At 66.5% G+C, this 114,701-nt stretch carries 102 protein-coding genes and 4 pseudogenes (1 of these 106 running past the window's edge); 50 read left to right on the forward strand and 56 right to left on the reverse strand.

Annotation, left to right across the window (positions count from 1 at the left end; all coding sequences use genetic code 11):
* Positions 1-446 precede the first annotated feature (446 nt).
* The 3 genes from ACIA8C_RS37555 to ACIA8C_RS37565 are packed head-to-tail and all read left to right on the forward strand — an operon-like array spanning position 447 to position 4,038.
* Positions 447-1,580 carry a polyprenyl synthetase family protein gene (locus ACIA8C_RS37555; RefSeq protein ID WP_397143245.1) on the forward strand — a complete coding sequence of 378 codons (1,134 nt, stop codon included), beginning with the start codon at positions 447-449 and terminating at the stop codon, positions 1,578-1,580.
* Between the two features lie 21 nt (positions 1,581-1,601).
* A complete protein-coding gene (locus tag ACIA8C_RS37560; protein WP_397143247.1) occupies positions 1,602-2,666 on the forward strand; it encodes a terpene synthase family protein in 1,065 nt (354 codons plus the stop codon).
* A gap of 25 nt (positions 2,667-2,691) precedes the next feature.
* Positions 2,692-4,038, forward strand: a complete 1,347-nt coding sequence (locus ACIA8C_RS37565; protein ID WP_397143249.1) for a cytochrome P450 — start codon at positions 2,692-2,694, stop codon at positions 4,036-4,038.
* A gap of 7 nt (positions 4,039-4,045) precedes the next feature.
* Here ACIA8C_RS37565 and ACIA8C_RS37570 read toward each other — a convergent pair whose 3' ends face one another.
* Positions 4,046-5,029, reverse strand: a complete 984-nt coding sequence (locus tag ACIA8C_RS37570) for a DUF5937 family protein (RefSeq protein ID WP_397143251.1) — start codon at positions 5,027-5,029, stop codon at positions 4,046-4,048.
* A gap of 65 nt (positions 5,030-5,094) precedes the next feature.
* On the opposite strand from ACIA8C_RS37570, the gene ACIA8C_RS37575 reads away from it, so the two are divergent.
* Positions 5,095-6,387, forward strand: a complete 1,293-nt coding sequence (locus ACIA8C_RS37575; RefSeq protein ID WP_397143253.1) for an MFS transporter — start codon at positions 5,095-5,097, stop codon at positions 6,385-6,387.
* Here the strand turns inward: ACIA8C_RS37575 and ACIA8C_RS37580 are convergent.
* Together ACIA8C_RS37580 and ACIA8C_RS37585 are read right to left on the reverse strand one after the other, a co-directional pair.
* Positions 6,353-6,694 carry a putative quinol monooxygenase gene (locus tag ACIA8C_RS37580; protein WP_397143255.1) on the reverse strand — a complete coding sequence of 114 codons (342 nt, stop codon included), beginning with the start codon at positions 6,692-6,694 and terminating at the stop codon, positions 6,353-6,355. The genes ACIA8C_RS37575 and ACIA8C_RS37580 overlap by 35 nt on opposite strands.
* 33 nt (positions 6,695-6,727) lie before the next feature.
* Positions 6,728-8,593, reverse strand: a complete 1,866-nt coding sequence (locus ACIA8C_RS37585) for a CocE/NonD family hydrolase (protein ID WP_397143257.1) — start codon at positions 8,591-8,593, stop codon at positions 6,728-6,730.
* A gap of 86 nt (positions 8,594-8,679) precedes the next feature.
* On the opposite strand from ACIA8C_RS37585, the gene ACIA8C_RS37590 reads away from it, so the two are divergent.
* Positions 8,680-9,258, forward strand: a complete 579-nt coding sequence (locus tag ACIA8C_RS37590) for a TetR/AcrR family transcriptional regulator (protein ID WP_397143259.1) — start codon at positions 8,680-8,682, stop codon at positions 9,256-9,258.
* 222 nt (positions 9,259-9,480) lie between these two features.
* Here the strand turns inward: ACIA8C_RS37590 and ACIA8C_RS37595 are convergent, their stop codons facing one another.
* Both ACIA8C_RS37595 and ACIA8C_RS37600 read right to left on the reverse strand, forming a co-directional pair.
* Complete coding sequence (locus ACIA8C_RS37595) at positions 9,481-10,224, reverse strand: TetR/AcrR family transcriptional regulator (protein ID WP_397143261.1); 744 nt, start codon at positions 10,222-10,224, stop codon at positions 9,481-9,483.
* A gap of 97 nt (positions 10,225-10,321) precedes the next feature.
* Positions 10,322-11,167, reverse strand: coding sequence for an alpha/beta fold hydrolase (locus ACIA8C_RS37600; RefSeq protein ID WP_397143263.1), 846 nt, complete (start codon positions 11,165-11,167; stop codon positions 10,322-10,324).
* 184 nt (positions 11,168-11,351) lie between these two features.
* On the opposite strand from ACIA8C_RS37600, the gene ACIA8C_RS37605 reads away from it, so the two are divergent.
* Positions 11,352-12,020 (forward strand): lysophospholipid acyltransferase family protein, encoded by a 669-nt coding sequence (locus ACIA8C_RS37605; protein WP_397143265.1) that lies wholly within the window; start codon positions 11,352-11,354, stop codon positions 12,018-12,020.
* A 14-nt stretch (positions 12,021-12,034) separates the two neighbouring features.
* Here the strand turns inward: ACIA8C_RS37605 and ACIA8C_RS37610 are convergent, their stop codons facing one another.
* Entirely contained in the window at positions 12,035-18,865 is a 6,831-nt protein-coding gene (locus tag ACIA8C_RS37610) for an amino acid adenylation domain-containing protein (RefSeq protein WP_397143267.1), read from the reverse strand.
* 827 nt (positions 18,866-19,692) lie between these two features.
* On the opposite strand from ACIA8C_RS37610, the gene ACIA8C_RS37615 reads away from it, so the two are divergent.
* Positions 19,693-20,712: an alpha/beta hydrolase gene (locus ACIA8C_RS37615; RefSeq protein ID WP_397143269.1), complete on the forward strand. Its 1,020-nt coding sequence runs from the start codon at positions 19,693-19,695 to the stop codon at positions 20,710-20,712.
* A gap of 72 nt (positions 20,713-20,784) precedes the next feature.
* Here the strand turns inward: ACIA8C_RS37615 and ACIA8C_RS37620 are convergent, their stop codons facing one another.
* Positions 20,785-21,867, reverse strand: a complete 1,083-nt coding sequence (locus tag ACIA8C_RS37620) for an FAD-dependent monooxygenase (RefSeq protein ID WP_397143271.1) — start codon at positions 21,865-21,867, stop codon at positions 20,785-20,787.
* An 84-nt stretch (positions 21,868-21,951) separates the two neighbouring features.
* Here ACIA8C_RS37620 and ACIA8C_RS37625 point away from each other — a divergent pair, with 84 nt between their 5' ends.
* Entirely contained in the window at positions 21,952-22,431 is a 480-nt protein-coding gene (locus tag ACIA8C_RS37625; RefSeq protein WP_397143273.1) for a TetR/AcrR family transcriptional regulator, read from the forward strand.
* 147 nt (positions 22,432-22,578) lie between these two features.
* Positions 22,579-23,295 (forward strand): spermidine synthase, encoded by a 717-nt coding sequence (locus tag ACIA8C_RS37630; RefSeq protein ID WP_397143275.1) that lies wholly within the window; start codon positions 22,579-22,581, stop codon positions 23,293-23,295.
* 6 nt (positions 23,296-23,301) lie between these two features.
* Here the strand turns inward: ACIA8C_RS37630 and ACIA8C_RS37635 are convergent, their stop codons facing one another.
* Positions 23,302-26,142: an RND family transporter gene (locus tag ACIA8C_RS37635; RefSeq protein ID WP_397143513.1), complete on the reverse strand. Its 2,841-nt coding sequence runs from the start codon at positions 26,140-26,142 to the stop codon at positions 23,302-23,304.
* Positions 26,143-26,192: 50 nt separating this feature from the next.
* Positions 26,193-26,606, reverse strand: coding sequence for an MmpS family transport accessory protein (locus tag ACIA8C_RS37640; protein WP_397143277.1), 414 nt, complete (start codon positions 26,604-26,606; stop codon positions 26,193-26,195).
* Positions 26,607-26,898: 292 nt separating this feature from the next.
* Here ACIA8C_RS37640 and ACIA8C_RS37645 point away from each other — a divergent pair, with 292 nt between their 5' ends.
* The 5 genes from ACIA8C_RS37645 (at position 26,899) to ACIA8C_RS37665 (ending at position 31,437) form a co-directional block, all read left to right on the forward strand.
* Positions 26,899-27,276 carry a type II toxin-antitoxin system RelE/ParE family toxin gene (locus ACIA8C_RS37645; protein ID WP_397143279.1) on the forward strand — a complete coding sequence of 126 codons (378 nt, stop codon included), beginning with the start codon at positions 26,899-26,901 and terminating at the stop codon, positions 27,274-27,276.
* Positions 27,276-27,602 carry a helix-turn-helix domain-containing protein gene (locus tag ACIA8C_RS37650; protein WP_397143281.1) on the forward strand — a complete coding sequence of 109 codons (327 nt, stop codon included), beginning with the start codon at positions 27,276-27,278 and terminating at the stop codon, positions 27,600-27,602. Before ACIA8C_RS37645 ends, ACIA8C_RS37650 begins: the two co-directional genes overlap by 1 nt.
* A 167-nt stretch (positions 27,603-27,769) precedes the next feature.
* The gene (locus ACIA8C_RS37655) at positions 27,770-29,806 is read left to right on the forward strand and encodes a M3 family metallopeptidase (protein WP_397143283.1); all 2,037 of its coding nucleotides are present in this window, start codon (positions 27,770-27,772) and stop codon (positions 29,804-29,806) included.
* Entirely contained in the window at positions 29,806-30,672 is an 867-nt protein-coding gene (locus ACIA8C_RS37660; RefSeq protein WP_397143285.1) for an alpha/beta fold hydrolase, read from the forward strand. Before ACIA8C_RS37655 ends, ACIA8C_RS37660 begins: the two co-directional genes overlap by 1 nt.
* 99 nt (positions 30,673-30,771) lie before the next feature.
* Positions 30,772-31,437 (forward strand): serine protease, encoded by a 666-nt coding sequence (locus tag ACIA8C_RS37665; RefSeq protein ID WP_397143287.1) that lies wholly within the window; start codon positions 30,772-30,774, stop codon positions 31,435-31,437.
* Between the two features lie 3 nt (positions 31,438-31,440).
* Here ACIA8C_RS37665 and ACIA8C_RS37670 read toward each other — a convergent pair whose 3' ends face one another.
* Complete coding sequence (locus ACIA8C_RS37670; RefSeq protein ID WP_397143289.1) at positions 31,441-32,382, reverse strand: TerD family protein; 942 nt, start codon at positions 32,380-32,382, stop codon at positions 31,441-31,443.
* Between the two features lie 651 nt (positions 32,383-33,033).
* On the opposite strand from ACIA8C_RS37670, the gene ACIA8C_RS37675 reads away from it, so the two are divergent.
* The 4 genes and pseudogenes from ACIA8C_RS37675 (at position 33,034) to ACIA8C_RS37690 (ending at position 35,468) form a co-directional block, all read left to right on the forward strand.
* Positions 33,034-34,281 carry a serine hydrolase domain-containing protein gene (locus ACIA8C_RS37675; RefSeq protein WP_397143291.1) on the forward strand — a complete coding sequence of 416 codons (1,248 nt, stop codon included), beginning with the start codon at positions 33,034-33,036 and terminating at the stop codon, positions 34,279-34,281.
* A gap of 82 nt (positions 34,282-34,363) precedes the next feature.
* A complete protein-coding gene (locus tag ACIA8C_RS37680; RefSeq protein ID WP_397143293.1) occupies positions 34,364-34,561 on the forward strand; it encodes a DUF1918 domain-containing protein in 198 nt (65 codons plus the stop codon).
* Between the two features lie 55 nt (positions 34,562-34,616).
* A pseudogene (locus tag ACIA8C_RS37685) lies at positions 34,617-34,919 on the forward strand (isochorismatase family protein); the annotation flags it as partial.
* Between the two features lie 75 nt (positions 34,920-34,994).
* Complete coding sequence (locus tag ACIA8C_RS37690; RefSeq protein WP_397143295.1) at positions 34,995-35,468, forward strand: NUDIX hydrolase; 474 nt, start codon at positions 34,995-34,997, stop codon at positions 35,466-35,468.
* Positions 35,469-35,527: 59 nt separating this feature from the next.
* Here ACIA8C_RS37690 and ACIA8C_RS37695 read toward each other — a convergent pair whose 3' ends face one another.
* Together ACIA8C_RS37695 and ACIA8C_RS37700 are read right to left on the reverse strand one after the other, a co-directional pair.
* Positions 35,528-36,817 carry a calcium-binding protein gene (locus ACIA8C_RS37695; RefSeq protein WP_397143296.1) on the reverse strand — a complete coding sequence of 430 codons (1,290 nt, stop codon included), beginning with the start codon at positions 36,815-36,817 and terminating at the stop codon, positions 35,528-35,530.
* Between the two features lie 204 nt (positions 36,818-37,021).
* Positions 37,022-37,201: an RNA polymerase sigma factor region1.1 domain-containing protein gene (locus tag ACIA8C_RS37700; RefSeq protein ID WP_150403419.1), complete on the reverse strand. Its 180-nt coding sequence runs from the start codon at positions 37,199-37,201 to the stop codon at positions 37,022-37,024.
* A 326-nt stretch (positions 37,202-37,527) separates the two neighbouring features.
* On the opposite strand from ACIA8C_RS37700, the gene ACIA8C_RS37705 reads away from it, so the two are divergent.
* Positions 37,528-38,754: an exo-alpha-sialidase gene (locus ACIA8C_RS37705; RefSeq protein ID WP_397143298.1), complete on the forward strand. Its 1,227-nt coding sequence runs from the start codon at positions 37,528-37,530 to the stop codon at positions 38,752-38,754.
* Between the two features lie 4 nt (positions 38,755-38,758).
* On the opposite strand, the gene ACIA8C_RS37710 is transcribed toward ACIA8C_RS37705, so the two are convergent.
* Together ACIA8C_RS37710 and ACIA8C_RS37715 are read right to left on the reverse strand one after the other, a co-directional pair.
* Positions 38,759-39,661: a G1 family glutamic endopeptidase gene (locus ACIA8C_RS37710; protein WP_397143300.1), complete on the reverse strand. Its 903-nt coding sequence runs from the start codon at positions 39,659-39,661 to the stop codon at positions 38,759-38,761.
* A gap of 315 nt (positions 39,662-39,976) precedes the next feature.
* Positions 39,977-40,249 carry a hypothetical protein gene (locus ACIA8C_RS37715; protein WP_397143302.1) on the reverse strand — a complete coding sequence of 91 codons (273 nt, stop codon included), beginning with the start codon at positions 40,247-40,249 and terminating at the stop codon, positions 39,977-39,979.
* Here ACIA8C_RS37715 and ACIA8C_RS37720 point away from each other — a divergent pair.
* A complete protein-coding gene (locus tag ACIA8C_RS37720) occupies positions 40,242-40,505 on the forward strand; it encodes a transglycosylase SLT domain-containing protein (protein WP_397143304.1) in 264 nt (87 codons plus the stop codon). The two genes, ACIA8C_RS37715 and ACIA8C_RS37720, sit on opposite strands and share 8 nt — an antisense overlap.
* Before the next feature lie 103 nt (positions 40,506-40,608).
* The gene (locus ACIA8C_RS37725) at positions 40,609-41,079 is read left to right on the forward strand and encodes a hypothetical protein (protein WP_397143306.1); all 471 of its coding nucleotides are present in this window, start codon (positions 40,609-40,611) and stop codon (positions 41,077-41,079) included.
* A gap of 15 nt (positions 41,080-41,094) precedes the next feature.
* Here the strand turns inward: ACIA8C_RS37725 and ACIA8C_RS37730 are convergent, their stop codons facing one another.
* From ACIA8C_RS37730 to ACIA8C_RS37740, 3 genes are read right to left on the reverse strand one after another with little or no spacing between them, the layout of a single operon-like run.
* Positions 41,095-42,699 carry a carboxylesterase/lipase family protein gene (locus ACIA8C_RS37730; RefSeq protein WP_397143308.1) on the reverse strand — a complete coding sequence of 535 codons (1,605 nt, stop codon included), beginning with the start codon at positions 42,697-42,699 and terminating at the stop codon, positions 41,095-41,097.
* 34 nt (positions 42,700-42,733) lie between these two features.
* Complete coding sequence (locus ACIA8C_RS37735) at positions 42,734-43,498, reverse strand: GntR family transcriptional regulator (RefSeq protein WP_397143310.1); 765 nt, start codon at positions 43,496-43,498, stop codon at positions 42,734-42,736.
* Positions 43,499-43,551: 53 nt separating this feature from the next.
* Entirely contained in the window at positions 43,552-45,141 is a 1,590-nt protein-coding gene (locus ACIA8C_RS37740) for a flavin-containing monooxygenase (RefSeq protein WP_397143312.1), read from the reverse strand.
* A gap of 518 nt (positions 45,142-45,659) precedes the next feature.
* Here ACIA8C_RS37740 and ACIA8C_RS37745 point away from each other — a divergent pair.
* The 4 genes from ACIA8C_RS37745 to ACIA8C_RS37760 all read left to right on the forward strand — a co-directional run bounded on the left by ACIA8C_RS37745 (position 45,660) and on the right by ACIA8C_RS37760 (position 48,317).
* Entirely contained in the window at positions 45,660-46,304 is a 645-nt protein-coding gene (locus ACIA8C_RS37745) for a TetR/AcrR family transcriptional regulator (RefSeq protein WP_397143314.1), read from the forward strand.
* 160 nt (positions 46,305-46,464) lie between these two features.
* Positions 46,465-46,944, forward strand: coding sequence for a VOC family protein (locus tag ACIA8C_RS37750; protein WP_397143316.1), 480 nt, complete (start codon positions 46,465-46,467; stop codon positions 46,942-46,944).
* A gap of 189 nt (positions 46,945-47,133) precedes the next feature.
* A complete protein-coding gene (locus ACIA8C_RS37755) occupies positions 47,134-47,388 on the forward strand; it encodes an STAS domain-containing protein (RefSeq protein WP_397143318.1) in 255 nt (84 codons plus the stop codon).
* Positions 47,385-48,317, forward strand: coding sequence for an anti-sigma factor RsbA family regulatory protein (locus ACIA8C_RS37760; RefSeq protein WP_397143320.1), 933 nt, complete (start codon positions 47,385-47,387; stop codon positions 48,315-48,317). The genes ACIA8C_RS37755 and ACIA8C_RS37760 overlap by 4 nt, the downstream gene beginning before the upstream one ends.
* A 15-nt stretch (positions 48,318-48,332) precedes the next feature.
* Here the strand turns inward: ACIA8C_RS37760 and ACIA8C_RS37765 are convergent, their stop codons facing one another.
* From ACIA8C_RS37765 to ACIA8C_RS37775, 3 genes are all read right to left on the reverse strand, one after another.
* Positions 48,333-49,115, reverse strand: coding sequence for a crotonase/enoyl-CoA hydratase family protein (locus tag ACIA8C_RS37765; RefSeq protein ID WP_397143322.1), 783 nt, complete (start codon positions 49,113-49,115; stop codon positions 48,333-48,335).
* Between the two features lie 66 nt (positions 49,116-49,181).
* Positions 49,182-49,805, reverse strand: coding sequence for a TetR/AcrR family transcriptional regulator (locus ACIA8C_RS37770; protein ID WP_397143325.1), 624 nt, complete (start codon positions 49,803-49,805; stop codon positions 49,182-49,184).
* On the reverse strand, positions 49,802-51,547 hold the full coding sequence (locus ACIA8C_RS37775) for an amidohydrolase family protein (RefSeq protein WP_397143327.1): 1,746 nt from the start codon (positions 51,545-51,547) through the stop codon (positions 49,802-49,804). The genes ACIA8C_RS37770 and ACIA8C_RS37775 overlap by 4 nt, the downstream gene beginning before the upstream one ends.
* A 239-nt stretch (positions 51,548-51,786) precedes the next feature.
* On the opposite strand from ACIA8C_RS37775, the gene ACIA8C_RS37780 reads away from it, so the two are divergent.
* The 5 genes from ACIA8C_RS37780 (at position 51,787) to ACIA8C_RS37800 (ending at position 57,817) form a co-directional block, all read left to right on the forward strand.
* Entirely contained in the window at positions 51,787-53,733 is a 1,947-nt protein-coding gene (locus ACIA8C_RS37780; protein ID WP_397143329.1) for a primary-amine oxidase, read from the forward strand.
* On the forward strand, positions 53,726-55,129 hold the full coding sequence (locus ACIA8C_RS37785; RefSeq protein ID WP_397143332.1) for an APC family permease: 1,404 nt from the start codon (positions 53,726-53,728) through the stop codon (positions 55,127-55,129). The genes ACIA8C_RS37780 and ACIA8C_RS37785 overlap by 8 nt, the downstream gene beginning before the upstream one ends.
* Before the next feature lie 115 nt (positions 55,130-55,244).
* Entirely contained in the window at positions 55,245-56,633 is a 1,389-nt protein-coding gene (locus tag ACIA8C_RS37790) for an AIM24 family protein (protein WP_397143334.1), read from the forward strand.
* A 246-nt stretch (positions 56,634-56,879) separates the two neighbouring features.
* A complete protein-coding gene (locus tag ACIA8C_RS37795) occupies positions 56,880-57,326 on the forward strand; it encodes a L,D-transpeptidase (RefSeq protein ID WP_397143337.1) in 447 nt (148 codons plus the stop codon).
* Positions 57,327-57,448: 122 nt separating this feature from the next.
* Positions 57,449-57,817 carry a DUF1304 domain-containing protein gene (locus tag ACIA8C_RS37800; RefSeq protein ID WP_397143339.1) on the forward strand — a complete coding sequence of 123 codons (369 nt, stop codon included), beginning with the start codon at positions 57,449-57,451 and terminating at the stop codon, positions 57,815-57,817.
* Between the two features lie 7 nt (positions 57,818-57,824).
* Here the strand turns inward: ACIA8C_RS37800 and ACIA8C_RS37805 are convergent, their stop codons facing one another.
* The 4 genes from ACIA8C_RS37805 to ACIA8C_RS37820 all read right to left on the reverse strand — a co-directional run bounded on the left by ACIA8C_RS37805 (position 57,825) and on the right by ACIA8C_RS37820 (position 60,626).
* Positions 57,825-58,286: a VOC family protein gene (locus ACIA8C_RS37805; protein WP_397143342.1), complete on the reverse strand. Its 462-nt coding sequence runs from the start codon at positions 58,284-58,286 to the stop codon at positions 57,825-57,827.
* A 138-nt stretch (positions 58,287-58,424) separates the two neighbouring features.
* Entirely contained in the window at positions 58,425-59,858 is a 1,434-nt protein-coding gene (locus tag ACIA8C_RS37810; protein ID WP_397143344.1) for a family 1 glycosylhydrolase, read from the reverse strand.
* Positions 59,859-59,949: 91 nt separating this feature from the next.
* On the reverse strand, positions 59,950-60,399 hold the full coding sequence (locus ACIA8C_RS37815; RefSeq protein WP_397143347.1) for a hypothetical protein: 450 nt from the start codon (positions 60,397-60,399) through the stop codon (positions 59,950-59,952).
* A gap of 44 nt (positions 60,400-60,443) precedes the next feature.
* Positions 60,444-60,626: a hypothetical protein gene (locus ACIA8C_RS37820; RefSeq protein ID WP_397143349.1), complete on the reverse strand. Its 183-nt coding sequence runs from the start codon at positions 60,624-60,626 to the stop codon at positions 60,444-60,446.
* Positions 60,627-61,420: 794 nt separating this feature from the next.
* On the opposite strand from ACIA8C_RS37820, the gene ACIA8C_RS37825 reads away from it, so the two are divergent.
* Positions 61,421-63,187, forward strand: a complete 1,767-nt coding sequence (locus tag ACIA8C_RS37825; RefSeq protein ID WP_397143351.1) for a cutinase family protein — start codon at positions 61,421-61,423, stop codon at positions 63,185-63,187.
* A gap of 80 nt (positions 63,188-63,267) precedes the next feature.
* Here the strand turns inward: ACIA8C_RS37825 and ACIA8C_RS37830 are convergent, their stop codons facing one another.
* Positions 63,268-63,711: a hypothetical protein gene (locus ACIA8C_RS37830; RefSeq protein ID WP_397143353.1), complete on the reverse strand. Its 444-nt coding sequence runs from the start codon at positions 63,709-63,711 to the stop codon at positions 63,268-63,270.
* A gap of 519 nt (positions 63,712-64,230) precedes the next feature.
* On the opposite strand from ACIA8C_RS37830, the gene ACIA8C_RS37835 reads away from it, so the two are divergent.
* Positions 64,231-65,241, forward strand: a complete 1,011-nt coding sequence (locus tag ACIA8C_RS37835; RefSeq protein WP_397143354.1) for an alpha/beta hydrolase — start codon at positions 64,231-64,233, stop codon at positions 65,239-65,241.
* 21 nt (positions 65,242-65,262) lie between these two features.
* Here ACIA8C_RS37835 and ACIA8C_RS37840 read toward each other — a convergent pair whose 3' ends face one another.
* Entirely contained in the window at positions 65,263-65,724 is a 462-nt protein-coding gene (locus ACIA8C_RS37840) for a hypothetical protein (protein WP_397143355.1), read from the reverse strand.
* A 366-nt stretch (positions 65,725-66,090) separates the two neighbouring features.
* Here ACIA8C_RS37840 and ACIA8C_RS37845 point away from each other — a divergent pair, with 366 nt between their 5' ends.
* A complete protein-coding gene (locus ACIA8C_RS37845) occupies positions 66,091-67,026 on the forward strand; it encodes a glycoside hydrolase (RefSeq protein WP_397143357.1) in 936 nt (311 codons plus the stop codon).
* A 52-nt stretch (positions 67,027-67,078) separates the two neighbouring features.
* Here ACIA8C_RS37845 and ACIA8C_RS37850 read toward each other — a convergent pair whose 3' ends face one another.
* Both ACIA8C_RS37850 and ACIA8C_RS37855 read right to left on the reverse strand, forming a co-directional pair.
* Complete coding sequence (locus ACIA8C_RS37850; protein WP_397143359.1) at positions 67,079-67,663, reverse strand: isochorismatase family protein; 585 nt, start codon at positions 67,661-67,663, stop codon at positions 67,079-67,081.
* A gap of 177 nt (positions 67,664-67,840) precedes the next feature.
* Entirely contained in the window at positions 67,841-68,278 is a 438-nt protein-coding gene (locus tag ACIA8C_RS37855; RefSeq protein WP_397143361.1) for a MarR family winged helix-turn-helix transcriptional regulator, read from the reverse strand.
* Positions 68,279-68,727: 449 nt separating this feature from the next.
* On the opposite strand from ACIA8C_RS37855, the gene ACIA8C_RS37860 reads away from it, so the two are divergent.
* Positions 68,728-69,186: a DUF4254 domain-containing protein gene (locus ACIA8C_RS37860; protein WP_397143363.1), complete on the forward strand. Its 459-nt coding sequence runs from the start codon at positions 68,728-68,730 to the stop codon at positions 69,184-69,186.
* A 12-nt stretch (positions 69,187-69,198) separates the two neighbouring features.
* Here the strand turns inward: ACIA8C_RS37860 and ACIA8C_RS37865 are convergent, their stop codons facing one another.
* The gene (locus ACIA8C_RS37865; RefSeq protein ID WP_397143365.1) at positions 69,199-69,354 is read right to left on the reverse strand and encodes a hypothetical protein; all 156 of its coding nucleotides are present in this window, start codon (positions 69,352-69,354) and stop codon (positions 69,199-69,201) included.
* Between the two features lie 342 nt (positions 69,355-69,696).
* On the opposite strand from ACIA8C_RS37865, the gene ACIA8C_RS37870 reads away from it, so the two are divergent.
* Positions 69,697-70,959, forward strand: a complete 1,263-nt coding sequence (locus ACIA8C_RS37870) for a PucR family transcriptional regulator (protein WP_397143367.1) — start codon at positions 69,697-69,699, stop codon at positions 70,957-70,959.
* A gap of 27 nt (positions 70,960-70,986) precedes the next feature.
* Here the strand turns inward: ACIA8C_RS37870 and ACIA8C_RS37875 are convergent, their stop codons facing one another.
* Positions 70,987-71,823, reverse strand: a complete 837-nt coding sequence (locus tag ACIA8C_RS37875; protein ID WP_397143369.1) for an alpha/beta fold hydrolase — start codon at positions 71,821-71,823, stop codon at positions 70,987-70,989.
* A gap of 565 nt (positions 71,824-72,388) precedes the next feature.
* Between ACIA8C_RS37875 and ACIA8C_RS37880 the strand changes: the two genes are divergently transcribed.
* Positions 72,389-73,819, forward strand: coding sequence for a lipase family protein (locus ACIA8C_RS37880; RefSeq protein ID WP_397143371.1), 1,431 nt, complete (start codon positions 72,389-72,391; stop codon positions 73,817-73,819).
* Between the two features lie 51 nt (positions 73,820-73,870).
* Positions 73,871-74,803, forward strand: coding sequence for a DMT family transporter (locus ACIA8C_RS37885; RefSeq protein WP_397143373.1), 933 nt, complete (start codon positions 73,871-73,873; stop codon positions 74,801-74,803).
* Here ACIA8C_RS37885 and ACIA8C_RS37890 read toward each other — a convergent pair.
* Positions 74,778-75,617, reverse strand: coding sequence for a DUF72 domain-containing protein (locus ACIA8C_RS37890; protein ID WP_397143375.1), 840 nt, complete (start codon positions 75,615-75,617; stop codon positions 74,778-74,780). The two genes, ACIA8C_RS37885 and ACIA8C_RS37890, sit on opposite strands and share 26 nt — an antisense overlap.
* A gap of 84 nt (positions 75,618-75,701) precedes the next feature.
* Here ACIA8C_RS37890 and ACIA8C_RS37895 point away from each other — a divergent pair, with 84 nt between their 5' ends.
* The gene (locus ACIA8C_RS37895; RefSeq protein ID WP_397143515.1) at positions 75,702-76,124 is read left to right on the forward strand and encodes a PPOX class F420-dependent oxidoreductase; all 423 of its coding nucleotides are present in this window, start codon (positions 75,702-75,704) and stop codon (positions 76,122-76,124) included.
* Positions 76,125-76,470: 346 nt separating this feature from the next.
* Here ACIA8C_RS37895 and ACIA8C_RS37900 read toward each other — a convergent pair whose 3' ends face one another.
* The 6 genes and pseudogenes from ACIA8C_RS37900 to ACIA8C_RS37925 all read right to left on the reverse strand — a co-directional run bounded on the left by ACIA8C_RS37900 (position 76,471) and on the right by ACIA8C_RS37925 (position 81,759).
* Positions 76,471-77,676 carry a TetR/AcrR family transcriptional regulator gene (locus ACIA8C_RS37900; RefSeq protein WP_397143377.1) on the reverse strand — a complete coding sequence of 402 codons (1,206 nt, stop codon included), beginning with the start codon at positions 77,674-77,676 and terminating at the stop codon, positions 76,471-76,473.
* 14 nt (positions 77,677-77,690) lie between these two features.
* Positions 77,691-79,233 (reverse strand): annotated as a pseudogene (locus ACIA8C_RS37905) (long-chain-fatty-acid--CoA ligase).
* Positions 79,234-79,246: 13 nt separating this feature from the next.
* Positions 79,247-80,077 (reverse strand): SDR family NAD(P)-dependent oxidoreductase, encoded by an 831-nt coding sequence (locus ACIA8C_RS37910; RefSeq protein WP_397143379.1) that lies wholly within the window; start codon positions 80,075-80,077, stop codon positions 79,247-79,249.
* A gap of 15 nt (positions 80,078-80,092) precedes the next feature.
* Positions 80,093-80,389: pseudogene (locus tag ACIA8C_RS37915) on the reverse strand (MaoC/PaaZ C-terminal domain-containing protein); the annotation flags it as partial.
* A 59-nt stretch (positions 80,390-80,448) separates the two neighbouring features.
* Positions 80,449-81,389: pseudogene (locus ACIA8C_RS37920) on the reverse strand (thiolase C-terminal domain-containing protein).
* 202 nt (positions 81,390-81,591) lie between these two features.
* The gene (locus tag ACIA8C_RS37925; protein ID WP_396998102.1) at positions 81,592-81,759 is read right to left on the reverse strand and encodes a hypothetical protein; all 168 of its coding nucleotides are present in this window, start codon (positions 81,757-81,759) and stop codon (positions 81,592-81,594) included.
* 254 nt (positions 81,760-82,013) lie between these two features.
* Between ACIA8C_RS37925 and ACIA8C_RS37930 the strand changes: the two genes are divergently transcribed.
* Positions 82,014-83,324 carry a fatty acid desaturase family protein gene (locus ACIA8C_RS37930; protein ID WP_397143381.1) on the forward strand — a complete coding sequence of 437 codons (1,311 nt, stop codon included), beginning with the start codon at positions 82,014-82,016 and terminating at the stop codon, positions 83,322-83,324.
* A gap of 3 nt (positions 83,325-83,327) precedes the next feature.
* Here ACIA8C_RS37930 and glpK (ACIA8C_RS37935) read toward each other — a convergent pair whose 3' ends face one another.
* Both glpK (ACIA8C_RS37935) and ACIA8C_RS37940 read right to left on the reverse strand, forming a co-directional pair.
* Complete coding sequence (glpK, locus tag ACIA8C_RS37935) at positions 83,328-84,860, reverse strand: glycerol kinase GlpK (RefSeq protein ID WP_397143383.1); 1,533 nt, start codon at positions 84,858-84,860, stop codon at positions 83,328-83,330.
* A 30-nt stretch (positions 84,861-84,890) separates the two neighbouring features.
* Positions 84,891-85,655, reverse strand: a complete 765-nt coding sequence (locus tag ACIA8C_RS37940) for an IclR family transcriptional regulator (RefSeq protein ID WP_397143385.1) — start codon at positions 85,653-85,655, stop codon at positions 84,891-84,893.
* 250 nt (positions 85,656-85,905) lie between these two features.
* Between ACIA8C_RS37940 and ACIA8C_RS37945 the strand changes: the two genes are divergently transcribed.
* The 3 genes from ACIA8C_RS37945 (at position 85,906) to glpD (ending at position 90,081) form a co-directional block, all read left to right on the forward strand.
* The gene (locus ACIA8C_RS37945) at positions 85,906-86,724 is read left to right on the forward strand and encodes an MIP/aquaporin family protein (protein WP_397143387.1); all 819 of its coding nucleotides are present in this window, start codon (positions 85,906-85,908) and stop codon (positions 86,722-86,724) included.
* A 118-nt stretch (positions 86,725-86,842) separates the two neighbouring features.
* A complete protein-coding gene (glpK, locus tag ACIA8C_RS37950; RefSeq protein ID WP_397143390.1) occupies positions 86,843-88,363 on the forward strand; it encodes a glycerol kinase GlpK in 1,521 nt (506 codons plus the stop codon).
* A gap of 38 nt (positions 88,364-88,401) precedes the next feature.
* Positions 88,402-90,081, forward strand: coding sequence for a glycerol-3-phosphate dehydrogenase (gene glpD, locus ACIA8C_RS37955; RefSeq protein ID WP_397143392.1), 1,680 nt, complete (start codon positions 88,402-88,404; stop codon positions 90,079-90,081).
* 30 nt (positions 90,082-90,111) lie between these two features.
* Here glpD and ACIA8C_RS37960 read toward each other — a convergent pair whose 3' ends face one another.
* Entirely contained in the window at positions 90,112-91,038 is a 927-nt protein-coding gene (locus tag ACIA8C_RS37960) for a methyltransferase domain-containing protein (protein WP_397143394.1), read from the reverse strand.
* A gap of 95 nt (positions 91,039-91,133) precedes the next feature.
* On the opposite strand from ACIA8C_RS37960, the gene ACIA8C_RS37965 reads away from it, so the two are divergent.
* Entirely contained in the window at positions 91,134-91,784 is a 651-nt protein-coding gene (locus ACIA8C_RS37965; protein ID WP_397143396.1) for a class I SAM-dependent methyltransferase, read from the forward strand.
* On the opposite strand, the gene ACIA8C_RS37970 is transcribed toward ACIA8C_RS37965, so the two are convergent.
* Positions 91,781-92,533: a GNAT family N-acetyltransferase gene (locus tag ACIA8C_RS37970; protein WP_397143398.1), complete on the reverse strand. Its 753-nt coding sequence runs from the start codon at positions 92,531-92,533 to the stop codon at positions 91,781-91,783. The two genes, ACIA8C_RS37965 and ACIA8C_RS37970, sit on opposite strands and share 4 nt — an antisense overlap.
* Positions 92,534-92,672: 139 nt before the next feature.
* Here ACIA8C_RS37970 and ACIA8C_RS37975 point away from each other — a divergent pair, with 139 nt between their 5' ends.
* Positions 92,673-93,374, forward strand: a complete 702-nt coding sequence (locus ACIA8C_RS37975; RefSeq protein WP_397143517.1) for a M24 family metallopeptidase — start codon at positions 92,673-92,675, stop codon at positions 93,372-93,374.
* 4 nt (positions 93,375-93,378) lie between these two features.
* Here ACIA8C_RS37975 and ACIA8C_RS37980 read toward each other — a convergent pair whose 3' ends face one another.
* Entirely contained in the window at positions 93,379-93,819 is a 441-nt protein-coding gene (locus ACIA8C_RS37980) for an SRPBCC family protein (protein WP_397143401.1), read from the reverse strand.
* Between the two features lie 190 nt (positions 93,820-94,009).
* Positions 94,010-94,561 carry a nuclear transport factor 2 family protein gene (locus ACIA8C_RS37985; RefSeq protein WP_397143403.1) on the reverse strand — a complete coding sequence of 184 codons (552 nt, stop codon included), beginning with the start codon at positions 94,559-94,561 and terminating at the stop codon, positions 94,010-94,012.
* 484 nt (positions 94,562-95,045) lie between these two features.
* On the opposite strand from ACIA8C_RS37985, the gene ACIA8C_RS37990 reads away from it, so the two are divergent.
* On the forward strand, positions 95,046-96,260 hold the full coding sequence (locus ACIA8C_RS37990; protein WP_397143405.1) for an Ig-like domain-containing protein: 1,215 nt from the start codon (positions 95,046-95,048) through the stop codon (positions 96,258-96,260).
* A 61-nt stretch (positions 96,261-96,321) separates the two neighbouring features.
* The gene (locus ACIA8C_RS37995) at positions 96,322-97,713 is read left to right on the forward strand and encodes a pyridoxal phosphate-dependent decarboxylase family protein (RefSeq protein ID WP_397143407.1); all 1,392 of its coding nucleotides are present in this window, start codon (positions 96,322-96,324) and stop codon (positions 97,711-97,713) included.
* A 3-nt stretch (positions 97,714-97,716) separates the two neighbouring features.
* Here the strand turns inward: ACIA8C_RS37995 and ACIA8C_RS38000 are convergent, their stop codons facing one another.
* Positions 97,717-98,187: a winged helix-turn-helix transcriptional regulator gene (locus ACIA8C_RS38000; protein ID WP_397143409.1), complete on the reverse strand. Its 471-nt coding sequence runs from the start codon at positions 98,185-98,187 to the stop codon at positions 97,717-97,719.
* 122 nt (positions 98,188-98,309) lie between these two features.
* Here ACIA8C_RS38000 and ACIA8C_RS38005 point away from each other — a divergent pair, with 122 nt between their 5' ends.
* On the forward strand, positions 98,310-99,560 hold the full coding sequence (locus ACIA8C_RS38005) for a cytochrome P450 (RefSeq protein ID WP_397143411.1): 1,251 nt from the start codon (positions 98,310-98,312) through the stop codon (positions 99,558-99,560).
* Here ACIA8C_RS38005 and ACIA8C_RS38010 read toward each other — a convergent pair.
* Complete coding sequence (locus ACIA8C_RS38010) at positions 99,557-100,210, reverse strand: SDR family NAD(P)-dependent oxidoreductase (protein WP_397143413.1); 654 nt, start codon at positions 100,208-100,210, stop codon at positions 99,557-99,559. The genes ACIA8C_RS38005 and ACIA8C_RS38010 overlap by 4 nt on opposite strands.
* Positions 100,211-100,428: 218 nt before the next feature.
* On the opposite strand from ACIA8C_RS38010, the gene ACIA8C_RS38015 reads away from it, so the two are divergent.
* Entirely contained in the window at positions 100,429-102,006 is a 1,578-nt protein-coding gene (locus ACIA8C_RS38015; RefSeq protein WP_397143519.1) for an LCP family protein, read from the forward strand.
* A 3-nt stretch (positions 102,007-102,009) separates the two neighbouring features.
* Here the strand turns inward: ACIA8C_RS38015 and ACIA8C_RS38020 are convergent, their stop codons facing one another.
* Together ACIA8C_RS38020 and ACIA8C_RS38025 are read right to left on the reverse strand one after the other, a co-directional pair.
* Complete coding sequence (locus ACIA8C_RS38020; RefSeq protein WP_397143415.1) at positions 102,010-102,462, reverse strand: SRPBCC family protein; 453 nt, start codon at positions 102,460-102,462, stop codon at positions 102,010-102,012.
* Between the two features lie 18 nt (positions 102,463-102,480).
* Entirely contained in the window at positions 102,481-104,133 is a 1,653-nt protein-coding gene (locus ACIA8C_RS38025) for an FUSC family protein (RefSeq protein WP_397143417.1), read from the reverse strand.
* Between the two features lie 106 nt (positions 104,134-104,239).
* Here ACIA8C_RS38025 and ACIA8C_RS38030 point away from each other — a divergent pair, with 106 nt between their 5' ends.
* On the forward strand, positions 104,240-105,649 hold the full coding sequence (locus tag ACIA8C_RS38030; RefSeq protein WP_397143419.1) for an amidase: 1,410 nt from the start codon (positions 104,240-104,242) through the stop codon (positions 105,647-105,649).
* A 485-nt stretch (positions 105,650-106,134) separates the two neighbouring features.
* Here ACIA8C_RS38030 and ACIA8C_RS38035 read toward each other — a convergent pair whose 3' ends face one another.
* From ACIA8C_RS38035 to ACIA8C_RS38055, 5 genes are all read right to left on the reverse strand, one after another.
* Complete coding sequence (locus ACIA8C_RS38035) at positions 106,135-107,139, reverse strand: cation diffusion facilitator family transporter (RefSeq protein WP_397143421.1); 1,005 nt, start codon at positions 107,137-107,139, stop codon at positions 106,135-106,137.
* Between the two features lie 132 nt (positions 107,140-107,271).
* On the reverse strand, positions 107,272-108,312 hold the full coding sequence (locus ACIA8C_RS38040) for an alpha/beta hydrolase (RefSeq protein ID WP_397143521.1): 1,041 nt from the start codon (positions 108,310-108,312) through the stop codon (positions 107,272-107,274).
* A gap of 246 nt (positions 108,313-108,558) precedes the next feature.
* A complete protein-coding gene (locus ACIA8C_RS38045; RefSeq protein ID WP_397143423.1) occupies positions 108,559-109,773 on the reverse strand; it encodes a sugar ABC transporter permease in 1,215 nt (404 codons plus the stop codon).
* A 73-nt stretch (positions 109,774-109,846) separates the two neighbouring features.
* Complete coding sequence (locus tag ACIA8C_RS38050; RefSeq protein WP_397143425.1) at positions 109,847-110,584, reverse strand: ATP-binding cassette domain-containing protein; 738 nt, start codon at positions 110,582-110,584, stop codon at positions 109,847-109,849.
* Positions 110,581-111,663 (reverse strand): sugar ABC transporter substrate-binding protein, encoded by a 1,083-nt coding sequence (locus ACIA8C_RS38055; RefSeq protein WP_397143427.1) that lies wholly within the window; start codon positions 111,661-111,663, stop codon positions 110,581-110,583. The genes ACIA8C_RS38050 and ACIA8C_RS38055 overlap by 4 nt, the downstream gene beginning before the upstream one ends.
* Before the next feature lie 103 nt (positions 111,664-111,766).
* Here ACIA8C_RS38055 and ACIA8C_RS38060 point away from each other — a divergent pair, with 103 nt between their 5' ends.
* On the forward strand, positions 111,767-112,942 hold the full coding sequence (locus ACIA8C_RS38060) for an ROK family protein (protein ID WP_397143429.1): 1,176 nt from the start codon (positions 111,767-111,769) through the stop codon (positions 112,940-112,942).
* A gap of 6 nt (positions 112,943-112,948) precedes the next feature.
* Here the strand turns inward: ACIA8C_RS38060 and ACIA8C_RS38065 are convergent, their stop codons facing one another.
* The 4 genes in view from ACIA8C_RS38065 to ACIA8C_RS38080 are tightly spaced (at most 50 nt apart) and all read right to left on the reverse strand, a layout consistent with a single transcriptional unit that may run on beyond the window.
* Positions 112,949-113,545, reverse strand: coding sequence for a hypothetical protein (locus tag ACIA8C_RS38065; protein WP_397143431.1), 597 nt, complete (start codon positions 113,543-113,545; stop codon positions 112,949-112,951).
* Positions 113,535-113,819 carry a hypothetical protein gene (locus tag ACIA8C_RS38070; protein ID WP_397143433.1) on the reverse strand — a complete coding sequence of 95 codons (285 nt, stop codon included), beginning with the start codon at positions 113,817-113,819 and terminating at the stop codon, positions 113,535-113,537. Before ACIA8C_RS38070 ends, ACIA8C_RS38065 begins: the two co-directional genes overlap by 11 nt.
* A gap of 30 nt (positions 113,820-113,849) precedes the next feature.
* Positions 113,850-114,377 carry a hypothetical protein gene (locus ACIA8C_RS38075; RefSeq protein WP_397143435.1) on the reverse strand — a complete coding sequence of 176 codons (528 nt, stop codon included), beginning with the start codon at positions 114,375-114,377 and terminating at the stop codon, positions 113,850-113,852.
* Positions 114,378-114,427: 50 nt separating this feature from the next.
* On the reverse strand, positions 114,428-114,701 hold the end of the coding sequence (locus ACIA8C_RS38080) for a hypothetical protein (protein ID WP_397143437.1). The gene runs 4,511 nt beyond the window's last position; the window shows 274 of its 4,785 coding nt (coding positions 4,512-4,785); the start codon falls outside the window, past its right edge; its stop codon occupies positions 114,428-114,430.

The raw sequence follows: 114,701 nt of genomic DNA on the forward strand, positions 1-114,701 counted from the left end.
CCGGCATCGAGCAGTCGGCCCGCGATGGCACCGCCCATCTTCCCGAGCCCGATGAAGCCCACCTGGCGAGTTGTCATGATTGTTCCTCCGTTCTCTGCAGGGATTGCGGTCATGAGTTTGCCATCGAGTGCGCGGGACATTTCCGCACCGATCTTGCGCAGCAATTCCCGGTCCGGTGAGGCCGAAGATCGCACCGGACCGTGCAATCCGCTACGGCGGGGTCGGATAAGGGTTGATCCTGGTCGGCGTCGGGTAGGCCACGCCAGGCCACAGCGCCTGCGACGCTCGGGGCCAGCGGTGCTGGTACGCGAGCGATTGACGACAGCGAGCGCCTGTGTTTGACTCTTGATCAAATAGATTTACTGACAGTAAAGCCAACTGTGGGCTCCGGCATGGCAATGCAGCCGCACGCGCGTGCTGTCGCCCGATCCGTGAGGGAGGCAACCGTGACGATCGGCCGGACCATGCTCGGTCCCGACACTCGAGACCCGTTGCCGGGTGCCAGCGCGGGACTCGTCGGCGAGGCTGCGCAGGACGGCAAGTTGGTGGTCTCGGACCGGGTCGCGGTCGATGCGCTGTTGGCGGAGTTCTTGCAGGCCAAGGAATCCGGTGCGGCCAGTGCTGAGGTGGTGCTGTTCGTCGGGCTGTTGCGCGAGTTCCTCACTGGTGGAAAGCGGTTGCGCCCGTTGCTGTGTTATTGCGGCTGGCGGGCGGTCGGCGGTCACGGCGATATTGCCCCGGTCACCCATGTGGCCGCGGCGCTCGAGTTGTTCCACGCTTTCGCGCTTATCCACGACGATGTGATGGACGACAGTCGCACGCGCCGTGGGCGTCCGACGGTGCACCGTCAGATCGCGGCCTGGCATCCGGAGCACCCCGACGCCGACCGATTGGGCATCAACTCGGCGATCCTGTTGGGTGACCTGACGCTGGGCTGGTCCTACGACCTGCTGCAGCTGGCCCGGCTGAGCGGTGATCGGATGGCGGCGGTTTGGTCGCTGCTCGACACGATGCGCACCGAAACCATGGCCGGGCAGTACCTGGACCTGCTCGCCACCGGCGGCCCCGGCGCGGATCCCGAACTGTCCCTGGCGATCTGCCGAGGGAAGACGGCCAGGTACACCATCGAGCGTCCCCTGCAGGCCGGTGCGCTGCTGGCCGGTGGTGGTCACGATGTGCTGGAAGCCTGTACGGCTTACGGCATTCCGCTGGGTGAAGCGTTCCAGCTGCGTGACGACCTGCTCGGCGTTTTCGGGAGCCCGGAGGACACCGGCAAATCGGTGCTCGAGGATCTTCGGCAGGCCAAACCCACTGTCCTGCTGGCCATTGCCAGACAGCGTGCCGGCACCCGGCAACGCGAGCGACTGGGCGTTCTGGTCGGTGATCCGACGCTCGATGAGTGCGGGGCCGACGAGTGCCGGGCCATCCTCACCGAGACCGGCGCTCGCGCCACGGTCGAGGAGATGATCGACGGCCGACGACAAAAAGCATTGTCCGTCTTGGCATCCGGGCTCTTCAACGAGGCCGGGATCCCGTTGTTGCGCAGCCTTGCCGTCACCGCTACCGCCCGGGTGAACTGATCAAGATGAGGAGAACGTGCTGTGCGGCACAAGCACTCTGACGACGTCGATATCCCGCCGATCTGGTGTCCGTTCGAGGCACGGGTGAACGAGCAGACCACGGCGCTGGTCGACAGCGTGGCGAAGTGGCTGCGAGCCGGCGGGATCTGCGACAGCGACGAGTTCGCCTACGCGGCCGCGGCGACCGGGGCCTACGGCACGGCCTACACCATGCCCGCGGCGACCGGGACCTTCGCGGAGGCGATGAGCCGTTACATGGCCTGGGGATTCGTGCTCGATGACCACGTGGAAGACGCCGGAACCAGCATCGAGCAGATGGAGCGTTTCATCGCGCTCTCGGTACGGCTGATGCGGGTCATGGAGGTCCCCGGCTGCGTGCTGCCCGACGATGATCCGCACACCCGGGCCTGCGCGGATATCGCGGCGGTTTTTCATGCGCTTGCCCCGCGCTCGCGGCTGCGGCGGATCTTCGACGGCTGGCGCGCCTACCTTTTCGGCCTCGTCCAGGAGGGCGCCCTGCAACGCACGGCGTCGGTGCCCACGCTCGACGCCTACTTGCCGCTGCGGTTCACCAGCGGCGCCGGCGGCGTGGTGTGCGCCATGATCGAGATGTCCCTCGGCACGGCGATCGACCAGAACGAAATCGAATCCCCGTTGGGGCGCGCCCTGACCGAGACCGCGTTCACCGTCACCCTGCTCGACAACGAGACCCTGTCCCGGCGCAGGGAACGGGCGCAAGAAAAGTACGACCTGAACCTGGTCCGCGTCCTGCACGCGAACGGGCACTGCTCCCCGCGGCAAGCACCCCGCCTGGCCGCGGAAATACGGGACCGCATCCTCGGACGCTTTCTCGAGTTGCGCGAGCGAGTGCATGCCGAGCACAGCCCCGCGATGGGCGCCTACGCCGACGGCCTGGCCGAGTTCATCGCCGGAGTGGTGGCATTCATGCCCACCGACCAGCGATATGCCGCAGCCGAGCCCCCCTCGGCAGGTGAATCCACTTCCACCCGGGCACCTGGGCATCTGGCCGACGGCCCGCTCGCGACCTCATCCGTCGCCTGGTGGTGGGGACCCCTCGACAGCTGAAATCTGCAGCGATTCGGAGAATTTCGTGAACAATCCAGCCACGATCCCCAGCGCACGAGCAGCGTTGCCGTTGCTCGGTCACATCCCACTGTTGCTCCGAGACCCATTGGGGTTCTTCGGCTCGCTACCCGAGCAGGGCGACCTGGTACGGATCCGCCTCGGCCCGATCACGGCGGTCGTGGTCTGCGACCCTGACCTGACCCGCCGAATGCTGCGTGAAGACCGTGTCTTCGACAAGGGCGGCCCCTTCTACGACCGGGGCCGGGAGGTGATCGGAAACAACCTCGTCACCTGCCCGAGCGTCGAACACCGGCGACAGCGCCGCCTGGCACAGCCGGCGTTCCATCACACTCGCTTTCCGGATTACGCCGAGGTGATGGCGGACCAGGCCGCCGCGGTCACCGACGGCTGGCACGACGGTCAGGTCCTGGAGGTCTTCGACGAGATGGTGACCATCACGTCGAAGACGCTGACCGCCACCATGTTCTCCGACGCGCTTTCGCCGCAAGTGCTCGGTGCGGCCCTGAACGATGTCCGCTGCCTCGTAGACGAATTCACCAGGCGCGCCATCACACCGAAGCCGCTGCGGCGGTTGCCAACACCGGGCAACCGCCGATTCGACCATGCCCAGGCCCGGCTGCGCCGGACCCTCGACGCTGTCACCGCGGAGCGCCGTGCCACCGGAATCGACCACGCCGACCTGTTGTCGGCACTGATCGCCGCGGTTGACACCGACCTCCCCGACGGTGGCGGATTCCTTTCCGACACAGAGCTTTCCAACCAGACCATGATGTTCTTCCTGGCCGGATCGGAAACTACCGCCAGCGCCCTGTCCTGGGCGCTGCACCTGGTCGTTGCCCACCCTGCCATCGAGGAACGGCTTTACGAGGAAGTCGACCGAGTCCTGGCCGGACACAGACCCGCCCATGCCCACTTGCCCGAGCTGACATTGACCACAAGGGTGATCACCGAGGCGTTGCGGCTGTGGCCACCGGCCTGGCTATTCACCCGGACCACCACTGCCGACACCGAATTGGGCACATACCCCATCCCCGCAGGCACCACCCTCGTCTACAGTCCCTTTCTGATCCACCGCAACGCCGAGCTGTACGACAAGCCCGAGACCTTCGACCCCGACCGCTGGGACCCGGCCCGTCCCCAACCACCCCGCCACGCCTTCATCCCATTCGGCGATGGCCCCCGCAAATGCATCGGCGACCAATTCAGCCTCGCCGAGGCCGTCATCACATTGGCTACCATCTTCAGCCGGTGGCGGCTGGAGCACCTTCCCGGACCGCCCATCGGTCCCGCCGTCACGGTGACCCTGCGCCCCCGCGGGCTGCGGATGCGCGCCGTCGCACGCACGAGCTGAAACTCGGTCACTTCGAGAGCAGGCGAATGCCGAGGGCAGTGGTGACATACAGGACGTTGCGCCCCGATCGTTCCCGAGCAATAAGCCCGCTGTCGCGCAATACGCCGAGATGTTGCGACACCGCACTGGGTGTCACACCGAACGTATGAGCCAAGTCCGCGGTCGTCGCCGGGGATCGCAAGGCCTCGAGCAGGTCGCTCCGCGCTCGGCCGAGTAACCGGACCGTACTGCCCGGTGGCGTTTGCTTGCCGGCGGTCCACAGCGTCCCGATGCCTCTTGCCGGATACCGCACCGTGGTCTGGGTTGACGTGCGGTTCTTGATCAGCACGTCGGGAGGGCCGAGGACGACCGGGATGAGAACGAGCCCACCCGGACCGAGGGTCACCCGACGTTCGGCCTGACATCGCGTCCTCTGCAGAATCAGCTGCCCGTCGCGCCAATACAGATCCGAGTGCAGATCGGCGAACAACCTCTCGACACCACCGCTGACCAGATGTTTGGCGCGATAGCTGACGTCTGCGTCGAGCACGGCCCGGATCCGTGACCAGTGCGGCGCGATGAGCCGATCGTGGGCCACCCGCAATTCCGCGGCGATCGCACGCAATTCCGCGATCGGCCGCACAGCGAGCGGGGCGACGCTGTCCGGGAGTGTTTGCCCGAAGACGCGGCGAAGGCTGGCCCGCACCTGAGCGGCGCTGGTGCGTTGCAACGCTGCCAGATCATCAGCGATCGATGATCCGGTGCCTACCGGCGCGGGGATCAAGAACTCGGGCCAGGTCGGCCGCCCGCTCGCGATCAGCGGCCAGGTAAGTGGAAGATCGAGCGGGTCCGCGGCAAGTTCGTCGGCCGCCCAGCGCAGCCAGGGCAGGTTACTTGCCTGCCGCTGGCGGCCCGCGAGCTGCTGCAGACCGGAAATCGTCTCCGACAGAGGCGAAATCGCGAAGCGGGTCGCCGCCAACTCGGCAACGCTCAGCTCAATCCGCACCGTCATTACTCGAGTGTGTAGCACTGAGCTAAACAGTGTCCCGATGACGCCTGAACCCGGACGATCTCGACATGACCCGGACAACCGCGGAACCACGCCTCTCTCGCGCGTACTGGCGATCCTGGTGGGCGACAGGTATCAGCAACATCGGTGATGGTGCCTTCACCGCCGCGGTTCCGCTACTCGCGGTGACGATCACGCACGACCCTCGACTCGTGTCGGTCGTGGCTGCCGCGACGTATCTGCCCTGGTTGTTGTTGTCTCTGCAAGCGGGCGCGCTGATAGACCGGCGCGATCCGGTCGGCCTCGTGTGGCGCTCGCAGGCGATCCAGGCTGTCATCGTCGGCGTTGTCGCGGTCCTCGTCGTATTCGGTCACGTCGACATCGTTGTGCTGGCCTGTGCGGGTTTCGGGTTGGGGGCATGCGATGTCGTCTTCAGCATCGCGTCGCAGGCGATCCTGCCCGGCATTGTCGCGAAGTCGTTGCTACACAAGGCGAATGGAAATCAGCAGACAGCGGTAGCGGTGGGCAAGCAGTTCTTGGGACCGCCGCTGGGTAGCCTCTTGTTCACCGTTGCCGCGGCGCTGCCGTTCGGGATGAACGCTGCCAGCTTCGTTGTGTCCGCCGTGCTGCTATCGACACTGCCCAGGCGGGGCAGACCAGTGGCCGAGCATCGACCGATCGCGGATGGCCTGCGCTGGCTGGCTCATCACCGGCTGTTGCGCACCCTCGCATTCTTGCTCGGTGCCAACACGTTCTGCGGCCAGGTCGGCAACGTCGCGCTCGTCCTGCTCGCGACTCAGACGTTGCGGGTGGACACCGCAGACTACGGTCTGCTGCTCGCCAGCGCCGCGATCGGCAGCGTGCTCGGCGGACTGATCAACGCGCGCATCGTCGAGAAGATCGGCGCACTCCCTGCGCTGCTCTGCGCACTCGCCACGAATGTCGTTGTCTTCGTTGGCATCGGGCTGAGCCCGAACGGGTTCGTGCTGGGTACCATGTTGGCTGTCAACGGCTTCGTCGTCACGCTCTGGAACATCGTGGCTGTCAGCCTCCGGCAAGAGATCGTGCCGACCGAACTGTTCGGCCGAGTGAGCAGCGTCTACAAGATGGTCGGCTGGGGATTGATTCCGCTCGGCGCGCTGACCGGCGGACTAGTGGCACACCTGCTCGGACTGCGCGCACCTTATCTCGTCGCCGGCGGGCTCCGCGGGGTCGCCTTACTGCTTGCGGCACCCGCGCTACTCCACGCGATGCGTGGCCAGCCCCTACGTCGAGTGCTACGCGCACCGCTGATCGGCTCGCTACGATCAGCGGTGTCGGCGGTAGTCAGATGGTCAGGCGGGCGGCGTCGGTTTCGCTGACGCTGAGAGTCAGTGGCGCCGGGCGCAATTCGACGGTGTGGGGGGCCGGGTCGACCAGGTCGAGGAGCCGGGGCAGGTAGTCGGTCAGCACGCCGCCGTTGTGTGCCGCCAAATCGGTTTCGGCGGCGTACTTTTCGATCACGGTGAGGCGCAGCGGGTCGGAGTCGGGCTCGACGTAGACGGCGTAGCGCTGTAGGCCCGGTTCGCTGCTCAGCACCCGGGGAATTAGCTCCGAAAGCAGCGCGAGAAGTTCCGTGCCGAGCCCCGGCTTGGCCTGCAGGCTGGCGATGACGACGATTTCGGGCAAGGTGATCTCCTATGTTGTTGTGGCGGTGGATGTTCAGCTGCCGAGCACGGGCAGGCGCAGCGCGGACGGTGTCGCGAGACCGTGGTGCAGGGTGTGCTGTGCGGGGACGGCCTCGTCAAGGGTGCCGAACTCGGGAACGGTGCGGGTGTGCAGGTTGCGGCTGAAGCGCGGGAAGCTGAATCCTGCTACCTGCACGCGGATTTGGTGGCCGATACCGAATCGGTGCGCGACGTCGTTGAGGGTGACGGTCACCCGGGCGGGTTGTTCGGTGTCGAGCCAGTCCGTGTCACCGCCGTCGCGGTAGCGGGCCCGCTGGGCTCCCTCGGCGACGTTTCGGGCGAAGCCGTCTGGCTCGACGTCGACCAGGGTGGCGCACACATCCGCGTCCGGGGCGCTGCTGGTGAGGAAGACGACCAGTTCGGGTTGCCCGGCGATGGTCAGCTCGTCGGTCAGGGGATCGCTGGTGTAGACGAGCACATCGTCGCGCCCGTCGACCGCGCGTTGGTCCTGGATGCCCTGCGGCACCGCCGCGAGATCGCCATCGAACATGATCGCTCCGCCATGCGTTGGGAACGGGTCGTGCGGGTCGGCGGTGAAGACGTCAGAGTTCGCGGCGGCTGTTTCATGTTGTGCGCCTGGATATTTCAACCGCCCGTCGCCGGTGGCGGTACGCGCGTCGCCGCCGGAGGCGAGGGCCCATTCTTCGACTGCCGCCGCCGGGGGCCAGGCGGGCGCGTGCTCCCAGGTGTTCGAGCCACCGACGAAGTAGGCGACCCGGCCGGGCCCGGACAGGTACCGGGCGGCGCCGGGGTAGGCCGAGCCGTCGCCGCCGCGCAGGTGGCGATCGAAGAACGCGGCGAGCACTGGATTCCAGGTGGGCACGCCGCCCGCGGCGTTGGGCAGTACGCGGGCACCGACCTCGCCGGCGGGCCCATAGGTGCCGAAGTGGGTCCACGGCCCGGCGATGAGGGCGGCGTTCTCGTTGTCGGCGAGCTCGGTGGCCAGCCGGAACTGGGTGGGGCTTGTGAAGTCCTGGTAGCCGGTGATCTGCAGGAACGGGATGGTGACGCGCTCGGGTTCGGTGAGCAGCGTTGGCCGATCCCAGAACGGATCGTGCGGTGAGCGCAGCCAGTCACGCCAGAACGGCGCGATCCGGCCGTCGTCGAGCGGGCTGATATCGGTCAGCGGCAATCGGCCCACGGTGGCGCGGCGGTCGGCGAACGCCTCGGTGAGCCGCTGGACGACTTGTTCCCGCTCGGCCACGTCCAGTGCGGTGTGGTCGAGGCCATCGAGACACAGGCCGAGGCCGTAGGTGGTGAGGAAGCCCAGTTCGAAAACGCCGCCCGGCCGGGCGGTGTGGCGCATGTCGGCGGTGGCGACCAGGGCGACTGCGGCTTTGAGGTGCGGGTTGCGGGCGGCGACGGCCTGCAGGACGGCCATGCCGAGATAGGACGAGCCGTAGATCCCGACGTTGCCATCGCTCCAGGATTGCGTTGCGGCCCAGTCGATCGCGTCGGAGGAGTCGTCGTATTCCTGTGTGATGAAGTCGAATTCGCCGCCGGACGCGAACCGGCCGCGAGTGTCTTGAACGAACACCGCGAAACCCTGACGGGCCAGCCACAGTGGGTCGGCCACGATCCCGGAAACCCGGTACGGATCTCTGCGGTCGTAGGGGGTGCGGTGCAGCAAGACCGGCCAACGACCGTCCTCGGCCGGGCGGTAGAGGTCGCCGGTGAGGGTGACGCCATCGCGGGTCGTCATCTCGATGTCGGCGTCGATGCGGGGTGGGTACATGGTGATCTCCTCGAGCTCTCGACCCGGCTCAGACGAGCAGGACCGGCGTCCGCGGGTGTGTCCGGCCTGGCTGTCCGCGTGCGCCGCGAAACGCAGTGCTTTCACACTCCGGACTTAACCGTATCCGTTAGCGTTTTGCAACAGATAGTGTTAAGTTTCTGATGCCACTTTGTATCTGATAGCATTAGCGGATGACTGTGCCGACGGGGCGTCGTGAGCGTAAGAAAGCCGCGACCCGCCAGAAGATCGCCGATACCGCACTGGCGTTGTTCCTGGAACGCGGATACGACGAAGTGGGCATCCGCGACGTTGCCGCCGAGGCCGACGTGGCCGTCACCACCCTCTTCTCGCATTTCGCGTCGAAAGAGGCCCTCGTCTTCGAGCAGGACGAGGACTTCGAACAAGCTCTCGTCCGGGCGGTCACCGACCGGTCGCCGGATCAGCCACTACTGTCCGCGCTGCGCCGCGAGATCCACGCCATCGTGCGGCACTGCGCGTCGCCCGATGCCGCACCGATCTGGCAGATGATCGACCGAACACCCGCCCTGCGGGAATACGAGACCGCTATGCGACTGCGCTACGCGGAGTCACTGGCCGCGGCGATCGCCGCGGGTCTGGATCAGGCACCCACCATGACGGCATGCCGGGCGATCGCGAGATTCGTGATCGACGCACATCCGCTGGCCCGTGAAGCGCCAGACCCGGAGGCCGCGGTGGACGAGATCTTCTCGATGATCGAAGCGGCCTGGGCCGTCGCCCGCTCCGCGTGACCGCTCCCCCAGGTGGCCGCGGCCCGAAAACGCCTATGATCCAGGCGTTTACGATGTCGAGCGACACTCAGGGCGTTCGACGAGCCCGCAGGACAGTGGACGGACCGGGCTCGGAATGAACGACTGCTTTCACGCATCCACCGGACCGTTAGCAAATCGCAACGGAAAGCTATTTGTACTCGGTATCGCCTACGCGCGCGCAACCGCCGGGCTGAGGCTTCGTCAGTCCGCGATGGGATTGAGCGCGGCCTGTCGTGCGAGATTGTCGATGAGCAGCCCGAGGCCGAAATCGAACCGTTGGTGTCCGGTGCCCGAGGTCAATTCGGTCGCGTACCTCCTGGTGTTCGGGAACGTGGCCTCGGGCAAGGCGCTGAAGCGGGCCACCAGTTCCTCGGTACTCAGCACCCAGGTCGCGTCCTGAGACTTCTGCCGCTGCACGACCAGGGAGTTTTCCAGCGCATAGCCCGCGACGTAGAGGGACAACACGTCCATCCCCCAGGCCGCGACCTGTGGTTCGATGCCCGCGGCGAGCAAAATCGAGAAAATCCCCTCGGCCACCCGCAGGGCTTCCAGGTTCGTGGGCACCATCGCGAGCGCGGCCCGGGAGATACCCGGGTATTTCAGGTACTGGTCGCGCAGCTGGGCGTACACGTCACGGAGCTGCTCGCGCCACCGGCCCGAATCCGGCTTCGGCAGCACAATCTCCGAACACAGCCTGCCGACCAGCAGGTCGTCGATGTCGGCTTTGTTCACGATGTGGGCGTAAAGCGAGGACGGCCCCGTTTCGAGCACGTTCGTGACGCTGCGGATCGTCAACGCGTCATACCCCTGCTCAGCCACCACCTGCAACGCGGCATCGGTGATCCGCTCGACCGTGATGGGCGGTTTCCGTGCCGACTGCCGCACGGCTCCGGCGTCAGGTTGCGCATGCCGGGCCGCCCGCCGCTGCTTGGGATCGCTTGCCATACTCCGGACTATAGCTCGACACGATCTATGTTCGTTATCAAGAACTTAGATCGCTGGAACAGCTGATCAAAGAATCCGCATCGACCGGCCGCGGGAATCAGCGGAAGAAGTCCCGCAACTCCGCGGCGAAGAGTTCGGGCTGCTCGTCGGTGAAGGCAGCGGTATGCCCGACACCGGCCAGCGTTACGTACCGGGCATCCGGTAGTACGGTGTGCAGTCGGTCCAGCGCGTCTCGCAGATAACCAACGCTCTTGCTGCCGCCGAGTATCAATGTGTCGCAACGTAGTTCGGCAATCCGGTTCCACTGATCGCCGACACTGCGGACGAGCTCGATGTCGTAGCGCCCGGTCGGCACCAGATCACGCAGCGCGACCTGCCCATCGCCGCCACCGTCCATCCGCAACGCCAACGCCAGCACCGGCTTCAGCAGAAACCGAGGCAGCGAGGCGATACTTCGCGCGTCGCCGGTGCCCTTCAGGATGCTGACGAACGCGGCGGTGATCCGCCCCTCGTCGAGCTCGCGGAGATAACGCGGCGCCCACGACAGCGGCGGGCCACCACCCGCGGCCAGCGGCGGCTCATACAGCGCCAGCTTCGTGATCTGCGGCAACGCCAACGCCGCCCGCAGCGCGATCACCGCACCCGAACTCAACCCGAACACGTTCCGCGCGCCGCTCTCCCGCAGCAGCGCGGCAAGATCCTCGATCTCGACCCCGATGCCATAGTCCGGGCCGATAGTGCCGCTCATGCCACGCCCACGCCGATCGGGCACGTAGACCGTGAACTCGTCGGCCAGCGCACCGGCGAGCCCGTCGAACAGCTGTCCGGTCATCATCGCGCCGTGCACCAGGATCAGGCCCGGCCCACGGCCGATCCGCCGGTATCCGATCGGCGTGCCGTCGCTCGACCACACCGACCCCGTCTCGAATTCTGTCGATCGCACTGTATTACTCCGCATACGACCAGCCTGAACTTCACCGATTGCATCGCCCTTGCACCGTGATGACGTCCCGACTGCCGCAACATCCTCGACGTGCGTCAAGTAACGCCACACGGACAGAGCCGCACCACCGGCGCCGGTAATCTGGTTCGAGGGCTGCGTTACCGAAACCGTGTGGGGGTAGTTGATGAACGAGGAAACGGTCCGGCGGCCGAAGGGGCTCGGTAAGCGCGCGTGGGTGACCACGAAACTGGTTCGCCGCGTCCTGCGGGCGCTGGCCTGGTCGAATGTCGTGCGCGTCACCGTGATCGGCCGCGAAGCCGTGCCGAAGACCGGCCCGGTGATCGTGGCCAGCAATCACATCTCGATGCTGGACGCGGTGTTCCTCTGGGGTGCGCTGCGGCGCCGAGCCATCGCCATCGCGATGGCGGAGCTGTGGTCGTGGCCGGTGGTGGGCTGGCTGGTGCGACGGCTCGGCCAGATTCCGGTGTTGCGCCGCGACAGCGAGTCCGGTCAGTCCGCGCTGTCCCAGGCCGAGCAGATCCTCCGGCACGGCGGTGTGCTGCTCATCTATCCCGAAGGCCGACTCGTCGCACCCGGCGAGCAGGAGCCGTACAAGCCCGGTGTCGCGAAGCTGGCTCTGGCGACCGGAGTTCCGATCATTCCGGTAGGGACCACCGGAACCAATCGGGTACTGCCCATGCGACGTACCCGTGGCAGGGGCCCCGCGTTCGACCGCAGCCAACGGGTGACCATCCACTTCGGCGCACCCATCGACCCCGCCGACTTCGATGATCCCGAAAAGCTGCTCGACCAGCTACGGCAGCAGATCGAAAACCTGCGCGCCGCTCAGTGATGTACGGCACAACGCTATTCGCTGGCACTGCCGATCGGTGTCGGCAGGAATCCGGACTTCACGAAGGCGCCGATGTAGGTGTCGAGCACGCTCTCATCGATCGGCAGGCAGCTGATCGCGCTCCCGGCGAGCGCTCGTCGCGTGTTGGCGCAGTCCACCACGAGGTCGGCCGCGCCTGCCGCATAGTTGTTGCCGAGTAGGGCGGCGCGGACCAGGGAGTCGTCACCCGCCAGGTAGCGGGTGTTGGCTTCGTCGGCGAGGCGAATACGGACGGTCTCGAGTGATTCGGTCTCGATGGGCAGACCGTGCGCGCGCAGGCGCTCGAAGATGTCGCGGATCGCCAGCGGAGTCTCGTTTACCAGGTGATACGCGGTATCGCGGGTGGCGGCGAGGGATATCTCCACGATGGCGCGGGCCACGTAGGTGACCGGCGCCAGCGAGATCGTCGCGGCACCGACGTCGGGAGCCATGCCGAGGATCGCGGCCGCGCGGATCATGTTCCAGAACGAGTCGTCGGCGCTGTTGACACCGATTTGCAGGTCACCGGAAACCAGTCCGGGCCGGTAGATCATTGCGGGCACACCACGTTCGCCCGCCTGCAGGACCAGTTGCTCGGCGGCCCATTTGCTCGCCACGTAGCCCTGCGCGGGCAGCTCGCCGGCGCTGATCCGGGTGCTCTCGTCGACCGATGCACCGGGATGGACGGTGGAGATCACGGTGTTGATCGTGGAGACGAAATGGACCGGCTTGATCCGTTGAGTTGTCGCCAGCCGCAACACCTCTCGGGTTCCCTCGACGTTGGCGGGGCGCAGGCGGGCGTACGGCTCGAGGTGGTTGACGTGCGCCCCGTTGTGGTAGATGACGTCGATCCGTTCGGCCAGCCACGCGTGGTAGGTCTCGGAGAGCCCGAGCGACGGTTCGGCGAGATCGCCGAGCACCGGCATGATCCGGGCCTCCGGCACGTCACCCCACAGCCGGTACCGCTGCAACGCGTGAGAAATCCGTTCGCGCGCAGCAGGAATGGTGTCGGCACGGACCAGGCACCAGACGACGGCTTCGGTGCGATCGAGCAGTTCGCGCAGCAGGTACGCCCCCACGAAACCGGTCGCGCCGGTCAACAGCACGTCGCGCGCGGCTCCCTGGCGGATCGGTTCGACCCCTACGCTCGAAACCTCCGGTCCGAGTAGCGCATCCGCGGTGATCATGGCCGGGCTGTGCACCGGCGCATCCGCACCGTCGATGCGCGCGGCAAGGCTGCGCACGGTGGCGGCGCTGAACAGCGTTGCGACCGGCAGCTCGATGCCGAGCCGAGCCGACAGCGCGTGCTGCAGTGTGAGGGTGAGCAACGAGGTGCCACCGCGCGCGAAGAAATCGTCGTCGGCACCGATCTGTTCCACCCCGAGCACCTCCGCGAACACCTCTGCGACGATCCCCTCGGTCCGCGTGGCAGGCGCGCGGCAGGTCGCGGTCTCGAAGGTCGGCTCCGGCAATGCCTTTCGATCCAGCTTGCCGACCGGAGTCAGCGGAATCACGTCGAGCGGCACGATCGCGGCGGGCACCATATGCCGTGGCAAACTACGCTCGGCGTACTCGGTGAGCCGATCCGCGTCGAACGAGCGGCCGGGCACCGCACGCACATACGACACCAGAACCGTTTCCCCGGTGGCGGTTTCGTGTCCGATCGTGACCGCGAAGTCCGCGTCGTCGTGACCGCTCAGCACCGCGTCGATTTCACCGAGTTCGATACGGAAGCCACGGATCTTCACCTGGAAGTCCGAACGCCCGACATACCGCAGATCCCAGGGAATTCGCGCGAACCCGGCAGCGTCCGCCCGCTGTTCCGGCGGCGCGTTCCAGCGCACCAGGTCGCCGGTGCGCAACATTCGCGTACCAGGCTGGCCCCACGGATTCGCCACGAACTTACCCGCCGTGAGCCCGGCACGCGCGTGGTAGCCGCGGGCCAAGTTCCCTCCGGCCAAATACAATTCGCCGGTGACACCGGGCGGCACCGGATGCAGCCGCGCGTCCAGTACCAATGCCGATACGCCGTGCACCGGCCCGCCGATGGTGATCTCCCGGCCTGCCGTCTGCGCACCGAGGGTCACGGCGATGGTGGCCTCGGTCGGACCGTAGGCGTTGAGGTATCGGCGGCCCGGCTGCCACTTCGCCACCAACTCCGGCGTCGTGACATCGCCGCCGATCAGCAACGTCTCGGTCGGCACACCGGTGGGATCGACGGTGCTCAGCACCGCGGGGGTGGTGCTGCAGTGCGTCACTCGCTCGTCACGCAGCACCGCCGCGAACTCCGGGCCGCCGATCACGCTGGGCGGCAGGATGACCAAGGTCGCGCCGACCGACAACGTACACAGCCACTCCAAGGCCGCCGGGTCGAAACTCGGCGAAATCGAGTGCAGCAGACGATGAGCAGGCTCGAGGCCAAGCGCACCCACGGTGTGCTCGATCAACCCGGCCAATCCCGCGTGGGTGACCAGCACGCCCTTCGGCACACCCGTCGAACCGGAGGTGTAGATCAGATACGCCGGATTGTCCGGGCGCAGTGCGGAAATCCGGTCGGCGTCGGTGACCGGCGCGGCCGATCTGCGCGCGCATACCACCTCGATGGCGGGGTGATCGAGCACCAGCCAGGTGACCTCGTCGGGCAGCCGATCGATGTACTCGGCGGTGGTCAAGCCGATCAGCACCGCCGAATCGGTCACCATATGCCGCACCCGTTCCACCGGATAGGCCGGATCGACGGGCACATACGCGCCACCGGCCCTGGTGACCGCGAGCGCCGCGGCCAGCATCTGATATGAGCGCGGAAAGGCCAGCGCGACAAGCCGTTCCGGACCTATCCCAAGGCTGATGAGGAATCGTGCCAGCTTCGACGAATATTCGTCGAGTTCACCGTAGGTAATCGAGCGCCCCTGGTCACGCACCGCGATCCGGTCGCGGCCGTGCCGCACGCCGCGCAGCAGCAGATCCGGCATCGGTGTCGTCGCCGCGGCCGGGTGGACCCGGGTGAGCGCCGCGTACTCGTCCTCGGCCAGCAGCGGGAGATCACCAACCGGCCGATGCGGCCGCGCGACGATCGCCGCGAGCAATCGCACGAACCGGCCTGCCATCACCCGGATGGTGGCTTCGTCGAACAGATCTCGCGCGAAGGAGAACTGTGCGGCCATGCCCTCGGCCGTCTCCCGTACCGCCAGCGACAGGTCGAACTTTTCGATGCCTGTCTCGAAATCGACTGCGGCGACACGCAATCCAGGCAAGTCGAAGGTGACATCCGGCAGATTTTGGAAGACGAAGCCGACCTGGAACAACGGATTACGAGCCGTCGACCGATCCGGGTTCAGCGATTCCACCAGTCGCTCGAACGGGATATCGGCGTGCTCGAACGCCCGCAGATCTACCTCGCGCACCTGCTCCAGCAGCGCACCGAAGTTCTGCTGTCCGCAGACCTTGGTGCGCAGCACCAACGTGTTGACGAACATGCCGATCAGCGCGTCGAGTTCGCTCTCGCCGCGCCCGGCGACGACCGTGCCGACCGCTATGTCGTCGGTACCCGACCAGCGGGCCAGGAAGATCGCCAGCGCGGTGTGCAGCACCATGAAGACCGTCGCATTGTGCGCACGGGCGAGCTCGGCCAGTCCGTGCTGTATCTCGCCGTCGATCGAGAACAGCACGTGTCCACCGGCGAACGACCGCAGGGGCGGGCGGGGCCGGTCGAAGGGCAGCTCGAGCTCATCGGGCAACCCGGACAGTGTGGTACGCCAGTAACCGACCTGCCGCGAGATCAGGCTGTCCGGGTCGGTCTCGGCGCCGAGCGAATCTCGCTGCCAGGTGCTGAAATCGGCGTACTGGACCGGCAGCGGAGTCCAATCCGGTATCACACCAGCCGATCTGGCCGTGTAGGCGAGCATCACGTCGCGGGTCAACGGCACCATCGACCAACCGTCGCTGCAGATGTGGTGCGCGACGAACACCAGCACGTGCTCGGTTTCGGCGTCTGTGTCGACCCGAAATAGGCGTGCCCGCAAAGGAATCTCGACCGCGACGTCGAAGCCGGCGGACGCCACTTCGACAATCCGCGGCAGCACGTCGGCCACCTCGACAACTTCCGGCGTGAGGTCGACAGCGGCTTGTTCGATGGGCTGGATCGACTGGTAGGCAACACCATTGTGCTGCGGATACACCGTGCGCAGTATCTCGTGCCGGACAATCACGTCCCCGATGGCCCTGCGTAGCGCCGCTACCTCCAGATCGCCGGTCAACCGCACCGCGACGGGGATGTTGTAGACCGCCGAATCCTTGTCGAACTGGTTGAGAAACCACATTCGCTGCTGCGCCATCGACAGTGGAATCCGTTCCGGCCGTGGCCCTGTCACCAACGCCCGGCGACCCCCCGTTCCCAGCTGCCGCCCTACTTCGGCGGCCAGGGCGGCCACCGTCGGCGCCGTGAACAGCAGCCGCGCAGGTATCCGTGCGTCCAGTGCCGCGCCGAGCCGGGCCGCGACCTGCGTGGCCAGCAGCGAGTTGCCGCCGAGCGCGAAGAAGTTGTCGTCCAAGCCGATTCGGCCGACACCGAGCACCGCCGCGAACACGTCGGCCACCGCTTGTTCGACGGGATTCGCCGGCGCGCGGAACACCGCCGTCTCGGCTACCGGCGCGGGTAGCGCCTTACGATCCAACTTGCCGTGCACGGTCAGCGGTAGCGCGTCGACGACGACGAAGGCCGACGGCACCATGTATTCGGGCAACACCCGAGCCACCTCGGCGCGCAACGCCGCCACCTCCGGCTGCCCAACCAGATACGCCACGATCCGCCGGTCACCCGGGACATCCTCGCGAACGACAACGGCGACTTGGCGAACCGCTGCCGAGGCCGATACCGCGGCCTCGATCTCGCCGAGCTCGATGCGGAATCCGCGCACCTTCACTTGATCGTCGGCACGTCCCAGGTATACGAGATCGCCGTCGGCGTTCCACGAGGCCAGATCGCCGGAGCGATACAGCCGGGAACCGTCGGAGACAAAGGGATTGGCCACGAACCGCCCGGCGGTCAAGGCCGGATTGCCGAGATACCCCCGCGCCAGTTGCGTACCGGAAAGGTATATCTCGCCCGCCACACCCGTCGGCACCGGGCTCAACCGGTCGTCCAACACCCAGATCTGCAAACCCGGTATGGCAGAGCCGATTACGCTGCGGCCGCTGGTCGAAACACGATGCATCGTCGCGTGGACGGTCGTTTCGGTGATGCCGTACATATTCACCAGCTGCGTTCCGCCGTGCCGGGCACGCCAATCGTCGAGCCGGTGGAACTCCAGTGCCTCGCCGCCGAACACGATGTACCGCAACGACAACGGGGCGATATCGGCGTCGGCCGACGCCGCGCGGTCCACCTCGGCCAATTGATAGAACGCCGAGGGGGTTTGGTTGAGCACGGTTACCCGCTCGTCGCGCAGCAGCTCCAAGAACTGATCGGCCGCTCGCGAGACGTCGTAGTCAACGACGACCAAGGTGCCGCCGTGCAGCAGCGGTCCCCAGAGCTCCCACACGGAGAAGTCGAACGCGTAGGAATGGAACATCGTCCAGACATCACGGTGGTCGAAGGTGAACTGCGACCGAGTGTTCGAGAAGAGCGTCACGACATTGCGGTGCGGAATCTGCACCCCCTTGGGACGCCCGGTCGAACCGGAGGTGTAGATCACATACGCCAGGTTGCCGGAGTGCAGCGGGCCTGTCCGGTCCGCGTCAGTAACCGGCGAGCCGTCCGAGTCGGCAGAGTCGCTCACGGTGATCGAGGGGGCCGTAGTAGGCAGCATGATCCCCGGCTGCGTCACCACACACGCAGGCTCGGCGTCGGCGAGCAGGTACGTGATCCGGTCCGCCGGATACGCCGGATCGACCGGCAGATAGCCGCCGCCCGCCCGCACCGTCGCGAGCAACGCGACCACCAGGTCCAGTGATCGGGGCAAGGCCACCGCCACCAGCTTCTCCGGGCCGATGCCAAGCGCGATCAGCCTGCGCGCCAACCTGTTTGCCCGAGTATCCAATTCGCGGTAGGTCAGGGTCGCCGCGCCGAATTTGACCGCGATCGCGTTCGGGTGCGCCGTCACAACCTTGTCGAACAGCTCGGTGAGCGTCACATCCCGCTCGACCGACGCCGAGCGCGGGAACAGGGTGGCAAAGAACTCGCGGAGTGGTCTCGACAGGTGCCCGTGCGGGCGCGCGACGATCGCCGCCACCGCTGCCTGCGTCACCGGCACAGCGTCGAACACGCCGGTCGAGCCCGCGGTCACGTACGCGATGTCGTCGTCTTGGATAGGACGCAACCGATCCTGGTACGTCACCGGGTCGCCCGACAGCTGGGCGAGTTCGCCCCGCACGGCGGCATCATCGACGATCAGCCACTCGATCGAGCCGATATTCCGGACCGTAGACCACGGCGTACCCGCCATCAGACCGAGTGCGGGTTGTGTGTCGGACAGCAGATACTCGGCCTGTTCCACCGGTGTGTCCGGGTCGAGCACGACGAAGCCCGCGCCGGTCTTCGCCACCGCCCACATTGCCGACACCGCCTCGATCGGCGTCGCGATGGCCACCGCGACGAGATCCCCCGGACCGACGTCGCGACCGATCAACAGCCGCGCCAACCGCGACGACACCGCGTCGAGCTCGCGATAGCGCAGCACCGCCCCCGGCAGCACCACGGCCGCACCATCCGGATCGGCCTCCGCCGCCACCGCCAACAGCCGAGGCAGGATCGCCGCCTTGGTCCGTCGCGGCTGGACTGGCCGTGTGCGCACTGGTTCTCGCACCGGCCCGGACGCGTTATCGGTCACACCTATCTCCCCTACACATTCGCTTACCCCAGCAGATTGCTCATAGTTGGTCGCCGGTTATTGGTCACTTGACCAGTTCGTGACACGGAGACATATTCCGGGCCGGTGGCGTCGCCGTCGCCCCAGCCGACGGATTCTTATCATGAACCCGCCGATCTACCGCATACCGAGCTTTCCAATTGAAAATAGCCAATCAATAGCTCTTTCCTGGAATAGTAATCAGAATAGTTCACATTCCGCATCGAAAGGGCGCCTAAGCGCCACCCGGCTTCGGCGCGTCATGACTTGGTGTATTCACCGTTGCCAGCTGACCCGAGCTTCGGCACCGCCGGGTCCTAACGTATTGGCCCAGACCGAGTTCCCGTTGGCACCGGACGGACTGACATGCGCGATCGGTCCCAGATCGGGTTAACGACTGGAGTCTTATTCGCAAACAGCTACCGGCAAGTCACATTGCTTACAATTTGCCACACCTCAGTTTACCGACATACCCCGTGACTCAACGCACATATACCCTTTGGATATAATTAGGAATCTATGATGATTTGATTATGCGGATCGATCCGATGGATACTGCACTCCCCTAAACACCGTCAGAACCCTTCACACCGCTCTGCGTACGCTCGTCGAGACCATCCGCTCACCACGAGCCATCTCGATCGGGCCACCACCGAGACCCTCGACGCCCGGCCGGTCCGACGTGGGTACAGTCACTGAACGGCGCTGTTGTGTAACAGATTCGCCTCGCCGGAAGACGGAGTGCGTGGGGATTGGGGCGGCCCGCGCCGGTCGAAGCCGATAGGGAGTACTAGATAGATGCATGTTCGATGAAGATTTCCGCACTACGCAGCACCGCAGCCTTGCGAACCACCGTTCTCGCGCTCGCCGCCACGCTCTCGGTCAGCCTGCTCGGCGGAACCGCCTCGGCTGAGCCGCAGAAGCCGTCGGCCGTCTCCTCCATCACCAAGGATGGGCGCACCTGGCACCTCAAGGTCTATTCCGCCGCGATGGGCACCGACGTCGCGGTCGACGTGCAGCGTCCGGCCGACGAGTCCAAGCCCGCGCCGAACCTCTACATGCTCAACGGTCTCGACGGCGGTGAAGGCACCGCCAGCTGGCAGGCACAGACCAAGGCGCTGGAGTGGTTGTCCGACAAGTCGGTCAACGTCATCCAGCCGATCGGCGGCCGCGGCAGCTACTACACCGACTGGCTCGAGCCCGACCCGGCACTCGGCGTCAACAAGTGGAAGACCTTCTTCACCGAGGAACTGCCGCCGCTGCTGGACAAGACGCTGCGGTCCACCGGCCTCAACGCGTTGACCGGTCTGTCGACGTCAGGCACCTCGGTGTTGCAACTGGCCGAGGCCAAGCCCGGCTTGTTCAAGACCGTCGCCGCCTACAGCGGCTGCGCGCAGATCGCCGACCCGGCGGGTAAGCAGTTCGTCAAACTCGCCACCGAGACCTGGGCGGGTGGCAACACCGAGAACATGTACGGTCCGGACAACAGCCCGCTGTGGGCCGAGAACGACCCGGTGATCAACGCGGAGAAGCTGCGCGGCACGCTGCTCTACGTCTCCAGCGGCAGCGGCATCCCGATGCTGGACGACGTCAAGTACTACCTCGGCAGCTCGCCCGGCCCCTCCGGCGCGGTCAACCTCAGCCTCGGCGTGATCATCGAGGCCGCCGTCAACGGCTGCACGAACAACCTCAAGAACCGGCTGGACTCGCTGAAGATCCCGGCGACCTACCAGTTCAACCCCGTCGGCACCCACTACTGGCCGTATTGGGAAGAGGCACTGCACAATTCCTGGCCGCTGCTCGCTCAGGGCATGGAACTGCCGCACTGATGACCGCACGGGAGGAGTCCATCGGCCTCCTCCCGTAGTGCTACCGCGATGATCCGGACGACCGGCTGAAACTTATTGCTTGTCAACGCCTTCGGCCGATACCTGGCCGCCGAACAGCGCGGCGGCCGCACGGCCGTTGCGCTGATTCTCGGCGACATATGGACGCAGTTCCGTCTCGTACGCGGTGAACGCGCTCAGATAGTCGCCGTCCGCGTCAGCCAGTGCCCTGGCCAGCGTCTTGGCCCCGATCAATGCCTGCGAGGTGCCCGCACCACTGGTCGGCGCCGCGCAGTATCCGGCGTCGCCGAGCAGTGCGAACCGGCCGCGTGACCAACGGTCGAGGCTGACCTGGCAGGACGAGCTGAAGTAGAAATCGTCGGCAGCGGTCATCGCCTCGAGTAGATGCGTTGTCTGCCAACCATTTCCGGCGAATGCCGCACGCACCGCGCGCTCCTGCTCCGCCCGATCGCGCCGATCCAAGGCGGGCGAGTCGGTGGCGAAGGAGAGGCTGACGGTCAGCTGGTCGCGGTCGGCGGCACTGAAGAGGTAGATCGCCGTGCTCCCCGCGGACTGCAACAGTCCGGAATGGTCGAGGCCGAGGTGGTTGCCGGTGGTGAATCCGGCACCGGAAAGCCCTAGGTGACTGACCATCTCGTCATGCGGGCCGAAAACCAGCTGCCGGACCTTCGAGTACACGCCGTCCGCGCCGAACACCAGGTCGAACTCGCGAGCAGGCCCGTGCTCGAACTCCACCGCGACGCCGGACTCGTGCTCGGTCAGCGCGGAGATCGAGTCGCCGAATACGTATTCGACACTGGCCGCGGTGATTTCGTGCAGGATCCGGGTCAGCGCTCGCTTCGGCACTTCGAGTTCACCGGCGAACGCTTCGGCGGGGAGTTGACCGATCTCGGTACCTGCCTCGTCCAGCAGCGCGGTGCCGCGCATCTCCGTCTCGTGCTCGCGGATCGCGGCGAGAATGCCCATCTCCGCCAGGACGTCCAACGCGGCGCCGCGGAAGTCGACGGCATATCCGCTGTCCCGAGGAACCGGCGCGCGCTCGACCACGGTCACCTCGTATCCATCGCGGTGCAGGAAGTAGGCAAGGGCGGGTCCGGCCACGCTCGCCCCGGAGATCAGGACCTTCGACTTCGTCATGAGTCGACGGTAGCGAGCTTTTGCCCATTTGGTCAATCCATATGGATAAACCATTTGGTCAAGTCATTCGGTATGCTGTGGCCCATGGGCAACCGAGAGGACCTGCTGGCCGGGGCGAAAGCGTGCTTGATCGAACGCGGCTGGGCGCGCACCACCGTCCGCGACATCGCCGCCGCGGCCGGCGTAAGCCATGCCGCGATCGGCTACCACTTCGGCTCCAGAGACGCACTACTCACTCAGGCCCTGGTACAAGCGGTGGACGAGCTCAGTGACGAACTCGCCCAGGTTCCCGCCGACGAGCCGGAGCAACGCTGGCAAGCACTGATCGACAGCTTCACCACCCATCGCGCACTGTGGGTAGCCCAGCTCGAGGCGATGGTGCAGGCCGAACGATCCCCCGAGGTGCGCGACCACCTCGCCAAGGGACAGCGCGAGGGACGCGAGGGAATGGGCGGCTCGGTCCCACTGGCCCTACTCACCGGCCTGATGATGCAATGGCTACTAGACCCCGAACACGCCCCGTCCGGCGCCGACGTAACCACCGAACTAAGCGCATTGAGCTGAACGCATCCGAAATGCGTTGCTGGACACGTGATCACGAGGAACTGGTGTCACCGACCACTCAGCCGATGCCAACACCAGTTCCCCGCGATCAGTCGACCAACTGGCGCACCGGCATAGCGGCACCGTATGGCGCCTATTGTCACTGCGATGAGCGCACACTTCGAGGAACTGGGCTGGCAGCAGACGGCGATGGGGGAGATCAGTTTGCGGCGGCGGTTCGAGCCGACGGCGCGCGTCGACGTTTATGAGGTGAAGCTCGGTGATGAGTACCTCATGTCGAGTCTGTTCACCGTTGCGGAGCGTGAGCTCGCGCGGTTGGGGTTGGCGCGGACCGGGGGCGCGGATTTGGACGTGATCGTCGGGGGTTTGGGATTGGGCTACACCGCGCACGAAGCGTTGCAGGACAAGCGGGTTCGCAATCTCACTGTTGTCGAATACTCGGACGCGGTCATCGATTGGCACAACCGCGACTTGCTGCCCGACACCGCAGGATTGGCCGCGGACAGCCGAATCACCCTGATACGCACCGACTTCTTCGCCGCGGCGGCGAGCACGGCCGGGTTCGACCCGGAAAGTCCGGGCCGAACCTACGACGCGATCCTGCTCGATATCGATCACTCACCGCGCCACGTACTGCACCAACCGCACACCGCGTTCTACACCGAAGACGGCCTGCGGGCGTTGTCCGCTCATCTCGCCCCACACGGCACCTTCGCCCTGTGGTCCGACGACGCCCCGGACGATCAGTTCCTGTCGACCCTCGAATCTGTCTTCACCGACGTCGAAGCCGAGCAGGTGCCGTTCGACAACCCGCTGACCCGAGGCCTGTCGACCAACACGATCTACCTCGCCACTAGGCGCTGACCGTAATCAACCGCGGCTGCGCAGAATATTGATCGGCCACCAGAACCAGCGACCGGACAGCGCCGCGATGGCAGGCACCACGAACGATCGAACTATGAGCGTGTCGAGAAACAGTCCGATGCCGACGGTGGTGCCGATTTGGGCGATGTTGTGCGCATAACTCACCAGCATCGCGAACATCGTCACGCCGAACACGAGCCCCGCGGTGGTAACTACCCCACCGGTATTGACCATCGAACGGATGATTCCAGTATTGATCCCGGCCACCAACTCCTCTTTGAACCGGCTCACCAACAGCATGTTGTAGTCCGCGCCAACCGCGACCAGGAAGATGAACGACACCGGCGCCACCGACCAGTGCAGCGGGTTGCCGATAATGTGTTGCCAGATAAGGACAGTCAGCCCAAGGGCGGACAGATACGACAGCGCGACGGTGCTGATCACCGCGACGGCCGCGACGAGGCTGCGCAGCAGAATCAGCACCACACAGAACACGAACGCGAACGCGGCCACCACACTGGTGATGAAGTCCTCCCGCGCGAACGCCTCGATATTGAGCAGCGTGCCGCCGGGACCACCGACGCTGACCGTGCTTCCGGCCAGCGACGTGCCTTTCATCGCCTGCAACGACGCCGGAATGATCTTGGCGCTGAGATCCATTGCGTCCCTGCTGAAGCCCTCCATCTGCGGCGTCACTATCATCCGCGTCACCTTGCCGTCCGGCGAAAAGAAGAACGGCAGCGCGCTTTTGAACAGCGGACTGTCGAAGGCTTGGCTCGGCAAGAAGAAGAATCCGTTGGGATCGCCCGCGGTGAAGCCCTTACCGACTTCGTCGAGGAACTGGGTTATCTCCGAGATCTGCGGGAGCAAGATATTCAACGTACCCCGCAGCGGCGCGATGACGCTGTTCACCTGCGTGATGAAACTCCGCAGGCTCGCGATTTGGGCACCGAGCTGCGGAAGTGCTTGCGAGGCAGCACGAACGCCGCTGACGAGGCCGTCGACGGTGTTGTCGAGCTGCCCGACATCGTCGAACAACGAGAATCCGGTGAGCGCGGCCTGGCAGGCACGGACGTCTTGGCAGTTCGGGATCGAACTCACGAATTGTTTTGCGGGCCCGGCGGTATCGCGCAGCGAGTTCAGTTTCTCCACTACACCACCAACAGCCGACTGCAACGCGACGGCACTACCGTTCACCTGAGCGAACCCCTGCTCCCCCGTATCCAGCGCGGCCTGCACGCCGTTGACCGTGAGATTCAACTGATCGATCTGCCCGGCGAGGCCGGTCAGGTCGTCCAGGCGCGGGGTGAGCATGCTCTTCAACTGGGTGAAGCGATTGCCGATGTAGCCCGCCTGATTGGTCAGCGTGCCCTCTTCGAGCGGCGTGCTCAGCGGACGCGTAATACCCTGCACCGCACTGACTCCGGGGACTTGCAACACCGCGTTGGTCAGTTTCGCGAGCGCGATCAGGTCCGCTGGATTGCGCAGATCGTGATCGGATTCGACGAGAAACATGCTCGGCGACATGATGTTCGGCGGCAAATGGCGGTCGGCCGCTGCGATACCCAGGTTGGCGGGTGAGTCGCTCGGCTGAGCAATGCGCTCGTTGAAACTCGGCCGGAAGGTCGGCAACACGAGTATCGCCAGCACGAGCACCACCAGACTGGCGACAAGTACCGGCCCGGGCCAGCGGACCACGGCGGTCGCGATCCGCCGCCACCGACGCTGCGACGACTGCGCACGCGGCTCCAGAAAACCGAGGCGGCTGCCGAGCGCCAGCAACGCCGGACCCAACGTCAATGCCGCTGCGAGAGTGACGCTTACGGCGATCGTGCACGGCAAGCCGGAGGTGCTGAAAATCGCGAGCCTGGTGATGGACATGCAGGCGGTCGCGCCTGCGACGGTCAAGCCCGAAGCCACGATGATGTGCAGAACACCGTGCAGCGCTGTGTAATACGCCGTTTCCGGATCCTCGCCAGCGCGCCGCGCCTCTTGATAGCGACCGAGCAGGAAGATGCCGTAATTCGTCCCCGCACCGAGCACGATCACCGCCAGCAACGCGGAGGCGAAGATCGAGACGCCGATCACCTGATGCTCGCCCAGGTAGGCCACCACTGGGCGAGCCACCGCCAGTCCCATCCCGACGGTCAGCAGCGGCATCGCCACCGTGATCGGCGAGCGATAGACGCAGAGCAGAACCACGCCGACCAGCCCGGCACACACCAGAATGAGCAGCAGCATCGAATCATTGATCGCGACGAGTTCATCGTTGACAACCGCGGACGGGCCCGTCAGGTGCACCGTGATTCCGGGCGGCGGTGGGGTGTCGGCGATGATATCCCTGGCCGCCTGGGTGGATTCCATGGCCAGCGCCGTGCCCATATTCCCGGCCAGGTTGAGCAGCACATACGACACTTTGCCGTCGGAACTCTCGCTCGCCGGGGCGAAGGTCGGATTGGACCATAGATCCATCGCGGAATTGACGTGCGTTTTGTCCTTGCTCAGCCGATCGAGCAGCGTCGTGTAATAGCGATGCGCGTCGTTGCCGAGCGGCGCGTCCCCTTCGAGCAGTACGTAGACGAAATTGTTCGTCCCCGCCCCGCCGAACGAGTTGCCCATCTTGACGATCGCCTGCACCGAGGAGGCCTCGTCCGGCAGAAAAGACTTGGCATGCCCGTTGACCACTGTCTCTAGTTGGGGGACAAAAAGATTGAGCCCACCGGCGACTAATAACCACACCGCGATGATCGGCAGCGAGAACAGGTAGAGCAGCCGAGCCAGCAACGGTCGACCGGGTCGGCGGCGGGCAAGCGTCCGGTCGAACGGCACCGCGAGTTCGGCGCGCATCCGGACGAGCACCTCGCGCGCGCGGATCAAAACGCGCCTCATTCGCTCGTTCATGACACCGGCACCGTGCAGTTGACCGCGGCGAACCGTCCGTTCGATACCTGCGCAGCACGGGGCTGCCCATCGATGACTATCCGGCACGAGACCTGGTCGGCCTCCGATTGCGCGACCACCCCCGTCGACAGCGTCAGCCGGTGGGTGCGCAGCGAGGTCCGCCACGGCAGGTCGGTCGAGACGTCCTTGACATTGCCTTGATCATCCAGATACGACAGCCGCACCGGCATGCCGCTCGGACCGTCGATCTCGTAATCGACGACCTTCTCACTCGGCCGCCCCAGCACCGGTGGCGCACTCGAATGCCCGATCGCCAAGTCCGGAATCTCGCTCAGTCGCAACCGGGCAATAAATATCGCGGTCACGGCTAGAACCAGGAATACAACGCCGTACACCCAGGCACTTTTCATGACGTTCTCCGCTATCTGTTCGAGCCTCATGTCCTTTTCGCCAGCACATCGGCAGCCAACTCGACAAGTCACGGATCTCTGCCGTCAGCAGTATTGCCGTGACGCACGGTAACAGACACAATTACATATAAGCAATATGGCATAAGCCATACCCCCAATAGCGCTTCAACCAGGCCGTTCGATCTGAATCCACGCATCCCCCGCACCCGCGCCTGCTCGGCGAGCAGGCTGTCCCGGTTCACCGCGCGGCACGTCGAGCCGGCATGTCGCCGACGACATATAGACTGCTGGGGTGAATCCGCTGTACTCGATCGAGATCGAGCCAGAAGTGCGGGACTGGTTGGAGTTGCTGCCTGCTAAGCACTTCCTCAAAGTTGACGAATATGTCGGCCTGCTCGCTGAGCGCGCGACGACGCTGGGCGAACCATTCTCACGCCACCTAGGCGAAGGTGTGCGTGAGCTACGACCGACACTCGATGGCGCCGCGACCCGGATCACCTACTGGTTCCGGTCCGATCGGACCATCGTGTTACTCACGACATTCCGCAAGACCAAAGACCGGGAGGACGCTGAAGTGAAGCGCGCCATCCAAGCACGAATGGTGTGCGAGGCTGAGCATGGTCTCGCCCACGACGAGTTCGTACGCGTGATCGAAAAGGGAGAGCTGTGATGACGCACAGTCGATGGACGAGGCGAAATGATCGCGAGGCTGGCGAATCCGAGGCGGTCACCGAGGCTCGGCAGGGGATTCGGCTGGCCATGGCGTTGGCCGAAGCCGTTTATCTTCGCCGCACCGAGCTCGGGTTGACCCAGGCCGAACTTGCCGCGCGTGCGGGGCTCACGCAGGCGAAAATCTCTCGGATCGAGGGGTCTGACGCGGTCCCCACCCTTCCGTTGCTCGCGAAACTCGCACGAGCTCTGGATGCTTCGCTGAACATCGCGATCGATGAGGATGATGCGCAGGTCAGTTTCACGCCGCACACCAACGCGGCGTAGCCGGCGCTTCGCCGGTTGAGCTGAGGTGAGACTGCCGCGGAGTGCGGCACTGCCGGATGACGTTGTAGACGCGAAACGTGTTGGAACCGTGAGCGTCCCAGCGACTACGGCCGGGCAATGCGCATATCCACCGGCGATCGAACGGTGATCCGGCATAGGGTTCAGGCATGACGAGCAACCCGTTCTTCGAGCGCAGCGCGCTGCCCTACCAGTTGCCCCCGTTCGCTGAGATCCGCGAGGAGCACTACGTGCCCGCGTTCGAGCGCGGCATGGCGGAGCAGCTTGCCGAGGTCGCCGCGATCACGGCCGGGGACGACGAGCCGACGGTCGCCAACACCGTCGAGGCACTCGAACGTTCGGGCGCCTTGCTGACCAGGGTGTCCAATGTCTTCTTCAACATCTCGTCGTCGGATTCCAGCACGGGCACCGACGCGATCGAGGCGGAGATGTCCCCGAGGTTGGCCGCGCACCGGGACGCCATCCACCTCGATCCCGCGCTCTTCGCCAGGATCGAATCGCTCCATCAACGCCGTACCGAGCTGGGCCTGAACGCCGAGGACCGGCGGCTGGTCGAGCAGTATCACCTCCGATTCGTCCGCGCCGGTGCCGGACTGGATGCCAAGGGCCAAGCCCGGTTACGCGAGCTCAACACCGAGATTGCCGCCGCAACAACCGAGTTCGGGCAAAACAACGTGGCCGCCAGAAACGCCGCGACGGTGATCCTTGACAACGCGGACGAACTGGCCGGACTCAGCCCCGCGGCGGTGACCGCCGCGGCCGAGAACGCCCGATCGGCCGGCCGCGAGCATGCCTGGGCGCTGAGTCTGCAGAACGTCTCCAACCAGCCCGTTCTCGCCTCGCTGGCCGACCGCGACGTGCGCCACCGAGTGATGACGGCCTCGCTGAACCGCGGCCTGACCGAAGACCATGACAACGGCACCCTCGCCGTCCGCATCGCCACCCTGCGCGCCGAGCGTGCCGCACTGCTCGGCTACCCCGACCACGCGGCGTACGCGGTGGCCGATCAGACCGCGCGGACCCCCGAGGCGGTCGAAGAGATGCTCGGGCGTCTCGTCCCGCCCGCGGTCGCCAACGCGGAACGTGAAGCGGCCGAATTGGCTTCGACGATGCAGGGCGACGACGAACTCCGCTCCTGGGACTGGCAATTCTGGTCCCAGCGGGTGCGCGCCGAGCGGTTCTCGGTGGACGCCGACGCACTGCGCCCGTATTTCGAACTCGAGCGGGTGCTGCGCGACGGCGTCTTCTTCGCCGCTGAACTGGTCTACGGCATCACGTTTCGCGAGCGCGACGACCTGGTCGGCTACCACTCGGAGGTCCGGGTCTTCGAGGTATTCGACGCCGACGGAAGCGCACTCGGCCTGTTCCTCGGCGACTTCTTCGCCCGGCCGTCGAAGCACGGCGGCGCCTGGATGAACGAGCTGGTCAGCCAGTCCCGACTGCTGGACGCCCGGCCGGTGGTGGTGAACAACCTCAATATCGTGAAGCCGCCGACCGGCGAACCGGCTCTGCTCACCTGGGATAACGTCAGGACCCTCTTCCACGAGTTCGGGCACGCGCTGCACGGGCTGTTCTCCGATGTGCGGTACCCGTTCTTCTCGGGAACCGAGGTGCCCCGCGACTTCGTCGAGTTCCCCTCGCAGGTGAACGAGATGTGGATGTCGCACCCGGAGGTGCTGGCGAACTACGCGAGGCATATCGACACCGGCGAGCAGATGCCCGCCGACCTGGTCGAACGCATGGCGGCGGCCGAACGGTTCGGCGAGGGCTTCCGGACCGTCGAGTACCTCGGCGCCGCGCTGTTGGATTGGGCGTGGCATCGCGTACCCGGAACCGAGGCGCTGGCCGGGGCGGACGCCGAGACGTTCGAGGAGGAGGCGCTGCGCAAGGCAGGCCTCGCGATCGAGGCGATCCCGCCGCGGTACCGGACCGGCTACTTCGCGCATATCTTCGCGGGCGACTACGCCGCGGGGTACTACTCCTACATCTGGAGCGAGGTGCTGGACGCGGACACGGTGGATTGGTTCGACGACGGTGCCGCGTCGATCCGGGATAAGGGCACGGCGTTTCGGCGCGAACTGCTCTCGCGCGGTGGGTCGGTGGACCCGCTGGCCGCCTTCGCGGCTTTCCGCGGCCGGGAGCCCGAGATCGAGCCGCTGCTGACCAGGCGCGGACTGATCAGCTGATGCCGGTGCGGGAGTGGCGCGACGGTGGGCGTCAACTGCGCGCGCGGGCGGGCTCGGTGTTCGCCCGCTCCGCGCCCGGTGACGGACCGACCGTCGTGCTGCTGCACGGCTATCCGTCCAGCTCGTACGACTTCCGCGAGGTCGTCGGACGGCTCGGCGGCCGGGCTTGGCTCGCCATCGACTTCCTCGGGTTCGGGCTGTCGGAGAAGCCGCGACCGCACCACTACAGCCTGTTCGAGCAGGCCGACATCGTCGAGGAGGTGGTCGCTGCCACCGTGGCAGGCCCGGTCGTGCTGCTGGCGCACGACATGGGCACCTCCGTCGCCACCGAGCTGCTCGCCAGGGACATCGACGGTGCACTGACCTGCGCCCTCGACCGCGCGGTGCTGAGCAATGGCAGTGTGATCCTGGAGAAGGCGTCGCTGCGGCCGATCCAGAAGATTCTGCGCGGCCCGCTCGGACCGGTGGCGGCGCGGCTGGCGAACCGGCCGGTCTTCACTCGCGAGTTCGCGCAACTGTTTTCGGCAGCACACCCGCTGACCAAGAGCGAGGCCGAGGCCCAGTGGGAGCTGCTGTCGCGCGCAGGCGGCCACCGGATCGCGCACCTGCTCACCGCCTACCTCACGGAGCGGGTGATGCACGCCGATCGCTGGCACGGCGCGGTCCGCGACTGGCACAAGCCGCTCGGCTTGCTGTGGGGCACTGCGGATCCGGTGGCCACCGTGGCCGTCCTGGACGGACTGCGCGCGTTGCGTCCCGCGGCTACAGTGGTCGAACTCGCTGGCCTCGGGCACTATCCGCAGCTGGAGGACCCCGAAGCCTTCGCGGCCGGCGCGCGGTTGCTGCTCGGTATCGATAATTCGTAGGCGAATTCTATTGCGGCGTAGCCTGTTTGGAAACGCTCAACTCGGGAATCTCGCGAAAGACCCGGCCAGCCGGTGCCGGGAGATCGATCCAGAGGAGTCATGCTCGTGTCACGAACCGCACTCGTCTTCGCCGCCGCTTCCGCCGCCGCCCTACTCGGGACCGCCACCGCCGCAGCCCAAACGGAGCGCACCCCACCCTCGGTCGGCGGCGGTTCCGGCATCTTGGTCAACTCGCACGTCGGGTGCACCCTGACCACCATCGGCCGGGATAGCGCGCAGCGGCTGGTCGGTTTGACCGCGGGGCACTGCGGCGAGCCGGGCGCGACCGTCGTGGTGGAGGGCGACCCCGACGGTGCGACGGTGGGACGGTTCGCCTATTCCGATCACACCCTGGACTACGCGGTCATCGAATTCGATTCGGCGCGGGTGACTCCGGTGAACCAGGTCGGCGGCACCACCATCACCGGCCTCGGCGGGCCAGCCCTGTTCCCGAATGTGGTGTGCAAACGCGGCAGCACCAGCGGGACGAGCTGCGGCGTGGTGTGGGGCGATGTGCGCGCCACCGCCACCGAGACCTGGACCCAAATGTGTGTGATGAAGGGTGATTCCGGCGCGCCGGTAGTGGTCGGCAGCACGCTGGTCGGCATGGTGAACGCCTATCTCGGCGTCGGCTGCTTCGGGCCGGAGGTCGGCACCAACATCACCTCCATCATGAACGACCTGAACGCCCGCGGCGAGATCGGCGCTGGGTACCAACCGCTTTGAGGCCTACGGCAGGAATCGCGCCAGCTGCGGAACCGCCTCGGCGACGTGATGCGCGTAGATTCCTTCCCCGATCCCGACGAAGTACCAACACTGCGGTGTGCGAACGAGTTTGCCCATCGCCAGGCCGGTGTGCGGTCCGCCGCTCAGCACGTAGCGGGTGATCTCGGCACCGGACGTGGTGTCGACGAGACGGAAGTACGCGTTCTCGATCTGCGCGAAACTCTGTTCCGAGTATGAGGTTACGAGGAAGATCACCGACGTCACCTCCGGCGCCATATGCGCAAGGTCGACGGTGATCACCTCGTTGTCGCCTGCGCCGTCGCCCGTGGGGCTGTCGCCGCTGTGCGCGATCGATCCGTCGCGCGAGACCAGCTGCTCGTGGTAAACCGCGTCGAACAGCACCTCGCCCGCGAAAAGTAAAGCCGCCGAGTTCAAGTCGATCCTGCTGCCCGGGGTGACCGTGCCGTCGACATCCACGAACAGGCTTTGATCGGACGGATCCCAGCCCAAGGAGACCGCGACGTGCTCGGGCAGTGTGCCATCGGGATTTTGCAACGGAAAGGACAACCGTGTCCCCTTTCGCAGGGGCGAGCACGGTATCCAGCTACCGCAACGCCGACTATCTCGAAACTTGCCCGGGCTCAGCCGCGGTCGGCTAACGATAGCTCCCGCCGCGCCTGCTCGCCCTTGAGTGGCTCGTCGCCGTTGACGATGCCGGGGACATCCTTCCGACCGCCGCTGCTTCGGACTCGGCCGACATACCTGCCGGCCAGTCCAAAACAGCCCGGTATCGGTCGCATACCCCGCATATATCGGCTTCAATCGCCGACTGTCGACAGGATTTACCACCGCCGCGCTTCCCACGACCGGCATGGACGTGATCGGCGCGAGTCCGACTCCGGCGCTTTGCGTTCCGGCGCTGTCCGACGGACGTCTCCCATGCATTTCGCGGCACACCTGCACGACTGGGTCATCCACTGGCCTGCGCGCACCCGCCCGTCAGGCCGATACCCGGCAGGTGCCACGCGGGGAGAGCCGAACTGCGGAACGGGAACTGCGCCCAAACAGTCTCTATGTCGGTTTTCGCCAGATCCGTGGCGCATGCGCAGCCGTGGTGGGAGAGTGGTATTGGTAGCCAAGGCAATTCGCTACAGATTCATCATCGAACTCCAGCTTCCGACAACCGCGTTTGTGGTTGTCGAGTGTCGGTCACGACTCAGCGGGAGGTGATCGATTGTGACCGCACAACCAACAACTCCGCTCGGCGTCAACGAGTTCCAGGTGGCGTTCGCTACCTGACGAATTCGGCTCCGGGAAGCGTGTAGGACACTTATTCTCACGAGCCGTGAGACTGCGCGGTCTGTGGTAGCCGATACTGGACCGAGTTCTCGCTATCGCAACGAATTGGTATGCACGGCTGGCGATCCCGTTCACTGCCAATAGTCTGCGGTTCTTGGTCGCAGGAAACCCAGCCACATCTGGTCGAGTCCGCCACCGCACCGGTCATCGGCTCAGAATCCTCCACATTCGAAGGGAGATCCAATGTATGGCTCGACGCCCGTTCCCCCTGTTCCCACCCCTGCCCCCTGCATGAAGGTGACCAATGAGAACTGGCAGAAATCGGTAGGAAGCTGGTCATTCCAAAACGTGGATCAAGTCCTCAGAACGGTGCCGATTCGGCGGATCCACGGCGATAATGAAGTGGCGCCGCTGAATCCGAGTTCGGTCGACCCTGCCGAGATCCTCGAGCTCGAGGTGCAGCTGTACGACAACAACAACCTCTACACGGTTCAGGACATCATCGATGCCACGGATACCGACGGCTGGATCGTGCTGCACAACAACGAGGTGGTCGTCGAGAAGTACCCCGGGATGTCGAAGACTACGAAACACCTGCTGATGTCGGTGACCAAGACGCTGACCGCGACCATCGCCGGGGCCTTGGTGGACGAGACGATCAACGGAAAAAAGACGCTCGATCCCAGTTGGGAGGTGACCAGGTACGTGAAGGATCTGGTGGGTTCCGGCTACGACGGCGCCACCGTCCGGCACGTGCTCGATATGGTGAGCGATATCAAATTTTCCGAGGATTACCTCGACCCCAAGTCCGAAGTACGCAGGATGGAGGCCGCAGCCGAATGGGGGCCGCCCAGTAGCCCACCGGAAACGCTCGAGCAGTTTCTCTACAGCCTGACAGCGCAGGGCGGCAAGCATGGCGACCGCTTCGAATACCGCAGCTGCGAAACCGCCGTGCTCGGCTTGGTTTGCGAAGCTGCTTACCAACAGCGCCACAATGTACGCAAGTCGTTCGCGGAGCTGACTTCAGACCTGCTCTGGTCAAAGCTGGGGGCCGAGCACGATGCCTACATCACCGTCGACAGGGAAGGCACCGCGGCGTACGACGGCGGCATCTGCGCCACTCTTCGTGACCTGGCCCGGTTCGGGGCAATGATCTGCCGGGGTGGTAAGCCGATCCATAACGATAACCTGCAAGTGGTATCGCAGGGCTGGGTGAGAGACATCTTCGAAGAGGGCTCCGTGGATGCATTCGAGGACGGCCCCAACTACGCCGAGCTGGACATGTGTGGTGGCAAGTTCCGCAGCATGTTCTGGTCCCCTACGGGCAATCGTGACGTGGTGATCTGCATCGGCGTCCACGGCCAGCTCGTTTACATCAATCGGGCCACCAATACGGTCGGCGCGAAGTTCTCCAGCTGGGCGCGGCCGGTGGAAGACTGGCACGGCAGATGGAAAGGCTTCTCCGCGGTGTCGATGTTCGAAGCGATCAACGCCTATCTGGTTCCGGCAACTCCGCGGACTCCCGCCGGGATGGCTAGCCGTTGAGCGGTCACAACCAGCGCGGGTCACTTTCCAATAATCCGGCTACCAGTCCGAGCAGTGTTTCATCGACAGACAGGAGCGGCTGATGTACGCAACGATAGGCGACCAGATATTCCTCCGTGACTCATCTTCTGCTAGCCCGCGTGACCGGTCAGGCGAGATCATCGAAGTTCGTGGCCCTGACGGGCAACCGCCGTATCTGGTGCGATTCGCTGACGGTCGCGAATCCCTCGTCGACCCTGGCCCGGACACGATCGTCGAACCGCCCGGATCAGCGGAGTAGTTGACCACGAGACGATCGGCACGGCCGGAAATTGGAGCGGGGTCAATCTTTCGCGCCGATCGACGAGGTGTTCTTCAAGGGCGCCTACTCCGCCGCCTACTCGGGGTTCGAGGGCGCCGCCACCGACGGCACGACCCTCGCGGACTGGCTGCGTGCCAAAGGAATCGACACTGTCGACGTCTGTGGCATCGCCACCGACCACTGCGTTCGCGCAACCGCAATGGACGCCCGTACCGCCGGGTTCGGCACCCGGGTGCTACTGGATCTTTCCGCCGGTGTCTCTCCCGTCAGCATCGATCGGGCGCTGGGTGAACTCCGCGATGCGGGCGTGGAGATCGCCGAAACACAGGAGAGCTGACCAACCGCGCACCAAGCCATCTGACCGCGGGCTACACCGCACGCACCAACTGACGCACGGAATACTGTCGTACCCATGGCAACTCCCGACTTCATCCGAACCATCCGGGCCGACGCGGGCAGACAGCTGCTGTGGCTGCCTGGCGTCAGCGCGGTGGTCTTCGATGACGACGGCCGACTGCTGCTCGGCCGTCGCGCCGACAGCGGTAACTGGGCGATCCTCGCCGGGATGCCGGACCCCGGCGAGCAACCCGCGGCCTGCGCGGTGCGCGAGGTGTACGAGGAGACCGCCGTTCGCTGTGTCGCCGAACGCATCGTGCTCGTCCGGTCCATGCTGCCGCACACCTACCCGAACGGCGACATTTGCCAGTTCATGGACATCACCTTCCGGTGCCGGGCCGTCGGCGGCACGGCGCGGGTCAACGACGACGAATCGCTGGAGGTCGCCTGGTTCGACATCGCCGCGCTGCCGGAGTTGCCCGAGCATGCGCTACTGCGTATCAAGCACGCGCTGTCCGATGAGCCGGCCTGGTTCGAACCCGCACCGTGACGGACTGGACCTTGCCCAGTTCCGCACTGGCACAGGCCCGTTCGACTGTGCAGCCCATGTTAAGGCTGTTCGCACGCCGTGACGGAACCTCTCGACCCCTGACCTTTGATGGTGCAGGTGTTCTTGCCCGCGCTGCCGTCGACGAGGTTGTTGTTCACGTCGATGGTGATGGTGTCGTCGTCGTTGCCGCCGAAGATGCTGCCGTTGTTGGCGATTGCGGTGATGGTGTCCTTGCCGGTGCCGATGTTCGGGTCGGCGCCGCTGGCGAAATCGCTGCCGTCGCCGAGGACGACGGAGTCGGTGGTGCCGACGGTGCCGACGTCGATCTTGTCGTCGCCGTTGCCGCCGATCAGGGTGGCGGCGCGGGAGTTTCCGTCCTTGTTGAGTGAGGTCGCCGAGAGCACGTCGTTGCCGTCACCGCCGAACACGCTGGCGCCGAGGTACATGTCACCGGCCTTGATGGTGTCGTTGCCGTCGTCGCCCCACAGCGCGGCGCCCGAGCCGCCGAGGGTGCCGCCGGTGATCGTGTCGTCGCCGGGTCCGCCGTGTATCCAGCCACCGGTCATCTCGTCCACGGTGATGGTGTCGCTGCCCGCGTCGGGGATGGGCGCGAAGGCATCGCCGTAGATGTCGGCCGCGCCGACGGTTCGATGGATCGCGATGGTGTCCTTGCCCGCGCCGCCGAACACGGCATCGGGTGCGTCCGGCGCGGTGGCGCTTGGCGGCCGCTCGCCGAGACTGACGGTGTCGATGGTGATGGAGTCGTCGCCCTCGTCGCCGGATACCCGGCCACCATGGGCACCGGCGGTGGTCTCCGGCTTGGCGGGGTCCGGCTGGTAGAAGTAGCCGACGCTGCCGACCTTGATCACGTCGTTGCCCGCACCACCCACGACCGCGCCATGGCGCCCGACATTGCCGCCAGGGCCCTTCGGGATGGCCGCGTCGCAGGCGGCGGGACGGTCTTGCCCGCCGACCGTGATCTCGTCGTCTCCAGGACCGCCGTCGAGGACGCCACCGTTCACATCGTTGGCGCCGATCCCCTCCGCCGGGCACATGAACCGGCCGACATTGCGCGCCGAGATCTTGTCCTTGCCCGCGCCACCCAGCACGACCGCCCCCTCGAGCACATCGCCCTCGATCACGATCGTGTCGTCGCCATCCCCCGCGTCGAGGACCACCCCGGCAGGGAGATTGTCGGTACAGGTAATGGTGTCGTTGCCCGGCGTCACCGCCCCGGTACACCCTGCGGGCAAACCCTCAGCCCGCACCGGGCCCGCCGCCAACAACAGCCCCGCCAGCAATGCGGAAACCCCCGCAATCGAACGTGCACCGCGCGCCCGAATGACCACAATCCATCCCTCCGTCTCACCGAAAACCTGCCCGGCCTACACCACCGCCATTCCGTATTCGTATCTGCGAGGCATCCGGATCGGCGGCACACGTCACGGAAGGATCGAGGGAAGCAGCTCGTCGGGTGCTCGGGGGTGAAATCGAACTTCGGATGGTTCGCGAAGAGGGGCGGGGCGAAACGGTACGACGCTCGGGCCGAGCTGTTAGTCCACCGGATCCGTCTCGTAGACGGGGATCCCCCTGGCGTCCAGCATCTGGATGATGCCGACGAACTGATCGCGATCTCCGACGGCCTCCGGAACGTATTCGTTGATCTCGGCGTGGGTGATGTACTTCTGCTCGTGACCGAGGGTGATCAGTTCCTTGATTCCAGCATGGGGCATACGGTGATCTCCAGGTCTCGGGTAGCCGTACTGCTGTCGGCTCAGGGACGCCAACGCTATCAGCGGCGCGCAGGTCATCGCTGAAATATCGACGGACTCTCGAGGTTTCGACGACGGCGTCCCGGCACCGCTACACCGCCGCAACCCGGAGCAATGATTCGGAATCCTCGATAAACACGGCACGCGATTACCCGTTCAGGTCGGCGGGCGCGGGCACGCGCTTCGGTACGATTTCTTCTGATCTCCGCTCGCCCGGTACCGAGAACGCCGAGTTTCCAGCGTGCATTTCTGAGAACCATCGTTGTTCGACTCGAGGGGAGTATCAGTTGCGACGGATCGGTGTGCTGCTCACCGTAATCGGAGTCGGCCTCGGCTGGCCATCGGCCGGCGCCGAGCCGCCGATACCGGCGACAGCGCGCCAGCCGCTGTACCCCGAAAGCAGTTTCTATCCGCGGATGGTTCGCCTCGAGCACAGCGGTACGGCCAACGGCACCATCGTGGCGAGCGTCAATACGTTGCGGCAAACCGGCGCGATCATAGCAAGTACCGACGGCGGCACCACCTTTCGGCAGCGTGGCGGCATTACCGATACCGTGTCCAGGAAGGGCGGCCAGCTGTGCTGTTCGGCGCTGTTCGAACTGCCGACGGCGGTCGGCGATATGCCAGCGGGCACCCTGCTGTGGGCCGACACGATGTTCTCCGACGTGCTCGACGTGGTGCTGCGGCATGTCGAACAACGGCTCTGGGCCAGCCGCGATCAGGGCGCGCACTGGGAATTCGTGTCCAGCATCGCGACATCGAACAGCCTGTTCAGTTTCACCGATTGGGGACCGCTGCTACCGAGTGCGTGGGAGCCGAGCCTATCGATGTCGGCGGACGGGCAACTCGTCGCCTTCTACTCCGACGAGACCGACAGCCACGAGCACAGTCAGAAATTAGTGCAGGTCCGCTCCCCCGACGGCGTGCACTGGGTGAACCAGACCGACACGGTGGTCAGCGACGTCCAATACGTGCGGCCCGGCATGGCCAACGCCATCAGATTGCCGGACGGCAGCTACTTCATGAGCTACGAAATCTGCAATACCGACAAGGTGCATCAGTGTCTGACCTATTTCCGGAGGTCAACGGACGGTTGGAATTACGGCGATCCGCGGTTCCTCGGGACCGTGGTGCGCACCGCCGCCGATGGCGGCTATACCCAGCACGCGCCTTATCCGGCCTGGAGCCCAGGGCCCGGCCCGAACGGCACCATCCTGCTGTCCGGCCAGATGGTGTCGAGCGTGGACGGCACGATGACACCGAGTACCGGCCGGACCCTGTTGGCCAATGACACGATGGGCGAAGGCAATTGGTATGAGATGGCCGCACCGATCGTCATCGACGGCATCACCGACGCACCGTGCAAGAACTACAGTTCGGCGCTCCTGCCCGCGGCCGACGGCAAATCGGTCATCGAAGCCGCGACCGATCTGGACAGCAACGGAGTTTGCCGCGCGTATTACGCGTCGGGCCCACTGACGGGCCCGACCCCGCCGCCCCTCGCGGGCAAGTAGCGGCCTATTTGGCGATGGTGAAGCTGGTGCCGTCCGCGGCGATCGGTCCCGGGTGCAACTCGCCGTTCGTGGCGCCGATCGAGTAACTCACCGGTTTGAAGGACGACAACGGCTTTCCGTCGACCTTCACATTGGTGAACACGACCGGGCTGAACCCGGGCAGCGCACTGTTGAGCTGACCTTCGACAATGACCTCCGCCGTCTGCGCGGGAGCGTCGGAATGCGCGACCGTGGTTCGCGTCCAATTCTGCGTCACGTTCGCGACCGTCATGGTGTAGGCCCGACCGTCGAAGTCGACCGAGGCCTGCATTTTGTCGCCGGGGGCCGACGTCACGTCCGGGTAGATCACCGGGTTCGCCGGATACGCTTCCCACAGCGCCATTCGATACGTCTGCTGCGCACACATCGCGGCACCGGGTGCCGAGCCGGTGCCTGCGGCCGCGCACGTGCCGGCCGCTGCCTGACCCATTTGCGTGTTCACGCCCTCGGCGGCCTTGATCGCGTTGCGGAACCACGCGGGATTATTGGCCACCGTCGCGCTCGCCAAGTTCACGATCGCCAGCCCGGGCAGCGACGCCAATGCGCCCGCGGCGCTCACGCAAATGGCCTCGGAACCGGTTTGCATCAACGGCAATGCCTGCTTTCCGTTGACCAGTGTCCCGTTCAAACCGACCCACGGCACCACGCGCTGAATGACGCCGGTGTCGGAGCATTGCACTTCTGGTTCGATCCACTCCGCGGAAATACTCTTGAAGTTCCCGGTGGCCACATACCCGGCCCAGTTCGTGCCGCGAATGCGCGGCGGACTCGCGTCCGTCTTCGTGCTCGGCGGCGCCGCATTCGGTGCCGTAGTCGGCGTCGGTGTGCCATCCGCGGTTGCCAACGACGGCGAGACCAACACTGCCACGATCGCCCCCACCACCGACGCGGCGAGACGGTTTCGAATTCGCGTCCGACCCGGGGTAGTCATCATGAACAGGGACAATAGCTGAAAAACATTACTGCCGTGCGATGCCGCGCGGCAGCATTTTCGCAGGTAGCGCATCGTTTCGGCGGACGCGGGAAAGAGCTGACCTGCACCGGTTGAAGATCGGCGAACCCGGCGTGTCGCCACGCCTTATCCACATTGTCGTACCCGAGCCGAACCAATGACTATACCCCTATGCGGCAATTCTATTCATTTCGCGGACACTCCGGAGTGGCTACGCGGCTACGCCCGCTACTAGTGATTTGCTGAATTGGCACGACCGGCTTTGAGTTTCAACCTTGGATACGAAAGGACCGAATCAACGATGCGGTACTTCATTCCTACCCTCGCAGCAGCCGTCTGTGCCCTTTTCTTCTGCGCCGCTCCGGTACACGCCGTCGCCACCGACTGCGCGGCACCGGACGCACCGCCGATTTGCGCGACGCCGTCCAGCGCCTGGAAAACCCAGCCGGCCGGTTCGGTTCTTTCGATGCCGCGGGCCGCCGTCAAGGCGCTGGCGATGACCATGGTTCCGCCGCACCATTTCTGGGCATTCGACAACATCATCACGCGCGAGAGTGGCTGGAATGTCTTCGCCGTCAATCCGGAAAGCGGCGCCTACGGACTCGGTCAGGCATTGCCGCCGGAAAAGATGGGCACCCACGGAGCCGACTGGCCGTTCAATCCGGTGACGCAGATCCGCTGGACCTACGACTACATGAACAAGCGCTACGGCAGCCCCATCGGCGCCTGGGAGTTCTGGCAAGTGCATCACTGGTACTGACCCGCAGGAGATCGCGCGCATCGCGGCCGAGGTGGCGGCACTCGAATGACGAAGTCCCCGGATATGCCGTACGCCAGGGACATTCCACTCCTACTCTTGATCCGTGCGCCGGCTTCTCCCCCTCTTGCTGCTATCCCTCACCGCCTGCGGTGCCGAACCGGCCGCGACACCACCGCCGACGACGACAACGGCGGCCCCGTACGTCCGTACTCCGCTGGACTGCAGCAAGCTGACGGTCACTCCGCTGACCGTCGAACCGGGCATCGGCTACATCATCGGCACCCACGCCGAGTGGCTACCCAAGGGCCAGTACATCCGCATCCGGGTGGCGATCACCAACACCGACAGCACTTTTCACACCACTCGCCCCACCGACTACCAGCTCGACGACGCCGCCGACCACCCACACCAAACCAGCGTCGACGCGATGGAAATCAAGCGCCAGCCGAACGAGCTCAACATCGGCGCGGGCAACCGGCTGGAAATGGACCTTTGGTACGACATTCCGGTCGATACGCAGCCAAAGCTGCTCCGCGACAACACCTGCACCACCACCATCCCGCTTCCCGGCTAGTTTTTCGATCGTCGGTTACGGCGCGGGGATGCCGGACCAGAGGTCGCAGTGGTGGTTTCGGGCGGTGTCGGTGGTGGTGATCTTGTCCGGCTCGAGGACGAGCGCCTGGTCGCCGGTGTGGCGGGGCCAGTCGGGCAGGCCGCGGGAGTTCGGGTCACCGGCGCGGACGAAGCTGGACCAGTAGTGGATCATCTTGTCGGACAGGATTTTCTGGGCCTGCGTCGCCGGCGACGAGGAATGCGCGAGGTCGAACAGATAGGGCAGTTCGAAGGCGTGCGACGCACCGTACGGGAACGGTGGTGGCGAGGGTAAGCCGGGCAGGGGTGCCGCGTTCTGGTCGGCGAATTCGTAGGCGTAGACGGGGCCGGTGCGGATGAGGGATTTGGTCGCGTCGGCGATGGGGCAGGCGAAGACGTGGTCGGTCATCACCGCCGACCAGGCCAGCACCGGTTGGGCGTAGGCGCTCAACGGATATTGCCGGGCCACGGCGTCGGCATGGGGCCCGAACATCGTCAGCAGCTTGGGGTATTGCTCGGCGGTGATCGTCTGCGCGGCAGCGAAACTGGTGTACTCGTCGTGGTTCGCGCCGATCAGCACCGGCACCTTGGCGGCCTTGCCCGCCCGGAACGCGGCCAGTGGGGCTTCCGGCAGCAGGGGTTGGCCGAAGACCGGTCCGGGCAGACCGGTGCCGTCCGCGCCGGTGTACTGCAACGGCGTCGCGGCGAGCTTGTCCGCGGGAATGGCGCGCAGGCACTGGGCGGTGGCGGCATCGGTGCCTGGGCAGCCGAGCGTGGTCGCGTACTGCTCGCTCTTGTCGATCGCGGTCGGCAGGTCGACCTGCATTTCGCAGGGCCCGCTTTCCAGAATCGCGCCCTGGAACAGCCGTTCGGACTGGGGCGACACCAGGTGATCGCAGACCGACATCGCGCCCGCCGACTCACCGGCGATGGTGACCTTGGCCGGATCACCGCCGAACGCGGCGATATTGTCATGCACCCATCGCAACGCCGCCTGCTGATCCATCAGCCCGAAATTGCCGACCTGCCCGTCCTCGTGCGCGACCGCCGTATGTCCGAGAAAACCCAGCGCACCCAACCGATAGTTGATCGTGACGACCACCATGTCACCGGTCCGCACCAGTCGCGACGGGTCGTACGCATCGCCGCTACCGAAAACAAAGGCACCACCGTGGATCCACACCAATACCGGCCGCGGCTGTGCGGCAGTACCACTCGGCGTCGACACATTCAGGAACAAGCAGTCCTCGCTGCCCCCGAACCCGCCGGTCGGCAAGGGCTGCGTACATTGCGCACCCGGTTTGGTCGCGTCGCGCTCTTGGGACCAAACGGCCGGGGGCGCAGGCGGTTTCCACCGCGACTCGCCCGTCGGCGGTGCCGCGTAAGGGATCCCGGAGAACGATCGCGTGTCCGCCGAGAGCTTCCCGCGCACCGGACCGGACTGCGTCCCCACCACCACCGAATCGGTCGACGGTCGCTCCTTCTCCGTACCGCACGCGGTAATGCCACCGAACAGCACCGCCGTGGCGGCGACCACCACCGCGATCCGCGATCCGCGCCCTCTCGCACACCACCGGAACTTGTCGGAGCGGAAGGGGTTCATCGCGGAGCCTCTCTGTCGGGGGCACGGTCAGCGCTCACTCGGCGGGATCGGTCGCCGGTTTCGCACCGATGAGCTCACTGAAAGTCTGCACGACCTGATCGTGGTATTCGCGAACCAGTGTCTCGATCATGCCGATTTCGGGGAGGTCGATGTCGGCACTCGACTGCCAGATGTCCAGGAGCTTGCGGCAGAGCACGACGTGGCCTGCGGGCGCCAATGGATCGTAAAAGGCCTGTCCCGCTTCGGGAATGGAAATCAGCATCGCGCCGACGGTGTTGAACAGGCTCAGGAATCCCGGCTTGTCGAGGGCGGCGAACACGCACCGCAGCATGTGCAGCTCGGCGGCCATGATGTCGGTCAGCTCGGAAGTGTCGTCGCCGATCAGCAATTCGAAGCGGTCGAGCGCGTGCACGGCCCGCGACAGGTCGTAGCGGCGCGGCTCGGCGGCCACCGTGCTGATGGCCTGCATGACCAGCATGTGGTCGACGTCGATGATGTCGGCGAAGATCTTGGCGGCGCGGTCGGGTACCCGATGGGCGAACCGGAACATGAACCGCCACGTGTCGATGCCGCCGTAGAGCCGGATGTCGCGAACGAGGTAGCCGAGGCCGCGGCGAGCCTCGACGAAGCCGAGCGCGGCGAGCCTGCCGAGGGCGCTGTTGGCGGTCGGCGTGCTGACGCCGAACTCGGCGGCGACCCGGCGCACCGACGGCAGCAGTTCACCGGGCTGGTAGCTGCCTGCCGCGATGCGATAGGCGAGCTGCTCGGTGATGTCATCGACGACCGTTGGTGTTGCCACGCCGGGATTCTCCCAGGCCGCCGGTCGAGGCCGCGCCGTCCGGGCGCGAACTCCTATGCTCCCGACGCGAGCTCGCTACCGACCCGGTCGGCGACCGCGTGCGCCTGCTCGTAGCGGTAGTCGTCGAGCGGGAACTTGCGATTGCCGCGGCTGGCCTCGAAGAAACCCGAGGGACGCAGATAGGTGCTGTCGCCCTGGGAGTTTCGGTAGTAGGTGGGCACGTGCCCGTTGAGTTCGTTGAAGTAGAACCGCACCGCCGCCGCCCGCTCCAGCGTCTTGCGGTGGTAGGCGTCGTGCGCGTCCTTGCGCACCTCCACGGTGGTCGCGCCCCGGCGAATACCCTCTTTGATGGCGCGCACGGCGTGGTCGGCGGTCATCTCGACGAAGGCGTGCCAGCCGCTGCCGGTCCACGAGTACGGCCCGACCAGGGTCCACCGGTTCGGCAGGCTCGGCACCGAAACGCTCTGATAGGCCTGCATGCCGTTCTCGGTGTAGAACTTGCCGAGATCGAAACCGTTGCGGCCCACGATGGTTCCCGGACGGTATGTCTCCGGATCGGAGAACACCTCGTAACCCGTTGCGAGCACGATCATGTCGAAGATGTGCTCGACGCCGTCGCGAGTCTTGATGCCGCGCGGGGTGATCTGCTCGATCGGGTCGGTGGTCAGCGTGACGTTGTCGCGGTTGAACGCCGCGAGGTATCCGTTGGACATGGTCGGGCGTTTGGCGACGACACCGAAGTTCGGCGCCAGCTGTGCCTGGGTGGCCGGGTCGTCGACGATCATCTTCAGGTATCGGCGATAGGCGGCGATGGTCCACCGGTCGAAGGCGGTGAGGGTCGGGCGCACCACCCGCATGGGTGCCGCGACGGCGGCCCGCAGCACCAGGTCGGCAAGCACGAGGACACCGCCGTGCACCGCGGCCTGGAACCCGGGCACCCCCAGCATGCGCTTGCCCAGCTCGGGCATGGCGAAGTCCGGCTTGGGCAGCGACCACACCGGAGTGCGTTGGAAGACACCGAGTTCGGCGACCTCGGGAGCGATCGACGGAATGATCTGCACGGCACTGGCGCCCGTGCCGATGATGCCGACCTTCTTGCCGGTGTGGTCGTAGTCGTGGTCCCAATCGGACGGGCGCTGGATCTTGCCCTTGAACGACTGCCAGCCCGCGATGCCCGGATCCTGCTTGGGCCGGACGAAAGCGCCGACCGCGCTGATCAGGAACCGCGCGGTCATGGTCGTTCCGTCGGCGATGTGCAGCTTCCAGTAGTTGTGCGTGTCGTCCCACTCTTCACGAACCACGTTGGTGTTGAAACGCACGTGCGGGTAAAGCCCGAACTTCCTGGCCACGTTCATGTGGTACCGCTTGACCTCCGCGCCGTACGGAAACACCCGGCTCCACCCGGCATTGCGGGCGAACGAATACTGATACGCGATGGCCGGAATATCCACACCGAGACCGGGATAGGTGTTTTCCTGCCAGCTGCCGCCCACCTCGTCGGCCCGCTCGATGATGACGAAGTCGCCGACGCCGGCCTGCTTCAGTTTCACGCCTGCCGCGAGTCCGCCCGGCCCGGCGCCGATTACCGCGACCTGATGATCGGGCGTACTTACCTCAGCTGACAGAGGAGTCGAAAAGCTCACGGTCGTTGTCTTTCTCGTGACGGGTTGTGGGAAGAGGCGCTCGAGCCGGTCGAGCAAGCGTCTCCTTCTTCCCGGCTGCATGGCCGTTGTCCCCACTGTGTAACACAGTATAGATTGTCTGGGACACTAACACGAGGGCGTACCGCGCCAGCAAGGCCGCGGCGCAAATTCTCACGAATGCCTGCGCCGCTCGTCGGCCTCGGCGAGGAGCAGGCATCTGCGACAAGATTCGCGACGGACCCTTCCCCACGGAAGCTTTTACTGCCGCCGCAAGACGTCTAATGCGTTGGATCGCAGCGGTTTTCATCCCGCAGCTCCGACCCACCGAAGTAATCAGAAACGAATCCGTTTCCGGCTCAGGGGAATCCCCCATTCGGCCGTCCATCGTGGGACGTACCCTTCCGGTGGATCGCGGTCAGGCCACCCCCAACCCCGTCCATGATTCGACTCGCACGCCGCTCGCCCCCACCTCGGCTATTACGTCCGATCGGTCGGACTTATTGCGATAGGATATCGACATGACGAACAGGCACCCCGCCGACGGGCGCCGAGCACGCGGTGACCGATCCAGAACGGCCGTGCTGGACGCGGTGGTTTCGATGGCCTCGGTCGCCGGACTCGGCGCGCTGAGCATGGGCCAGGTCGCGGCCGAGGCGGGCGTGAGCAAGTCGGGCCTGTTCTCGCTCTGGCGCGACAAGGAAGAACTGCAGCTGGCGGCCATCGGACGCGCGCGGACGCAGTGGGCGGACCTGGTTGTCGCGCCCGCGCTCAAAGCCCCGGCGGGCGTCCGTCAGCTGTGGGCGCTGCACGAATCACGCCTGGCGTTCTACACCGACCTGGTACTGCCCGGCGGCTGCTTCTTCGTGGCCATTCAGCACGAATTCGATGACCAGCCCGGGCCGGTGCACGACCGCCTCGTCGCCCTGGCCCACGAGTGGGATGCGTTCGTGCACTCCATCATTCGCACCGCGCTCGACGCCGGGGAGCTGCGGCCGGATACCGACCCCGGCGTCCTCGCCTTCGAACTCGAGGCACTGGGCTACGCCGCGGTCACCCGCGCCCGACTGCTGGATCGCGATGCCGCGTTCGCCCAGTCACGGGCCGCCATGCTTGGACGCCTGCGGGCGCACTGCACCGATCCGTCCATTCTTCCCAAGTCTTGAACTAAAACTTTACGACCGATCGTTCTTATTGTAGGGTGGGACGTGCACAGCGGATAGCGGTCGGCGGCAGCGCCGGCGGGGGCAACTGAATGGATACCCACCGTTATCGCGTCGCCGGAGAGCGATTTCGCGCGCGGTGACGCTCCGAAAGGAACCGCACATGCCAACCATGCAGCCCGCGTATCACATCGGAATCGTCGTGGCCGACCTCGAAAAGGCCATGGCCGAGCTGGGCAAGATCGGTCTGGAATGGCACGCACCGATCAGGAACAACAGCGACGTGCTCAGCAATGGTGAGACCACAAACATCCGGCCGTGGATGACCTACTCCAAGCAGGGACCGCCCTACCTGGAACTGCTCGAACAGATGCCGGGCACCATCTGGGCCGAGACCGGCCTGCATCACCTCGGCATCTGGGCCGACGACGTCCCCGAGGAGTCGAAGCGCCTCGCCGCCGAGGGCGTCGCGCAGCTGATCTCCTCCCACGACAACACCTCCGACTCCGCCTCCAGCTATCACCAGACGACCGACGGCGTCCGCCTGGAATTGATGGACATCGGTCGCGTCGGCCCAGGACTGGCGCTGTATCTGAGCGGCACCGCCGACGACTACCTGAACAACCTGCGGACACCCGGGTAGCCGCCTGATCGATCCGACTCGGCGAGGGCGTATGTTCTGGAGGTAATTTCCCTGCCGTTGACAGGCAGAAGGGGTGGTGCGAGAGTGCAGGCCGAGCCAGCGAGACCCGCCGAGAAGGGTCCCGTGATATCGCCGGATTCGACCAGTCTGCGGACGTTTTCGACGAGCAAGCCCCCTGGCCTACGCTGCGTGGGTCAGGTCGATTTCGCGACGCACGACGCATGGGAAACCGCGCTGGCCGACCTACCTGCCACCCCCGACATCCACTTGGAATTGTCCGAGCTGACCTTCATCGACACACACGGCACGCTGATACTGGTGGAAGCCACGAATCAGGCGGCGAAGGGACGCAGGGTCGTGCTGCACAACCCGCCCATGACGCTGGTCCGCATCCTGGAGCTGTTCTGGCCGTCGCTCCCGACAATCGAGGTAGATCGCGCATGACCAGCACCACCGCTGACCCCTTCGTGCATCCGGCGCTGTTCTACAGCGACACCGAGGAGTACCTGGCAGGCACCGTCGGGTTCATTCGAGAAGGATTGGCCAACAACGAACCCGTCGCGGTGTCGGTCCCCGGACCCAACCTGGAACTGATTCGCGCCGAACTCGGCGCCGACGCCGAGTCGGTGCGGCTGATGGACATGACCGTCGAAGGCCGTAACCCTGGGCGGATCATTCCCGGCGTGCTCCGCGCCTTTGCCGACACCTACCCGACCGGACGGGTGCGGATCATCGGCGAACCCATCTGGGCAGGCCGCTCCGCGACGGAGTATCCGGCGTGCGTGCAGCACGAGGCGCTGATCAACGCCGCGTTCACCGGCCGCGAGGTCACCATCCTGTGCCCATACGACACCGAACGCCTAGACCCGACCGTGCTGGTCGACGCGCACGCGACCCATCCGACGCTGATCGACAGCAGCGGCGAACGGGCAAGTAGCGCCTACGATCCCGACCGCATCGTCGCCTCGTACAACAAGCCGCTACCGCCCGCGCCGCCGATCGCCCGCGTCATCGCCTTCGACGTCACCTCGCTCACCGAGGCCAGGCACCGGGCAGGCGAGTTCGCCAACCAGGCGGGCATGGCCCCGGACCGCGTCATCGATCTGGAATTGGTCATCGCCGAGACCATCACCAACTCGGTGGTGCACGGCGGCGGCAGCGGCACGCTGGCGCTCTGGATCGACGGCAGGCAACTGCGCGCCCAGGTCCGCGACGCGGGCCACATCACCAACCCGCTGGCCGGCCGGGTGCCACCGCAGCCCTTCCAATTCGGCGGCCGCGGACTGCTTTTGGTCAATCACCTCACCGACCTGGTCCGCATCCACACCGGCGTGCACGGCACCACCATCCAGATGCACCTGCGCCTGGCCTGAACCCGCGCGTGGCCTTCATCGACCAGTGAACTTCGCCTTCCGTCGCTCGACGAACGACTGGATGCCCTCAGCACCGTCGGCCGTCGCGAACAGCTTGGTGACGTCGCCGACCAGATGTTCGGCAGCGGCGGCGTTGCCTTCGTCGCGGGCCCGGTGCGCGGAGGCGAGGATGGCGCGAACGCCCAATGGTGCTGAATCCTCGGCAATTTCGGTGGCCAATGTGCGTGCCGCGGTGAGCGCCGATGCCGCGTCGGGAGTCACCTGCTGGAGCAGGCCGATGCGAAGCGCCTCGGCGGCATCGAATTCGGCGCCGGTGAGGATCCAGCGCATGGCGTTGCCCCAACCCGCCTCACGCCAAAACCGCAGTGTCGCACCGCCGAACGGGTAGATGCCGCGCCGGACCTCCAGCTGACTGAACCGGGTGCTCTCGGCGGCGATCCGGATGTCGGCGGCCAGCAGCAGCTCGATGCCCAGCGTCATGCACCACCCCTGTGCCACGGCGATCACCGGCTTGGTCCAGTTGTAGTTCAGCCGCCACGGGTCGAGGCCGTCCTCGGGGTAAGTGATCGCGCCGGTCGCCAGCGCGGGCGCGACGTCGACCAGGTCGAGGCCTGCGGTGAAATGCTCGCCGTGCCCGAACAGCACGCCGGCGCGCAGCTCGTCGTCGTTTTCGAGCAGGGCATACGCGCGAGACAGCTCGCCGAGCATCTCGAGGGTGAAGGCGTTGCGCTTCTCCGGGCGGTTAAGTCCGATGAGCAGGACATGTCCGTCGCGTTCGACGGTAACGGTGTCGGCCATGGGCTTCAGTCAACAACAGCGATATTGATTATGCAATAGTCCATAATCGATGCCACGGTCGGCTACTCAGGAGCCCGATTCGACGCGAATCTCGCCCGCCAGACGCTGGAAGGTACTTGCGACATATTCGATGCGGGCGTCCTCGAGCTCGGGCCGCGGGTAGGTCGAGCGGAAGATCGCCTCACCGTCGAACATGTGCACAATCGAGGTGGCCAGCAGGCGGGCGACCTCCGGGGCAACGGCGGGCGACAGGGCCGCGACCGCGACCCGCTCGACGTCGTCGAGCAGCGCCCTGGCGACGGGAGCGAGCCTGGCCCGCAACTCCGGCTCGGTGCGCGCGGCGACGAGCAGCTCGAACCAGACGGTGTTGGTTTCCTGGCGGATCTGATTGCGGGCGCGGTGCAGGATGTGCGTCAAATCCAGTGGCTGGTAGATGTTTTCGCGCGCGCGGATATTGTCGAACGCGCGCATATGCCTGCGGCCGACCTCTTCGGCGGCGGCGACGACCAGGTCGGTCCGCGAGTCGAAGTGCCGGAAGATGCCGCCCTTGGACACCCCGGCTCGGCGGCTGATCTCACCGAGCGAGGCATTGTGGTAACCGACCTCGGCGATGGCCTCGATGGTGGCCTCGACGAGCTTGCCGATGGTGGCGGCGCGGCGCTGGGCTTGAGTTCGGCGCGGCTCGGTCACCGCTCCTGGGACCTGAGGAATCGTCCGGTGCGGCCGGTGCCGAGGATCGGCGCGGCCGTGCCGTCGCCGAAGACGTACTTGCCGCCGATGAAGACGGCCGAGACCGCCCCGTCATTGCGATTCACCATGCGAGACAGGTTGTCATACTGGGCGACCGTGCTTTCGGCGTAGGCGTCCAGCGAGGCATCAAGATGCGCCGGGTCGATGATCACCAGATCCGCACGATCGCCCTCGCGCAGATGGCCCGCGTCGATGCCGTACCAGTCGGCGAGCTCACCGGTGAGCCGGTGTACCGCGCGCTCCAGCGAGATGAACGGCGCGCCGGCCTGCTCGGCATCGCGCACGCGCCGCAGAAAGCGGAGCCCGAAGTTGTAGAACGCCATATTGCGCAGGTGCGCGCCCGCGTCGGAAAAGCCGAGCTGCACACCGGGATCCGCGCCAAGCCTGGTCAGGAACTTCGGCCTATGGTTGGAAATCGTGGTGCGCCAGCGCAGTTTGGTGCCGTGCTCGACCACCAGGTCGAGGAACGCGTCCACCGGGTGCACGCCGCCACGGTCAAGACCCACCTGCCCGAATGTCTGGCCGACCACGGAATCATCCGGGCAGGAGACGATTTCGGCGTCGAAGAAGTCGCGGTGCCAGACCCGCATCCCGAACTTCGAGTCATAGTCCTTGCGGAACCGTCGCCGGTACGCCTCGTCCTGCATCAAGGCGTTGCGCTCGACCTGGTCGGCGAGGTGCAGTGCGGCGGCACCCGAACCGAACTCCTCGAAGATCACCAGGTCGATGCCGTCGGCATACACCTCGAACGGCACCGGCAGGTGCTGCCAGCGGAAGTCACCGCCCAGCGCGTTCAGTGCGCGCGCGATCGGTCCCATGATGTAGACGATGGCCGGGTTCGCCTTGATGTCCGCGGCCGACAGCAGCGTGGTCTTCAAGCGCTTGCGGAAGATGCCCAAGCTGCTCAGCGTCATCGCGGCGATGCTGCGCACCGAGGCGATATCGGGGCCCGCCTGCAGCACCCGCCGCCGCCGTCGCAGAATCGCGTTGAGACGGCGGCGTTCTCGCGCCTTGGCGTAGGTGGACGGCAGCGTGCGCGAACGGCAGGTATCGCCGTCGAGCTTGTCGAAAAGCAGCTGCTGCGCCGACATTCCGACGAAGCCGGCGTCGAGCGCCTCGGTCAACGCCGCTTCCATCGCCCCCTGTTCGGCCGCCGTGGGGCGGACCTCTTTACGGGTGGCGCGGTCGAGCCCCATCTGCGCCGTGCGGATATCCGAATGACCAAGCATCGCAGCGATATTCGGGCCTAGCGGCAGCTCCTCCAGTGCGGCGATGTACTCGCGCGCCGAGCGCCAGGTCTTGGTCTGTTCGATCGCCTCGATCACGTGCCGCCGCGGGATCGCCTCCACCCTGCCGAACAGATCGCCCGCCTCGGTCGCCCCGACGTGCACGGTCGACAGCGAGCACGACCCGAGCAGCACCGTCGTCATGCCGTGCCGCACCGACTCGGCGAGTTCGGGCGTCTTCAGCACCTCGATGTCGTAGTGCGTGTGGATGTCGATCATGCCGGGGACCACCCACTTGCCCTCGGCGTCGATGACGTTCGGGCAGCCCGTCTCGTCGAGCGGCTCCGCCGACACCGCGACCACACGGTCGTCGCGAAGCCCGAGGTGCCGCGTGCCGGAGGGCGAACCGGCGCCGTCGAACCAGCGCCCGGCCTTGATGATCGTGTCGTAGGTCACTTCTACATTGCAACCGATCGGTTGCTAACCGTCAAGGCTCAAATGATTTGCTGTTCCGTAACCCTCGGCTCGCCATGTCGTCACCATTACCCGGCATCCTCATTCGATTGAATGCGGGAACAGGTAAGCGGCGTTTAATACCCAATTGTCCGAATAGTTGCTGAATAGGATGATCGGACGCAGCTTTTCGGCGGATATCCCCCTGCTTTCCACATTCGTGACATTGACATGGAGGGCTCATGCCCACGCTCACTCCGGAACGTGCCGATCATCCGCTCGCCCTGCCCACCGAGGCCGAGATCGCCGAGGTGCGTGCCGTCGTCGCGGCCGCCGGGCTGATCGCGCCGACCACACGTTTCGTCTACGTCGGACTGGACGAGCCGGACAAATACGAGGTCTACCAGTGGTCCGGCGCGTTGGATCGCCGCTTCCGGGTGCTGCTACACGACATCGACCGGCCGAACGCCGTCGATCTGGTCGTGTCGCTCAGCCGCCGGGCGGTGCTGTCCCAGCGCACTCTGGACGCCATCATCGACGGCCAGCTTCCCGTGCTCGACGAGGAGTTCGAGCTGGTCGAGGCGGTCCTGTCGACCGACCCGGGTTGGCTGGCCGCACTGGCCGCCCGCGGCCTCGACGTCGCCGAGGTACGGGTCGCTCCGCTGTCGGCGGGCGTGTTCGACTACGCGGGCGAGGCAGGCCGCCGGATCCTGCGCGGCTTGGCCTTCCATCAACAGCACGACAAGGACCATCCCTGGGCGCATCCGATCGATGGGCTCGTGGCGTTCGTCGACGTGATGACCCGCGAGGTGTTGCGGGTGATCGACACCGGGCCGGTCGACGTGCCGCGGGAACCGGGGAACTTCGACGACCCTGTCGTCACCGGCCCACCGCGCACCACACAGAAACCGATCGAGATCACTCAGCCACACGGACCGAGTTTCACCGTGCGCGGCAATCTCGTCGAATGGGAAAAATGGTCGATGCGAGTGGGTTTCGATGCTCGAGAGGGACTCATCCTGCACCAGATCGGTTTTCACGACAATGGCCGGATCCGGCCGATCATCCATCGCGCGTCCATCGCGGAAATGGTGGTGCCGTACGCCGATCCGTCACCGATCCGCTCCTGGCAGAACTACTTCGACACCGGCGAGTACCTCGTCGGCCGCTATGCCAACGCACTCGAGCTCGGCTGCGATTGCGTCGGCGACATCACCTATTTCGACGCCGTGATCGCCGACGAGAGCGGCAACCCACGCGTGCTGCAGAATGCGATCTGCATGCACGAGGAGGACTTCGGCGTGCTGTGGAAGCACACCGACCTGTGGACCGGGTCACGCCAGGTCCGCAGGCAACGCAGGCTGGTGATCTCGTTCTTCACCACGGTGGGCAACTACGACTACGGCTTCTTCTGGTACCTCTACCTCGACGGCACCATCGGCTTCGAGGTCAAGGCGACCGGAATCGTCTTCACCGCAGCCTATCCCGGCCTCGACCACCCGTTCTCCACCCAGGTGGCGCCCGGTCTCGGCGCGCCGCATCACCAGCATCTGTTCAGCGCACGCCTCGACATGATGGTCGACGGGCATCGCAACCGGGTCGAGGAGGTGCAGAGCGTGCGCGTGCCGATCGGCCCGGACAACCCGCACGGCAACGCTTTCACGCTGGCGCGAACGACACTCGCCCGCGAATCGGCGGCGCAGCGGCTCGCGGACAACCGCGTCGGACGCGTCTGGCGCATCAGCAATCCGGAGGTGCGTAACCGCCTCGGCCTGCCCGTCTCTTACGTGCTGTACCCCGAGGGCAAGGAAACGCTGCTCGCCGACGACGAATCGCCGATCGCCCAGCGAGCCGCCTTCGCGACGAAGAGCCTATGGGTCACCCGATACGACCCCGCACAGCGTTATGCCGCAGGCGATTTCGTGAATCAGCACCCCGGCGGTGCGGGACTTCCGGAGTACGTGCGCGCCGATCGACCGCTCGACAACGAAGACCTGGTCGTGTGGCACACCTTCGGCCTGACCCACTTCCCGCGACCGGAGGACTGGCCGATCATGCCGGTCGACTACACCGGATTCGTGCTCAAGCCGGTCGGCTTCTTCGACCGTAATCCCACCCTCGATGTCCCTCGCACCAGCTCCGGCCATTGCGACGAGTCGACCAGTTGCCTTGGAGCCCCCGATGACTGAAACATCCACTGCCGGTGCCCGATTACGCGGTTCGATCGGGGTGACGGGGATCGTCTTCCTCGTCATCGCGGCGGCGGCACCACTGACCTCCGTCTGCGGCGCCTTGCCGCTGATGATCGGACTCGGCAACGGAGCGGGCGCACCGGCGGCCTACCTCGTCGGCGCAGCCGTTCTGCTCGTCTTCAGCGTCGGATACGCCGCCATGAGTGGCCATCTCGACGAGGCGGGCGCCTTCTACGCCTACGTCCGCAGCGGCCTCGGCGGCAGCGCCGGAATCGGCGCGGCCGGGCTGGCATTGCTCACCTACACCGCCATTCAAGCCGGGATATACGGGCTCGCGGCATCGACCGTCGAAGGACTCGTCGTGCATTACGGCGGACCCGACTTACCTTGGTACAGCTACGCTTTCGCGCTGATGACCGCCGTCGCGGTGCTCGGCTACCGGAATATCGAGCTCGGCGCCAAAGTCCTCGGCGTGCTGCTCGTTGTCGAGATCGGCATCATCGTCGCGTTGTCCGCCGCCGTGCTGAGCCAAGGTGGCGCGCACGGCATCGACACCGTCTCCTTCACCCCGTCGGCCTTCTTCGACGGCTCCCCCGGCGTGGCGTTGATGTTCGCCATCGCGTCGTTCATCGGCTTCGAGGCCACCGCGATCTACGGCGAGGAGACCCGCGACCCGCGGCGCACCATCCCGCGGGCCACCTACATCGCGGTGCTCACCATCGGCGCGCTGTACGCGGTGGCCAGCTGGGCGGTCGTGCTCGCGTTCGGCAGCGACGATGTCGCCGCGGCCGCGGGCGACGACCCCGAAGCGCTGACCTTCACCGCCGCGCGGCTGTTCCTCGGCGACGCGGCCGCCGACCTCATGTCGATCCTGTTGGTGACCAGCCTGTTCGCCGCCTTGCTCGCGTTCCACAACGCGATCTCCCGGTACGGCTACGCGCTCGCCCGCGACGGCGTCGGACACCCGGCCCTCGGCCAAATCCATCCGCGCCACGGCTCCCCGCACAAGGCTTCGCTCGCCCAATCCCTAGCGGCGGCACTGGTCGTCGGCACCTTCGCGCTCGCGGGCGCGGACCCGGTCCTGCAGTTGTTCACCTGGATGTCCGGCCTGGCCACCGTGGCTATTCTGCTGCTGATGACGCTCACCAGCGTCGCCATCATCGCCTTCTTCCGCCGCACCGGCGTTGATCGCCGCCGCTGGCACACGGTCGTCGCGCCCGTCCTCGGCACCGCCGGGCTACTGATCATCACCGCCTTGGTCATCGACAACTTCACCACCCTGGTGGGTGGCTCGACCATCGTCGCAAGCACCCTGCTCGGCATTGTCGCGGCGACCTTCATCCTCGGCGTCGCGATCGCCGAGCGACGCCGGGCAGCAGCCTGCGTCAGCTAACGATTCGGCGTGGCGTGCGGCCGACTCGGTAGCGCGCGGACCCGACTCGGGACACACTTGACGGCGTGAATCGCATGCCATTCGGGCCGATCGCCGACGACCGGGCCGGTCCACGGTGACCGCCCTCGCCCGCGGCGAGAACCGGCCAGCACCCGCCGACCGGATGACGGTGACCGTCACCTGCGCGGCCGGGGTCGACGTCTCCGCCCTGCTGCTCGGCGCGGACGGCCACGTCCGGACCGACGCCGACTTCGTGTTCTTCAATCAGCCGGTCGGTCCCGGCGTCACCTACCGGCACGGCAGCGGTCGTGGCGACATGGTCGACGTGCAGACCGGCGCGCTGCCGCCGGACGTCGACAAGGTGGTGGTCACCGCCAGCCTCGACGGCAGCGGCCCGCCCACCTTCGCAGGCGCGGGCACACTGCTCGCGACGATCGGATCCGATTCGGGGACACTGACTTTCCCGATGGACGGGCTCACCACCGAAACGGCGGTGGTGTGCGTGGAGATCTATCGCCGCGGCGGCGCCTGGAAGGTGCGCGCGGTCGGCCAGGGTTACGACAACGGGCTGGCCGGTATCGCGACGGCGTTCGGCGTCGACATCGACGACGAACCCGAGGTACCCGCGGCCCCGAATCCACCCGCCGCCGTGCCGGTTTCGCCGCCCGCACCCGTACCGAACTACGCACAGCAGGCCGCGGCCCCCTATCCGCAGGCCCCCGCTTACTCACCGCCCGCGCCATCACCTCAGCAAGGAGCACTGCCGATGCAGAGCGATCTGTTCAACCCCAGCCACGCCGAAGTCTCCGGCGTCGGCATCCAGAAGCAGGGCGGCAAGATGATCAAGGTCGCCGTCAACGGGGAGGTCATGGCCCGGGCCGGTTCCATGGTCGCCTACCAGGGCGACATGCAGTTCAAGGCGCTCGGCTCCGGCGGCATCGGCCGGGCCATCACCCAGCGGCTCACCGGCGAGGGGGTCCCGCTGATGAACGTCTCCGGCCGCGGCGATCTGTTCCTCGCCGACAGCGCCGCCGACGTGCACATCATCGACCTCGACGGCAGCGACGGCCTCACCATCAACGGCTCCAACGTGCTCGCCTTCGACACCAGCCTGTCCTATCGGGTCCAGCGGGTGCAGGGCGCCGCCGGAGTCGCCAGCAACGCCGGGCTTTTCAACTGCGTGTTCACCGGGCGCGGCCGGATCGCCATCACCACCCACGGCTCGCCGGTGGTGCTCCAGGTCGACCAGCCGACCTACGCCGACCCGCAGGCGGCGGTGGCCTGGTCGTCGAGTCTGCAGACCGGGATCAAGCGCAACGACTCGTTCGGCCTCGGCAGGTTGATCGGCCGCAGCACCGGCGAGGGGCTCACGCTGGCCTTCTCCGGGCGCGGCTTCGTCATCGTGCAGCCATCGGAGTTGCCGCCCGGCGGGCTCATCGGCGGCACCGGCGGCGGCCAGCAGGCCGGGCAGAGCGGCGGTGCGCTCGGCGGGCTGTTCGGCTGAGGCAACTGTTCGGATTGTGAAACATCTGCGCGCCGCGATTGACCCGGCGCGCAAGGTCCGCGATGATCGCTACCACCTCGGATCCTCCAGTTTCTTGCGACGAGGTACTCCTATCACTCTGGCATTTCGGCACGCAGCGTGGCGGCAAGGCGAAGAGAGGCCTGAAATTTGATGAGCAGCAAGCGTTTTAGAAATTGGTCGGCGAGATTCGTAGTTATGGCCGGGGTCGCGGCCGCCGGATTCGCAATGACGGCAACGGCACAGGCCGAACCGCTATGGCCGGGCGGACCGGACATTCCCGGCGTCCCTGCCATCATTCAGCCGCCGCCGCCCGCGCCGGTCTACGCGCCGTGCACCGCGGCGAAGGTCCGCGCATGCATGCGGCTGTCGACCAAGGAAATGTGGCTGATGGAGGATGGGAAAACCGTCTACGGCCCGAAGCCGATCGAAATCGGCAGGCCGGGATACGAATCCCATGTCGGCGTCTTCGACGTCGATTTCAAGCGTGAACATTTCTGGAGCACGATGCACAACGCGCCGATGGAGTGGGCCGTATTCTTCGACGGCGATATCGCCACCCACATCGGTCCGCTCGATTCGAACTCGCACGGCTGCATTCGGATGAACCCCGATGCCGCCGAGGCGACGTATCGCCACCTCGAGCCCGGCGACATCGTCGAGGTCGTGGAGTGAACTCGTAACACCATTCATCGCGGAAACGGGATGCCCCGACGGGCATCCCGTTTCCGTTTTCGGTCATCCTTGATCAGAAATCCGGGCGGATCCCGGCCGGTACCCGAGGAAGCGAGTCGATCGTGCGAGTAGTAGCCGAGGTTCTGGTCGGATTGGTGGCGGCGCTGCACGTCTACATCATGGTGATGGAGATGTTCCTGTGGACGACGCCTCGGGTGCGGGCGGCGTTCGGCAGTACGGCCGAATTCGCCGAGCAGACAAAGGTTCTCGCCGCGAATCAGGGACTCTACAACGGCTTCCTCGCGGCCGGGTTGATCTGGGGCATCATCGCCGCGGACCCGGTCGGGTACGCCGCGATGATCTTCTTCACCGCCTGCGTCGTGGTCGCCGGAATCTACGGTGCCGCCACCGCCAGCCGCCGCATCCTGGTGGTACAGGCGCTGCCCGGCGCGATCGCGCTGATCGCGGTGCTGGTGGCGGGCAGCCGGTAACGCGACGTCAGGGCGCGGTTGTCGCGCCGCCGAGATAGTAGGTGAGTGCGGGCGCCCCTCGGCCCTGCTCGATCATCTCCAGCAGCATGCCATCGGAGGTGCGGTGGTAGCAGACGCCGGGCTCGGTGTCACCGCTCAGCACGACCGCGGCGGCTTCTAGCGGGTGGCCAGCCTCGGCCAGCCTGCGGGATTCCGCATGGACGTCCGCGGCGTAGAAACCGACGTGATGCAGTCCGGTTTCGGCCCATATCGTGTTCGGAACCTGTTCGAGCAGCTCGAAATACGGCGGGCCCTGTTTGGAAAAGGTCATCATGGGGCCCAGCGGCGTGGCATTGTCATCGGACACCTGGTGCCCGCTGCGCGCGGGCTCCAGCCATTCCAGCCCGAGCAGCTCAGTCAGTTCGTTCATGGCCTTGTGCAGATCGGCGACGACTACGCCGAAGTGATATCCGGGTACGAGAACGGGCATCGCTGACTCCTATCCACCGGGTGGTGGCGGTTGAGGTCGATATTCATTCTGTGCGAACGATCGTACTTCTAGATTGCTCTCAAGTTGCCATCTGAGAGGCACGCCACAGGATGACCATCCGCCACCGGCGGGCCGACGTCAGGGAACGGCGAGGTCGATGCAGCCGGGGGTGGGGTCGACGAGGACGCAACCGGACGGCGGGCGGGTGGGGCGATAGTCGGCTGGGACGCCGCCCGCCGCGATGGTCTCGGTGTAGGTGGCGACGGCCTTGGTCGGGCGGCGCTCCAGCTTGGGATCGTTGCGCACATCGACCGTGTAGAGGCCGAAACGCGGGTTGTAGCTGCCCCATTCGTAGTTGTCGGTGATGCTCCAGTAGTTGTAGCCGATGAGGTTCACGCCGTCGGCTTTGGCGCGCTGCAACCAGTAGACGGTGTCGCGCAAATGGTCGCTGCGGTTATAATTTCCGGTGCCAGGGACGTTGTCGTCGTCGGAATTGGCGTTCTCCGTTGGCATCCCGTTCTCGACCACGTAGATCGGCATATCGGGCTTGCCGACCTTGCGCGCCTCGTCCGCATAGCGTTTGACCGCGTAGTAGATTCCTTCGGTCCGGATCGGCAGATTCCACATCCCGGGCGACCCGACGGCCGCGATGGACCGGACGGTGGCGGGCGGGCTCGAGGCGGGCGGCTCGTAGGCGAAGTAGTAGTCGACGCCGATATAGTCGAGCCGGTCCCGGATCTTCTCGAACAATCCGCCGTTGACCCGATCGTCGATACCGGCGACGTAGCCGATATTGCTGGTCACCTGCGCGTCGGGCCGCACGTCGTGAATGTATTCGTAGATCTTGTTGTGCGCCTCGGCGACCAGGTCTTCCATCCGGCCCTGATCGGTCGCGTTGTTGCGGACCTCGTGCATGATGTAGGCAACGGGCTCATTGATGGTGACCCACAACGGATTCCGCGGCGCGTAGCGGTCGACCACCTTGCGCATATTGGTCAGCCAGGCAGCAAGCATCTCCGGGTTGTCCCAGCCGGTGTCCGGGGTATCCGAATGCGGACCATGGAACGCCCCGTCGTAGGCCCAGCCCGGGTACACCCAGTGATCGAGGGTGAGCATCGGGCGCATGCCAGCACTGATGATCTTGGCGATCACCTTGTCGTAGAACCGGAATCCGTCGGCGTCCCACTCCAGCCGGCTCTTCGGTTGCAGCCGCGCCCACTCGATCCCGATTCGGAATACCTTGACTCCGAGCGACTTCGCCAGATCGATATCGGTGGCGTATCGATCGTAGAAGTCGATCGAGCTCTGATACTTGTCGAACTCGGGGTGGTTCCCGATGTAGCGCACCCAATTGCTATCGGGCGCATCGTTGTTCGGCGACGGGCGGGTGGTCGGTGGCGCATGGCCTTCGGACTGGAAGCCGGACGCCGCGACGCCCCAGAGAAAGTCGGGCCCGAGCGCGGCGGTCCCCGCCGCTGGCCCCGTCGGGTCGGCAACACCCACGCCGGGCACCAGCAGCGCGGCCATCGCGGCCGCGAGCGCTACCGCGGCACGCCGAGTCGATGTGCGCATAAACCGAGAACTTAACCGACTAATTGCTGAACCCCCGGTAGGCCCGGTCCCTGCGGCGAGTATCGGCCGGGGAGCGCGCCCCATTCAGTGGCTAATTCATCGACAGATGGTGACCGACCCGCGCGATCGTCACGATTCGCGGTGCGCCGTACGCCCCGTTGCTGGCGGCCGTGGCAGCCTCCTCCGCCGCGGCCGCGGCATCGGCGACGGTGACGTCGTCGGGGGCGAACGCGGCGGCCTTCGCGGCGTCGAGCGCGGCGGTGCCCGCGTCCTGGACGGTGACCGCCGCGTCGGCGGTGACGACCGCGTAGAAGGTTGCCTTGATCGCGTGGTTGGCGGCGACATAGGCGTGCCAGGCCGCGTCGCGGGTGGTGTTCGAGGCGGCTACCGCGCGTGCGGCGCCGTGCGCGCGGGCGACATGGTCGACGGCCCTGTCCCGGTTCACCGCTCGCTTGGCCGCGGCGCTCGCGCGGCCCGCGGCACTGCTTGCCCTGGCGTGCGCCTGAGCAAGCAGCTCGCGGGTGGCGTCGAGCTCCAGCACGGCGGTCGCCCGGGCACTACCCGGTAGCAATGGAATGATTTTGCCTACCAACGGAACCCGCCGATGTGCTCGAGCTGCTCGGTGTCGTCGTCCGCGTCGAACCAGTCCGAACCGGCGGTCTCGGGCCCCGCGCCGGATTTCCAGAAAGCCAGGGAATCCGTTCCGGCGCAGTAGATGACCACGGCCAACACCGCCAACACCGCCAGCTCCTTCGACAGACGCGCCACAGCGAACCTCCTCGATCGACGATTGTGTGCCGGCCAGCCCCGGCGGATGCAGTAGCACAGGATGCGGGGTGCGCGCGCATCTCTGGTTTGTCCGAATTACCGCCGGACGCAACGAAAATGCGCGCGTGCCGCCTAGCCCAATATGCCGAAGGTAAGAATCCCTACGAGGTTCTCCGTTACCGCGAGCACGCTGTTCACTAGACCGAAGAGACCACTCAACATGACTTGCTCCTGTGCTGCGCCATTGACGGGATCGGTGTCATTTGTCGAACGAGAGCACGAGCTGGATCGCCGGGAAAGGCTAGCGCACCAGTCCCCAAAAGGACAAAACACCTGCGCCAACGCGTTCATCGCCGAGACGTTCCGCCGGTCACAAGCGTTGCCCCAGCTCACAGCCTTATCGAAACCGGTTCGAAATTTCTTCCATCCGAACGTACTTGGGTAACGAAGACACTATCGACGCCTGCCACTGACGGTTCCCGACATTGTCAGCGTTGGACGCCCACCCGGGTTGTTCGCGCCGCCTGGAGTTTTCGCCGCGGAGCACCACCGACATTTCAGACCCAGCGTCGGATTGACCGCACAAAGACTGACCGGACGGCTTGTAACCACAGGAAAAAGAAAGGGATACCATGCTTGCACCGTTCCTCACCGCCGTCGTCACCCTCCTCACCACGGGACTCACCAGCGTCGTAACCGCGCTTCTCGGCGGCTGATTCGACACGGTCCGGGGTGGCGGCGAAGCCCACCCCGGACCGGCGGACGCCGGAGACTCTCCTGACCAGCCTCAGGCCATGCGGATCAATGTGAAGGTGAGGACGTTGCGTCGAATGCTGTTCTCCAGAACAGGTATTCGGAGACTAGGAACACTCGTCGCAGGTACGGCCTTCGTCCTGAACGCGGGAGTCGGCCTGGTCGCGGCACAGCCGACGGCTGGCCAATCATTGCGCTGCCCAGCCCTTTACGCAATCGGGGTACCCGGCACGGGCGAATCCTCCCCCGACGCGGACCCCGCCGATGATCACGGCATGCTGTCGTCGATCTTCCTGCCGATGCTGGCGGCCGAGCCCGACCAGACCGATCGGGCCTACGTGCCGTACGAAGCCGGTTTCGGCGGTGCCGTGCCCGGCGGCCCGGTGCCCTACGCCCAGTCGGTGACCGGCGGCCTACAGCGGCTGCGGTCGATGGCGCAATCGGTCGCCGATCGATGCCAGAGCACTCGCCTCGCTGTCGTCGGCTACTCCCAGGGTGCACACATCGCCTCCCTGTTCGCCCAGGAGATCGGCCGCGGTCAGTCCACCATCCCGGCCGACCGGATCGCCGGCGTCGCCCTGCTCGCCGACCCCACCCGATACCCCGGTGCGTCGCTGTTCCCCGGTGCCGCAGGCAAACTCGCCCCCGATCCGGCACCGGGCACGGTGGCCGCGGATCTGTCCGCGCTGCAGGCGCAGCCCGCCCCCGCGGCGGGCGGCGGGATCGGACCGCTGCGCGACCTCGCCCCCGACTTCGGCGCGCTCACCGGTCGCGTCGCCTCGTTCTGCATCGACGGCGACCTCGCCTGCGACTCCCCCGCGAACACGCCGATCCTGCACCTGATCACCAATATCGCGGGCCAAGCCCTGCTGCCACTGGACGACCCGCTGACCGCGCTGTCCTCGATCACCGACGCGCTGGCGGCTACCGTCAGCAAGACCGCCACCGACGTGGTCGACAAGGACCTGCACGGGCTGACCCCGGGCAGTCTCGTGCTGTCGCCCGACAAGTCGCTGAGCGAGCGGCTCGCCGAAGCCTCCGACCCGCGCTCGACGATCGACGACCCGACCGCGCAGTCGGCCGCGGTGCGACTGGCCACCATCACCCTGAACACTCTGACCAGCATCGTCGGTGTCGTCCTCAGTCCCGAAGACGTCTGCCAGATCGGCACCATCGGCGCGAACGATCCGCTGGCGGGGCTGGCCGCGTTGGCCGCCAAGATGTTCGCCGCGATGCCGAAACGCTCGGCCGCGCCGCGGTTCACCCAGGTCGTCACCCAGGCGTTCAATGCCATCGGACGGCTGGTCAGCGACAATCTCGAGCTCGTCGACACCCAGGTCTGGTCCAAGTATCAGGACGCGGTGGCCAGGCACGGTGCCTACGCGTTCACCGCGGTCGCCGCGGACCGGCCCTCGGTGCGATTCGTCTCCGACTGGTTCATCGCGCTCTCCCGCGCGCTACCGGCGCCGGCCCAACCCAAACCGGTTGTCGCTCAACCGGACAGCGTGCTCGCCTCGATGCCGGGCCAAGACGTGCAAGAGCCGGCCGCCGAAAGTGACGCCAAACGCGCACCCACACATCGCAACCCGCAGCAGCCGACGGACGCCACCACCGAGGTGGGCACGGCTGCGCGAGCGGACAAGACCCGCGGTCACCTCCGATCGGAATCCGCGAAGGCGCAGGCCAAATGGCTCGAGGCAAGCCGGAACGTTGTCTGGGCTCTGCTGCTCGCGGAGACCGCTTGCCTGCTCTACCCGGCGCGGCGGCGCATCGTCCGAACGGGTTGGGACACCAACTTTCTCGGCTGAATCGACGGCAGGCGGGCCCGGTCGCTCATCGGAGCGAAGCGGACCCGCCTGCCGTCGGATGAATCAGTAACGCGTGCGGATCAACTTGTCGGCCTGATCGGTTTGGCCTTCGGTATGCCGCCGTCGGGGCTCGGCTTGGGTCCGAGGAAGAAATCAAGCCACTCGTCCGATGTTTTGCCGAGTGGCCCCATCTCGGCACCGCCGTGCGGGGGCCGAAGGAAGTCCCGCAGTGCGGAATCGAGCGCGGCGGCGACTTCCGGGTCGGCAGCGGGCGTCTCCTGCTCCGCCTTGCCGCCCTTACCCTTGCCCTGCTTGCTCTCGGCGCCCTTGTCGCCGGACTTCTTGCCGCCTTGCGGCGCGAAGAGGCCGAACAGGTCGTTCTGCTCGGCCGGTGCGGTCTCGCTGGGCTTTGACCCCGGTGCCTGCGGCGTCGGGGCGGCATTCGCCGCGCCGGTGGCCACGGCGAGCGTCGCCGCGGCGGCGAGCAGACCGGTCACCGCGGCGGTCGCGTTTCTGTGAAACATAGGTAACCCCTTGTCATGTCGAATGCGGTACATGCGGCCGGCAACGAGTCGGACACGTGTCGGCACTACGGCATATTCGGATCCACGGCGGGTCTGGATCGGAGAATTCGGCACCAATATTCGCTACGGCCGATAAATTGCCCGACTACCCGGGGTTGCGCCACAAATACTCGCCGCTGAATACACGACCGATGAGGCCCGGGGATCACCCGGACCTCATCGGACTGTGTGTACAGCGATAGTGAGCCGCAGGGGCGACCACGACTCACTCTGCGGAACTGTCCCGAAGTTCGCGGGACCCCACCAGATTACATAGCCGACCGCAATCCCGTGGCGATTCCGGATGGAATGATCTACCGACCGAGCGGCCGGTCTTGAACGCAATCTTGCATTCGGGAAAAAGTGACACGCCTGTGCGCACAATGCTTGACGCGAATCAGTAACAAGAACCACGCCGATCCCGAATCAGGGTTACTTCGCCGTTTTCCGCGAGGCACTTATGAAATGAGGACGGTCCTGATGACAACATGCGGCTCCGATTCTAATCGGTCCAGGCGGCAGCGCAATGCCGCTTGGATGGTCGGGGTGGCGCTCGCGATGATCGCGCCGCTCGTCTCGACGCCACCCATGGCGAGCGCGCAGGCCGCGGTCGATCACATCACCAAGCGCACCGACCGCTGGGAAGAGGTGTACGTGCAGTCACCGGCGATGGGCCGCATCGTCCAACTCGACCTCCTGCTCCCCGCGAACCAGGCGGCACCCCGTCCCACTCTCTATTTGCTGGACGGGAACGGGTCGACCGAAGCCCAGACCCTGAGTACTTGGACCATGCGCACCGACATCGTGAACTTCTTCACCGACAAGGAAACCAATGTCGTAATGCCGGTCGGCGGCGGCGGCACGTTCTACACCGATTGGCTCAACGATGACCGCAAGCTCGGGCACAACAGGTGGGAAACCTTTCTGACCCAGGAACTTCCGCCGCTCGTCGACAATCTGTTGCACGGCAACGGGACAAACGCCATGGCGGGCGTCTCCATGGGCGCCCAGGCCGCGACGACGCTGACCTTCCGCCACCCGACGCTCTATCGGGCCCTCGCCGCCTACAGCGGCTGCCTGTACTCCAGCAATCTCGGGCAGGCCACCGTCCGCACGACCGTCGCCGACAAGGGCGGCAATGCCGACAACATGTGGGGCGGCATCGCTAACCCCGAGTGGCCCGCCCACGACCCGACCCGGCACACCGAGGCCCTGCGCGGCAAACCCATCTACCTCTCCACCGGGAGTGGCGTCCCCGGCCCTTACGATCTGAACTTCGATCCCAGCTACGCCTACCCCACCGATCTCACTGCGGCCATCGCCATCGAACAGGTCGTGCACGAGTGCACCCTCGTCTTCGATACCGACCTGCGCCTGCACAACATCCCGGCCACCATCCGCTACACCACCCCCGGCACCCACTCCTGGCCGTATTGGCAAGATGCCCTGCATGATTCGTGGCCGACACTGAAGGCCGGTCTCGGCATCTGACGGACCCGAGCCCGATCCGCACTACGGCTCGTGCGGATCGTGGCCGGCGAGGGCGTTGTAGGTGTCGCAGGCAGCGATCAGGGCTATGCGAGTGTCCACCTGGCGGGACGGGTCGTCGACGCTGGTCACGCTTCGCCAGTCGACCCAGGCGGCGGCCAACTCGTCCACCGCCTTGCCGATGCCGTCGACGCCGGGGGCCGCGTCGACGATGCCTTCGATCAGGTAGCGGCGCAGGGTGCGGGCCGCGCGCTCGATCCCGGGGCCGTTCACCCGGCGCGATGTGGGCGGGGTCAGGTCGATCGCGGCTCGATGGCGGTGGATCCATTCGTCCACCGCGGCAAGCAGGCAGGCGGCGCGCAGTATCGAGGCGGCCGGATGTCGTTCGGGAACAACGTCATGCATCGCGTCCAGCAATTCGCGGGCGGTTGGCAGCGCGGGGGATGGCCGCTCCCCCACGGGCGGTCGGTCTGCAAGCTCGGGCATGGTTGCGACTCCATACATTCGGCGTTCGGCGAACGAGCGAGGCACGGGGCGGGGCCTGCCCGGCCGGTGACCGGAGTGCGGTGCCGGGCGGATCCTCTGCCTGAATTGAGGGTCGCAGGTGCGCGGACAAGTTGTCTTGGGCGGTATGCCAAGGTTTGCCGCGTAACTTGTTCTCCGACACAGCCATTCGCCCGCCTCGGCCGTTAGGCGAAATCAGGGTCGGCCGTGCTGCCGCGCGCACCGGGCCAACTCGAGTCCAGGACACCGAGACGACCCAGTCCGGCCGAACCGTCGAACATAATCTCGTCTACGGCGTGTCGACGAGCTCATAGCAATATGCTCTGGATAATCCCGAAGGTGGCATTCGTGACGGTGAGTCGCAGGTCCGCGCTGGCGTTGGCGGCAGGTTTGCCCTTGAGCCTGCTGGCACTGAAACCTGCCGTGGCCAAAGGCCCCATGATGCGGTACACGATGACCGCGTTCACCAATTCCAGCGAATCCGATTTGTACGTCTACGAATCCACCGACGCGACCAACTTCCAGCTACTGCGCGGCCCCGCCTACCGTCCACCCTCCGGGCTGCTGCGAGATCCATGCCTCTTCCGGCACGTCGACGGCGTCTACTACCTCACCTACACCACCGCCTGGGAGGGCCAGACGATCGGCTTCGCGCGCAGCACCAACCGCGTCGACTGGCAGCACATGTACGACTTCCCGGTCCAGGTGGACGGCCTGAATGTGACGTCGAGCTGGGCCCCGGAATGGCTGGTCGACGCGCAGGGCCGGGTCAATGTCATCGTGTCGCTGTCCGACGGCTGCCGCTTCACGCCGCACCTGATGACCGCGACCGACCCTTCGCTGCGGTCGTGGACTCGGCTGACCCCACTGGCCGGGCTCGGCCCCGTCCCCGGTTATGTCACCCCCGCCGACCGCCCCACCTGCGATCGTTTCGGCTACGGCTACATCGACACCACCATCGTCCACCACGACGGCGTTTACTTCGCCTTCACCAAGAACGAAACCAGCAAACTCATCGAACTCGCCATCGCCCCCGCACCCCTCGGCCCGTATCTATTTGTCGAGACCGGAGATTGGGCGGGCTGGGGTGCCCCACGCGAGGGCCAATGCGTCATCCCGCTCCCCAACGGCGGCTGGCGAATCTTCTTCGACGACTACGACGAGAACAACCCTCGATACTTCTACAGCGACAGCGCCGACCTGCGCACCTGGACGCCCCCCACCGAACTCCCCGGCCTCTCCGGCACCGTCCGCCACTTCACCGTCATTCCCGAAATCGCCTGAGCCCTATGCGGTCCGGCAGCAGCACCCGGCCGCTGTCGAACGCACGTTCCGACTAGCGGGTGTTCTCCAGCAGTTCGAGGATTTCGGCGGTGCTACCGGTCTCGGCGAAGCGCGGCAGAACTCGATCAACGCTGTGCCAGTGGACGGCTTCGTCCATGTCGGTGGTGGCGTCGGTGGCCAGGGTGACGTGGTAGCCGTGGTCGTGCGCGGCGCGGACGGTGGATTCGACGCCCATGCTGGTGGCGACGCCGGCCAGCACGAGCTGGGTGATGCCGCGGCGGCGCAGGTGCAGTTCGAGGTCGGTGCCGTAGAACGCGCCGACATTGCGTTTGGTCACGCTGAGATCCTCGGCGTGACCGGCCAATTCGTCGACGATGACGTCCCAGCCGTCGGGTCGAGTGCCGCCGGTACGGCGCGGCGCGTCGGTGCGGCCTTGCGCGAAATCCGAGCCGTCGGGGGCCCCGCTCACCCGCACCAGGATGACGGGCAGCCGGTGCGCGCGGAAGGCATCCGCGAGTTCGGCTGCGCGGGCGATGATGTCGGGCATCGAGTGCGGCGCGCCGGATATCGCGGCAATGCCCTTCTGCAGGTCGATGAGGACGAGCGCGGTGCGCGCGTCGAGCGTGCTGAGTGCCATGCTGTTTCTCCTGGATCGGTGTCGTGGCTGAGATCGAATTTCGCTCTGGTGAGCTGGATTTGGGTGGGCTGCCCAGCACCGCCATCGTGGCGAATGCGGCAAAGACGGCGCCGAAGGCGAACACGATGACCTGGCCGATATGGAACGGACCGGAGATGCGCCTATCGAACGTGGAGATCAGAGGTGGTGTGCGAGCCGCTCGATCAGCGGGGCGGCCGCGGCCAGCTGCTTCAACTGCGCGGGCGTGAACTCCTCGGCGAGCACCCCAGCCATCAATTCAGCTCTCGCACTACGTTTTTCCGTCAGTACCCGCGAACCAGCGGGTGTCACGGCGAGGACGACGCGCCTGCGATCCGCCGGGTCCGAGTTGCGCGCGATCAGCCCGCGGGCCTGCAACGCGCTCAGCGTCGCCCCCATCGCCTGCGGCGTGATCTGTTCCTTGCGCGCCAGCTCCGCCGAGGTGGCCGGGCCCTCGCGATCCAGCCGGGACAGCGCGGTGCGCTCGGGCATGGTGAGCGCGTCCGCCAGCTGCGGATGACGCAATCGGCGCAGTAGCGCGCCTACCCCGGTCAGCAGGGCGGAGGCAACATCCGCGGCGTCCAGATCGTCGGTCACATGCTAAGGCTACCTGATCAACCAACTTTATCAACCTGCCTTAGTAACTCGCGACAGATTGCCCAGGCATAACCAAAGAGGCCAAACCGAGCGCGAAATGACCTGAATTCGGCTTACAGAAGACCGTCCGAAGGACGAAACTTGGAGATGCATCCGGCGCCGGGCGCTTTGCTCCCTTATCTCGGGTACGCGCAGAACGACTGGTCGGCCCAAAGGAATATGGCTGGTCGCCGGGGCCGGATGCACCTCGACCGTCGCTAGGGAAGGCCAACCTTGCCCACGCAGCTGGACCACCGGGAGATGGCGGACACGCGACAACGCGTGCGAACCATGACGCAGAGTCTCCGCAGTGAGGCACGAGCCGGTCGCATTTGCCAGGTGAGCGCACCGGGCCGCGTCGACGCCGTCACGTGACCGTGCAGACCGCTGAAGGACCGAGACCGCGAGCGATGTCCATCGAAGACGGCAGCACCCGGCCGCTGCTGCCGGACTGGCACGAATTATCCGCCGCATTGCGCTTGCACACCGGCGACCGCCCCGGCGACCACCTCGTCATCCAACTGGCCAGAGCCTTGGCGCAGCTGCACCACACGCGCCGCGCTCAGCCCGAGCGCCTGATGGAAATCGACTGTCGCCGTAGCGAAGTCGTCACCGTGATCGACGACTGGGTGGCCAAGCAGGTGACGCCGCGGCGCGCGAAGGACCGGCCCGCCGAGTCACTCGGTAGCACCGTTGACCGCATGGCCGCCGCCCAGATCCTCGCCGACCATCTGCTGATGACCGCCGAGAACGTGCCGGAGCAACGGGTGCACGCGGCGTGGTCCCGGCTCGCCGCGCTCGCGATCCAGTGGACCGATCTCGCGCACGACATCGAGTCACGCCGACCCCGTTCGATCGGACGCCGATAGTTCCGTCGGTCGCTACGACGGAATGGTCCAGAGGTAAGCCGAAATCGGCGGGAGTTCCGTGGTATCGACCAGGGGGTCGACACGCAGCAAGCCGAGGAATTCTTCCAACGACGAATAGCGCACCAAAATGTCCGCCAGCAAGCGGCGCGCGGCGTCCTCCGGTTTCATGACGGGGTTATGCCCACGAGTCCGCTATACAAACCGACCAATACGTTTCTGCGGTGCTCGGTAGTTCGCTGATCGACGATCCGTTCATTACGGCCCTCCACGAGTTGGGTCAGCGCTGAATGGAACGTGCTCAGATTACCTATCCGTCGTCCGCCGAGGCGCATTCCCCAGTGTGCGTCGCGAACTTTTCAGATCGGGGAAAACAATCCACGGATGCCGACCAGTCGGTAATAGCGATCGACGACTCGATCGAACCCGAAGTAGGCAGCACTACTTGACATCTCGGCACCCGATAGGACGAATGCGCCGCGCCCTGGCAGCCCGCGCAGCACAATGTGGGCTATGACTGCCTTGGATCAGGAAGCCCTCGACTGGCTCGTCCAGTTCGGGGCACAGGCCCGCAGCGACGAGCAGACCCAACAGCTGGTCGATCTGGTCGACGGCAGGATCAACGAGGTCAACGCGCAATTGCCCGGCGACGCCGAACTCGCCGAGATGCTGCACGCGGCAACCCGCGCGCATTGGCGCAGTTTCCTCGCCATGGTGAGCAGGGAAGTGTTCGAGGTGCATCCGCCGGCGGAGGTGCTCGCGCTGTCGCGCACCGTCGCCAGGCGCGGGTTCGGGATCGACGTGGTGATGCGAACCTACCGGGTCGGGCAGGCGATGCTCTGGCAGTTCATCACCGACTTCTTGAACAAGGCGATCGAGGACGACCAGCTGCGCAGCGCGGTCCTGCTGCTGTTCTGGGATCGGGTGCTCGAATGGACCGACACCTGCGTCGAGGCGTCCGTCGCGGTCTACACCGACGAGCGTGAGCAGTGGCAGCGCGGCGCGCTGGCGCGCCGGTTCGGGCTCGCGGGTTCGCTGCTGCGCGGCGACGCGATCGACATCGACCACGCCGAGGCGCAGCTCGGCCATTCGCTGCGCAGGCACCAGACCGCGATCGTGCTGTGGACCGACGACTCGGCCGCCACCCCGGATCCGGTACGCACGCTGGAGAAGTTCGGCAACGAGATCGCCGCGCTGCTCGGCGCGCCGCGGCCGCTGATGCTCTCGTCCGGCGTGCGCGGCATGTGGGCCTGGATCGCCACCTCGGGCGTGCCCGACCTCGCGGCGCTGCCCACGGCCGGGCAGCCCGGCCTGCACGCGGCCATCGGTTCGGCGGCGCCGGACATCGCCGGATTCCGGCAGAGTCACCGCGAGGCGCTCGCCGCGCAGCGGGTGGCGATCGCCACCGATTTCGCACCGACGGTGATCCGCTACGCCGACGTCGAATTGGTCTGCCTGACCACCGGCGACGGCAGCGTCGAGGCGATGCGTGTCCTGGCGACAAGGGAATTGGGCGCGTTGACGAGCACCGACGAAACCACCGCCCGATTGCGCGAAACGCTGCTGGCGTACCTGGCCAGCGGGCGCAACGCACCGGCCACCGCGCAACATTTGAACGTGCACCCCAACACGGTTCGCTATCGCATCAACCAATCCGAGGAATTGCTCGGGCATGCCATCGAAGAACGCGCGACCTATATCGAATTGGCGCTGCGTTGCGCGCAGACCTACGGCGATAAAATCCTTACCCCACAGCCGGATCGAGCCATTGCCTGAGTAATACGAACGCGGCACGATTGTCCCTCATCCGTCGATATCGGCCAGAAAGCTCTGCACCAGTGCGGTAACGACGCCGGGCTGCTCCAGAACGCAGCAGTGCCCGGCATTTTCGATCACCTCGAACCGCGCCTTGGGTATCAGTTCCGTGAGCCGCCACGCGTCCGCGATCGGGGTCACCGCGTCATCGGCGCCGACCGCGACCAGGGTCGGCGCGGTGATGCCGCTGATCTCGCGATCCGCCGGAGCGCGACCGATCGCGCCGCGGATCGCCCTGCTGGTGCCCGCGCGGTCGATGCGATCGAGCCGCTCGGCCCACTCGTCGATGGTGTCCGCGGCGGCCGGATCGGCCAGGAACGCGGGCCCGAACAGCAGCCGCGCGACCTTGCCACGAACCACGTCGACGCCGAAAAGGCGTACCGCCCAAGCGAGTCGGGTGTAGCGGCCGACCTTGCGCCGATCCTGGGCGCCCGCGCTGCTTGACAGCAGGGTGAGTGAGCGCAGCAGTTCGCCGCGCCGGGCGGCGACCCGTTGCCCGACGAAACCGCCCATGCCGATGCCGACCCAGTGCACCGGCGCGAGGCCGAGCGCCTCGATCAGCCCGACCGCGTCGGCGGTCAGCGTGTCCATGTCGTAGCCGCCCGAGGTGGGCTGGGTGCCGCCCTGCCCGCGCCAGTCGATCGCGATGCAGCGGTAGTGCTCGCGCAGCACGGCGATCTGCGCGCGAAACATCCAGCCGCCGAACAGGAGACTGTGCCCGAAAACGATGACGGGAGTGTCGGATCGGCCGTTCGGGTCGCCGGTGTCGGTGTATCCGATCGGTACGCCGTTCACCTCGATGGTCCGGATGATCGTGGAGAGCATCACCGCACCCGCGGCACGGCCGCGTCGTCGGAGCGAGAGGTCTGGTCGGCGGTGCGATCGACAGCGAGCGTGAGCAAGAGGGGCTCCTCGGGGGTGGCCTCAACCGATAACCGGGATAGCGCACCTATGAGCGTGGCAGAGGTCTGGGCCGCGGCGCTTGGCCCAGCTACCAACTCTGTCGCGGTGCGTTGTTACCGAGCACAACCCGCACGGTCCGCGCTCCGCCGCGAAAGGCACCTGGCTATGCCGAGTTTCACGAAGAGGTAGCGGAGTAATACCGCGTCTCGGACGAACCGGGCATCCGCCGTCTCGTCCCCTGCCGGATCCGTCCCGATCGTCCTCGATATTGTGCAATGTGCACAGCTATCAAGTCGGGAAATTAGTACGTTGCCTCTGGACCCGCGCCTAGTTGTAGCATTTGCTGTTACTTAGCCTTACAGACATTCTGGTGGGTTACGCACGCCGCGCCGTATATCGGGGCCGAGGTCGTGGCCGGAATATTCCTGCGCCCGACAGATCCAATTCTTGGATCTCATCAACGCAGCTCACCAGCGAAAGAAGCTCAATGAATACCGTTGTAACCGGAAAGCTCACGCGATTCCGCAGCGCGGCCTTCGTCGCCCTTATCGCGGCCGCCATTCAAGTAGCTGTCGGAATACCGGCAATGGCCGCGCAAGACCATGCCGCACAGCAGATTCCAGTGCAACCCCCGCTACCGTTCCCGATACCGCCGTCGCCGCCGGAACTCGATCCGGGATTCTATGCGCCACCCGCCGACCGCATCACCGCTAAGCAACCCGGCGAAATCATCGCGGCCCGCAAGGTCCATCTGGCATTCTATTCGGTCATTCCGTTCAATATCGACGCCTGGCAGCTGTCGTATCGGTCCACCAACACCAGGGGCGAGCCGATTGCCGCCGTCACCACGCTGATGAAACCGCGTGGCGACAACGGCGGCGCGCCGCGCCCGCTGTTGTCGTATCAGTTCCCGCAGGACTCGAACGCGCAGTACTGCGCGGCTTCCTATGTGCTGCAACAGGCCTCGGTGCCGGGCAATATCACCGGTCAGTTCGACATCCCGTTCGAGTTCGTGCTGCCGCTGACCGCGCTCGGCGCGGGCTGGGCGGTGGCGATGCCGGACCACGAGGGACCCGACTCCGCCTTCGCCGCGGGTCCGCTCGGTGCGCGCATCACCCTCGACGGCGTCCGGGCGGCGGAGAACTTCGCACCGATGGGTCTGACACCGCAGACCAAGGTGGGCCTGGCCGGGTACTCCGGCGGCGCGATCACCACCGGGCACACCGCCGAACTGGCCGCCTCCTACGCGCCGGAACTCGATATCGTCGGTGTGTCGGAGGGCGGCGTCCCGGCCGACATCAAGGCGATGTATCAAATGGCCAGCGGCAATCTGGGCGCCGGGCTGATCTTCTCGGGACTGCTCGGCGTCGCGCGGGAGTATCCGGAGCTGGCCGCCTACAACGACCAGCACATGAGACCGATCGGCAAAGCGCTTGCGCCGGTCAAGAACTCGTTGTGTCTCTACTCCGCCGCGTTGCTCCCGTTCATGAACCTGACCGACGGCATGTACGACGTGCCGAACGCGCTCGACGATGCCGTCCCCACCAAGGTGTTCGACGCGCTCCGGATGGGTCATTCGGTGCCGAAGATGCCGATGTTCATCTTCAATTCCAATCCCGACTGGATCGCCCCGGTCGGCCCGGTCAACACGCTGGTCGACGAGTACTGCCGAGACCCAAGCGCCCAAGTCCACTACACCCGTGACCATTTCAGCGAACACATCACCCTGGAAATCGACAGCATCGCGCGGGTGCTGCTGTGGATGAAAGACCGGTTCGACGGCGTCCCCGCCGAGCCGGGCTGCTCGATCCACGACGAGGGCTCCATGGCGCTGGATCCCGCCAGCTGGCCGATCTGGCTGCAAGGCGCGGGCACGGTGCTGGCCGGACTGCTGCAGCAGCCCATCGGCAGCCGGTAGCCCGCTCGATATTCAGTCGCGATCCCGAACCGCCTGTGCCACCGTCTTGGCATGACTGGGCAGCGGACGGGCGCACCCGTCCATGACATCGTCGCGCCGACCGGAACCACCGGCGCGACGGTCGCCATTGCCGTTGGCGCGCTGATGGTTTCGACCTCGGGTGTGTTCATCGCGTTGGCGGGCGCGCCGACCGAGGTGTCGACTTTCTATCGCTGTGCGCTGGTGTTGCCGGTGCTCGCGGTGTTCGGCTGGCTGGAAAGTCGCCGCAATGGTCTGCTCGACGCCCGCGAGTGGGGGTTCGCGCTGCTGTGCGGTGCGTTCTTCGCCGCCGACATGTTCTGGTGGGGCGCGGCGATTCTCGAGGCGGGCGCCGGGCTCACCACCGTGCTGGTGAACGTGCAGGTGGTGGTCGTACCGCTGATCGCGTTTCTGATTGACCACGAAAATCCCAGCAGGCGTGTGCTTTTCGCGCTTCCGATGATGGTCTTCGGCCTTGCCGCGGCCAGTGGCCTGCTGCAGCAGGGCAGCACCGGCCCGGCGCCGGTCGCTGGTGCCGTACACGCCATCGTGGCGGGCATCTGCTACTCCGGCTTCCTGTTTCTGTTGCGACGCAGCGGAAGACGGGGACGCAACCTGCAGACCTACGCCGTGTCGATCGCCGTCCCCGCCGTCGCCGCACTCGCCTGGGCATTGCTGCGCGGGTTCCCGTCGACGCTGCATATCGGCGGTGCGGCGCTCGGCTGGATCGCGCTCACCGCGCTCACCAACGGGGCCATCGGCTGGCTGCTCGTCGCCCGGTATTCGCCCATGGTGCCCAGCGCGATCGGCGCCGCGCTACTGCTGCTGACACCGGTCGGCTCGCTGCTGCTCGGCGCGCTGATCCTCGGCGAGCGGCCCGCACCGGTCCAAATCCTCGGCTGTGTGGTGATTCTCGCGGTCGCCTACGGTGCCTCGGCGGTCAGAAAAGGGTCATCGGCTCGGTAGGCGCGGGTTCGGGCAGCGGTGCCAGCTCTGGCACCTCGGCTGACACCTCCGCGTGAAAGCGGCGGGCGAGCGTCACGCCCTCGGCGTTGTCCGGGGTGTGGATGAAGACGGTGGGCGATCGTCCTTCGCGCAGCCAGTCGGCGACCGTGCCGATCCACGGCTGCCAGCCCTCGACGGTGCGCTCCGTCGAGTCGCGGCCGTGGTACCGGACAATCGGGAACTCGGTGAGCGCGCGGGTCCGGCGCGGCAGGCGCGGCTTCTTCGAATACGCCTCCTGCTCGGCCGCGGTGACCGGGAGGCCGTCGAAAAGCGTTGTGGTGTCGAAAGGTATCCATTCCGCGCCGACCCGACCGAGCACGCTCTCCAATTGCGTGGCGGCCCGGTCGTTCTCGAAGAACGCGGGATGGCGCACCTCGACCGCCGAACGGTATTGCTCAGGAAGCCGCCGCAGAAACAGCGCGAGCGCGCCGAGATCGTTCGGACCGAACGAGCCGGGCAGCTGCACCCACAGGGCGTGCGTGCGTGGACCCAGCGGCTCGATCGCCGACAGGAACGCGCGCATCTCCTCGTCGACGCCGGACAGCCTGCGCTCGTGCGTGATCGACTTGTGCAGCTTGATCGCAAACCGGAAGTCGGTCGCGGTCTGCGCGGCCCACGACTCCACCGTGCGCCGCGCCGGTATCGCGTAAAAGGTGGTGTTGCCCTCGACCGCGTTGCAACGCTCGGCATAGGCCGCCAGCCGGTCCCCCGAAGCCGGTTGCCATTCCTGCCATGCCGCGTGCGTCCACATCGCACAGCCCACGTGAAGCCGCATGCCAGCGACGGTAGTACAGCGTGCCGACACGATCCCTGGCCGCCGGCCGGGAATGAATGCGCCCACCCGATGGTAGAACCAAGCATGCAACTCGACGACGATGCTCGCGCGCTCATCGGAGCAGGCGCGGACGCGACCCTGGTCACGATCAACCCGGACGGCAGCCCGCAGGTGAGCGTGGTGTGGGTGGCGCTGCAATCGACGCCGGACGGCGACGAGCTCGTCACCGCCCACCTCGGCGAATACAAGAAGGTGCGCAACGTCCGCCGGGACAGCCGGGTCGCGGTGACGATCCTTTCGGCCGAGCGCGGCGAAATCATGCGGCCCTACCTCTCCGTCACCGGCACCGCCCGCATCGTAGAGGGCGGCGCCCCCGAACTCCTCGCCGAACTGGCCAAGACCCTGGCCAGCCCCGACGCCACCTTCCCGCCCCCCGACGCACCGCCCGGCCTGCTGACCCGCATCCGAATCGACAAGGTCGGCGGCATCGGCCCCTGGGCCTCCTGATCGACCGGTCGGCTCGTGTCGACGAAATGTGACGTTGCACCGGTAGGGTAGGAAACGGCGGCGAAAACTGGTTCGGCTGCATACAGTTTCGGTAACGCCGTTGCGGGCACTCGGCTACCGCGGAATGCCCGCGCAACGTCCCGATTCTGAGGAGATCCTCCGTCGTGGTCCGTCCAGACAACTTCACAAGTGCCCACCAAGCACCCACCGGTACCCCGGCCCGCACCGGTCCCACCGTGGTGTGGCCCGACCCCAGCCCGCTCGCCTCCTGGTGGCTACAGGTGATGCGGCCCGGGTCCAGCGAAAGCGCGGCGTGCGAGGCGGTTTGATGTCCCCGGCGGGGGTGTCATCCAGGACCGCCGGGTAATTCGGACAGGGCGAGTACCTCGGCGCCCAGCGCCGCCGACGCGGACACGATGTCGGGGAAGGCCCGCAGGTGCGGGGTCAGGGCGAGGTCGTTCAGCATCGACTGCGCGGCCTGGACCCGCATGCGGGCCGGGATCGGGTCCCAGTCCGGGTGCAGTCCGCGCAGCAGGTGCACCCACTCGGCGATATAGGCGCGTTGCGCGGCCTTGGCGCGCCTGCGGTCCGCGTCGGGGAGATGTCCGGCCTCCGAGACAAGGGTCTGCATGAGGTGTGGATTCTCGAAGACGAAGGCGCCGTAGCCCGCGAGCAGGCGTTCGAGTCCGTCGCGCGGGTCGGCGGCCTGCGCGAGTGCGCGGTTCATGTCGATGCGGAGCCATTCGTCGCCACGGACGATGGCCGCCATCAGGATGTCCACCTTCCCCGGAAAGTGGTTGTAGACGCTGGGACCGGCAATGCCAACGGCGGCACCGATGTCGTCCATGCTGACGCTCATGAAACCGTGCTCGGCGAAGAGCGTGGTCGCCTCGGTGAGAATCGCTTCGCGGCGCGAGCGCGCGGCGAGCGGCGGCGGCACCACCTGCCGATCCCGCCGCTCCCCCAGCGCCGGTGCCTGCGCGGAAATCACCTGGGCAATGAATTCGCCGAGCAGCGTACTGAATTCGGGCTCGGGCAGCGAAAGACCATGGAATGACACGCTATTGGCGACCGCCAAGGTGGCCCAGGCGAGCAGGTCGGCCGCCGCCGGATCCAGGTCCGGACGGCGAGCGGCGATGATCTCGGCGAGCCGGGCACCGATCTGCCTGGCCTGGCCGCGAAACGCGGCCCGGTCGTCGTCGGACAGGTGCCGTGCCTCGCGCCGCCACAGCACCCCGACGTCGCGGCGGGCCAGCACGGTCGCGGCCAGGGTGCCCGCGAGGTCGCCGGGTTCGCGCGCCGCCGTGTCGACCGCGGCGGCGAACGCGGTCAACGCCTCGTCCACCACGGTGGCCAGCAGGCTCTGCTTGCCACGGAAATGCCGGTACAGCGCGGACGGCCCGATGGCCACCGCCTCAGCAACCTCGCCCATCCCCACACTCGCGTATCCGTTGCGGCAGAACAACTCCGCGGCGGCGGCGACGATCAGTGCGCGCCGATTCGCCGGCCTGGTGCCACGGGCCGGACGGACCACGCCCGGCCCGTTCACCATTCGATATCGCTCCCTCAGGAAACTTGACTGTCGCTGGGATCCCAGTACTTCTTGCGAAGTTCGCGCTTGAGGATCTTACCGGCGCCCGACATCGGCAACGCGTCGGTGAACTCGACCGTGCGCGGCGACTTGTAGCCGGCGATCAGCGTTTTGCAGTGCACACGCAGCTCTTCGCCGGTGGCCTGCGCGCCGGGCAGCAACACCACGACGGCGTGCACTCGCCCATTCCTCGTCCGGCACGCCGATCACGGCGCAGGCGGCCACCGCCGCATGGGCCGCGAGTGCGTTCTCCACCTCGGCGGAATACACGTTCTCGCCGCCGGTGATGATCATGTCCTTGATCCGGTCGACGATGAACAGATAGCCGTTCTCGTCCATCCGGCCACCGTCGCCGGTGTGCATCCAGCCGCCGCGCAGGGCGTCGGCGGTGTCCTGCGGCCGATTCCAGTAGCCGAGCATGACGCTGTCGCCGCGCACAACGACCTCGCCGACCTCGCCGCGCGGTACCTCGTTGTCGTCGGGGTCGACGACGCGCACCTCGACGTGCGGGGTGGCGCGGCCCGCCGAGCGCCGCAACGCCGGATTGTCGTGATCTGCGGGCGAGAGCAGCGTGGCCACCGGCGCCAGCTCGGTCATGCCGTATGCCTGGGTGAATCCCGCTGCGGGAAAGACCTTTCGGGCCCGGCCGAGGACCGCCTCGGAGATCGGCGAGGCACCGTAGGTCACCGTCTCGACCGTGCCGAGATCGAAGTCGGCGACGGCCGGATCGTCGACCAGCATTTGAATCATGGTTGGCACCAACAGCACATTGGTGACGCCGTGCGCGCTGATCGCCCGCGATACACCGGCCGGGGTGAACATCGGCACGATGACGTGGGTGCAGTTGACCAGGTTGCCCGCCGTCAGCATGGCGATATCCGCGAGGTGGAACATCGGCGCCGTATGCAGCACGGTGCCGCCCCGGCGCACGAATTCGCCACCGGCGGTGCTGCCGAGGGCGGAGATGATCATGTTGTCGTGGCTGAGCATCACGCCTTTGGGATGCCCGGTGGTGCCGCCGGTGTAGAAGACGCCGGCCAGGGTGTTGCCGCCGGTTCTGGTGTCCTCGACGGGCGCGTGCTCGGCGACGAGCGTCTCGTACCGCAGCACGTCGGCGGGCGGTTCGCCGTCGCCGCAGAAGATCACCGAGGACAACTCCGGAAACTGTTGCCGCAGTGTCGGAATCATCGCGGCGAAGGCGTCGTCGACGAGCAGCACCCTGGTATCGGATTCGCGCAGCGAGTACCCGATCTCGGCCGGACTCCAGCGAATGTTCACCGGATTGACCGCCGCCCCGATCCACGGCACCGCATACAGATATTCGTAGTAGCGATCGGAATTCAGCGCCAGCATGCCGACCCGGTCGCCGGGGCGGACACCGAGCGCAACCAGGGCACCGGCGAAACGCGCTATGCGATCGGCGGATTCGGCGATGGTGCGGATCCGGTCGCGGTAGATCGTCAGCGGACGATCCGGATTCTGCTGCAGATTGCGGTGCAGGGATTGGGTCAGGTACATGGCGTCCCTGGTCCTAGAGGTTGAAGCCGCCGCCGCAGACCAGGGTCTGCGCACTGACATAGTCGGATTCCGGCAGGCAGAGCAGATACACCGCGCCTGCGGCCTCGGCAGGCGTGCCGCTGCGGCCGAGCGGGATCATCTGCTCCATCGCGGCGAGCAGGTTCGGGTTCACGCCGACCTTGATCTCCTTGCCCTGCACGTCGATGGTGCCGCCGGAGCCCGCGGGCGCCTCGGTGAGCCGGGTCTTGATCAGGCCGAACGCGACCGCGTTGACGGTGACGTTGTAGCGGCCCCACTCCTTGGCGAGCGCCTTGGTGAGGCCGAGCACGCCCGCCTTGCCGGAGGAGTAATTCGCCTGTCCCGCATTGCCGCCGGTGCCCGCCATCGAGGAGATATTGACGACCTTGCGGCACGGCACCGGCTCGCCGGCCGCCTTGGCCTGCTTCACCGCCGCCGCGATCACCGGCTGCGCGGCCCGCAGGATCCGGAACGGCGCCTTGAGGTGCACGTCGAGGATGGCGTCCCATTGTTCGTCGGTCATCTTCTGGATAACCGAGTCCCAGGTGTAACCGGCGTTGTTGATGATGATGTCCAGCCCGCCGAACTCGTCGACGGCGGTCTGCACGAAGCGCTCGGCGAACCCGTCCTCGGTGACGCTGCCGACGCACGACACGGCTTGCCCGCCAGCGGCTTCGACCGCCGCGACGGTCTCCTTGGCCGGTTCGGCGTCGAGATCGTTCACCACGACCTTCGCGCCCGCAGTGGCCAGTTTCAGCGCGATCTCACGGCCGATACCGCGACCCGAGCCGGAGACAATGGCGACCTTGCCATCCAGAGTTCCCATGTGCCGCAGATCCTTTCAGAGGGCGACGACGGCGTCGCCGGTGAGTGTGACGGTGCCGTCGGCGAGCGTGACGGCGAGTTCGAGGGTGGCCCGGCGTTCGCCGTCCACGGTGTCGATCGATACGACCTTGCCGGTCGCGGTCGGCTCCGCGTGCACCGGCGTGATCGCGGCGAAGCGCACGTGATAGCTCCGAATCGCCTGCGGGTCAACCCAATCGGTGAGCAGGCGGCCGAGGTAGGCCATCGACAGCATGCCGTGCGCGAACACGTCGTCCAGTCCGGCGGACTTCGCCACGTCCAGGTCGATGTGGACGGTGGAGGCCTTCTCGATTCAACCGCTTGCCGATTACGCTCTGGTCCACGGGCATTCGATCAGCTCACCTTCTCGTACAGGGTCACCACGGCGGCGCCGCCGAGCCCGATGTTGTGCTGCAGCGCCACTGTCAGGTCGTCGGCCACCTGACGGCCCCCGGCCTGGCCGCGCAGCTGCCACACCAACTCGGCGCACTGGGCGAGCCCGGTCGCGCCGAGCGGATGCCCCTTGGACAGCAGCCCGCCGGACGGATTCGTCACCACCCGGCCGCCGTAGGTGTTGTCGCCGTCGTTGACGAACTTTTCCGCCGTGCCCTCCGGGGTGAGCCCGAGCGCCTCGTAGGTGAGCAGTTCGTTGGCGGTGAAGCAGTCGTGCAGCTCGACCACGCGGATGTCCTCGGGTGCCACCCCGCTTCGGCCACCGTCAGCGGATCCTTGAACACCGCGTACGGATTGTTGGCGGCGTGCCTGCGCGACTTCACCGAAATCTTCGCGAAGGTCTCGGCCGAGGTGCCGTACCTCTGCGCGTACTGCCGCCCGGCACCGCCGAACATCTGTGCCGCGAACGGCGATTCGTCACGCTCCTGGATCTCGTCCATCACCTCGTCGAACCGCGCGAACGGGCTCGGCCGGTCGGCGTAGCCCCTGGCCAGCGCCCCGCGCTGCATCTGCTCGAACCCGACGGCCAGCACCGCCTCGGCGGCACCGGATGCCACCGCCTGGCGCGCGAGGAACAAGGCCGACGATCCGGTCGAGCAGTTGTTGTTGACGTTGATCACCGGAATGCCGGTCTGCCCGAGGCCGTAGATCACCGCCTGCCCGCAGGTCGAGTCGCCGTAGACGTATCCGGCGTAGGCCTGGCGGATCTGGGCGTACTCGACGCCGGCATCGAGCAGCGCGGCCCGCGCCGCCCTCGTGCCCATGACGTCGTAGGTCTCGCTGCGGCTCGGCGTGGTGAACGGAATCATCCCCACACCGGCGACGACGGCGCGTCTGCTCATGTCGTTCCCATCAACGGCGACTAGTGAATATTCACTTATTGCACACGATGACGTCGTCATCCGCAAGGAATTGAACAAATATGCTGGTCAGTGACCTGCATTACGCTAAGGGTCATTCACTTGACTCATCGTCACGTCCCCGGAGACGACGCGAGCCCCCGCATCTCTCGAAGAGATGCGGGGGCTCGCGTCATGTCCGGCGTCAGGCGTGCGGCGGAGTGACCTCCCCGACAGCAGACGCGGAGCCGTCTTCGGCCCTACTGAAAACCGGCTGATGATGTACGTCACTGCTTTCGGCAGGCGTATACACCTGAATGGGAATGGTGTCGTGGCTGAACAGCCCGGACCCTTGCCCGCTTTCCTGACTCATCCGTCGAGCCTCCTCCGATCGGCCGCGAATAGCCAATCCCCCCTATTCAACCCCGTCCGCCGACAGAACCGCGCATGATCCCGCTCCAATAGGATGTTCTCGTGTCCCGGCCCGGGTATCCGGCGCGGTCATGTGCCGTTGTCCTGACGTCCTCCTGCTGTTGCCGTGGCAGTGTCCGAGGCGCTGGTAGCGTCGAGGAAAGATCGAGCGCAGCCGATCCCGTCGAGCGCAGCCGATCCCTCAGAAGAGGACCAATGGCTATCACCGATATTGCCGTGTATACGCACCTGAGCAAGGAAGACATCGAGGCCCTCGGCGCCGAACTCGACGCGATTCATCGTGACGTCAGCGAATCGCTCGGCGGCCGCGACGCCGCCTACATCCGCCGCACCATTCGATTCCAGCGCGCCCTCGACATCACGGCCCGGTTGCTGATCGCGGTGCACCGGAACAGGGCGACCTGGCTGCTCGGCACGGCCGCGCTGGCCGCGGCCAAGTGCATCGAGAACATGGAGATCGGGCACAACGTCTCGCACGGCCAGTGGGATTGGATGAACGACCCGGAGATCCACTCCACCAGCTGGGAGTGGGACATGGTCGGCTTGTCGTCGCAGTGGAAGTACTCGCACAACTTCCGCCATCACGTCTACACCAATGTCATCGATATGGACGACGACATCGGCTTCGGCGTGATGCGGGTGACCAGGGACCAGCAGTGGCGCCCGAGCCATCTGCTGCAGCCGCTGCAGAACCTGATCTTGGCCACCACTTTCGAGTTGGGCATCGGCCTGCACGGCCTCTACGCGGACCGGGACCGGTTCGAGACGAAGGCCGAAAAGAACGCGGTGACAAAGGCTTTCCTGAAGAAGATCGCGCGCCAGGCGCTCAAGGACTACGTGCTGTTCCCCGCGCTGAGCGGCAAACGCTGGCGCCGGGCCCTTGCGGCGAACGTCACCGCCAATGTCGTGCGCAACGCCTGGACGTATGTGGTCATCTTCTGCGGCCACTTCCCCGACGGCGCGGAGAAGTTCACCCCCGCCGCGCTGGAGGACGAGACGAAAGCCGAGTGGTATCTGCGGCAGATGCTCGGCACCGCGAATTTCGACGCCGGGCCCACTCTCGCGTTCGCCAGCGGAAACCTGTGCTACCAAATCGAACATCACCTGTTCCCCGATCTGCCGAGCAACCGCTACGCCGAGATCGCGCAACGGGTTCGGGCACTGTGTGACAAGTACGACCTGCCGTACACCAGCGCGTCGCTGTTGCGTCAGTACCTGCTCACGATGCGGACCATCCACAAGTTGGCGGTGCCCGATCGCTTCCTGATCGCCACCTCCGACGACGCGCCGGAGACCGCCTCGGAGCGCAAGTTCCAGACCGGTGCCGCCCTCGCCGTCGCCGAATTCTCCGACGCGACAACGGGTTTGCGTACCGCACTGCACAACGGCCGGTTGCGGCTGGAACTGGAAGCCGGCCTGAAGGGTGGCCGGTTGCGCCGGTCCGCGCAGCGCCTGCGTTCGAATATCGCAGGCTCGCTGCGTCGGCCGGTCGCCGTCACTGGATAGCTGTCAGCGCGCCTCGGCCTCGTCCCGTCGGCGTTTCGAGCGCAACCAGCCGAACGTCAATTGCACCGCGCGCTGCCAGTTCTCGTACTCGTCGGCGCGAAGCACCGGGTCCATCTGCGGCACCCATTGCGCGGCGAGGCGCCAGTTGTTGCGCAGACCCTCCAGGTCCGGCCAGTAGCCGACGGCGAGCCCGGCGGCGTAAGCCGCACCGAGCGAAACGGTTTCGGCATTGAACGGCCGCATCACGGGGACGTCGAGCACGTCGGAAACGATCTGCATGAGCAGGTTGTCGGAGGTCATGCCGCCGTCCACCCGCAGTGCCCTGGCTTGTAAACCGGAGTCCGCGTTCATGGCGTCGACCACCTCGCGGGTCTGCCACGCGGTGGCCTCCAGCACCGCACGAGCGATGTGACCCTTGGTGATATAGGACGTCAGCCCGGCGATGAGGCCGCGGGCGTCACTGCGCCAATGCGGTGCGTACAGCCCGGAGAACGCGGGCACGATGTAGCAGCCGCCGTTGTCTTGCACTGTGCGAGCGAGGGTTTCGATCTCGGGCGCGCTGGCGACCAGGCCGATGTTGTCGCGCACCCACTGCACCAGCGAGCCGGTCACCGCGATCGGTCCCTCCAGCGCGTACACCGGCTTCTCGTCGCCGATCTGGTAGCCGATGGTGGTGAGCAGGCCGTGCGAAGACTGCACCAACTCGCGACCGGTGTTCATCATGAGGAACCCGCCGGTGCCGTAGGTGCACTTGGTTTCCCCACGCGCGAAACAGGTTTGGCCGAACAGCGCGGCATGCTGGTCGCCGAGGGCGGCGGCGATCGGGATGCCGGGCACCACGCGACGGGTGGTGCCGTAGGACGCCGTGGAGGGCTGGATCTGCGGCAGCATCGCCGCGGGGATGCCGAAGAAGCTCAGCAGTTCCGCGTCCCAGGCGAGGGTGGCGATGTTCATCAGCAGCGTGCGGCTGGCATTGGTGACGTCGGTGAGGTGCAGGCCGCCGTCGACACCGCCGGTCAGATTCCAGATCAGCCAGGTTTCCATGGTGCCGAACAGCACCTCGCCGCGCTCGGCCCGATCACGCAGTCCCGCAATGTTATCGAGCAGCCAGCGCAGCCGCGGCGCGGCGAAGTAAGTGGCCAGCGGCAGCCCGCTCAGCTCCCGAATGCGGTGCGCGCCAGGCCTTTCCTCGTACTCGCGGACCAGGTCCTCGGTGCGGGTGTCCTGCCAGACGATGGCCCGCCGGATGGGGGCGCCGGTGCGCCGATCCCACACCACGGTGGTCTCCCGCTGGTTCGCGATGCCGAGGGCGGCAACCTGATCGACGGTGATGCCGGAATCGCGCAGCGCCTGCGGCACGATCCGGTCGACATTGCGCCAGATCTCCATCGCGTCCTGCTCGAGCCAGCCGGGCCGCGGATAGTGCTGCTTGTGCTCGCGTTGCGCGACGCCGACCAGGCGAGCGCGCTGATCGAACAGAATGCACCTGGTCGAGGTGGTGCCCTGATCGATCGCCAGCACGAACCGTTGGGTCATCCGCGTCCTCTCCTGCCATGAGTCAGTGGGTCAGTGTCCGGCGCCCAGATCTCGCGAGACCGCATGGGCGGCGTCGCGCACGTGCCCGACCAGGGCGGGTCGATGTCGTAATTGCGGGTCGCAGAGCCGGTCCACCGGCCCGCTGATGCCGATGGCGCCGACCACGAGTCCGCCGTGCGCGCGGATCGGCGCCGCGATGCCGGCCTCACCGGGCCGATACTCCTCGGTATCGCCTGCCCAGCCCACCTGCCGGACCGCGGCGAGGGCGCGGGTGAGCACCGTGCGGTCGACGATGGTGCGCCTGGTGAGCGAGGGCAGCGTCGCGCCGCGCAGGGTGGCCATGAGGTCGGCGTCGTAGGCGAGCAGCACCTTGCCGAGCGCGGTCGCGTGCGGCGGCAGCAGCTCGCCGAGCTCGAGTGCCTGTTCGGATTTGTCGGGGCGGAATACGTGATGGACCACCACGACGCTGCCGTCGACCGGGGCGCCGATGCGGACGGATTCGCCTGTGCGCGCGGCCAATGCGTCGGCCCAGTTGATGGCGCGGGAGCGCAGCTCGTTGGCATCGAGGTAGCTGGTGCCGAGGTGCACAAGCGCCGCACCGAGTTGATATTTGCCGGTCGCCGGGTCCTGCTCGACGAAGCCGACGCCCTGCAGGGTGCGCAGGATGCCGTGCGCGGTCGGTTTGGCGAGACCGAGCGCGCCCGCGATTTCGCCGACGCCGAGTCGGCCTGCGCCGCGGGCCAGCAGCCGCAGAATGGCCGCCGCTCGCTCGATCGACTGGATCGGACCGGGCATGTCCCGAAACTAGCCGCCGGATTCGACAATGTCGAACATGCGGTGAACAAAGAGCAACACCCCCGGGGTCCAGTGTGACGTGCGTCATGCCCGCTTCCTCGGCGGCCCGACAGTAGCGGCAGCAGCCGGGGGCGGCCAGACCTACCGTTCAGCATTGTCGAACGCACGCTATGTCCGGGTTCGGGCCGCCGTCGTAACGTCGGACTTCGCAGGGTCGCGTCGGCGACCGCGGGCGAACGGAGACTCAACGATGAACTTCGGCTCGATCTTCCTGAGTGAAGCACTCGGCACAGGGATGCTGGTCTTACTCGGTGTCGGCGTAGTCGCAAATGTATTGCTGACCAAATCCAAGGGATTCGACGGCGGCTGGCTGTTGATCAACTTCGGGTGGGGTCTCGGCGTGCTCGCCGGTGTATACATCGCGTACAAGACGGGCGGCCACATTAATCCCGCGTACACGATCGGCGTCCTGTTCAGTGGCGCGAACGAGTACGCCCCCGGCGTCGAGGTCACCGTCGCCACCACCCTCGCTTATATCCTCGGCCAGCTGGTCGGCGCGTTCGTCGGCGCGAATCTCGCCTACATCGTCTACAAGCGGCACTTCGACGAGGAGACCGACGCGGAGAAGAAGCTCGGCGTGTTCGCCACCGGCCCGGCGATCCGCAGCCTGCCGTGGAATTTCGCCACCGAGGTGGTCGCCACCTTCGCCCTCGTCATCGTGCTGCTGGCCATGGGCCACACCGCGACCGGTCTCGGCCCGCTCGCTGCGGCGTTGCTTGTCGTCGGTATCGGTGCCTCGCTCGGCGGGCCGACCGGCTACGCCATCAACCCCGCCCGCGATCTCGGTCCCCGGCTGGCGCACGCGCTGCTGCCGGTACACAAGGGTGCGGCGGTTCGAGTAGCTGAGCCGGCGGCCGTCGGTGGCGGCTCGGCCGCGCCGCTCGCCGACCCGGGGCCCACCGATCTGCCGGGTCGTAAGAACTCCGACTGGAGTTATGCCTGGGTGCCGATCGTCGGCCCGCTGCTCGGCGGCGTTCTCGCCGGGCTGGCGGCACAGGTCCTTTTCTGAATCTCTTCTCTATCAATCGTTTTCTTTCGAAAGGACCACGCGTGAGCGAGCGTAGCGAGCGAACCGAAAATACAGCGCCCATGGGCATGACGGAGCCGAGCGTCAGCGAGGTGCAGTCATGAGCCAGTACGTCGGCGCCATCGACCAGGGCACCACGAGCACACGCTTCATGGTGTTCGATCACAGCGGCAACGAGGTCGCTCGCCACCAGCTCGAGCACCAGCAGATCCTGCCGCAGGCGGGCTGGGTGGAGCACGATCCGACCGAGATCTGGGAGCGCACCCGCGCGGTCATCCAGAGCACGCTCACCAAGGCCGATCTCCAGGCGAGCGACCTGGCCGCGGTCGGCGTCACCAATCAGCGCGAAACCACCGTGGTGTGGAACCGCAAGACCGGGCGCCCCTACTGCAACGCCATCGTCTGGCAGGACACTCGCACCGACCGCATCGCGGCCGAGCTGGAACGCGCCGGACACGGCGACACGATTCGGCACAAGGCCGGATTGCCCCCTGCCACTTACTTTTCCGGCGGTAAGCTGCGCTGGATCCTGGACAACGTCGCCGGTGTCGCGGAAGCGGCCGAACGAGGCGAGGCGATCTTCGGCACCACCGACAGCTGGCTGCTGTGGAACCTGACCGGCGGTGTGGACGGTGGTGTGCACGTCACCGACCCGACCAACGCTAGCCGCACCATGCTGATGGACCTGGAGACCCTGGACTGGGACGACGAATTGTTGTCCATCTTCGGCATTCCGCGTGCCATGCTGCCTGCCATCGCGCCGTCGTCGAATCCGGAGCTGTTCGGAAAGACCAGGGCCGATGGGCCTTTCGGCGGCGAGGTGCCGCTGTCGGGTGTGCTCGGCGATCAGCAGGCGGCGACGGTCGGCCAGGTGTGCTTCCAGCCCGGCGAGGCGAAGAACACCTACGGCACCGGAAACTTCTTGCTGCTCAACACGGGTGAGGACATCGTGCGTTCGCAGCACGGGCTGCTCACCACGGTCGCCTACCAGCTCGGCGACGCCAAGCCGGTGTACGCGCTGGAAGGATCGATCGCGGTAACCGGCTCGGCGGTGCAGTGGCTGCGTGATCAGCTGGGCATCATTTCCGGTGCGTCGCAAAGCGAATCGCTGGCCAGGCAGGTCGAGGACAACGGCGGCGTGTACTTCGTGCCCGCGTTCTCCGGGCTGTTCGCGCCGTACTGGCGTTCGGACGCGCGCGGCGCGATCGTCGGGCTGTCCCGGTTCAGCACCAACGCCCATCTGGCGCGGGCGACGCTGGAATCCATTTGCTACCAGACCCGCGACGTCGTCGAGGCCATGCAGGCCGACTCCGGCGTGCCGCTCGACGTGCTGCGGGTGGACGGCGGCGTCACCGCCAACGAGCTGTGCATGCAGATCCAGGCCGACTTCCTCGGGGTGCCGGTGTCGCGGCCGGTGGTTGCCGAGACCACCGCGCTCGGTGCCGCCTACGCGGCCGGACTGGCGGTCGGATTCTGGAGCAGCACCGACGAACTCGTGCAGAACTGGCACGAAGACAAGCGCTGGACCCCCACCTGGTCCGAGGAGCAACGCGAACGCGGCTACGCCCGCTGGCAGAAGGCCGTGTCGCGCACCCTCGACTGGATAGACGTAGACGACTGAGTCGCCGACGCGAATATCACTGGAACAAGGAGAGATTCATGTCAGCACGATTAGACCCCAGCTACCGCGCGGACGCGGTCGATGCACTAGGCGACGACGAGATCGATGTGCTGGTGATCGGCGGCGGCGTGGTCGGTGCCGGCGCCGCGCTGGATGCCGCCTCGCGCGGGCTGAGCGTGACCCTGGTGGAGGCCAGGGACTTCGCGGCAGGCACGTCCAGCCGCTCGAGCAAGCTCATCCACGGCGGCCTGCGCTACCTCGAGCAGCTCGACTTCTGGCTGGTGCGTGAGGCTTTGAAGGAACGCGGACTGCTGTTGAACAAGCTGGCGCCGCACCTGGTGCGCCCGGTGTCGTTCCTGCTGCCGCTGCAACACCGAGTGTGGGAGCGCGCGTACATCGGTGCGGGCGTCGCCCTGTACGACACGATCGGCGGCGCACGGGCACTGCCCATGCACCGGCATCTGTCCCGCACGCGCGCACTGGAATTGGCGCCCGCGCTGCGCGAGGACTCGATGACCGGTGCCATCCGCTACTTCGACGCGCAGGTCGATGACGCCCGGCACACCATGACGATCGCCCGCACCGCGGCGCAGCACGGCGCGACCGTGCTCACCCGCACCAAGGTCACCGGGCTGCTGCGCGACGGCGAGCGAGTCGTCGGCGCGCACGTCACCGATCTGGAGACCGGCTGCGAGTACACGGTGCGCGCCCGCCGGGTGATCAGCGCTACCGGCGTATGGACCGACGAGATGAACCGCATGACGGGCGTCGAATTCCCGTTCCACGTGCGCACTTCCAAGGGCGTGCACATCCTGGTGCCGCGCGAGCGCCTTGACCTGGACACCGGCCTGATCATGCGGACCGAGAAGAGCGTGCTGTTCGTGATCCCTTGGCACCAGCACTGGATCATCGGCACCACGGACACGGACTGGTCGCTGGACAAGGATCATCCGGCCGCGAGCAACGCCGATGTGCAGTACATCCTCGATCACGTCAACGCGGTGCTGCGCGAGCCACTGACCCGCGACGACATCGTCGGCACCTATGCCGGGCTGCGGCCGCTGGTGTCCGGCGCGTCCAACGACACCGCGAAGCTCTCGCGCGAACACGCTGTGGCAGAACCCGTTCCGGGTCTGTTCGTGATCGCGGGCGGCAAGTACACCACCTACCGGGTGATGGCCACCGACGTGGTGGACGCCGCGGTGGCGGGCCTCGGCCGCGCCGTCGCGCCGTCGGTGACCGAGAAGCTGCCGCTGCTCGGCGCGGTCGGCTACCAGGAGCTGGCCGCCGACCTCGACAGCGTCGCGCGGCGCGCCGGGCTGTCAACGGCCACCGTCGAACACCTGCTCGGCCGCTACGGTTCCGCCGTGCACGACCTGTTCGAGCTGATCGCCGAGGATCCGGCGCTGGGCGAGCCGCTCGCGGGCGCCGAGGAGTACCTCGCCGCCGAGATCGTCTACGCGGTAACCCACGAGGGCGCACTGCATCTCGACGACGTGCTCACCCGCCGCACCCGCATCTCCATCGAGGCGTCGGACCGCGGCCTGATCGCCGCACCCGAGGTGGCCTTCCTGATCGGCGCCAGGCTCGGCTGGGATGCGGACACGGCCGAGCGCGAGCTCAGCCGCTACCGCGACCGCGTCGAAGCCGAACTGGCCGCCAACCGGGCCGCCGACGACGAGGCCGCGAACGCCGCCCGCCTGGTCGCCGTCGCCTGACCCGCGTCGCCCGGCGACCTCGATCCTGGTTCAGGCCTGCGTTTTCGGCCGGCCATCGAGCTCGCCGGGCCGCGACTGATAGTCCAGTTGGAAGTGCCAGATGAGCATGGCGGGGGCACCGGCGGCCGCCGCCTGGGCGGCCTCGGGCACCATGCGGGCGAGCGACCATGGCCAAAGGTCCCAGGGGCCTGGGTCTTTCGCCGGAGGCGGCGTGGGTGCGGCTGGGAGCAGTGGTTCTTCGCAGCGCCGTAGCTGGAAACCTACGGGCAGGGCGGCACGCAGGTAGTCGCCGACCAGGTGGCGATACACGGGGATGCGGCCGGGTTGTCCCTCGGGATTTCGGACGGTCGGAATCGATCCGCGCGCAACGGCTTCGGGGTGGGTGTCGGTGATCACCAGATGGCCGCCGGGACGCAGCACCCTGGCGAACTCGGCCAGCATCGGGTCCAGCGACGAATTGTGGTTCAGCGCGAGGGCGCACACGACGAGATCCACGGTGGCGTCGTCTACCGGTAGCCGATGGAGGTCGCCGAGTAAGAAATCGGCCGCCGGAACCCGGGTGCGAGCCAACGCGAGCATGTCGGGTGAGCTGTCCACGCCGATCACCTTGTGGCCGCGTTCGGCCAGCCATCGTGCGTATCTGCCGGTGCCGCATGCGGCGTCCAAGGCGACGCCGGCGGGGAGCGCGCCGACGATCTCACGCACGATGGGTGTGTCGATCTGAAAGGCAAGGTTGCCCGGGTCGTCATATCGCGCCGACCAGTCGCGATACCCCGTAACAGTGTCGAATCTTTCGGCGTGCACGGCGGCGTCGCGCAATGACTCGTCCGCGAGCAGGGCGCGCACCTCGGCGAGCCGCGCGTCCACGAAGGCGCGGTCGTGCTCGCCGGTGAACGCGCGCAACAGCGCGATGCCTTCCAGCCCTAGCAGGTAGGCCAGCGGATGTTCGTAGACCATGAGCGGTGAGATTACGGAGCGACCTGGTCGGGATCCACCGATTTTCGGCACCGATCATTGACCTCAACCCCTGTTCAGGGTGGACCATGAAGGTCATGACTCGATCCGCCGATTTCTGGAATGCCGCCTACGACAACGACATCGCACCGTGGGTTATCGGTGAACCACAACCCGCGATCATCGCGCTGGAGCGCGATGGCTGGATTCGCGGGCGGGTGCTCGATCCCGGCTGCGGAGCCGGCGAACACACGATCCTGCTGACCAAGCTCGGCTATGACGTGCTCGGTATCGACCTGTCCGCCAGTGCGGTCGCGTTCGCCCGCGATAATGCTGCCGCACAAGGGGTTCCAACCGCCCGGTTCGAGGTCGGCGACGCCATCGCCCTCGGGGACAGCAGCGAATCACCGGCCTACGACACGATCATGGACAGCGCCCTGTTCCACGTCTTCGGTACCGAACCCGACGCCCGCGCCGCGTACGTGCGCAGCCTGCGCGCGCTCTGCAAGCCGGGCGGGCTGGTCAATATTCTCGCGCTGTCCGACGCCGGACCCGGTTTCGGGCCGCAGATCAGCGACTCGATCATCCGCGAATCATTCGTCGACGGATGGGAACTGGAGGATCTGCAAACCACCCACTATCGCGGCCGGGTCACCGCGTCCGTGCTCGAGCAGAAGCCGGATCTCGGCGTGCCCGAGGGCGGCGCGATCGACGTGGCGGCGTGGGTGGCGCGGATCCGCCGCGTCTAGATGTCCATACCGCCGTGACCATCGGGGGTCGACTCATCGGTCTCGAGATCTGCCCCTTTCGGATGCTCATCGGCGTGCGTCGGCTTGGCGTGCTCCGCCGCGAAGTCCGGTTCCTGCTGCTGTATTTCGGCCGTCGTCCGGTCTTGCTCTGGTCCGCTCATGCCCGCCGGATACCCGTCCGCGACGCGAGCATGCAAATGCATGTCGTGCCAGCCGTCGGCGTGCAGTCCCGCGCTGCGCATGGTCCCTTCCAGGGCGTAACCGAGCTTGGCGGCGACCCGGCACGACGGCTGGTTCGCCACCGAGTGGCTCAGCTGGATGCGATGGAAGCCGACCTCGAAAGCCCAGTTCGTCAGAGTGGCGACCGCGCGCGGCGTGACGGCCTGCCCGCGCGCGGCGGGCGCGGTCCAGTAGGCGACCTCGGCCTGACCGTTGTCCAGCTCGAAATCCTTCAACGCGGCTCGGCCGACCAGCCGTCCGCTGGCGACCTCGGTGACCGCCCAGTGGGCGCCGACGCCCGCGCGCCACGTGCCCGCCCACCGTTCGATCCAGTCGCGCGCCTCGGCGACCGAGTCCGCGCTGCGGACATGCCAGCGCTGGATCGAGGGATCGGTATAGACCTCGAGAACCGCAGGCGCGTCCTCAGCGGTCCACGGCCGGAGCACCAGTCCGTCGCCGGTAGCGAGCACCGGCTGCGCTGACCGCGTGAACCTTTCGGCGGCGACCAAGCCGTCCGTCAACAGTGGCATGCCGTCGATTCTTCCCGGCCGACGCGTGCCCGACGCAAGAAACGTGCTCATGGCCGTTCGGGTTCGCAGGGATGTCGCGCATGCTGAATCGCCTACGTACCAGGCGGTCTCAATGATCTAGGGTCGAACTATGGAGACGCTGGATGTGACCGAGGCCGAGCGGGTTTCCGCCTTATTGGCGGCAGAGGCCAACGCCGTGGCGTTGTTCGACGAGGTGGTCGCTCGCGGGATCATCGCGCCGGGCGCGCGCGAATCGGTGGTGAGCGACGCGGTGCGCGATCTGGCCGACGAGTTGTTCGGCACACGGCGGTTTTGGCACAAACGGATCGTGCGGTCCGGGATCAATACGCTCGAGCCGTACAGCGCGAATCCGCCGGACCGGATCATCGGCGCGGACGATATCTGTTTCCTGGACTTCGGGCCGATCTTCGCGGAATGGGAGGCCGACTTCGGCCGCACCTACGTGCTCGGCGACGATCCGGCCAAGCTGGCGTTGCGGGACGCGCTGGAGCCGTTCTGGGAGCAGGGTCGGGCCTACTTCGACGCGCATCCCGATATCACCGGCGACCAGCTCTACACCTGGGTTGCCGAGCAGGCGGCCGCGCAAGGGTGGGAGCTGACCGCGGCGATCGCCGGGCATCTGGTCGGCGAGTTCCCGCACAAGCAGATCTCCGGCACCGAGCTCACCTCCTACGTGGCGGCGGGCTCGACGCCGCCGATGCGCCGCCTCGATCCCAAAGGCCGGGTCTGCCATTGGATTCTGGAGATCCACCTGGTAGACCGGGCCAACAATATCGGCGGGTTCTTCGAGCAACTCCTCGATATCCGGCCCGCGGCGTAGTCGCTCAGCGCTCGGCCGCGGCGGCGATGTCGTCGAGGTCGCGGCGGAGCATGCGACGGGTCGGCCCTTCGAAAAGCTTGCCGATGAAGGCGGCCATGCGGCCGACTTTGCCGTGCGGCCGACCCTCGAAACCCAAAGCAAGCAGGGTATTGGAACCCTGCGCCGTGAGGGTGAAGATCGAGCGGTAGTGGGTGCCGTGCGAATCGGCCTCCGTGGTGTATGACTGGCCGGGCACGATGGCTGTCACGGTCATGGTCTCGGTGGCTTCCTTGCCGAACGCCACCCGGGTTTCCCGCCAGGAGGTGCCGACCTCGAACCCGGTACCGCCATCCAGGCGTTCCAGCCGGGTAATACCCCTGATCACCTCGGCGGTGCGGTCGAGATCGGTGATCACCGCCCAGACCTGTTCCGGCGGCACGGCGATCTCGCGGGTAACCGTGATCATCGACAAAACGCGCCTCCTCCTACCGCGGACACTCGACCGCGTTCGGCCGAACTACGGCAAGTTCTATCAGAGCCGCGATCGGAGACTCGCGACAACCCGAGTTGCTCTTGGTCGCGCGATCGAGCTGTGTCGCTCAGTAGGGTCTTCGAGGTTGCACTCGAGGCCGCGTTCCATCCGGTCGCGCGGTGAGTCAGGCGATGGCCGCGTTCCGGGCGCTGGTGTAATCGCGGTGTGTGTCGACGCCGTATCCGGGCACATTGATGCCTGGCACGTCCGCGCCGAGCGCGATGATCTGGTTCAACGTGTTGTGATGCTGCCGCACCTCGGCGATCTGACCGTTCTCGAAGCGCATCTCGCTGAGAAACGTTGCGTGGTAGAGACGTTGGCTCTCCAACGCGGTGAAGTCGCCCTCGATATCGGCGAACCAGGCGTGCGGTGCGGCGAACGGGCGCACCGTGATGCGGCATAGGCTGCCGGGCTGCCACAGCTCGGTGCTCCACCAGAGCATGCTTTCGCCGAGCTCCTCGCGGCCGTCTATGGTGTCCGGTAGGCCGGGCAGCTGCCACGGCGCGTGGAACCGCACGTCGGCGGTGACCAGGTCCAGGATCTGTTCATGGTCCTGCAGGAAGAGCAGTTCGTAGAAGCGTTCGATGGCGGCGCGTTCCACAGTCGCGTCGGGTAGCCCGGCGGCGCCGTCGCTCCGGGCGCCGATCCGTCTCCGGTCCTGCCGAGCGGTTGTCATGCTGATCATCACAAGCCCTTCCCAATCATGCTGGTCGATCGCTTGAAGATGAGTCAGCAAATCATGAGCAAACATGAACCGTCAATGAGTATCCGGCGGATCCGCTGTGGCGCTCGCCACTGGTCAGGCGCCGCGCCCGGGATGCGGCCGACTGTTGCCGAGCATCGCCGGCGGCCATAACCTGGAATTGATTCTGTGCCAGGTCGGGCTGTGCCGTCGAGGTCGGGGCTCGGCGACCACGGGGGAAAGAAGTACCGCGTTTCGTGATCGGGGCCCTATCGATGTCCATGATTCTCTATCTCCTCTTGCAACCGTTCCTCGGCGACGACGTCGCCCAGCAGCTGGCGACCCAGTTCCGACTAGGCCCCGACAACTGACGGCCCCACACTGGCGAAAGCACCCCCTCGCGGGCCGGTAAACTGCTGAGCGGGACAGTAAGTCGAGGGTGCGCAGCGGGAAGCGCACGGCGAACACAGGAGAAATCATGTCGAGTCGCCGCTTCCGATCCAGCGTGGCCGGGATAGTCATCCTGGTCACCGCATTGGTGGTTGCCGGTTGTTCAGCGTCGGAGTCGAAGAAGCCGGGATCGGCCGACCCCGCGCCACCCGCTATCTCCATCACCCCGGCGTCGGGCGCGAAAGATGTCGATCCGAAAACCCCGGTCCAGGTGACCGCGGGCGACGGCGTGCTGACGTCGGTCACCATGACCAACGAGAAGGGCAAGCCCATCGAGGGCATCTTCACGCCGGACAAGACGGCGTGGAAACCCACCGAACCGGTCGGCTACGGCCACTCGTACACGATTACCGCCGAGGGCCTGACGATCACCGGCCGTAGCGGCCCGCTGACCTCGGCGTTCGCCACGCTGACGCCGAACAACCAGACCAAGGTGTACTTCGAGACCACCGGCGGCGGGCTACTCGACGGCGGCACCTTCGGCGTGGGGGCGGTGATCGCCGCCCACTTCGACGAGGACGTCCCGGACCGCGCGCTCGCCGAGAAGCGGCTGCAGGTCACCACGACCCCGCCGGTGGAGGGCTCCTGGTACTGGCTGGACAACCAGCACGTGCACTGGCGGCCGAAGGAGTACTACCCGTCCGGCACGAAGGTCACGGTCGCGGCCAATATCTACGCGGTCGATCTCGGCGGCGGCCTGTACGGCCAGGAGGACACCAAGGCGTCGTTCACCATCGGCGCGTCACACGTCTCCATCGCCGACGACAACACCAAGCAGGTCCAGGTCTTCGAGGACGGCAAGATGATCCGTTCCATGCCGACCTCGATGGGCATGGGTGGCAGCGAGAACGTCGGCGGCAAGACAATCACCTTCTGGACCCAGCCCGGCGTCTACACCGTGATGAGCAAGGCAAACCCGGTGATCATGGACTCGTCGACCTTCGGCCTGCCGGTCAACTCCCGGCTCGGCTACAAGGAATCCATCAACTGGGCGACCCGGATCAGCACCGACGGCATCTACCTGCACGAGCTGGCGTCCACGGTGTGGGCGCAAGGCAACACCAACACCTCACACGGTTGCCTGAATCTCAGCCCGGCGAACGCGCGGTGGTTCTACGACTTCGCGGTGCCCGGCGACGTGGTCGAGGTCCGCAATACCGGTGGCGCGCCGCTCGATGTCTGGCAGAACGGTGACTGGGGCGTGCCGTGGGATCAGTGGCAGGCAGGCAGCGCGCTGAAGTAGCAAGGCCAGCACCTGCCGACTGGCCCCCGACAAGCCGGGGTGCGCCTCGTAGCGTCGAGGGGTGGACGAAAACCTTGCGACCGACCTCGCCGAGCTGCCTGTGTTGCTTGACGTGGTACACGAGTCGGCGACCGACCTGTTGACCGGAATCGACACGCGGCCGGTCGCGCGGGTACCGAAAGAGGTAGGGCCGGAGGAGCTTCCGGAACACGGCGTCGGTTTGCGACTGGCCCTCGCGCGGTTCCGCGAGCGCTGGGAACCGCAGTTCTCCGGCAGCGCCGGCCCGCGCTACTTCGGCTTCGTCACCGGCGGCGCCACCCCGGCGTCGGTCGCGGGCGATTGGCTGACCGGGGTGCTCGATCAGAACGCGATGTCGGGCGAGGATTCCGCGGCGACCGAGCTGGAGCATCAGACGGTGGGCTGGATCGGGCGGCTGTTCGGCCTGGAACAGCACACCGGGGCCTTCGTCAGCGGGGCGACCATGTCGAACTTCGTCGGCCTGGCGATCGCGCGGGAGTGGCTGGGCGAACAGCAAGGGATTTCGGTGGCACAGTCCGGAGTCGGCGCGCTTGGGCCGGTGCGGGTGCTGTCGGGGACGCCGCACTCCAGCATCGTCAAGTCGTTGTCCATGCTCGGAATCGGCCGCGACAGCATGCGATTGGTGCCGACCATGCCCGGCCGGGAGGCCGTCGACGTAGCTCGGCTGGCCGAGGCCCTCGCGGCGCTGAACGGCAGTCCCGCCATCGTTGTCGCGAACGCGGGCACGGTGAACACCGTCGACTTCGACGATCTGCGCGCGATTGCCGCACTGCGCCAACGATATCCGTTCTGGTTACATGTCGACGGCGCGTTCGGCGCGTTCGCGGCGCTGGCGCCGGAGCATGCCGCGCTGGTCGACGGTCTCGGCGAGGCGGATTCGGTCTGTGTCGATCTGCACAAGTGGCTCAACGTGCCCTACGACGCGGCGGTCCAGTTCACCCGGCACCGAGATCTGCAGCTGCGCGTCTTCCTGAATTCCGCGGCGTACCTGACCGCGCCCACTGGCACACCGGATTTCGGGCACCTGGTGCCGGAGAACTCACGACGGCTGCGCGCGCTCGCCGCGTGGTTCTCGCTCACCGCGTATGGCCGCGACGGACATCGAGACATCGTGCAGCGCAACATCTCCTGCGCCAACAGCCTGGCCGAGCAGCTCACCGCGACCGGGCTGCTCCGGCTCGCCGCTCCGGTCCGCCTCAACGTGGTCTGCTTCACGCTGGCCGACCGGCCCACCGCCGAGCGCATCGACGCGCTGGCCGCCGCCATCGCCGAGACCGGCGAAACATTCGTGACCCCAACGGTTTACGACGGTCAGCACGCTCTGCGCGCCGCGTTCAGCAACTGGCGCACGACGCACGCCGACGTGGACCGGGCGGCCAAGGCGATCGCCGCCGCGGCACTCGCGCTGTCCTGATCGTCAGCCTGCCGCGTCGGTCGCCTGCGGCGGGTGGAAGCCAGGACCCGGCTGTGGCTCGACGTCGCGCGGGTCGATTTCGGCGCGGCAGCGCGCACACACCGTCAGCGGCGTGATCGGGTGACCGCAGCTGCGATGCTCGAGGATGAGCGGCGGTCCGTCCGGGTCGGCCAGGTGCCGGTCGCCCCACGCCGACATGGCGATGATGATCGGATACAGCTCACGGCCCGCGGCGGTGAGGTGGTAGTCGACGCGGCCGCCGCCCTCGTCGGTGCGGGCGAAGATGCCCGCGTCGATCAGCATGCGCAGGCGGCTGGTGAGCAGGTTGCGGTTGGTGATGCCGATATTGCGGGCGAAATCGCTGAACCGGCGCACGCCGAAGAAGGCCTCGGCGATGACCAGGATGCTCCACCGGTCGCCGAGCAGCTCGACGACGCGGGTCACCGAATCGTCGGCCGGGCGTCGGATGGTCATCCGGATATCTTCGCATTCGCTTTCGGTATTGCATTCCTACTGTCGGTATCGGAATACTACTACTTATCCGAGCGCGGCAAGGGCACGACCGGTTGCCGCCGGGTCGATGAGGTGGGAGCCCCATGACGTCAGCAGAACAGTCGATCGCCGACTACATCCGTTTACTCGATCCGGCCGAGCGGCCAAACCCCTATCCCCTGTTCGCGCGGTTGCGGGAGCGCGGGCCGTTCCGGATCGGCACGGCACCGGTCGTCATCGTGCCCGGCCACGCCGACTGCGCGGCCGTGCTGCGCGACCCGAGGGTGAGCGTCGACCGCTCGCTCGGGAAGCTGCAACTCAGCTCGATGCCGATCTACGACTCCTCGAAAACCACCGCGGAGCAGGCGAAGCCGTCTTTTGTGTTCCTCGATCCGCCGGACCACACCCGGCTGCGGCGGTTGGTGTCGAAGGCCTTCACCCCGCGCGTAGTGCAGCAGCTCGAGCCACGGATCACCGAGCTCGTCGACGACATCCTCGACAAGCACTCGGCGGCAGGGACATTCGACGCCGTCACCGAGTTCGCCTATCCGCTGCCGGTGACCGTCATCTGCGAATTGCTCGGCGTGCCGCTGGAAGACGAAGCGCAACTGAGTCATTGGTCATCGTTACTGTCGCGCACGCTGGACCCCACCTCGCGTCACGCGCCCGAGCACCGGGTCGATCCGGTCGAATTGCAGCGCGCCGGAACCGAACTCAGCACCTATTTCGAGCGGCTGACCGAACGCCGCCGCGCCACACCGGGACCGGACCTGCTTTCGCAGCTGCTCGCGGCGGAGGACGCCGGAGACACACTCACCCACGACGAGCTGATCTCCACCTGCGCGCTGCTGCTCGTCGCCGGGCACGAGACCACGGTCAACCTGATCGCGAACGCGACCCTCGCACTGCTGCGCCGCCCTGCCGAACTCGCCGCGCTGCGCGCGAATCCCGAACGGGCACAGGGTGTTGTCGAGGAGACGCTGCGCTTCGATCCGCCGGTCCAGCTGATTCCGCGGATCGCCGCCGACGATCTGACGGTGGGCGAGCTCGCCGTGCACCGCGGCGATCTGGTGGTGATGCTGATCGCCGCCGCGCAGCGCGACCCCGCCGCGTTCCCCGACCCGGACCGGTTCGACCCGTCGCGCGACAACCGCCACCTGGCCTTCGGGCTCGGCACGCACTTCTGCCTCGGCGCGCCACTGGCCCGGCTGGAGGCGCGGGTGGCGCTCACCCGGTTCAGCCAGCGCGTCGAAGCACCGCGCCTGCCCACGGATCCGCCGGTCTATCGCGAACACGTGAACCTGCGCGGCCCGGCGCAGATGCCGATCGAATACGCCGCGATCCGGCCACGCTAACCGTCATAGGACGTGTGCGGCGTCCAGTCGTCCAGCGGCCGGACGGCGGCGGAGTGCAGCGCCTCGGCGACCCGTTCCCTGGTGAACGCACCCTCGCCGAGCACGCCGTTGATCTGCACCGCCACCGCCCGAAAACCCTTGGGCGCCAATGTCGTATCCAGGCTGGTGACCAGGTTGCGGACCGCCGCCTTCTGCACGCCGAGCGACGCGGCCTGATGCCACGGCTTGTCCGCCGCCGCACTCCCGGTGACCAGCACCCGTGCGCCCGCGGCGAAGAACGGCAGCGCCGCCTGCACGGCGGGCAGCAGCGCGGCGGCGCCGACGGTGAAGTCCTCGATCAACTCCGGCACCGACAGCTGCAGCGGGTCCGACTGCCGGAACATGCTCGGGTTGAAATGCAGCACGTCGATCCGGCCGTGCTGCTCCCCCACCGCGGTCACCACGCGCGCGATGTCGGCCGGGTCGGACAGGTCGACGCCGACCCCCTCCGCGTCGAATCCCTCGCCGCGTAACTGTTCGGCCAGCGGCTCGGCCTCCTCCGGCAGGCGGCAGGCCAGAAACACGGCATAGCCGTCGTCGGCGAAGAGTCGGGCAACGGCCAATCCGACACCGGGACCGGCGCCGAGCACGAGAAGCACGGGAGCAGACATGATCTCGAGCCTAGAGCCGACGCGGTGATCACGGCCAATAGTTGCTGGGTAGGTGCCCGCGAACGCCGCTATATAACGCCGATGATCTGGGTATTACGCGCGCGTGCGTACTCTCGAACGAGTCGGACGAAGAACAAGACGGCGAGGAACGATCCGTGGCGCGAGTGCCGAGAAAAGCGCGGGGCACAGAGTCCGCGGCGTTGAACGATGACGACACAGTGGAGTTTGCCCGGGTCACCGACCCGCCCGCACGGCCGGCGCGCCATCGGCGGGCCGCGCCGAAAGCGCGCCGAGTCGCGGCAAAACCCCATCGGGCCAAGCAGGCGGCGAAGGTCGCGGTGCGGGTCGTCGTCTCGGTCACCGCGCTCGCGGTGCTGTCCGGTACCGGGTTCGCCTGGTCGGCCAAGGTCGACTTCAACAACGGGTTCGGCCGCTCGGAGGCGATCGGCGAGGACGCACCGCACTCGCTGGGCGGCGACCTCAACATCCTGCTGATCGGCCTGGACACCCGCAAAGATCAGAACGGCAACAACCTGCCGAAGGCGATCCTGGACCAGCTGCACGCGGGCGACGGCGACGAGGGCGGCTACAACGCCAACTCGCTCATCCTGCTGCACATTCCGGCGAACATGCAGCACATCATCGCGTTCTCCATTCCGCGCGACGACTACGTCGCGGTGTCCAACATTCCCGGCTACGACCACGTCAAGATCAAAGAGGCGTACGGCCTGAAGAAGGCGGCGGCGGAGGCCAAGCTGATCGCCAACGGCGAGAAGGATCAGGTCACCCTGGAACACGCGGGCCGCGAGGCGGGGCGGGCGTCTATCGTGTCCGCCGTGCGCAACCTGACCGGCGTGCCGATCGACCGGTTCGCCGAGGTGGCCCTCGCCGGTTTCTACCACCTGGCCGAGGCGCTGGGCGGCGTCGACGTGTGCCTGAACAAGGCCGTCGACGACAGCTACTTCTCCGGCGCCAAGTTCCCCGCCGGGCCGCAGCACCTCAACGGTTCCGAGGCGCTCGCGTTCGTCCGGCAGCGCCACGAGCTGGAGAACGGCGACCTCGACCGGACGCACCGGCAGCAGGCATATCTCACCTCGGTTGCCAAGTCGCTCAAGGATTCCGGGACGCTGACCAATGTCAGCAAGGTGACCGAGCTGATGAAGGTGGCGCACCAGGACGTGGTGCTGTCCGACAATTGGGACCTGCTCGATTTCGCGCAGAACCTCGGGGGCGCGGGCTCGATGTCGGTCGAGTTCCGGACGCTGCCGGTACTGCGCTACGACACCATCAACGAGCAGGACGTCAACATCATCGATCCGGCCGCCATCAAGAAGGAAGTGCGGGCCGCGTTCGGGATCGCAACGCCGAGCACTACACCGGCGCACACGCCGACCAGCACGGTCGATGTGAAGAACGCGGGCAGCGGGGCGGGCGTGGCCGGAAAACTGTCCACCGCGCTGACGAAGCGGGGCTATCGCGAGGGTGAGGTCGGGAACCTCGGCACCACCATGACGACGACCACGGTGGCCTATGGCGCGGGCGCCGAGGCGGACGCCACCCAATTGGCCGAGACACTCGGCGGACTCACCGCGACCGTTTCGTCGAACGTGCAATCTGGTCACATTCAAGTCGTCATCGGGAGTGACTTCACGATGCCCGCCGAGTTGACCACGAGTTCGGACTCGACCACCTCGACAACGACATCGCCGACGCCCACCACCACGGGCGAGCCCGCACCCGATGCAGGCAAGCCGGTTACGACGACGATCGGCAGCACGATCCCCTGCGTGAACTGACCGCTATTCGACGAACGCCTTGATCCGGTTCAACGTCTCTCGCATTCCGTTGACGTTCGTCTTGTTGCGCGCCCGACCGGCCAGCAACCAGTACACCCGCAGCATCGGATTGCTGTGCAGCTGGAACGACTCGGTGACATCGGTGCCGCCTTCGACCGGCTCGAACCGATAGCTCCAGGTATTGATCGACATCCCGCCGGGCCCGAGCACCGTGAACGTGAATTCGCGCCCCGGCTCGCACGCGATGATCCGGCACACGGTCCAATACTTCACACCCCAGCCGTTGCGGTTGACGTGCCCGCGGAACTTCACCCCGACTGCGGGTCCGGTAGCGCCGCCGAGCCATTCGGCCTCGAAAGTCTCCGGACTGAACCGTCCGGTATTCGTGATATCGCTGACCAACTCCCATATCTTGTCGGCGGGCGCGGCCATTCGCACTGTCACACTGTCCTGCATGCTCGAACGCTAGCAGCGCTACCGAGTGTCGGAAACAGGCGTCAGCGCGTCGAATGCCGCCACCCAGCGGTCCGGGTCGGGAAGCAGTGCGCCGGGCGGCAATTCCCAATAGGCGGCGAGCAGGTCGTAGCCGAGATGTGCGGTGGCGGCGTGCGTCGGCCAGTGTGCGCTGGTCCACCGCGGCTCCTCGGTGGCCGAGTCGATTCCGGTGCGGGCGACCCCGACCAGTTCGAATTGCAGCTGCTGGATCAGCGCGACCGCGGGGGCACCGGCGGGCTGGGTGCGCGACAGTTCCAACAGGGCGCGAGCGACGGCGCAGACGCGCATCTCGATCCACCGGAAGGTGCGCCGATGTGCGCGCGGCACAACGACATGCGGGACGAGCACCGCGACGCCGACACCGAGCACGGTCTCGATGAAGCGATCTCGGATCAGCGGTGCGACGGCACCGTCTGGCGTCGAGCCGACCGCGAGCAGTGCGATCGGCGTGATGAAGATCGCGGCGAGCGCGTAGTTGCGCGGCACGAACAGCTCCATGCAGAACACCAACGCCGCCACCAGCGCGATGAGGGCATAGCCGGTGAGCGCGAGCTGGTGCACCACACCGAAGAGCACCAAGCCGACGACCGTGCCGACGAAGCGGTGGATGCCACGCACCTTGCCGCGGACTCGATCCGGTCCGATCTGCAACACCATCAGCGCGGTGAACACCGCCCAGTGCGGGCGGTCCTGGCCGAGCAGCGCGCTGAGTCCGCCCGCGAGCAGGCAGGCGATGCCGACGCGGAAGGCGCTGATGGTGGCGTGCGCATCGAACGACAGCGATCGGCGCAGCCGGAACCAGACGCCGGGGCGGACGAACGAGATCAGTGGGTCGACAACCAGGTCGTTGGTGTCGTCGTAAACCGGACCGGCGAGGCGGCGGCGGGCCGCGACCAGAGTCGCCAGGAGTTCCGAATCCGGTGTTCTGCTCGGCAGTCCCGCGTCGTACACCGCGGCCCACGCCTCCGCGACCGCGCCGCCCGCCTGATGTCGCAGGTCGATGGCGGGCCGGCCCGACTCCCGCGCCGACAGATAGGCGTCCACCGCACGGATCGCGGCCTCGACGGCAACCCGCTCGGGCTTGCGGCGATCCCGCAGTACTCCGGCCATCGACGCGAGCACGGACGCGCCGACGCCGAATGCGGTGCAGGACAACAGCGCCGTCGTCGATACGCCCGCCTCGGCGGCCATCATGGCGCCGCCGCAGGCGATCACGAAGAGCAGTGCGCCCGGCGCGCCAAGTCGTAGCGCGTCGATCGCGTAGACGGCAACCACCGCGACCATCGTCAGCAGGGACACCGTGAGCAGCGAAGCGCCGAGTCCACCGGAAAGACCGTGCCCGAGCAGCGCGCCGACAGCGCACGACGCGAGCAGTGCGAGGCCTGCGACGAGCACCACCCCCGCGCGCATGCGATAAGCCCTGCGCTCGCCGTACATCACCGCGAAAGCACCGAACAGCACGAACAACGCCTGCTGCGGATGCCCCGTCGCGACGACCACCGCGGCAGGCAGCGCGAAGGCCAGCGCGGACCGCAGACCCGGACTCCAGCGCCGCCCCGCAGGCGGAAGCGCGAACAGCAGTGCGCCGATTCGCCCCTGCGGGGGCAGCGGGTCGGAGACCGACTGGACCATGTACTTCCTTCCGGTTCGTCAAGCGGGGTTGCCGTTCCACCGTATGCGCGTGACGGCCACCACTGGACAGACGGTCCACCGCGTGGCGCGCGGCTAGATTCGAAGAGTGACCCCTGACGCTCCGACCACCCGCCGCCATTCCTTCGCCGACGACGCGCTCGGCGAGCACGACGCGGTCGCACTGGCCGAGTTGGTGCGCAGCCGGGAACGCAGTCCGCGTGAGCTCGCCGCGGCGGCGATCGAACGGGCGCGCAAGGTCGAGGAGTTGGCGGCGGTCGCGTACGAGAGTTACGAGAAGCCGCTGCTGCCCGCTGAGCGAACCGGCCGGTTCTACGGGGTTCCGACGTTCGTGAAAGACAATGCCGACATCGTCGGGATGCCGACCGGCCAGGGCACGCAAGCGTTCAAGGCCAAAATAGCGCAGGAGAACGGCGCGTATGCCCGCCAATTCCTCAGCGCCGGAATGACAGCGCTCGGCAAGAGCACCCTGCCCGAGTTCGGCTTCAACGCGACCACCGAACCGCCATTCGCGCGGCCGACCCGAAACCCTTGGCACACAGGCCATTCAGTGGGTGGATCGTCCGGCGGGGCCGCGGCACTGGTCGCCTCCGGCGTGGTGCCGATCGCGCACGGCAACGACGGCGGCGGATCGATCCGCATACCGGCGGCCTGCGCCGGGCTGGTCGGACTGAAACCGAGCCGAGGACGGCACGTCGATTCGGCGATGGCGCGCAAGCTGCCGGTCAATATCGTCAGCGAAGGCGTGCTGACCAGGACGGTACGCGACACTGCCGCGTATACCGCTGCGGCGGAACAGTATTGGCACAATCCAGCGTTGCCGCCGATCGGTTATGTCGAGGGCCCCGGGTCGAAGCGGCTCCGCATCGCGCTGCTGCTGGAGAACATCGGCGGCCCCGTACCTGCCGGCCCGATCCGCGACGCCGTCGAAAAGGTCGCTGTCACACTGGAATCCCACGGACACCACGTAGAGCCGGTGCCGATGCCCTTCGATGCCACGCTGGAAACAGCGTTCCTGCAGTACTGGGGCCTACTCGCCACCTTCATCGCCTCGACCGGCAAGCTGGCCGACCGCCGCTTCGCCCCCACCCGCCTCGACGACCTAACCCTCGGCCTACGCCGCTACTTCGTCCGCAACGCATGGCGCGCCCCCATCATGCTGCACCACCTACGCGCCGCCGCCGCCACTTACCAACGCGCCCTTGGCCCTTACGACGCCATCCTCCTCCCAACCCTAGGCCGCGAAACCCCCGAACTCGGCCACCTCAGCCCCACCGTGCCCTTCAACGACCTACTAGCCCGCCTCCGCACCTACGTCTCCTTCACCCCCATCAACAACATCACCGGCACCCCCGCCATCACCATCCCCGCCGCCCTAACCCCCACCGGCCTACCCATCGGCGTCCAACTAGCCAGCACCCAAGGCAACGAACGCCCCCTCCTAGAACTCGCCTACCTCCTCGAAGCCGAACACCCTTTCCCCCACCTGAACCACTAACAAAGCCAACCCATTTCGCCGCTACCCGATCTCCAATAGCAACCATTCAACTCACGTCAACACACACCCCGGGCCCTGCCGTTTATCGAGGTGAGTCAAATGGTCGCTTAACGATCTTCGATAGCGACCATTTGACTCACGTCAATGCATACCTGGGACCGGGCGTTCGTCAAAGTGGGCCATTTAGTGGCTCAACGATCTTGGGTGGCGACCATTCGACTCGGTTGATCTTGAAAATGCTCGAGACGTCACCACAGCCAAGTGACCACTTCGGGAACGCGAGGGCGTGCGCCTGACGTGCACCTACAGTAGGGCCCTAAAGGCAGTGCAGATCCCGAGAGTCAGTGCGGATTTCGGCCGTTCAGGTTGCGCCCCGGAGCGACCGGCTCCGAGGCGCGCCTGCGCCGGGCGGGCAGGATCCGCACTATTTCTCAGGATCTGCACCTTCTCTGGGTAAATCCCGAAAGGGCGGGTGGGGAGGGGGTCTAGGCGCGTTCGCGGTGGACTGGGCCGTGGGAGTCGTCGCAGTGTTCTTCGAGGACCGGGAGTAGGCGGTCGGGGTTGGGGGGTGGGGTGGTGGAGATCAGTTGGGAGTGGTCGACTTGGAGGGTGGTGTGGGTGATTTCGTAGTCGTGGTCGAGGAGGCGTTCGATCTGCTGGCGTAGGCCGTGGCAGTCGGCGCCGGGCTGGACGAGGACGTGGGCGGAGAGGGCGACGTTGCCGGAGGTGATCTGCCAGACGTGCAAGTCGTGTACCTCGTCGATGCCGGGCATCTCGACGAGACGGCGGCCGAGGGCGTCCGGGTCTACGCCTGCGGGTGCGGCCTCCAAGAAGATGCGGCCCGACTCGCGGACCAGGCCGAGGCCGGCCTTCACCATCAGCGCGACGACGACCAGGGTGGCGATCGCGTCCGCGCGGGCGAATCCGGTGACCAGCACGACGACGCCCGCGACGGCGGTCGCGATGAAGCCGTACAGATCGTTGAGCACGTGCTGGAACGCGCCCTCGACATTCAAGCTGGAGCGGTTCGCCTTGCTGATCGCCCATGCCGCGGCCACATTCACCACGATGCCGAACAGCGCGGTGGCGACCACCAGCCCACCGGTTACGTCCGGCGGATCGAGCAGCCGTCGAATGGCCTCGTAGGTCAGCCAGCCCGCGAGCACCAGCAGCGTGATGCCGTTCGCTTGCGCGGACAGGATCTCGGCGCGCTTGAAGCCGTAGGTGTATTTGCCGCGCGCGGGGCGGGCGGCGAGCCGAATCGCGGTGAGCGCGAGCACGATCGACGCCGCGTCGGTCAGCATGTGTGCCGCGTCCGAGAGCAGGGCCAGCGAATTCGCCAGCAAGCCGATCACGACCTCGACCATCATGAACCCGGCGATCAGCGCCAGCGCGACCGTCAGCCAGCGGCGATCGGCGTCACCGGACACCCCGTGCGAGTGTCCGTGGCCGCCACCATGGCTGTGCCCGTGCTCGTGTTCATGTCCCATTAGCCGCCCGCTTTCATCACCGCCACGTATGCGCATATCTGCATCTGTTCGATTCACCTTAGCCCACCCTGTGCCGACCGCAGCCTACTACGTCGGATGACCTAGATCACACGGCTGCGGTCGGCGGGCGCGTCAGCTGTAGAGACCCTTGGCGAGCACCGGCCAAGACGCGACGAACGCGTCCTGCCAGTAGCCCCACGAGTGCGTGCCGGTCGGCGTGAAGTCGAAGGTGGCCGGGATACCGAGCTGGCCAAGCCGGAATTGCAGGTTCGCCGAGCACATTCGGATGCCCGCCTCGATCGCGCCGCCGACCACCAGCTGATCGGCCCACTGCGAGACGCCCGGCTTGATCTGGAACGGCCCGTCGAGCGTGTCGTGCGCCCCGGGCAGTCCGCTGCCGCTGGAGACGAACAGGTTCACGCCGCGCAGTTTGTCCGCGTGCACGAACGGGTCGTTGGCCGCCCACTCCGGGGCGTCGGGCGGACCCCACATGTTGGCGACGGTGCCGCCACCACGTTCCACCGTCATCTGCACGAAGGCCTGACCGATCGGGTCGCTGGTCTGCGCGCAACCACTGTAGGAGGCGACGCTGCGATACAGCTCCGGCTTCGCGATCGACAGCGCGAGCACCGAGGTACCCGCCATCGAAAGACCCGCGATCGCATTCACCTTGTTGGTGCCGAGCGCCGCATCGATCAGCGGCGGCAATTCCTCGGTGAGATAGGTCTTCCACTTGTTGGGGCCGAGTACCGGATCGTCCTCGAGCCAGTCGGTGTAGTAGCTGAACTGCCCGCCGACCGGCTGGACCACGTTGATGTTCTTGTCCGACAGGAAGTCGAGGACATTGGTGCGCAGCTGCCAGCTGGCATCGTCGACACCGCCGCCCGCGCCGTTCAGCAGATACAGCGTCGGCCGGGCTTGCGAGGTGTCGGCGGGCCGCTGAATGTCGACCGGGAAGGTCGCGCCCTTCATCGCCGTCGATCGCACCCAGATCCGAATGTTGCGTCCGTCGGGTTCCTCCACCCGCGCGATCACCGATCCGTCGGGCGCCGCGGGTGTATCAACCCACCGCGCGCTCGACGCCGTCGCCTGCGCCGGTGCCCCGGCCGCGATGCCGACGCCGACACACAACGACGCCGCGAGCACTACCGCCCGAGCCCGAACCACCCACATCGATCTGCGATCCACGAACACACTCCCAAACCCCGACCCACACGGCTCCGAACTCGAAAACAACTTCCCCACCGTGTCGGTCGCTTGCCCAGGTCTGTTACTGGATGTTCGCTGGGACACACGACAGCGGCGGCCTCCGTGCGCTGTGCACACGAAGGCCGCCGCAAGTTCAGGACCGCCTGGACGCGGGACAACCCTGCCGCGCCCAGGCGCCCTCCGACGGGCGATGGTGAGATCGCCCTCCGCTCAGCGCGCTCCCTCGGCGCCGCGTCGCGCGACCGAGTCGATGGCGACCGAGATCGCGAGCACTGCGCCGGTGACCATGAAGCGCACTGAGGAGTCCACGTTGAGCAGCAGCATTCCGTTCGTAATCGATTGGATGACAAGGATTCCCAGCAGCGCGGCGTAGGCGCGGCCGCGTCCGCCGAACAGGCTGGTGCCACCGATCACGGCGGCGGCGATCGCGTTGAGCAGGATGTCACTGCCGCCGGAACTCTGGTTGACCGCGACCAGCCGGGAAGCGGCGAGGATGCCGCCGAGGGTGGCCAGCACGGAGCAGCCGACGAAGGCGTAGATGCGGATCGCGGTGACGTTGATGCCTGCCCGGCGGGCCGCCTCGGCATTGCCGCCGACCGCGTACATGCGGCGGCCGAAGACCGTGCGCCGCAGGATCAGGTCGAGGGCGAGGACAAGTCCGCCGAAGATCACCAGGGTCAGTGGCACGCCGCGATCGGAATTCAGCACGACGACGGTGATGCCGAGTAGCACGGCCAACCCGCCGGAACGCACCACGATCCAGACCGGCGTGGGGGCGTCGAGCCCCGCCTGCACCCGTTGATGCCGGGTGACCAGACTCGCGACGAGGTGCCCGCCCGCGAGCAACACCACCAGCAGCCAGCCGAGGACGGACGGCAGCCAGGTGTCGCTGATGGTGGCGATGCCGCGATCGAACGGCAGGTTGACGGTGCCTTCCTTGCCGAGCAGATACAGCATCATGCCCTGCCAGCCGATCAGGCCGGCCAGCGTCACGACGAACGACGGCATGCTCAGCATCGTGCGCATGAGCCCGTGCAGCAGGCCGATTGCCGCGCCGACCGCGACGGCCGCGAGTACCGCGAGCACGACATTCCAGCCGTGCCGCACGTAGAGCAGCGTCATCGTCACGGCCGTCAAGCCGCTGACCGAGCCGGCGGAGAGGTCGATCTCGCCGAGCAGCAGCACCAGCACGATGCCGAGCGCGATGGTTCCGGTGGCGGCCATCTGCAAGGCCAGGTTGGTGAGGTTTTCCGCGGACAGGAAGTGGGCATTGAGCCGGTAGAACACGATGCCGATGATGACCAGACCGATTGCCACCGGTACCGATCCGACCTCGCCGCGACGTAGCCGGTCCAGTGCGGCGTCGGCTAAGCCGCGTCCTGGGTTTCCCTGCCAGACAGTTCTTTTCATTGCGACGTCACTCATGACCCCACCTGGCTGGCGCTCGGTTCCGTCATAAGCGACGCACGCTGTGACATGATTCGTTCGCTTCGCTCTCTCATGCAGCTGCTCCCGTGATCGCTGCCACAATATCTTCTTGAGTCGCGGTAGCGGTCTCGAATTCTCCGGCATTCCGGCCGAGCCGCAACACCACCACGCGGTCGCTGACCGAGCGCACATCGACCAGGTTGTGCGAAATCAACAGCACCCCGAGGCCGCGCTCGCGCAATCGGCCGATCAACGCGAGTACCTGCGCGGTCTGTTCGACGCCGAGCGCCGCGGTCGGCTCGTCGAGAATGACCATCCGCGGCCGCCCGAGCAGCGCCCGCGCGATGGCGACCGACTGCCGCTGCCCGCCGGACAGTGCGGACACCGGCGAGCGGACGTCCTTGATCTTCACGTCGAGCGAGGCGAGCAGATCGCGGGCGCTGCGTTCCATCTCGATCTCGTCGAGCACGCTGCAAATGCTGGTCTCCGTACCGAGATGCAGGTTGGCGACGACATCTAGGTTGTCGCACAGTGCGAGATCCTGGAACACGGTCGTGATGCCGAGGGCCTGCGCGTCCTGCGGACGGGTGATCCGCACGGTCGAACCGGCGAAGACGATCTCCCCCTCGTCGGCCACTGTCACACCCGAAATCGCCTTCACCAGAGTCGATTTGCCCGCGCCGTTGTCGCCGACCAGGGCGACCACCTCACCGGCGTGCACCTCGAGATCCGCGCCGGCCAGCGCCTGCACCGCGCCGTAGCGCTTGGTAAGCCCGCGGGCCGAGAGAACCGTTGTGGGAGCCGTCATTTGATGCCCGTGGCCTGGCATGCCGCCGCCACGTCGGGCGTGCAGATATCGGCGACGGTGTATAGGCCGTCCTTGACGATGGTGTCCTTGATGTTGTCCTTGCCGACCGCGATCGCGTCGAGCAGATACGACGGTATGTCGGTGGCGCCGTTGTTGGTTTTCGCAGGCGCCGTGGGCTTTTCGCCCTTCGCGACGGCCACCGCGAGTTCGGCCGCCTTCTCCGCCTGGGCACGGTAGTCGAGGTAGATGGTCATGGTCTGCTCGCCGGTCAGAATCCGTTGCACCCCAGCGAGTTCCGCGTCCTGACCGGTGAGCGGGGGCAACGTCGCGTAGCCTGCCCGCTTCAGCGCCGCGATGGCGCCACCCGCCATGCCGTCGTTAGCCGAGTACACGCCGACGATCGCGTCCTTGCCGAGCGCGGTGATGGCCTGTTCCATCTGCTGCTGCGCCTTGTCGGGAGACCAATCGGGAGTGTCGAATTCGCGCCCGATCTTCACCTTGCCGTCCAGCGCCTCGTGCGCGCCCTTCTTGTAGTCGCCCGCGCTTGGGTCGGTCGGCGAGCCATTGATCACCACCAGCTGGCCCTTGTCGGCGGTGCCGCGCTTGTTCAACTCGGCGAGCAGGGCCTCGCCCTGCACCCTGCCGACCTTCACATTGTCGAACGACACGTAGTACTCGTAGCCGATGCCGGAGATCAGCCGGTCGTAGGCGATCACCGGGATTTTCTTCTGCCGCGCCGTGTTCACCTGTGGCGCAACGGCATCGGCGTTGACCGCGTCGAAGACGATGACGTCGGCGCCCTGGGTGAGCGCGGATTCGAACTGGCCCTGCTGTTTTGCCGCGTCTTGATCGGCGTTGAAGTAGAGCACCTTGCACTTGTCGCAGAGCTGCTTGACCTTCGCCTCGAACAGCGGACGATCGAAGGCTTCGTAACGGGTGGTCTTGGATTCCGGGAGCAGCAGCGCGATCGTCGGGGTGTCGCCGCCCGATTTCGCGTCTGTGGTGCTGTCGCCAGAGCTACAGCCTGCCGCCAGGACGAGTGCGGCCGCCGCCGCGGTGAGGAGCTGAATTCGACGCATGAGGTCACCGTGCCGAGAGGAGAGTGAGAGCGCCCGGTTGAGCGTTGGTAAGAAAGGTAGTTTACTAACACGGAGGTGTCCAGTGGTACGAGCAGGAGGATTGATGAGTAGGGTCGGCAATCCCCAGCTCCTTCGGACGATGAACGAGCGGTTGCTGCTCGACTACCTGCGGCTCAGTGGGCCTGCCTCGCGCGGTGACCTGGCCAAGGCCAGCGGATTGTCGAAACCGACAGTGTCGGCGGCGCTTTCGGGGCTGGAGCAGGCCGGGCTGGTGCAGTTGGTCGGGTCGCTCAGCGGCAGGCCGGGGCCGACCACCGCACTCTACGACGTGAACGTGCGCGCCGGGGTGGTTGCGGGCATAGACATCGGCCGCAACTGGATTCGCCTCGCCATCGCCGACCTGCGCGGCGATTTCATCGGGCGCCGCGATGTGCGCAACTCGGCCCGTTCGGCCGCCGATCTGGTGCGGCGGGTGCGCGCGCTGGCCGACGAGGTCGCCGAGGAGTCCGGCGTCGACTGGTCGGACGTGCACTACGCGGTCATCGGCAGTCCCGGCGTGCTCAATCCACGCACCGGCCGCCTCGACTACGCCCAGAACCTGCCCGGCTGGGGCCGCGCCGGGCTGGTCGGTCAGCTGCGGGACGCGCTCGCGGTCGAATCGACCATCGAGAACGACATCAATCTCGCCGCCGTCGGCGAGCTCACCTTCGGCGCAGGCGCCGGCGTGCGCAACTTCGTGCTCATCTCGGTCGGCACCGGCGTCGGCATGGGCATCGTGATCAACGGCGAGCTCTATGTCGGCAATACCGGTGCGGCGGGCGAGGTTTCGTTCCTGCCCGCCACCGAGGTCGACGCTCCCCCGCTCGATGCCCGCGAGCGCGGCATGACCGAAACCGTTGCCGCTGCGGGCGGAGTCACGCGTACGGCCGAGCAGGCCGGTCTCGCAGGGGCTTCCGCGAAGCAGGTCTTCACCGCGGCGGCCGCGGGCGACCCACGCGCCCTGGCGGTGGTCGAGTCCGAGGGACGGCGGATCGGCGCGCTCATCACCGCCGTCGCCTCGATCCTTGACCCCGAACTCGTCGTGCTCAGCGGCGGTATCGGCAACAACCTCGAGCTACTCGGCGACGCGATCGCGCGCCGGATGGCCGAACTCGGCCCGCTGCACCCCCGCATCGTCGCCAGCACGCTCGGCGACGACGGGGTCCTCACCGGTGCCGTCTCCCGCGCGCTGTCCGTCGCCAGGGATCGGCTCTTCGAAAGGCGCTCGACGGGCGCCTGATTCGGCTCAGCGGGCGCTGAGCGGTGGGCCGTACTGCGGGCCCTTCGGTTCGGCGAACACGGTGGGGCAGGTCCGGCGCATGCGGTCCATGGCGGAGTTCAGGGACGTCAACGCGGCGGTCACCGAGTCGGCCACCGGCTGGGCCGGGTTGCCGTTGTCCAGAACGGCGGCGAAGTCGGACAGTGAGTTGTGCAGTTGGCCGCCCGCGGTGGCGACGTCGCGATAGGCGCTACCGATGAGTGGGGAACCCATGCGGTCGACCGCCGGGTTGAGGGTGTTCGAGACCTGATCGGACAGCCACATGCCATGGGTGACACGATTTTTCACCTCGCCGACGTCGCCGCGAGACGCGGCCGGACCGAGGCCGTCGAGCTGCTCGGACAGCTGACGGAAGGTGTCGCGCAGGCCCGCGACGGCTTGGCCGCCGAGGGCGCAGTCCGCGGTGTCCGCGTCGGCGACGCGGTCGCGGATCGCATTGGTCGAGCCACCACTCGAGCACGCGCTCAACAGCGCGGCGGCGACCAAGAACAGCACGGCCATGGCCGTCACGCCGAGCGAGGTTGTCCCTCGGCGTGACGGCCGCCTGCGCGCGTTATCCAGCATGGGTCAGCACCGTGAGGACCGCGTTCTGCACGGCGGGCACGAAGGCGAGCGTCATGACGATCGCCATGCCGAACCCGGCCTGTACGTGCCGATGCCGGTTCCACCACCCGATCGGGGCGGTGCGGGACCGGGTGTTCCACTCGACGCCGTTGGCGACGGCGACCTCATTGCGTTCGTAGTAGCCGAACGTAACGGGGGCCGATCGGACGTCGAGCAGACCGCCGAGCGGATCGGTGGCGACGCCACCGGAGCCGATGTTTCGCGAATCGAACATGGTGCCAACCCCTTTCGTGCTCGACGCGGACTACACGTCGATATTGCTGCTCCACGGCCGCATCAGCTCGTCGTAGACCGCCTGGGTGAAGTCGCCCTGGCCGACCAGGTCGCTCAGCACCGAGGCGGTGACGGCCTGACCGACAACGGTCACCGCGCCGATCGAGCCGAACGACTCGAGCAGCCCGCTCAGGTCACCCGGTGCGCCCGCCGCGGTAGGCGAGACGGCCTGACCGGCGATCATGCCCGCCAGCTGCACGTTGCGGGATCGCCCGAACGCCTTGGCCGTCGCGGCCGCGATGTTCAACGGATGCGACGCCACCGTCTGGGCATTCGCACCCATGCCGAGCCCGGCCAGCAGGCCGCTGAGGCCGCCTTCCAAGCCTGCTCCGTTGGACAGAGCCGAAACCTTGTCCTGCATCAGCTTCTTCGCCGCCGCGTTCAGCTTTTCCCGTTCGTCGGCGGTCAACTGGCCGGAGCGCTCGATGATGCGGACCGCGTCCTGCCACTGCGGGCCGTAGAGGTACTCCAGGTGCAGGGTTTCGGTGGCGTTCGTCATGTCTGATCTCCTTGGCTAGTACTGGATGGCTTGGCACAGAGCAGGATTCGTCACAGTGAGATGCTGACGAGGCGCGGGGCGCGATCGTGCGCCACCGCTTCGGCGGCCCCCTTTCCGGAGTAGGGCAGGTCGGCGAACGCGACCGGCGCGGGGGCAGGGGTGCTCGGCAGTGGAGCGAGCAGCTGCTGCAGCGAGGCCGCCAGTTGCTCCAGGCTCGGGTCGTCGGGAATGTCGTCGAGGAACTGCGTTCCGGTCGCGGCGGTCCCGCCGCCCGAAGCACCAAGCGGCCCATTGCGATCCAGCGCGGCCCGGATGGCGGAGATG

This window comes from Nocardia sp. NPDC051321 (genome assembly GCF_044455225.1).
GTDB lineage: Bacteria > Actinomycetota > Actinomycetes > Mycobacteriales > Mycobacteriaceae > Nocardia.

Excerpts from the sequence above, each read along its gene's own strand:
- ACIA8C_RS37570 (WP_397143251.1), bottom strand. The coding sequence starts at position 5,029 with ATGACGGTGCGGATTGAGCTGAGCGTTGCCGAGTTGGCGGCGACCCGC.
- ACIA8C_RS37575 (WP_397143253.1), top strand. The coding sequence starts at position 5,095 with ATGACCCGGACAACCGCGGAACCACGCCTCTCTCGCGCGTACTGGCGA.
- ACIA8C_RS37590 (WP_397143259.1), top strand. The coding sequence starts at position 8,680 with ATGACTGTGCCGACGGGGCGTCGTGAGCGTAAGAAAGCCGCGACCCGC.
- ACIA8C_RS37595 (WP_397143261.1), bottom strand. The coding sequence starts at position 10,224 with ATGGCAAGCGATCCCAAGCAGCGGCGGGCGGCCCGGCATGCGCAACCT.
- ACIA8C_RS37605 (WP_397143265.1), top strand. The coding sequence starts at position 11,352 with ATGAACGAGGAAACGGTCCGGCGGCCGAAGGGGCTCGGTAAGCGCGCG.
- ACIA8C_RS37615 (WP_397143269.1), top strand. The coding sequence starts at position 19,693 with ATGAAGATTTCCGCACTACGCAGCACCGCAGCCTTGCGAACCACCGTT.
- ACIA8C_RS37620 (WP_397143271.1), bottom strand. The coding sequence starts at position 21,867 with ATGACGAAGTCGAAGGTCCTGATCTCCGGGGCGAGCGTGGCCGGACCC.
- ACIA8C_RS37625 (WP_397143273.1), top strand. The coding sequence starts at position 21,952 with ATGGGCAACCGAGAGGACCTGCTGGCCGGGGCGAAAGCGTGCTTGATC.
- ACIA8C_RS37630 (WP_397143275.1), top strand. The coding sequence starts at position 22,579 with ATGAGCGCACACTTCGAGGAACTGGGCTGGCAGCAGACGGCGATGGGG.
- ACIA8C_RS37635 (WP_397143513.1), bottom strand. The coding sequence starts at position 26,142 with ATGCGCGCCGAACTCGCGGTGCCGTTCGACCGGACGCTTGCCCGCCGC.
- ACIA8C_RS37640 (WP_397143277.1), bottom strand. The coding sequence starts at position 26,606 with ATGAAAAGTGCCTGGGTGTACGGCGTTGTATTCCTGGTTCTAGCCGTG.
- ACIA8C_RS37650 (WP_397143281.1), top strand. The coding sequence starts at position 27,276 with ATGACGCACAGTCGATGGACGAGGCGAAATGATCGCGAGGCTGGCGAA.
- ACIA8C_RS37655 (WP_397143283.1), top strand. The coding sequence starts at position 27,770 with ATGACGAGCAACCCGTTCTTCGAGCGCAGCGCGCTGCCCTACCAGTTG.
- ACIA8C_RS37660 (WP_397143285.1), top strand. The coding sequence starts at position 29,806 with ATGCCGGTGCGGGAGTGGCGCGACGGTGGGCGTCAACTGCGCGCGCGG.
- ACIA8C_RS37665 (WP_397143287.1), top strand. The coding sequence starts at position 30,772 with ATGCTCGTGTCACGAACCGCACTCGTCTTCGCCGCCGCTTCCGCCGCC.
- ACIA8C_RS37670 (WP_397143289.1), bottom strand. The coding sequence starts at position 32,382 with ATGCATGGGAGACGTCCGTCGGACAGCGCCGGAACGCAAAGCGCCGGA.
- ACIA8C_RS37680 (WP_397143293.1), top strand. The coding sequence starts at position 34,364 with ATGTACGCAACGATAGGCGACCAGATATTCCTCCGTGACTCATCTTCT.
- ACIA8C_RS37690 (WP_397143295.1), top strand. The coding sequence starts at position 34,995 with ATGGCAACTCCCGACTTCATCCGAACCATCCGGGCCGACGCGGGCAGA.
- ACIA8C_RS37700 (WP_150403419.1), bottom strand. The coding sequence starts at position 37,201 with ATGCCCCATGCTGGAATCAAGGAACTGATCACCCTCGGTCACGAGCAG.
- ACIA8C_RS37720 (WP_397143304.1), top strand. The coding sequence starts at position 40,242 with ATGACCATGGTTCCGCCGCACCATTTCTGGGCATTCGACAACATCATC.
- ACIA8C_RS37715 (WP_397143302.1), bottom strand. The coding sequence starts at position 40,249 with ATGGTCATCGCCAGCGCCTTGACGGCGGCCCGCGGCATCGAAAGAACC.
- ACIA8C_RS37730 (WP_397143308.1), bottom strand. The coding sequence starts at position 42,699 with ATGAACCCCTTCCGCTCCGACAAGTTCCGGTGGTGTGCGAGAGGGCGC.
- ACIA8C_RS37745 (WP_397143314.1), top strand. The coding sequence starts at position 45,660 with ATGACGAACAGGCACCCCGCCGACGGGCGCCGAGCACGCGGTGACCGA.
- ACIA8C_RS37750 (WP_397143316.1), top strand. The coding sequence starts at position 46,465 with ATGCCAACCATGCAGCCCGCGTATCACATCGGAATCGTCGTGGCCGAC.
- ACIA8C_RS37760 (WP_397143320.1), top strand. The coding sequence starts at position 47,385 with ATGACCAGCACCACCGCTGACCCCTTCGTGCATCCGGCGCTGTTCTAC.
- ACIA8C_RS37765 (WP_397143322.1), bottom strand. The coding sequence starts at position 49,115 with ATGGCCGACACCGTTACCGTCGAACGCGACGGACATGTCCTGCTCATC.
- ACIA8C_RS37780 (WP_397143329.1), top strand. The coding sequence starts at position 51,787 with ATGCCCACGCTCACTCCGGAACGTGCCGATCATCCGCTCGCCCTGCCC.
- ACIA8C_RS37785 (WP_397143332.1), top strand. The coding sequence starts at position 53,726 with ATGACTGAAACATCCACTGCCGGTGCCCGATTACGCGGTTCGATCGGG.
- ACIA8C_RS37795 (WP_397143337.1), top strand. The coding sequence starts at position 56,880 with ATGACGGCAACGGCACAGGCCGAACCGCTATGGCCGGGCGGACCGGAC.
- ACIA8C_RS37805 (WP_397143342.1), bottom strand. The coding sequence starts at position 58,286 with ATGCCCGTTCTCGTACCCGGATATCACTTCGGCGTAGTCGTCGCCGAT.
- ACIA8C_RS37810 (WP_397143344.1), bottom strand. The coding sequence starts at position 59,858 with ATGCGCACATCGACTCGGCGTGCCGCGGTAGCGCTCGCGGCCGCGATG.
- ACIA8C_RS37825 (WP_397143351.1), top strand. The coding sequence starts at position 61,421 with ATGCGGATCAATGTGAAGGTGAGGACGTTGCGTCGAATGCTGTTCTCC.
- ACIA8C_RS37830 (WP_397143353.1), bottom strand. The coding sequence starts at position 63,711 with ATGTTTCACAGAAACGCGACCGCCGCGGTGACCGGTCTGCTCGCCGCC.
- ACIA8C_RS37835 (WP_397143354.1), top strand. The coding sequence starts at position 64,231 with ATGACAACATGCGGCTCCGATTCTAATCGGTCCAGGCGGCAGCGCAAT.
- ACIA8C_RS37840 (WP_397143355.1), bottom strand. The coding sequence starts at position 65,724 with ATGCCCGAGCTTGCAGACCGACCGCCCGTGGGGGAGCGGCCATCCCCC.
- ACIA8C_RS37850 (WP_397143359.1), bottom strand. The coding sequence starts at position 67,663 with ATGGCACTCAGCACGCTCGACGCGCGCACCGCGCTCGTCCTCATCGAC.
- ACIA8C_RS37860 (WP_397143363.1), top strand. The coding sequence starts at position 68,728 with ATGTCCATCGAAGACGGCAGCACCCGGCCGCTGCTGCCGGACTGGCAC.
- ACIA8C_RS37865 (WP_397143365.1), bottom strand. The coding sequence starts at position 69,354 with ATGAAACCGGAGGACGCCGCGCGCCGCTTGCTGGCGGACATTTTGGTG.
- ACIA8C_RS37870 (WP_397143367.1), top strand. The coding sequence starts at position 69,697 with ATGACTGCCTTGGATCAGGAAGCCCTCGACTGGCTCGTCCAGTTCGGG.
- ACIA8C_RS37875 (WP_397143369.1), bottom strand. The coding sequence starts at position 71,823 with ATGCTCTCCACGATCATCCGGACCATCGAGGTGAACGGCGTACCGATC.
- ACIA8C_RS37880 (WP_397143371.1), top strand. The coding sequence starts at position 72,389 with ATGAATACCGTTGTAACCGGAAAGCTCACGCGATTCCGCAGCGCGGCC.
- ACIA8C_RS37885 (WP_397143373.1), top strand. The coding sequence starts at position 73,871 with ATGACTGGGCAGCGGACGGGCGCACCCGTCCATGACATCGTCGCGCCG.
- ACIA8C_RS37890 (WP_397143375.1), bottom strand. The coding sequence starts at position 75,617 with ATGCGGCTTCACGTGGGCTGTGCGATGTGGACGCACGCGGCATGGCAG.
- ACIA8C_RS37895 (WP_397143515.1), top strand. The coding sequence starts at position 75,702 with ATGCAACTCGACGACGATGCTCGCGCGCTCATCGGAGCAGGCGCGGAC.
- ACIA8C_RS37900 (WP_397143377.1), bottom strand. The coding sequence starts at position 77,676 with ATGGTGAACGGGCCGGGCGTGGTCCGTCCGGCCCGTGGCACCAGGCCG.
- ACIA8C_RS37910 (WP_397143379.1), bottom strand. The coding sequence starts at position 80,077 with ATGGGAACTCTGGATGGCAAGGTCGCCATTGTCTCCGGCTCGGGTCGC.
- ACIA8C_RS37925 (WP_396998102.1), bottom strand. The coding sequence starts at position 81,759 with ATGAGTCAGGAAAGCGGGCAAGGGTCCGGGCTGTTCAGCCACGACACC.
- ACIA8C_RS37930 (WP_397143381.1), top strand. The coding sequence starts at position 82,014 with ATGGCTATCACCGATATTGCCGTGTATACGCACCTGAGCAAGGAAGAC.
- glpK (WP_397143383.1), bottom strand. The coding sequence starts at position 84,860 with ATGACCCAACGGTTCGTGCTGGCGATCGATCAGGGCACCACCTCGACC.
- ACIA8C_RS37940 (WP_397143385.1), bottom strand. The coding sequence starts at position 85,655 with ATGCCCGGTCCGATCCAGTCGATCGAGCGAGCGGCGGCCATTCTGCGG.
- ACIA8C_RS37945 (WP_397143387.1), top strand. The coding sequence starts at position 85,906 with ATGAACTTCGGCTCGATCTTCCTGAGTGAAGCACTCGGCACAGGGATG.
- glpK (WP_397143390.1), top strand. The coding sequence starts at position 86,843 with ATGAGCCAGTACGTCGGCGCCATCGACCAGGGCACCACGAGCACACGC.
- glpD (WP_397143392.1), top strand. The coding sequence starts at position 88,402 with ATGTCAGCACGATTAGACCCCAGCTACCGCGCGGACGCGGTCGATGCA.
- ACIA8C_RS37960 (WP_397143394.1), bottom strand. The coding sequence starts at position 91,038 with ATGGTCTACGAACATCCGCTGGCCTACCTGCTAGGGCTGGAAGGCATC.
- ACIA8C_RS37965 (WP_397143396.1), top strand. The coding sequence starts at position 91,134 with ATGACTCGATCCGCCGATTTCTGGAATGCCGCCTACGACAACGACATC.
- ACIA8C_RS37970 (WP_397143398.1), bottom strand. The coding sequence starts at position 92,533 with ATGCCACTGTTGACGGACGGCTTGGTCGCCGCCGAAAGGTTCACGCGG.
- ACIA8C_RS37980 (WP_397143401.1), bottom strand. The coding sequence starts at position 93,819 with ATGATCACGGTTACCCGCGAGATCGCCGTGCCGCCGGAACAGGTCTGG.
- ACIA8C_RS37985 (WP_397143403.1), bottom strand. The coding sequence starts at position 94,561 with ATGACAACCGCTCGGCAGGACCGGAGACGGATCGGCGCCCGGAGCGAC.
- ACIA8C_RS37990 (WP_397143405.1), top strand. The coding sequence starts at position 95,046 with ATGTCGAGTCGCCGCTTCCGATCCAGCGTGGCCGGGATAGTCATCCTG.
- ACIA8C_RS38000 (WP_397143409.1), bottom strand. The coding sequence starts at position 98,187 with ATGACCATCCGACGCCCGGCCGACGATTCGGTGACCCGCGTCGTCGAG.
- ACIA8C_RS38005 (WP_397143411.1), top strand. The coding sequence starts at position 98,310 with ATGACGTCAGCAGAACAGTCGATCGCCGACTACATCCGTTTACTCGAT.
- ACIA8C_RS38010 (WP_397143413.1), bottom strand. The coding sequence starts at position 100,210 with ATGTCTGCTCCCGTGCTTCTCGTGCTCGGCGCCGGTCCCGGTGTCGGA.
- ACIA8C_RS38020 (WP_397143415.1), bottom strand. The coding sequence starts at position 102,462 with ATGCAGGACAGTGTGACAGTGCGAATGGCCGCGCCCGCCGACAAGATA.
- ACIA8C_RS38025 (WP_397143417.1), bottom strand. The coding sequence starts at position 104,133 with ATGGTCCAGTCGGTCTCCGACCCGCTGCCCCCGCAGGGGCGAATCGGC.
- ACIA8C_RS38035 (WP_397143421.1), bottom strand. The coding sequence starts at position 107,139 with ATGGGACATGAACACGAGCACGGGCACAGCCATGGTGGCGGCCACGGA.
- ACIA8C_RS38040 (WP_397143521.1), bottom strand. The coding sequence starts at position 108,312 with ATGTGGGTGGTTCGGGCTCGGGCGGTAGTGCTCGCGGCGTCGTTGTGT.
- ACIA8C_RS38045 (WP_397143423.1), bottom strand. The coding sequence starts at position 109,773 with ATGAGTGACGTCGCAATGAAAAGAACTGTCTGGCAGGGAAACCCAGGA.
- ACIA8C_RS38050 (WP_397143425.1), bottom strand. The coding sequence starts at position 110,584 with ATGACGGCTCCCACAACGGTTCTCTCGGCCCGCGGGCTTACCAAGCGC.
- ACIA8C_RS38055 (WP_397143427.1), bottom strand. The coding sequence starts at position 111,663 with ATGCGTCGAATTCAGCTCCTCACCGCGGCGGCGGCCGCACTCGTCCTG.
- ACIA8C_RS38060 (WP_397143429.1), top strand. The coding sequence starts at position 111,767 with ATGAGTAGGGTCGGCAATCCCCAGCTCCTTCGGACGATGAACGAGCGG.
- ACIA8C_RS38065 (WP_397143431.1), bottom strand. The coding sequence starts at position 113,545 with ATGCTGGATAACGCGCGCAGGCGGCCGTCACGCCGAGGGACAACCTCG.
- ACIA8C_RS38070 (WP_397143433.1), bottom strand. The coding sequence starts at position 113,819 with ATGTTCGATTCGCGAAACATCGGCTCCGGTGGCGTCGCCACCGATCCG.
- ACIA8C_RS38075 (WP_397143435.1), bottom strand. The coding sequence starts at position 114,377 with ATGACGAACGCCACCGAAACCCTGCACCTGGAGTACCTCTACGGCCCG.